The following is a 115,343-nucleotide window of genomic DNA, read 5'->3' on the forward strand; positions in this document are numbered from 1 at the left end:
TCTCCCACCAAATACTGGCGATTCTGCAGTTCTTTTTCCATTGTTTGATAAAAAGCGGTAATTCTAAGGTTGCCTCTTTCTTCCAGTTCAGCGATCTGCGGCACGGCTACCGGCCCGGGCAACGCACGGTCTTTAAACGCGGGATTAGTGTTGCGCAGCACCTCTGCAACAGCCGCCAAGCCATCAACATAGAGACGCTGACACCAAGCGACAATTTTTGCACGCTCTAACGCATTCGCACCGAACACACTCTTTTCGGGAAACTGGTCGTCGATATAGAGCGAAATGGCAATGGCATCACACAGGGTATCGCCATTATCGAGTTGCAGAGCTGGCACCGTGCACAGCGGGTTAATTTTGCTGTATTCACCGCTCATCTGCTCGCCTTTCATCAGGTCGACCTGTTCAGAATCAATGTCGATGCCCTTATGTTTTAACATCAGGCTCACCCGCCTGGGGTTTGGCGCGGGATCAAAGGTATAAAGTTTCACACTATTCTCCTTATTGGTTGACGCTGAACAAAGCGGTTCAGCGAAAGTTAAGCCTAGTCCCCCCAAACTGCAAGTGTCTGACAGGACTACCGAACAAAGACACTGAACAAATTGAGTTGACTACGGTAACCTATGCATACTGAGTCAGCCCCCGAACGGCCACGCTAACCCGCTAAGCCAGTGACATTATGAATTTTCGACATAGTTTTAAAACCCTTGCCGCAATCGTTTTCGGCATGCTTATTTCAATAAACAGCTACAGTAGCGGTTTGCTGGAAAAAGGCATTAATAACGGCCGAGGGGCACTAGGTGTTTCGCCACGCAACGCCTTGGACCCGCGACGAAATCAGCCACTGATTAGCGCGAGTGAGGCGATCTCAATTGCTGAACGGCGCTACGGCGGCCGCGCCGTCGGCGCTAAAAAAATTCAAACCGTTAACGGCAGTGCCTACCGCGTGCGCATATTGCAAAAAAATGGCAAGGTCAAAAACGTCATCATCGATCAAAGGTAGCTCAGGTGCGTGTATTAATCGTTGAAGACGAGTCTCTGTTGCAAGCCCAGCTTGTCGAGCAATTCACGGCAGCGGGCTTTGCCTGCGACGCCTGCAGTGACGGAGAAGAAGCCCTGTTCCTAGGAAGGGAGCACCCCTACGACCTTGCCATCGTTGATATAGGCCTACCCAAGTTAGACGGCATTAGCGTCGTCGGGCACTGGCGTGAAGATGCCAGAGACTTTCCTGTACTCATTTTAACAGCGAGAGACAGCTGGCAAGACAAAGTAAAGGGCCTAGAATCCGGCGCAGATGACTACGTTGCCAAGCCTTTTCAGATCGAGGAGGTATTGGCGCGCGCAAATGCCTTGATTCGGCGCTCAGCCGGGTTTGCCAGCCCGCGCATTAGTTTTGGTGCACTACAAATTGATACCGCTGCCAAATCGGCGACCGTCGCCGGACGTAAACTAGAGCTCACCACCTTTGAGTACAATGCGCTGGAATACCTGGCAATGCGCAGCGGGCAAGTCGTCTCTAAAACGGAGCTCACAGAGCACCTGTATGATCAAGACTTTGATCGCGACAGCAACGTTATAGAGGTCTTTATCGCCAGACTGCGAAAGAAAATTGACCCAACCGGCGAGCTCAAGCCCATCAGCACGCTTCGTGGCCGCGGTTATCGCTTCGAACTGGGAGAGGACTCGCAACAATAATGGCGACGCGCCGCTCCTCAATTAGCCGTCGGCTCATCATCTCGATGATCATTGCTATGCCCCTGCTACTGGGTTTGACCGCCGCTGCTATTGACCGCGCTTATCTGAGTAGTTTGCTGAAAGCCGAGGAAAACCGACTCCAAGCCCAATTCTTTTCTCTATTGGGAGCCGTTGAGTGGAATGAAGAAGATGGCTTTCGCACTGATGATCGGCTCAAGGAGCCTGATTTCTGGCAATTTCGCTCCGGGCTTTACGCGGACATACAATCTCCCGACGGTAAGCAGCTGTGGCGATCGCTAAGCGCCGATACCTTGTCGCTACCCAACAACTTCGAAATATCACGGCCTGGCGAAGCCCTTACCGGCGAAACGCTCATCGACCAAAAACCCTTCCTCTATTACCGCTACCGCGCCCTGTGGGAAACAGAGGAAAATGAGGATCTGGCGATTGTTTTTTCTCTGTACTCGGAAAAAACAAATCTCATTCGAGAGCAGCGGCAATTCCGCCGGCAGATGGCGATATGGATGACCATCGTTGCTTTTCTTTCTGTGCTGTTGATATCCGTCATCCAATACTGGGGCTTAAAACCATTACGCAGACTGGCGAAAGAACTGCGTTTACTGGAGAAAGGCCAGGCCGAGCGGCTCGGCGATAACTACCCCAGTGAACTGGCCGCTATCACCAGCAACCTCAATCAACTGATCGAAAAAGAGCGCCGGCAGCGCGAGCGCTATCGCAATACCCTGGGGGACCTCGCGCACAGTTTGAAAACCCCACTTGCGGTACTAAAAAGTGGCCAGCTAGACGACACTCAGCGTAACGAACAAATCGAGAGAATGGATAATATTGTTCGCTACCAGCTGCGCAGGGCCGTCAGTAGCGGCCAGCAGCAACTGCACACCAAAACGCAGATTAAACCCTTAGTGGATAGGCTTATTCACACCCTGCAAAAGGTTTACCACACCAAGTCATTTACTGCCGAGGTCGCGCTCAACGACCAAACAACCGCGCCCGTAGACGAGCAGGATTTAATGGAATTACTTGGCAATCTGCTCGATAACGCCTGTAAGGCCTGTCATGCACGGGTATGTGTTTATGCCGAGCTGATGGTAAACGGCGCTGTCGCACTGTTTATTGAAAATGACGGCAAGGGCCTAGAACAAGAAGACATCGATAGTATGATGATTCGCGGCAAACGCGGTGATCAATATGGTGACGGCCAGGGCCTGGGGCTGGCCATAGTGCGAGACATTGCCGACAGCTGTGGCATCGAGCTACGTTTTGCCGCGCGCGAGCAAGGCGGCAGTGTTGTCACCCTGCTCTTCCCGTCACCGTCTAATAGCTGACTTTAAGCCGCCAGAAGAAGTCGACCTCGGCAGCATCGAGTAAGCTCTGATTGATATTTTCATCATCGATCGGGTGGGCCACCACAAACTCGCTGCTCAAATAGTCCTTATAGCTAGCTTTTAAGGCGAAGCCTGCGTCGCTAATCATTCTTGTGTCACCGGCATCACCGCGTGCATCTTCGTACCAGACCCAACCTTGCTCGATGAACACAGACGGCTTTATTTCCAAGCCCATGAAAGGCAGTGGGTTAGATTCAAAGCTCAACTTCGCATAGTGGCCCGAATCACCAACCAGCACCCCTGGAAGGTAGGCCGCTAAACCGTTGCTACCTCCCAAATAGTATTGCTGCTGTAGCGGTAATTGGCTGCCATCGGAGTACTGGCCTGTGAAACTCGCCGTTAGATTCGCCCAATCAACCACGGCGGATTGCAGCGAGAAACGGGGCTTAAAGATAGTAAACTCACTTGTTCTTCTGCCGATGAACACCACGCCTTGACGGTCGTCTGTGGCGAAGGTGCCGCTGTCTGACTTCAAGCCGAAATCGATGAATGCCTGCGCTGTTAACCGGCTAGGAAAGCCTGCTAAACGCAATAAGCGGTTAAACTTAAGCCCCAACTCAAGGTTGGTTTGGGGCTCGTCCAACAGTGCCCCACCGCCGCGCAGATCAATAGTGGAATCGATGTATTCCACGCGTTCGGTGAGCGTCAAGCGGTAAAGGCTATCGCTCATCAAAACCTGCTCGCCGGTAAGCGCTGCGGATTGCGTGCGATGCTCTAAGTACACCTCTTCAGACGTTGTTGTGGTGCCGCCACCGCCAATGTTTATCGACGTGCCTGTACCACCGAGTAGCGCGCACAACAGCGCAATGTCACACGTACCCAGACTGAGCAAAGGGTCATTTGCGGTAGTCACCAAGGCGTCAGCAAAGCGCGCATACTCGACATGGCGCGCTTCGATGCCATAAAGCCCCCATTGGCTCGGGTAGTTCAGCCGAAACGTATAGCCATCGTAGTAATCACCACCATTGACCTCTCCGAGCTCCGTAAGTGCTAGGTCGTACACAAACTGTAAATGGAGGCCATTGGTGAAATCATGTTTAGCCGAGACACCACCGAAATAGCGCCCTAAAAAACGATTGCCATAATTGTTAGCGGAAAGGCTTAACACCGTCGCATCATGGTCAGCTTTTTCACGCTCGCTGAATACCATGGTTAAGGCATTGGGGTCCCCGGAGACCTGATAGCTTATGCCATAGTCGAGACCTGCGCGGTCACTTTTTAAATTCGCTAACACGCGCTTTGTATCGAATTCACTGCGAAGAAGGTCGCTATCGCCAATCAAGGATGAAAAATGCTCTTTGATCCCCTCCGGCGCTTTTATATCGGCCAACGTGCCGTTGATAACATGGACAAAAATTGTCTCGTCGCGCTGGGCGAAATAGATCGTCGTTAACAGGTGTCCCAGGTGATGGTATGACTGGTTTAGCGCATTGACCGCCTGAGCCGGCGTTTTCGCCGCCGCCATCAGCATATCCAATTGCTCTTTGCTAAGGTGACGATTCCCAGTTATCCGCAGCGTATAGCCCGCCACCTCTGCCTCGTACACCGCGTCTTCACGTGCAGAACTGTACTGCACGATCCGCTCAGCAGTAGACGCTTGGGGAGGAATGACTGGGGGTAAATCAATTGCCATACAAAGTCCTTAACCTTTAGCGAGCATCAGATTCGACGCTGTTCTTTGCCGCTCGCATCTCGACACGTCTATTCTCTGCGCGAGCCTGGGCCAAGTCACGTCCGCTCAAACCCTCAACACTTACCTTTGGCTGTCTTTCACCGAAGCCAACTGCCTGCAAACGCTGCACCTCAACACCCTCGGCAGCGAGAAAACGTACCACGGCCTGAGCACGCTCTAAAGACAGGCGCATATTATAATCATCATCACCGAGGTCGTCGGTGTGGCCGACAACCTCAATTTCAATTTTCTTAAAGCGCTGTGAATTCAGGATATTGGCGGCCTGCCTGAGGGTAGCCGCAGAAGAAGCGTCGAGCAAAGCGGTATCACTGGCAAAGCTCACCCCGACGAGACGCAGCGTACGCCCGGCTTCGAAATGGCAACCCGAGGGCAATACAATCGCCTCAGCAGGCGAGTTTGGGCAGAGATCTACTTCGTCACATACACTGTCGCGATCCGCATCACGGCACTGCGCCGCAGCAGCGGACCGCGCTAAGGGCTTTTTTGCGCGATTACCATCAACCCTCGCCCCCTCGTCACTCGCTTGCGTGTCGTCGGAAAGCTCTATGGTAAGCACTTCAGGAATAATGTCGCCGTCTCCGGCTGTGTCTTGCAGGAATTCAATAACCGAGCTCTCACCGCCCAAATTATCGAGTAAGGGTGCTAAAGCGTTCCCCCCTCCCTCAACTTCAAGAGGAGACGCTGGCGCTCCTAGCAAAAGGATGTCTTGCCCGGCGATTCCGGCCCCTAACACCGCATCGTCGCTCAAAACATCTAGCGACAACACCGAAATATCATCTTCACCGCTACCGGCTCCTGGCACGGTAACATCCACCCCGATACCCAGTACATCGACCGAAATCAACTGTGCCTGCGCAATCGGCGCTGCCATGAGCAAGCCGATAAGGAAGGATTGTATAAATGCCCGAAAATTCAAGTGTCGATGCCTATCTGCCGGAACATGACCCAAATTTATATTATGCGTTATTGTGATATAGCTAGCTGAAACTTGAAAGTAAAAAAGCCGGCTCCCTAAGGAAACCGGCTCTACTATATCAGGTCAACACGCCTCGTTAAGGTGTTGGCAATTCAAATACCGGTTCTTGGCCGTCAAACCCGAATGAAAAGCTGAAAGCCGCTGACTCGAAAGAAAACGCTAGTGAAAGTGGCAATGCACTGGGCTCAGAGTCGCTATCACCGCCCTCAGATGGCGCGGGAATAGGCAGTACATCTAATACTGGCTGAAGAGGGTTATCACTTTCACCGCCCTCACCGCCAGCTGCGGCGCTCTCAAATTGATCAACAAGGGGCTGCAGCGGGTTGTCGCCCTCTCCACCACCCTGAAGCTGATCAAGCAGAGGCTGAAGCGGGTTGTCACCACCGTCACTGCCGCCCTCCGGCGCAAACCCCATCAAGTTCTCTTGCAGATGTGCAAACAGCACTTCCAGTGTCGGTGGAATGGCTTCCACACTCGCTTGAACGGCGGTTGGGTCGGTTGCCAGGGTATCGACGACATCAGTCACTGCGTCTACGGTTCCGTCCTCGCCCGCCAAGTCATTGGCCAAGTCGTCAACCGTCTTCGTCAGCTGCAATGCGTATGGCGCAAGAGGGTTTTCACCACCGCCCTGAAGCTGGTCCAAAATGGGCTGCAAGGGGTTGTCACCGCCACTACCGCCGCCCTGCAATTGATCCAGGATCGGCTGCAGAGGATTATCGCCACCACCATCGAGCGCTGAGAGCTGAGAATCGATTTCGTTTAACGGCGCGATGATTGCGTCGAGCGGCGTTCCCGCCAAGCCTTCAGCAAGCGGTTCGATAATTGGCGCCAAAGGGCCGGCACTTGAGAGTGATGATGCAGCCGTGATGGCTGCCGCTAATGACAATTGTTTCATTGATAAAGTTTTCACAGCATGTCCTCCAGACATTTTTTGTTTTTCCGCGAACAGAATCTACGTTCTGCTTTATTTGTGTTATAGGCGGATAATACGCGTTTATACCTATTGATTATAGTGATTCAAATCACAAAAGCCTGCGTTATGTGAAAAGCGGCTGACTGGAGGTGGCAACTTGCTTGAATGGCGTATTGAATCAGTCAGTTACTGACCGAGTATATGCAGGATAAGGGGCGTCGTTAGAACAGCATGCTATGCAGCAAGCCGGATTAAATAAAATAACAGTCTAAAAATGAAAAAGGGCCGCTAAAGCGGCCCTTTAAATATGGTCGGAACGGCAGGATTCGAACCTGCGACCCCCACACCCCCAGTGTGGTGCGCTACCAGACTGCGCTACGCCCCGAAATGAGGGGCAGAATCATACCCCAACTAAACAGCACTGTGAACTATCTTTTTAGATCTTTTAACAAATCTTCCAGTTCACCGATTAACTGTTTAATCAATAACTTGGACTGGGCGGAATCGCCTTTAGCCTCTTCCCCCGACATGCGCTGCCGTGCACCACCAATGGTATAGCCTTGTTCATATAACAGGCTGCGGATTTGACGAATCATCAGCACGTCTTGGTGCTGATAATAGCGGCGGTTACCCCTGCGCTTAACGGGTGCCAGCTGAGGAAACTCCTGCTCCCAGTATCTCAGCACATGCGGTTTGACGCAGCAGAGCTCGCTGACTTCACCTATCGTAAAGTAGCGTTTTCCCGGGATCGGTGGCAGCTCGTCGTTATGACTTGGTTCCAGCATAGTCCTCTACCCTGGATTTCAACTTTTGGCCTGGCCTGAAGGTCACCACTCGCCGAGCAGAAATGGGAATTTCTTCACCGGTTTTGGGATTGCGCCCAGGCCGCTGGCTCTTATCACGCAGATCAAAATTGCCAAAGCCGGAAATTTTGACCTGTTCATTATTCTCTAAACAGTGGCGAATCTGCTCAAAAAACAGCTCGACAAGCTCTTTCGCCTCACGCTTGTTCAGACCGAGCTCTTCATAGAGGCGCTCCGCCATTTCTGCCTTGGTGAGGGACGTCATCACATTCAGTTCCTTAAACTGGCCCCGAAGCGATCCTGCAACGCCTGCACTACCGCCTCTACAGATAGGGTAACTTCTTCCTCATTAAGAGTGCGGGATGAATGTCGGTACGTCAAGCCCAGGCCCAGGCTTTTCCTTTCTGGATCAATACCTTTACCCTGATAAATATCAAAGAGCTTCAAGTTAACCAGCAACTCCCCGGCCGCGCTCTGCACACAATCCAGAACGGATTGCGCGGTCACATCGCTAGGCAAAATAACCGCTAAGTCACGGCGGAGCTCGGGATAGCGCGAAACAGGTTTAAACGCAGGCACACCTACTTCGAGCAGTGCATCGAGGTCTATTTCGAAGAAATACACGGCCGATGGCAAATCCAAGTCACTCTGTAGCGAGGGGTGAAGCGCACCAATGCGTCCAACGCAGTGCTCTCCTTGATAGACATTTGCTGTTTGCCCAGGGTGCAGCGCCTTGTGCTGCGCCGCCTCAAATCGCAAAGGTGTCGCGGCAGGGGTAATCAGCGCTTCTAAATCGCCCTTTAGATCGAAGAAATCCAGCAATTCGCCACCTGAACTCCAATTTTCCGGATCTCGTCGCCCAGACAACAGCGCACCCAGTGTGGGAATCTGCGCCAAGCCCTCAGCGGATGGCACAAAACGCTGCCCAATTTCAAAGAATCGCAAGCGCGCCTGCTGACGCTTGCTATTGTATTCCGCGGTCTTCAAGAGGCCTGGCAGAAGGGAGTCACGCATCTGCGCCATATCGGCACTAATGGGATTCAATAAGGTCACGCAATCTTCGCGCTCTGAGAGTTTCGCGTTGAGCACAGGGTCGACAAAACTGTAGCTAATGGCCTCCTGGTAACCACGGGATACCAAGTGCTGCCGTAAATCCATGACAGCTCGCTGCCCTTCCGGGCGAGACTTTATAGCCAGCTCCGAGCGAATGGGTTTAACCGGCAGGCGATTATAGCCATATACCCGGGCGAGCTCTTCGAGCAAGTCCACTTCGATGGCAATATCAAAACGCCAACTCGGCGGGGTTACCATCCAGCCACTGTCCTGACGCTCTACCTGCATACCTAAGCCTGTCAGGATTTGCTCGACTTCTTTAGCCAGCAACGGCATCCCCAGCATTTTCTCGATTCGCGCCTCACGCAAGATTACAGGGCTGCGGCTTGGTAAAGCATCGCTGCTCGCCTCGGTCAAAGGCCCTGCTTTGCCACCGCATATTTGCAATATTAATTCGGTGGCGCGCTCAATTGCTCGTTCTGCTAGGGCGAAGTCCACACCACGCTCAAATCTATGCGACGCGTCAGTGTGCAAACCATAAGAGCGCGCCTTGCCGGCAAGCTTCTCTGGGGTGAAAAATGCAGACTCCAAGAATAAGTCTTGAGTCGCGGCAGATACCGCACTGCTCTGCCCGCCCATAATGCCGGCGAGCGCCAACGGTTTCTCATCATCGGCTATTAACAGGCTGTCGTCACGAAGCTCCAAAGTTTGCCCGTCAAGCAACTCAAGGCTCTCGCCTGGCGTTGCCGTGCGCACGCTAACGGCGCCGCTTATAGCCGATAAGTCAAAGGCATGCATGGGCTGACCGAGCTCAAGCATAACCAAGTTGGTGACATCCACCACAGGGTCAATGCTACGCGAACCACAGCGGCGCAATTTTTCTTGCAGCCACAAAGGGCTTTCTGCCCCCATATTCACACCGCGCACCACGCGGCCCACATAGCGCGCGCAGTGATCCGGTGCCGCAATCTTTACGGTTAGCTGATCGTCGATGGAAGCTTCTACCGCGGCCTGCGCTGGCTCAGCAAAGGCCATATTGTTGAGAACGGCCGCCTCGCGGGCGACCCCGCGAATACTGAGGCAATCCGCGCGATTTGGGGTCAAACCCAGCTCGATAAGCTTATCGTCAAGCCCTAGGTAACTACGAATATCTTCACCCAACGGCGCATCGCTGGGCAATTCGAACAGGCCATCAGAGTGCTCCGCCATTCCTAGCTCTTGCTCGGCACACAACATACCAAAGGACTCTACGCCGCGCAGCTTGGCTTTCTTTATTTTGAAATTACCGGGCAGGACCGCCCCTACCATGGCCATGGGCACTTTGATTCCTTCCCGAGCATTGGCGGCGCCGCACACAATTTGGAAACTTTCCTGGCCATTACTCACTTGGCAAACTTGCAGCTTGTCGGCGTCAGGGTGGCGCTCTGCAGCAGTAATCTCAGCAACAACCACACCGCTAAAATCACCCGCGACAGGCTCAATGGCATCGACTTCCAAACCGGCCATCGTCAATTGTGCAGACAGATCGTCACTGTCCACACCGGGGTTTACCCACTCTCGCAACCACTGTTCACTAAATTTCATGCTCTATCCGTATCCGACTGTTAACGTTGCCTAGCTAGTAGCTCGATGCATTTACTGGAATTGCTCGAGGAATTGCAGATCATTTTCGAAAAATAATCGCAGGTCATTGACGCCGTAACGCAGCATGGCCAGGCGCTCCACACCAATACCAAACGCAAAGCCGCTGTATTTTTCAGGATCGATATCAGAGTATTCGAAGACCTTTGGGTGCACCATTCCGCAACCGAGAATTTCGATCCAGCCGGTATGGCTACATACGCGACAACCCTCACCCCCACACATTACGCACTGAATGTCGACTTCTGCCGACGGCTCTGTGAAGGGGAAATATGATGGCCGAAACCGTACGGCGAGGTCTTTTTCGAAAAAGGCGCGCAAAAACGATTCCAGCATGCCTTTCAGGTCGGCAAAACTGGACTCCTGATCAACGAGCAAGCCTTCAACCTGATGAAACATCGGCGTGTGCGTCAAGTCGGAATCACAACGGTACACGCGCCCCGGACAGATCAGCTTTAGCGGCGGCTCACTGGACTCCATCACCCTCACCTGCACGGGCGAGGTATGGGTACGCAGTACCGTACTGACATCAACGTAGAACGTGTCGTGCATCGCCCTCGCCGGGTGGTGGGCAGGGATATTTAAGGCTTCGAAGTTGTGGTAGTCATCTTCGATTTCAGGCCCTTCAGCGATATCAAAACCAATACCTTCAAAAAATTGGCTGATGCGCTCTATGGTCTTCGTTACCGGGTGCAGGCCACCCAGCTGCTGACCGCGGCCAGGCAGGGTCACGTCGATAGTTTCGGCCGCCAATTTTTCTGCGACAGCAGCCTCTTCCATCTTAGCCTTTCGCTCGCCAATTTGCTGCGCAAGTGCCTGCTTAACCCTATTGATCTCGGCACCCGCTGCCGGGCGCTCCTCGGCCGATAATTTGCCCAAACCTTTGAGCAACGCGGTGATATGCCCCTTCTTTCCTAGGTAATCAACACGCAATTGCTCAAGGGCACGCCCATCATCTGCCGCAGCGATTTTCTCTGCGGCCTCGGCGGCCAAGGCTTCAAGATTCTCCATTCCCCACTCCTGACTCAGGTACTCGGCTGGTAACTGCCGGGCGCAAGCGCCCGAAAAAAAAATAGGGAAAGAGCGAAGCTCTTCCCCTATCCAATAGTTATATCTACAACCGCTGGGCGGTGGCAGGCATCAGGCCAGAGCTGCTTTCGCGCGTTCTACCACGGCAGCAAAGGCTTCTTTGTCGTGCACGGCTAAGTCAGCCAACACGCGACGGTCCAGTGCGATCTCTGCCTTTTTCAAGCCAGCAATCAAACGGCTGTAATTCAAGCCATTGGCACGAGATGCGGCATTAATGCGGGTGATCCACAGCGCACGAAAAGTACGTTTCTTAACGCGGCGATCGCGGTAAGCGTATTGACCGGCTTTGATTACCGCCTGCTTAGCTACACGATAGATGCGCGAACGCGCTCCGTAGTAACCCTTGGCTTGCTTCAAAATCTTTTTATGACGACGGTGTGCTGTCACACCACGTTTTACGCGGGGCATAGTCTATTCCTTATCTGTTGAGATGACGGTAATCAAATGGCGCGAAGCATGCGGTCGACCAGAACTTTGTCCGACTTGTGGACAGCACTGGTGCCACGCAGCTGACGCTTACGCTTGGTGGTCATCTTGGTAAGGATGTGACTCTTGTGGGCGCTTTTACGCTTATAACCGCTACCGGTTTTTTTAAAGCGTTTTGCCGCTCCGCTGTGTACTTTAACTTTTGGCATCGTTAGATACTCCGCATTGCATCAATCAATTAAGCAGGCCCTGAGAGCTCACTGCTTTTTCTTTTTCGGGGCAATCACCATCGTCAGCTGACGACCTTCCATTTTTGGATACTGTTCTACAGCGCCGTATTCAGCGAGGTCTGCTTCCACTCGCTGCAACAACTGCATACCCAGTTCCTGGTGGGCCATCTCACGACCGCGGTAACGGAGAGTTACCTTGGCTTTATCCCCATGCTCAAGGAAACGTACCAGGTTGCGCAGTTTTACCTGGTAATCCCCTTCATCCGTCCCAGGTCGGAATTTAATTTCCTTAACCTGAGTACGAACCTGGTTTTTTCGGGCCGCAGCTTGTTGCTTCTTGGCCTCGAAAACATGTTTTCCATAATCCATTATCTTGCAGACCACCGGATCCGAGTCCGCAATCTGCACTAAGTCTAGGCTGGCTTCCTGGGCGGCAGTTAGCGCCTCCGCTAGCGGGACAATGCCCACCTGGTTACCTTCAGCATCAATCAACCTGACTTGACTGGCTTCAATATCTTGATTTATCAGTGCGCGTTTACCGCGCCCTTTTGCGTTATCGCGTTTAATTGCTAGCTCTCCGATATTGCACGGCTGCGGGCAGCCACGCCTTCGGCAAGGATGCTCGCTAACTCATCAAGTGAGATCGAGCCCAGATCCTTACCACCTCTTGCGCGCACTGCTACAGTCCGACTTTCCACCTCTTTATCCCCAACTACCAGGATATAAGGCACCTTCTGAATTGTGTGCTCGCGGATTTTAAAGCCGATCTTCTCATTTCTCAAGTCCGAGTCGACCCTAAACCCACGATCTTGCAGGAATTCTTTCACTTCTGACACATATTCACCCTGTGCATCGGTGATATTGCAGACCACCGCCTGCACCGGCGCAAGCCAAAGCGGGAATGCGCCCTCGTAATGCTCGATCAAAATACCGATAAAGCGCTCGAAAGACCCCAATATTGCCCGGTGCAGCATTACCGGCGTCTTGCGCTGGCCGCTCTCGTCCACATATTGCGCGCCCAGGCGGCCCGGCATTGAGAAATCAACCTGAATCGTCCCCAACTGCCAAACGCGGCCAATACAGTCCTTGAGGGAAAATTCAATTTTCGGCCCGTAGAAAGCGCCCTCTCCTGGCAGCTCTTCCCAGGGCAAAGACTTGCTATCCAAGGCTAGTGCCAGCGCCTCTTCGGCCCGATCCCAATCCTCGTCGCTACCAACCCGCTGCGCAGGGCGCGTTGACAGGCGATAGATAACGTCACTGAAACCAAAATCGGCGTAGACGTCGTGCAAAAAGTCGATAAATTGTGCCACTTCCTGCTGAATCGACTCCTCCGCGCAAAAAATGTGCGCATCGTCCTGGGTAAAACCACGCACCCGCATAATTCCGTGCAGGGACCCTGAGGGCTCGTTGCGATGACACGAACCAAACTCTGCCAACCTCAGGGGCAGATCCCGATAGCTGCGCAGTCCCTGGTTAAATACCTGCACGTGACAAGGGCAGTTCATTGGCTTCACAGCCACTTCACGCTCATCAGCCTGCAGGCGGAACATGCCATCGCTAAACTTGTCGGCGTGTCCCGACTTCTCCCACAGCGAAATATCAACCAGCTGAGGAGTTTTAATCTCTTGGTAACCATGCTTGCGCTGCTGGTCTCGCATATATTGCTCAACAGCCTGATATATGCCCCAGCCCTTGGGGTGCCAAAACACCATTCCTGGCGCCTCTTCCTGCATGTGAAATAGGTCGAGTTTTTTAGCAACCTTGCGGTGATCTCGCTTTTCCGCCTCAGCAATCCGGTTCAAATAGGACTTAAGGGCCTTCTTATTCGCCCAGGCAGTGCCATAAATACGCTGCAACATGGCGTTATTCTGATCGCCTCGCCAATAGGCACCGGCCACCTTGGTGAGTTTAAAGGCTTTCAAACGGCCAGTACTGGGAACATGGGGCCCCCGGCACAAATCCATCCACTCACCCTGCTTGTAAACTGAGATCTCCTCTCCCTCAGGCAGGTCGTGGATAATTTCAACTTTATACTCTTCGCCCATATCGGCGAACGTTTTAGCCGCCTCTTCACGCGACATTACCAATCGCTCGACAGCTAAATCCTGCCCGGCGATGGCCTCCATTCGTGCCTCGATTTTCTGCAGGTCATCAGGTGTAAAAGCACGCTCAAAGGCAAAATCGTAGTAGAAGCCATCTTCCACTGTTGGGCCAATCGTTACCTGCGCGCCCGGGAACTCCTCCTGAACAGCCATCGCCAGCAAATGCGCCGTAGAGTGACGAATAATATCCAGGCCCTCTTCGTCGCGATCGGTGATAATCGCCAGGTTGGCATCTTGCTCGATAAGGTAGTGAGTATCGACGAGCTCACCGTCCACCCGCCCAGCAAGAGCCGCCTTGGCAAGGCCTGGACCAATGTCGGCCGCTACACCCTCAACGGTAATCGGCGTGTCGAATTCACGGGTACTATTATCGGGGAGAGTAATAACAGGCATGACTGTTCCTTATCCAGTGGTGGCCGCTACGATAGGCCACATGTAAAACGCTATTGCGCAAAAATTGGGGCGGCTATTATGAACACCGATCCCAGGCTCTGCAAGGCTTAAGCCGCAAACAAAAAACCGCGCCGTAGCGCGGTTTATCTACTGACTCTGGAGGGGTATCCAGAGGCGCTAATACTCAGCTACTGGCCTTGTCTGGCGTGGCAGCCGCTTTCTTTGCCGGTGCCTTTTTCGGCGCTGACTTCTTAGCAACTACTTTCTTCTTCGCAACCTTCTTAGCCGCCGCTTTTTTAGGGGCACCTTTCTTCGCGGCGGTTTTGCGAGCTGCTGACTTTTTAGCGGTAGCTTTTTTAACCGCCGCCTTTTTAGATGACGCCTTTTTCTTGGCGGTTGGCGCCGCTGCAGGCTTGGATGCGGTCTTTGCCAATGCCGCTTTGGCAGGCTCTGACAACTTGGCTGTCAGTTGTTTGACCGCCATCTTGTGCTTGCTGACAAGTTTGCGCTCAATAGTAGCGAGCTTCGCTTTGTCCTCTGCGTTGCGCTTTTTGATAAACCGCTGCTCGAACTGTTTAACTGCTTTGGCTAAATCAGCGTCTGCCTTACTCGCCAGCGCTTCGGATCGCTCTTGAATTTTTTGGCGAACCGCAGCCTCCGAGGCAGAGATTTTTGCAATGACTTTTGCATCAGCTAATGCCGACTTACTGCTGGCAACCTTCGCACGTACTGTTCGCAATTTTTGGTTTGCCTTACTTGCTGCAGCCGACGCACGCTTGGCAGCATTTTTATCTACCGCCTTGGCCGTTTTCTTTGCCTTCGCCTTAGCAGAATCTAGCTTCGCTTTCGCTGCTGCTACCGCCTTGCGTTCTTTAGCTAACATCGCCTCAACTTTCTTCAAACCTTCCTCGGCTTTTTTAACGACGGCATTTCCGGGGGAAGCGGCTTTTTTAGGCGATGTTTTCTTCTTTGCTGCAGTGGCAACTTTGCGCTTTGCTCTTGGCATTTTATTCTCCTTGGCGAACAGCGTTATGCTATTTGTTTAAAAAATAGCATACATAGTAAGCAGCGCAAAATTTTCGCAAAAAAATCAAACGCTTTGTCTAACTTAACGACTTACTTTTTCAGAGACTGAGAAACAAATGGACGACACAATTCCAGCATCAAATCTTGATGGGCATCGCTATCATTCAAACACGGGATGTAATTAAAGCCTTCCCCACCGTGCTCCATGAAAATCTCTTTTGCTTCGCCATCTATCTCCTCCAGTGTTTCAAGACATTCAACAGCAAACGCTGGACACATTACGTCCAGGCTTTTAACCCCTTCTGCCGGCAACGCTTCTACAGTTTTGTCGGTATAGGGGGTTAACCACTCAGCCTTACCAAGCCGAGATTGAAATGTTCTCAGCCACTGGGTGTCATCCAGTTCAAGGTACTTGGCCACGGCCTCTGCGGTTTCATTGCAATGCTCTTCGTAGGGGTCGCCCAAATCCACATTTCGCTTCGGAATTCCGTGAAACGACATGAGTAAGCGCTCTGCCCGGCCGTTCTTCTGCCAGTGTGCTTTAACACTTTCCCCAAGGGCCGCCACATAGGCCTCATGGTTGTGGTAATTGCGCAGCCATGACCACTGAGGTATGTCCCGCATGCGAGCAAAGCAGCGATATACGGCATCCATCGCGGCCGCCGTGGTAGTCGCTGAATACTGTGGGTACAACGGCACAAAAAAGATGTTTTCGACACCGGCGTCGCAGAGCTCATGTATTTGAGACTCCACACTGGGCTGCCCGTACGTCATGGCAAGCCGCACCGTGATATCCGCATCCGGGTACTCCTGAGAGAGTTTACTGGCAACCCCCTCAACTAAACTTTCTGAAAAATGCCTGAGCGGAGAGGTGTCGCCAAACCATATTTGTCGGTAGGCCTTTGCCACACGAGGTGAACGAAAAGGGAGAATAATAAGATAGAGTATCGCCAACCAAATAAGCCTGGGAACCTCGACCACGCGTCGGTCTGACAGAAACTCCCGCAAGAACCGCCGCACCCCAGAGGTATTGGGAGTATCTGGCGTACCCAAATTGATAAAGACTACCGCTGTTTTCATTTTTCACTTTCCAAGGCGTGCGAGATGCATCTTACGCGATTGAACAAACATTCGGTTTATAGCAAAAAAGAAAAACGGCGCCTAAAGGCGCCGCAAATCGCAAAACCAGACTGCCACAACAGCGCCTAATCTTGAAGCGCCTCGAGCACGCGCCGGGTAATTTCGTCCACGGTGCCCACGCCGTCAATGCGCGAATAGCTCGGCGCATTCTCTCCGTCCAGATCGCTGTAGAAGGCGACCAAGGGCTTGGTCTGCTCATGGTAGACGTTCAGACGGTTGCGAACAGTCGCTTCCTGGTCATCTTCACGCTGAATCAAAGGCTCGCCGGTAAGGTCATCTTTGCCTTCTTCTTTAGGTGGGTTATAGACCACATGGTAGGTACGACCCGATGCCTCGTGAGTTCGGCGGCCACTCATGCGAGTCACAATTTCTTCATCAGCGACAGCGATCTCCAGCACGTGATCGATATCAACGCCGGCCTCTTGCAGCGCCTCAGCTTGAGGAATCGTTCTGGGAAAGCCGTCAAACAGGAATCCGTTAACACAGTCTGACTGAGCAATACGCTCCTTAACCAAGGCGATAATGATGTCGTCGGACACCAGACCACCCGTCGTCATAATATCTTTCACCTTCAGGCCCAGCTCACTACCCGCCTTTACCGCCGCACGTAACATGTCGCCTGTGGAGATCTGAGGAATACCAAACTTCTCAGTGATGAACTGGGCTTGCGTCCCCTTACCGGCCCCTGGAGGCCCCAACAAAATAACGCGCATGCGTAACAACTCCCAAAGGATTAAAAAAAGCTCTACGGCCAGTAACGGCGCCAACTAATGCGATTGGAATGGCTGGAACATACCTTGCAGCAAAAGCTCTGAATGGCTTTTCTACCAACGTCTGCAAACTGATTAGTCGGTCTCGACGGCTGAGGCGTCGAACTGGTCGCTTTTCAAAGCCGACAACGATACACAGCTAAAGGCCGACACACAAGCCTACTAAGGTCGAAGACCGCCCTGTTACTACACGACAGCCCCACCCTTAGGTAACCGTCGATCTCTGAGCGGCAAGCTAGCGCCTCACTCATTGAATTGCACCTGTGGCAGGCAAAATGGCATCAGCCATTGCGGCTGTGGCTAAAAATCCACCACTCGTCGCCATTCGTCGCGCATTTGAAATAAGCAAACGCCTCTTCTCATTCCTGTATTGGCGAATTTATAGCTGCAACAGGCGTGACGCAATTAGTGTGAACAGGCCCTAGGCAAGTCCCCAAGCTACGTACTAGTATCAGAGTGTGAATACTCTGCGATGACAGGAACTGGCAAATGAAAGTACGGGATTTGTTATCACTCTGGGAACAAACCGCCAGCAGCGGCTTAACCGAGGATTGCTACAAAATACGGCTGCCACTGGAGGACGCCGCCAAGCTGAAAGCGCTGGCAGAGCTCTATCCCAGGCGCCACGTTGAAGAGCTAATCACCGACCTGCTTAGCGCGTCATTGAACGAACTCGAAAGCGCCATGCCCTATGTCCGCGGCAAAAAAGTTGTTACCACCGATGAACTCGGCGACCCCATCTATGAGGACGTTGGCCCTACGCCTCGCTACTTAAGCCTGACTGAAAAGCACATGTCAGCCCTGAGAAACCGCAACAAGCACTGACCACAAGTGGGCTACAGGCCCGCTTGTTTCGCATCTTGCCAATACTGCTCCAGTACGGCTCTCGGTGTCGCGGCAGTGCCTTCCTGCCCCCCGGCCTGTTGTTCTACATAGCGAAAGCGTCGCTCGAATTTCTGGCCCGCCGCTCGCAGTGCACCCTCGGCGTCGTGCTTAAGATGGCGACTCAGGTTCACCACAGAGAAGAAAACATCGCCGAGCTCATCGGCTATTTCCTCTCTTTGGCCGCCGTCTATCGCTTCTTTGAGCTCGGCCAGCTCATCTTCCAAGGCAGCCAATACACCTGCCACATCGTCCCAATCAAAGCCAAGACGACTCGCCCGCTTTTGCAGTTTTTCTGCACGATTAGTCGCTGGCAGCGCTAATGGAATATCATCTAGGGCACTCAACTGGGCCTTTCCCCGGCGCTCCTCTGCCTTGATTTCCTCCCAGCGCTGCTTGATTGCGGGTTCATCAGGCGGCGCTTCTCCACGCCGACTTTCCAAGGTTCCATCGGGAAAAACATGGGGATGACGGCGCAGAAGTTTGCGAGTGATGTCATCGACAACGTCGTTAAAGGTAAAGTCGCCCTGCTCCTGCGCCAGCTGGCTGTAAAAAATTAACTGGAACAATACGTCGCCCATTTCCTGGCGAATCTGATCCGGGTCAGCGCTCTCGATCGCATCGACGAGCTCATAGACCTCTTCGAGTGTATGAGGGACGATGCTTTTAAAGTCCTGCTTTTGATCCCAGGGACAACCATCTTGAGGGTCGCGCAAACGCGACATCAGTTCGCGCAAGTCATCGATGCTATATTGCTTTGCCACCATCATCCTTCCTTAACACGTTTCACCGCTACGACATTCGGCAAGCCATTTAGGCGGCTCAACAGGCCCGACAAAGCGCCGACATCACTAATTTCCAGGCGAATACGCATCGTGGCCATGTGGCTATTCGTGTCGGTAACCGTATTCAGGGAGATTACATTCACCTTTTCTGTGGCCAACTGCAGGGTGATATCGCGAAGCAGGCCTTGTCGGTCGAAAGCCTGCAATTCGATATCAACAGGATAAGTATCGGTTTGCTCAACTTCCCAGTCGACGGCAATAATTCGGTGCGGCTCCACGCTCTGAAGTTGCAGAAGCTTACTGCAATCTTGGCGGTGAACGCTCACGCCACGCCCCACGGTGATGTATCCCGTAATAGCCTCCCCAGGCAGAGGTTTACAGCACCTGGCGAAGTGCGTTAACAAGTTGCCAACGCCGCTGATCCGCACCTTACTGCTATCTTTGGAGGTTTTGCTCGGCGCCTTCAGGCGTGGCAGCACTTCTTCAGCCGCATTTTCATCTTGCCCGATCAGCTGGTTCGCCAGACGAACAATTTGTAGCATGCTGATTTCGCCGACCCCCACCGCAGCGTACATATCCTCTACGCTGGCACAATGGGTTTGATCGGCGATGTACTTATAGTCAACGCTATTGAGCGCAAGGCGGCGAAATTCTTTTTCCAGCAACGCGCGACCGGCAGCAATATTGTCTTCCTTAGCCTGCTGTCGAAACCAATGTTGCACTTTAGTGCGAGCCCGGCTGGTTTTTAAATAGCCCAGGTTACTCTGCAGCCAATCGCGGCGAGGCTTGCTCTCTTTACCGGTGAGAATTTCAACGCGCTCGCCGGTATTCAGAGTGTATGTCAGCGGTACGATGCGGCCGTTCACTTTAGCGCCGCGGCAGCGATTACCCACCTCAGTATGGATGTGATACGCAAAATCCAATGGCGTCGCGCCGTTTTGCAAATTCACAACATGGCCATCTGGGGTAAACACGTAGACCCTGTCCTGGGCGCGGGTGAACTGCTCCGCGACGTCACTGCTGCTGCCACTTTCCTCATGCCAGTCCAATACCTGCCGCAGCCATGCAATTTTTTCGTCGTAGCTGTTATTACTCTTGGCGGTTTTGTCTGCCCCTTTGTACATCCAGTGAGAGCACACACCAAACTCTGCTTCCTCGTGCATGCTTCGGGTGCGAATTTGCACTTCCAGAACCTTGCCCTGGGGGCCTATCACCGCGGTATGGAGTGAGCGGTAGCCATTTTCTTTGGGGCTGGCGATGTAATCATCGAACTCGTTGGGAATATTTCGCCACAGGCCGTGGACCAGGCCAAGCACGGCATAGCAAGCTTTTACATCCGGCACTAGCACGCGCACTGCGCGAATATCGTAGACTTGGGAAAAACCAATCCCCTTGCGCTGCATTTTCCGCCAGATGCTGTAAATGTGCTTCGCTCTGCCGGCGATATCGGCGTCAATGCCATCGGCCTTGATCGCCGCGGTAAGCGTGTGAATGACCTCGTCGATATAGTGCTGGCGGTCTAGTCGCTTCTCATCCAACAGTTTGGCAATTTTTTTGTATGCCGATGGCTGCAAGTAGCGAAAGCTAAGATCCTCTAACTCCCACTTTATGTGGCCAATACCCAGGCGATGAGCCAGAGGCGCGTAGATGTCGAAAACTTCTCTCGCAACACGATAGCGCTTCTCTGGGCGGTTCTTCACCGCGCGAATCGCCGAGGTTCTCTCTGCCAACTTAATCAGTGCAACGCGAACATCGTCGACCAACGCCACCAACATTTTCCGAATGGTTTCGCTTTGTGCCTCGGACTGCCCCAGCACCGGAACATCCAACTCTGCGTTAACTTTGGAAATGGCCGCCATTCCCAACACGCCATCGACCAACTTCGCCACAGAGCCGCCAAATTGCTGCTCCAGGTCACTCAGCGATAACCTCACTTCTCGAACTGCGCGAAACAAGGTCGCGGCAACCAGGCTGTCTTGGTCCAAATGCAGGTCGGCAAGAATTTCCACCATTTCCAGGGCGGTGAAAAAGCTATCCCCACTGACATCGGGCGCTGTGCCCGCACTGCCGCTGGCGCACTGTTCGGCGAGCTCAAAGGCACGGAGCAACTCACTGCGCTCTACGACGCTGTCATCTATCGACAGGCGCTCCATCCAGCGCGGGATATCAACACGCCCGTCGGCTAACTGTGGGTAATCCTCTCGGACCTTTACCATGGTATTAACTCAATCATTTTCCGACTGGTTTCAAACAAGGCGGCAATACCGCCGCCTAGAAAACGCCGGTGGACAAATAGCGGTCACCGCGGTCACAAATAATGGCAACAATTACGGCGTTTTCCACCTGTTCGCTAAGACGAAGCGCTCCGGCGACTGCACCGCCGGAGGACACACCACAAAATATCCCTTCCTGCTCAGCAAGTGCTCGCATGGTTTTTTCAGCCAGTTGCTGATCAATATCCATCACCTGATCGACCCTTGGGGCCTGATATATTTTTGGCAGGTAAGCCTCAGGCCAGCGACGAATACCGGGAATGCTAGAGCCATCTTCAGGCTGCAGTCCAACGATCTGTACACTGGGGTTTTGCTCCTTAAGGAACCGGGAGACGCCCATAATGGTACCGGTGGTTCCCATCGAGCTGACAAAGTGGGTAATACGTCCATCGGTCTGACGCCAGATCTCAGGGCCAGTTCCCTCATAGTGAGCCAGGGGGTTATCGGGGTTTGCAAATTGATCCAGTACCTTCCCCTCGCCTCTTGCCTGCATCGCCAGGGCCAAGTCTCGCGCCCCTTCCATTCCCTCTTCTTGACTCACCTCCACAAGGGTGGCGCCATAGGCAGACATTGCCAATTTGCGCTCACTGCTCATATGGCTTGGCATGATCAGCACCATCTTATAGCCGCGAATGGCAGCGGCCATCGCCAGCGCGATCCCCGTGTTACCGCTCGTCGCTTCAATAAGCGTGTCACCAGGTTGTATATCGCCCCGAGCCTCCGCGCGCGCTATCATACTCATAGCCGGACGGTCTTTAACGGAACCAGCGGGGTTATTTCCCTCTAGCTTCAGCAAAATCGTATTACTGCTGTCGCGATTAAGGCGTTGCAACCTCACTAAGGGTGTATTGCCAATACATTGCTCAATGGTAGGAAAATCTGTCATTGCAGTAGAGACCTCAAGCCGACTTCAGCAGCGCAGCAGGGGAAATCGTTGCCCCAGCTGCTATAGGCTTCAGTGATAAAGCGGCCACAGGATGGCAACCGCGTAAACTTTTGGCAGTGATAATACCACTGCCCTAGTCATAGGCTCCAGTTCACATGCGCAGGCGATACGGATTTAAACGGCTTATCTTGATCATGGGGCTACTGCCCGTACTTCTCATTTCGGTGGGTTTCAGTGCCTACCTGACTCAACAGCAACTGGCAGACAGCAGAGAGCTGCTTACTCAGCGTGCCAAATCCGCCGCCCAGCAGCTGAGTGTTGTCTCTAGCCATATGATGCAGGACCACCACGAAGATACGCTGGCCTATATTCTACATACGGCGCTTGAGGAGCCCGGTGTACGCGCGGTGAGTATCTACAATAGCGACCTCGAACTCATCTCGCACGCAGGCCCCGGAACGCCACCGCCCAATGTCGAGGGATTGAGCCGGTTTATGCCCTTTAAGGTCATGGATCAAGCCGATGATCTCCAAATTACGTGGGCGATTCATGCACCGCTATCTGCAGAGGGCCATCAGACCGATGCAGATGGCCACCTCGGCTGGGTGCAAATGAGCTATGGCTGGCACCAATACGAGCTAATGAAGTACCAGAGCTACCTCGCCGCGGCGATTTTTCTGGGCCTCAGCGTCCTCGTTTGTATCTTGTTTTTTAGTTATATCAATCACAACATCGGCCGCGACTTACAAATTCTGCGGATGGCAACTCACCGCCTCACCAGCGGCCAGAGAGACTTGCACATTCATGTTCCCGGTGGCGACGAATTCAGTGAGCTAGCCGAGGATCTCAATGAACTGAACGCGGCGCAGGTAAGGGAGCTAAAGGAGCTGCAACTCAACCTCGAACAATCCAACAGCGACTTACGTGAAACCTTAGAAACGCTTGAAATACAGAATATCGAGCTTGACCTAGCGAGGCGCGAAGCCGTCACTGCAAGCCGAGTTAAATCGGAATTTCTCGCCAACACCAGCCATGAAATTCGCACACCTCTGAACAGTATTCTGGGTTTCAGTAATATTCTTCTCAAGGCGGATATTCGCGGGCGACAGCGCGAAGCGGTAGAGACCATCCGCAACAGCGCCGTTAACCTGCTCACCATCATCAACGATATTCTCGACTTCTCCAAGCTTGAGGCTGGGAAGCTGGTGTTCGATAAAGCCCCAGTGCAACTCCGCGAACTTGCTGAAGATACCTTGATCATGCTCGCTCCCGGCGCAGCGGAGAAGCGTCTCGACCTTGCACTGTTTGTCGAGAAAGACACCCCTGAGGCAATCCTCAGCGACTCCCTCCGACTCCGGCAAATGCTGACGAACTTAGTTAGCAATGCGATTAAATTCACCCCAACCGGAACCGTTCGCGTCGATATCTCCTGTAGCGAGCGGGACGACGATTACGCAACACTGACCTTCAAGGTCACTGACAGCGGCATTGGTATGAGCGCAGAGCAGCGCAAGCATATCTTCCGAGACTTTGGCCAAGGCGATGCATCTGTCACTCGTCAATATGGCGGCACCGGGCTGGGACTGGTCATTGTTCAAGGCCTGGTTAAGGAGATGGGCGGCGAAATCGGCGTAGAAAGCGAGCTCGGACACGGCTCTACCTTTTGGTTTAGTCTGCGCTTGGCAATTGATCACAATGCGATGCAAATGCGTGACTTCCAATCCCTACAGGGTAGTACTGTTGCCTTGTATGACAGCAGCCCATTATACGGCCTCGCCATTTGCGACCTGCTCGAAGGCTGGGGCATGAACGTGCAGCTCTGCCAGGGAATTGATGATATTAATACCCAGGCAGACCACTGCATTCTGAGCTTGGATGCAGAGGAGAGCTGCCAACCGCTACCCACGATTCATCGCGACGGCGCCTGCGTGGTTTTGAGCTACCACAGCGAGGAACACCCACAAGACAATAATGTCTGGCTCAGCAAGCCGGTTTCTCATGTTCGTCTTTTTGACGCGCTGAATACGGGCCTGAGCGATGATAACCAACTCAACAACCGACATTTTCGCAATAGCCAAGTGCTCATCGTTGATGACAACCCGTCTAACCTGCTCATACTCTCCACCTTTCTGGAAGATGCCGGCATCAGCCCCGTCAGCGCTCAAAATGGCGTGGAAGCAGTCAGCCATTGCCAGGAGCAGTGTTTCGACTTGATATTTATCGACATCCAGATGCCACAGCTGGACGGCATTGCCGCAAGCCGCCAGATACGCCAGCGCGGAAAGAACCAACACACCCCAATTGTGGCGCTGTCGGCCTACCTCGCACCGGAAAACCCCTCACAGCTGCGCGATGCCGGCATCGATAAATACCTGAGCAAACCGGTAAATGAGCAGCAGCTCACCAATATTTTGCAACACTACCTGGCCCCTTCCTGTGACCTGCCGCCAACCGACGAACACGCGCCTGAGGCAGACACCGACGCCGAGGAGCAACCCAGGCCCGTGGACCTTAAACAGTGCCTATTACTGTCCAAACAGCGCCCTACGCTGGCAAAAAACATGCTCTCAATGCTGCTCGATGAACTGCCAGGTTTGCGTAGTCAGCTCACACAGGCCTTCGATAGCAAGGAGTGGGATACGCTGACCGAACTCAATCACGGTTTGAAAGGGAATTGTTGCTACACCGGCGTCCCACTTCTCAAGCAAGCCGTCTGTGAATTAGAGGCCGATTTATCTGCCCAGAAGCCACCTCAGCAACCGCTCTTCACCGCAGTGATTACGCGAATAGACGAATTGCTGGCATGGCGCGAAGAACACGAGCTGGATGCCCTATTCGACTAACAGCGCCGGCGATTTAGTCTGAGTACTGCCGGAGAAACAGTTTTCGACTGTTCAGTGGCCGGTCCCCCAACAGGGGCGCAAGGATAAGCCGGTTGAGGCGCTTCGCTACTTTAAGCGTGTCGGCGTCCCACTCGGCACGTGCTAACTGCTGCAATAGATGGCCGGAAAACGCTTTCTGGTGAGCGTCCATCGACGCCGATACCTGGCAAAAGCCGTGCTCCGGGTCGTAGATAAAATAGGCCTCGGGGGCGCTTTCAATGGGCGAGAAGTCGACACCGTAGCCCAGCTCGGTAAGTAAAGTTAGCTCAAAGCTGCGCAGTATGGGTTCAACACGGCTCCCTGAGGACAGCTCCAGCAAAGAGCGGCCGTACAACTTGAAAACTTCCGCCTGGGGGTCAAAGGGTTGCAGCAATCTTCCCAATAACTCGTTGATGTAGAAAGCGCAGTACAGCGCGTTGCCGCGCAGTGGAAACGTGCTGTTCAGCTGCGCATCAACTAAGGTCTTTAACTCACTGCGCCCCTGCCAGGAGACCTGAATGAGATTGCCAGGCTGCAAGGCCGCGCGCCATTGCTGGCGGCTCTTGCTCGACGATTTAAGTCCCTTGGCTACGACGCTTAGATAGCCATAGTCGCGGCTGAATAGATCGATGATCGCACTGCTATCACGATAGGCGCGAAGATGTAACACGTATGCGGGCTGACCCTCTATACGCGCAGTCATGGTCTACTCGAAATCGTTATAACCGAGGCTTCGCAGGGCGCGCTCATCGTCGGACCAGCCAGATTTCACTTTCACCCACAAGCGCAACATGACCTTGCTGTCGAACGCGCGCTCCATATCCTTGCGCGCCTCTGTACCAATCTGCCTGAGGCGACTCCCCTTCTCACCGATCAGTATTTTCTTTTGCCCTTGGCGCTCTACCAGTATCAGTGCGCTGATCTCTATCAGGCGCGGCGATACCTTGAATTCCTCAATTTCGACCGTCATCGCATAGGGCACTTCCTCCCCGAGCTGACGCATAATCTTTTCGCGAACAAGCTCCGCCGCAAGAAAACGCTCACTGCGATCGGTTACCTGATCCTCGGGGAAGAGGTGTATCCCCTCTGGAAGATAGCGTTCAATAACGGCCTCAAGATCATCGCGGTTGTGGCCGCGCAATGCCGAGACAGGCACAATTTCAGTGAAACTGTGCTTTTCAGCAAGCTGTTCTAGCAGTGGCAGTAATTCCGATTTGTCGTTAAGCCGATCGATCTTGTTTACCACCAGCAAGACCGGGCAGTCGACCTGCTTCACCTTCTCCAAAACAAGGTCGTCTTCATCGGTCCAGCGATCGCGATCTACCAGAAAAAGCACCAGATCAACATCTTTCAGAGCAGAGCTGGCAGCCCGATTCATGTAGCGGTTAATCGCCTTTTCGTCGCGCAAATGCAGTCCGGGGGTGTCGACATAGATCGCCTGCGTATCACCCTCAGTTTTAATCCCCAGCAGCTGGTGGCGCGTCGTTTGGGGCTTTCTTGACGTGATACTCAGTTTTTGACCGAGAATATGGTTAAGTAGCGTGGATTTACCCACATTCGGGCGGCCAACAATTGCCACATAACCACAGCGTGTGCCGCTCTCATTCTGGTGTTTCATGCTTGCTTCTCCAGCTGCGCCAGCACTTGCTCTGCTGCAGCTTGCTCTGCCTTGCGTCGACTACTTGCCGTTGCCACAACTTCCCCGTTCAGCAGCGTTACCTTGCATGCGACAGTAAAGGCCTGCTGATGAGACTTACCCTCTGTCGAGCAAAGGCGGTATTGCGGCAAGGGCTGCTTTCTCGCCTGCAAATATTCTTGTAGCCGCGTTTTAGCGTCTTTGTGACTCGCGGTGGGATCAATACTCTCCAGTCGGCCGGCAAACCAACGATGGACACAGGCCTGACACGACGCCATGCCCCCATCGAGATAGATCGCACCGAGAATGGCCTCAACAGCATCTGCAAGGATGGAGCTGCGCCGCTTACCGCCGCTGTTGCGCTCGCCGCTTCCCAACAGAAGGTGCTCTCCGAGATTCAGTTCAGCAGCGACAGCCGCCAGGGCCTTTCCACTCACTAACGAGGCGCGAATTCTACTCAACTCGCCCTCATCCAAATTTGGAAAACGACGGTACAAAAAATCACTAACGATCATATTCAGCAACGAATCACCAAGAAACTCCAGTCGCTCGTTGTGATCAGCGCTGAGGCTTCGGTGAGTCAGCGCCTGCGTTAACAAGGCGTCGTCATTAAAAGCGTATCCCAGCACATCGGAAAGTGTCGGCATACCAGTTAGCGTTCAACCTGAAAAAGCGCGTCTTCAAACTTAACGACAGCGTCAATATTGATGAATAGCGGAACGCGTTTCTCGTAGGTGGCATCAATCAGCACACCCTCGTCGTTATTTTTGATCTTAATATCGCGCAAAGATATCGATTCGATCCGGTTTGTAATAAACCTGCGCGACAGTTTTTGACGAATCTGTGCAGGCGTCACTTCGGCACCTTTACTCTCTTCGGCCACGTCACTGATAACACGACTGAGCGACCAGTAATCAACGTATAAGGGGGCGAGACGAATTGCCATCGTTCCCAAAACCATGGCAACACCGACGATGATGACAAAGGATAGTAGGCCAATGCCCTGCTGATTTTTCATTATTATCTCCTGTGCACCGTTAACGTATTTGGCCAACGCGATCAAAGCTGGGTAGCTGAGAGAAGGATTGCCAGTGCATCCAGATTGCAAACGCCTGACCGACGATATTCTTCTCAGGAACCTGTCCCCAAACTCGGCTATCACTGCTATTGTCGCGATTATCACCCATCATAAAGTAATGACCGGGTTTTACCGTTGTTTCAAAATCACCGCGATAAATGCGTTTATCGTGATGAATCAGGTGCTCTACACTACCGAGCTGCTCGCGAACCACCTGGGTAACAGGCTGCAAGGGCGGAACTTCAGCCACCAGGGTATGGGGCACTAACTCGTCATTCACATAGAGCTTTTTATTAACATAACGCAGTTTATCGCCAGGCAAACCCACGACGCGCTTGATAAAGTAGCGGCTGTCACCAGGAGGGAAGAAAACCATAACATCGCCGCGCTCGGGCTCGCCCACTTCTAAAATTTTTGTGCCGACAACCGGCAGGCGCAACCCATAGTTAAACTTATTGACCAGGATGTAATCGCCAACTTCGAGACTGGGAACCATCGACGCGGAGGGAATTTGAAACGGCTCAACGACAAACGAGCGCAATACCAATACCACGAGCAGCACGGGGAAAAATGACCGCGCATTCTCGGCGATCGGCAACATCCCGCCAAATTCCCGCTTTAGGTTCTCCTGCTCCTGCTTAACAAAGTAGGTAATGTAAACGGCGATTTTGCCGGCGTTAACATAGGCCTGACGGCCCTTTTCAAAAACAAAGCGATCAAGGCCAGCAATCACTCCTGCCAGCGCGGTGAGCACCACCAAGGCCAGTGCAAAATCGCCATCTTTAATCAGCACAACACTGGCAACCCAAAGCAGCCACAGTGCCGATACCAACCGATAGCTCCACTCGACCCAAGCGGGCACAACCTGACGGCGCAGCGCCACCGCATCGCTAGCGGTTTTTTTCTCGGCACACCACTGCAATGCGGTTTGCATCTGCCGACGCCCTTTGATTTCCTGAAGTAGCCACACACACAGCGACGTCGCCGCGACGAACAGTAAGATCAAATTAACCATGTGGCCATATACCCCTTATCCATCTACCTTTAAGACGGCAAGAAATGCCGACTGCGGAATCTCTACATTCCCAACTTGCTTCATCCGCTTTTTACCTGCTTTTTGCTTCTCAAGCAGTTTACGCTTTCGCGATACGTCGCCACCATAACACTTGGCAGTTACGTTCTTACGCAGCGCCTTTACCGTCTGGCGCGCAATAACATGCCCACCAATTGCCGCCTGAATTGCCACGTCAAACATCTGTCGTGGAATAAGCTCTTTCATCTTTTCCACTAACAGCCGCCCGCGGGACTGCGCGAAATCGCGATGGACAATCATCGCCAGCGCATCAACACGGTCACCATTTATCAGCACATCGAGCTTGACCAGATTCGCCGCTTCGAAGCGTTCAAAACTGTAGTCAAGCGAGGCAAAGCCACGGCTCACCGACTTCAACCGGTCGAAGAAGTCCAGCACCACTTCGCTCATTGGGATGTCCCATGTCAGCGATACTTGCTGCCCCAAAAACTGCATATCAATCTGAACGCCGCGCTTCTCCGAACACAGGCTCATCACATTGCCGAGGTGTTCCTGCGGGACCAGGATATTCACCCTGGCGATCGGTTCGCGGGTTTCCTCAACTTCGCCGGGGTCAGGCATTGCGGAAGGGTTATCAACCATAACCTCTTCGCCGTTTTTCTTGAGCACTTGATAAATTACGGTGGGCGCTGTCGTTATCAGATCAATATCGTATTCACGCTCCAGGCGCTCTTGAATGATCTCCATATGCAGCGTGCCGAGGAAGCCGCAGCGAAAGCCAAAACCCAGGGCATCTGATGTTTCAGGCTCGTAAAACAAAGAAGCATCATTCAATGTCAGCTTCCCTAAGGCCTCCCGAAAGTCTTCGTAGTCTTCGGTAGATACCGTGAACATCCCGGCATAGACCTGCGGCTTTACTTTCTGAAAACCGGGCAGCGCGTCCACATCAGGTGTACTGGCGTGCGTGAAGGTATCCCCCACTGGCGCGCCGTGAATATCTTTAATGCCGGCGATAAGGAAGCCAACTTCTCCGGCTTTGAGCACACCGGTATTGGTTTGCTTGGGCGTGAATATCCCCACTACATCCACGGAATGCGTTTTACCCAGCGACTTACTGATGACCTTATCGCCTTTACGCAGGGTGCCGTTCTTCACTCGCACCAAGGAGACAACCCCTTGGTAGTTGTCGAACCAGGAATCGATGATCAGGGCTTGCAAGGGGGCATCAGGGTCCCCCTCGGGCGCGGGAATGGCGGCAACTAAGTGCTCTAAGGCATCCTCTATGCCCATTCCGGATTTCGCACTGACCGGCACTGCCTCGCTGGCATCCACGCCGATAATTTCTTCGATTTCCTGTTTTACCCGGTCAGGGTCGGCCTGCGGAAGATCCATTTTGTTCAAAATCGGCAGTACTTCGAGCCCCTGCTCTATCGCGGTATAGCAATTTGCCACCGACTGCGCCTCAACACCCTGCGCGGCGTCCACCACCAAGAGCGCGCCTTCACATGCCGCTAACGAGCGCGATACCTCGTAGGAGAAGTCAACGTGTCCCGGAGTGTCGATAAAATTGAGCTGATAGGTATTCCCATCCTTCGCGGTGTAATCGAGCGTCACGCTCTGCGCTTTGATAGTGATACCCCGCTCGCGCTCAATATCCATTGAGTCGAGCACTTGCTCGGCCATTTCACGGTCAGCAAGGCCACCACAATACTGGATAAAACGATCCGCCAGGGTCGATTTTCCGTGGTCGATATGGGCAATAATAGAAAAGTTACGAATTAGGTCGAGACTAGGCACGTTTGGCAGAACCCCGGGACAAAGCCATTGAGGAAAATAAAGGCGCGATTGTATCGCAAAGCCCGCTACCTAAGCTATGTGTATTGTCACAGGAGGCGGCTAAATGCCTATTAATGCTCGAAAAACTGCAGTGGCTCGGCGGACCCTCGGCCATGATGCCCGACTAAACGGGGCTGAAAACGCTCGCTGTTTCGGCTCAATAGTGCGTGGGCCCGTACACCGCCCAGCCCCAGCAAAAATCCCACCAGTGCCGACACTGCAGCAACGCTCTCACTACCCGACAAACTATTCCCAGCAAGCATACCGAGGATCATACTCAGCAAAGGCAGCAGGTAGACAATAAAAGCACCACCCACTAACGCTGCTTCGGGAATGGCGATATCCACATCGCTACCCACGGGGTAGTCACTCGCGGGGAGCCCATTTAGCGCGATACGCAACTGATTGCGGCGACCATCGTGCAAACTGTTCATCAGCCCCTGCCCGCAGCCTTTCTTCGCAGAGCAGCTGGCGCAGCTACTTTGGGACACGGTCTCTACCCACAGAGCCGACGTCTCCACAGCCACAACACGCCCGCGCTCACAAATCATTATTCAGGCCACTCCACGCCGAGTGCTACCTGTCTCGCGGTCAGCATGGGAATCTCACCCACCACTGACACGCGTACGCCACGCGATTTGTGGGTAGTGCTGTAACTTACTGACGCGCCTCGCCGCATATGGCTATCACTCTGCGACGCGGCACTCTGGGTGGACTCAACAAAAACCGTGAATACCGCCAAACCGTCTGTGTAACTGATGCTCGGCGCCTGATCACGAACGGCCAAGGGCGTAAAGCCATCAGGCAACCAGGATACGCGCCAGTTAACCTCCGGGACGCTGCCTTGCTCGCCAACGGGGGGGTGTGCGATGAGCTGTGACTCATCGCGCTCAAGCGCTGCCTCATCAAAACTGAGATCAAGCACAACATACTCAAAGCGCTCAAGAACCTTGCCGCGCTTATTAACGATTTCAGAGCGCAACAACAACCCCGTTTCTTTATCCAGAGCGAGCCGGTATCCAAGGCGGTATACGTCTTTAGGCTGAATCGACAACCCTATTGCTGCGCGACCAGCAACGCTGCCCGATTCTCGGAGGGACAAATGGTAAAGCTTCTGCAATTGCTTCGCTTCTGGCGAGTCACCGGCAAGAAGATGCAATAATTCAGGGCCGGGGTGCACACAGCTAATATCGTGCCCCTGACGAATCACCTCATGCTCGCCGTGACTTAGCGCTTCGAGTGACTCGTACTCGCGACCGTCTTTGACAACATGACTGACCTTAAAACTGCTAAGTCGGTCGTCGACTTGGTAAGTCACTACACCCTGATAGTTGAGGGTCCGATGGCTGTCGGTCATTCGCTTCAGCCACGTTTCCGGACCATTCGCCCAACTGGCTTGACTAAACGCCAGCGCAGCGACCGCCAATATCACACGACAACGCACTTATTCTGACTCCTGAGACACCACCCGCGCATACGAAACGAAGCCTTGGCCATTATTCAGCGACGCCCGCTCGGTATGCTTGCGAAGCAATACGTCGAAACGCTTGTCGGCTTCGCTCTTCACTGCTGGGCTCATGCTGGGCGTGCCCCCTGCTATGGCACTTACAGGAACACCGCCATTGGCAGGTGACATTTGAGCGGGGTAAACACGGCCGCTGCTCACCGACGTCTCCGACGCCGCCAGCATTGAGGTGCCACCGCCGAGCATACGTTCACTGCCGGCGAACACGACGACGGCCGCAACACTGGCAGCGACGGCCATACCGGTTAGCGCTTGACGCCAGGACGAGCCGCGTTTCACTGCACTTGGCTCATCGTCAATCGCGGCCATCACTCGGCTCGAAATATCGAGACCGGCAAACGGCAGCTCACCGTCATGCATCACCTGTTGGTTGCGGTGGAGCGACGCCCACTCCGCGCGCAAGGCCGCATCTTCTGAGCGCAGAACTCGGCGCAACTCAAGCTCACTGGCTTCACCATCCATCATTGCCGACAGAGATTCTCTGATGCCATCTTTCATATTTACACCTCTTCGCCACTCACTTGGGCTCTTACTCGACTATCCACCGCCTCGCGAGCCCTGAAAATTCGCGACCGCACTGTTCCAACAGGGCAATCCATCACCGCTGCAATATCCTCATAACTGAGACCATCAAATTCACGCAGAGTTAGCGCTGCGCGCAAATCTTCAGGCAAAGTTTTGATCGCGTCCTGAACCACATTTTTTAGCTCTTCGCCATACAAGCGGTTCTCTGGCGTCTCGACTTCTTTTAAAGCAGACGGCCCCTCAAAATATTCGGCATCAGCCACATCCACGTCACTGCCCGGCGGGCGACGGTTGCGAGCGACCAGATAGTTTTTCGCCGTGTTGATCGCAATGCGATACAACCAAGTATAAAAGGCACTGTCCCCACGGAACTTGGGCAAAGCCCGATAGGCTTTAACAAAGGCTTCCTGGGCAACATCCTGCACTTCGTCACTATCTTTGATATAGCGGGATATCAGACCAAATATTTTGTGTTGATACTTAAGTACCAGCAGATCAAAGGCACGCTTATCCCCCTGCTGGACTCGCTCAACGAGCTGCTGGTCTGCCTGTTTAGCTTGGCTCATGTACATTCACCAATGGTCGATCAGCAGCGCTTGCCAAATAGACCAGCGAATTTTGAAGAAGTTCTAACATTACTGTCCTTAAACTACCGCGTGAGAACACCACGCGTGTTGGTCTGCGGCGCAGCTACCAGTATACTTTGCGCCTCTTAAACTCCGACGGCATAGTATCGCCGGACCGCCTCGGGAGCAAACATCCGCAATGAGCCATTTCCATGCCCACGATGTGCTAGTTATCGGCAGCGGCGCTGCTGGCCTATCACTGGCGCTACAGCTTGCCAGCCACGCCAAAGTCGCCGTGCTTTGCAAGAGCGAGCTCAACGAGGGCGCAACCTATTGGGCTCAAGGCGGTATTGCCGCTGTCCTCCATAAAAATGACAGTATCGATGCCCATGTCAGCGACACCCTGAACGCCGGCGCACAACTTTGCCACGAAGACGCCGTCCGCTTCACCGTTGAGCACAGCAGCGCCAGCATCGACTGGCTGCTCGCTCAAGGTGTCCAATTCAGCCGTTTTGACAACGACAGCAACGAACTACACCTCACCCGGGAGGGCGGCCATAGCCAGCGCAGAATTATTCACGCGGCTGACGCCACGGGCCGCGCGGTGTCGACAACGCTGAGCACCAAAGCCAAAGAGCACCACAATATCGAGATATTTAACCGTCACGTCGCAATAGACCTCGTCGTCCGCGACGGACGCTGTCATGGCGCCTACGTGCTTAACAGAGACAGCGGCCATGTGGAATTGTTCCACGCCCGCGCCAGCGTTTTGGCAACCGGGGGCGCAAACAAGGCCTACCTTTATACCAGCAACCCTGACGGCGCTACCGGCGACGGTATTGCGATGGCGTGGCGTGCGGGCTGTCGGGTCGCGAATATGGAATTCAATCAATTCCACCCCACGTGCCTGTATCACCCCAAGGCGAAGTCCTTCCTTATCACCGAAGCCATACGAGGGGAAGGTGGGAAATTGCTCAACGCCAAAGGCGAGCGCTTTATGCAGCGCTATGATGAGCGCGGAGAACTCGCCCCTCGCGATGTTGTTGCGCGCGCCATCGACCATGAAATGAAGCGGCTCGGCAGCGACTGCGTCTACCTAGACATTAGCCATAAAAGCTCAGAATTCCTGCTTGAGCACTTTCCCACTATTAAAGCGCGCTGCCTTGAGCTCGGTATCGACATCAGCCGCGAAGCGATCCCGGTCGTTCCCGCCGCTCACTATACCTGCGGTGGCGTGATGGTCGACCAACGCGGCCGCAGCGATGTTGAGGGACTGTACGCCATCGGTGAAACCGCCTTTACCGGACTGCACGGCGCAAATCGCCTGGCGAGTAACTCATTGCTCGAATGCCTTGTTTATGGCGGCGCGGCCGCAGCAGATATCAACAGCCGCCTCGACGACCTCAGCGCACCGCTTATTGCGCCACCCTGGGATGAGTCAATGGTGACTGACTCTGATGAAGATGTGATCATTTCGCACAACTGGGACGAATTACGGCGCTTTATGTGGGACTACGTCGGCATTGTACGCACCGACAAGCGCCTGCAGCGGGCACTGAACCGCGCCGCCCTATTACAGCAGGAAATTGCTGAATATTATTCCAATTATAAAGTCAGTAATGATTTATTGGAGCTGCGCAATCTCGCCATGGTTGCTGAACTGATTATTCGCAGCGCCATGCAACGGAAAGAGAGCCGAGGCCTCCACTACACGCTGGACTACCCCGCCACGCTGCCCACGGCGCAAGACACTGTATTGGTACCTGACAATTACGGTCATCAGAGCACAAGCTAAAATTCAGCGCTTGGGTAATGACAGACAGTGATAGTTACCAACGGCCATGTAGCAGAGCGCGCCGTAAGGCGCGAAAGTCTTCCCGGCTTAGTTGATCCGCTAGTATCGGTAGCGACCAACACCGACCATCGGCGCAAAGCTGTAATACCAGTAAATGACGGGAGAAATACTGGCAGCTGAGATCCAGGCCCACGACTTTGCCCTCAATGTCTGCTCGCCAACCGCTGCCGTCTGCGTGCAACACCAAACCGTTGCCGAAAATAACTGACCGCGTTTTTCGCCACATCCGCCATACGTAGGCCAGGACGATACATTGAAGCAGCAACACGGCGCTCGCTGCCACGAAGGCGCCCCCCGCCCAACGCTCAACCGACGGAGCGATGGTGGGTGCCAGCACTAGCGCCAACGCAGCGAGCAGGCAAAATACGCAAAAGCCGATACGCGAAGCGCGCAGCTCAAGCCTTAGCGGCGCGGGAGAATGCGTTGATATCATTCACAATACTGGCCAACTCAGGGTCTTCCGGGCTGGTGGTTCCCAGAAACCACTGGAATAACTCAGTATCCTCACTCTCAAGCAGCCGAATGAAACGCTGCTGATCGCGCTCGTCGAGGGACCGGAAGCGCTGCTCAAAAAAAGGCACCATAACTAAGTCTAATTCGAGCATGCCACGCCGGCAGGCCCAGTAAATTCGCTTGATCTCGTTTTCCGAAAGCATTATTTTCCACTGCATAAAGGGAGAGCCACCAACATTGGCGACATTTACTTGTATAGTATACCGTGATCCTGAGCCAGTATTGCAGTCAAAGCTCCCCCGCCACTGGCAATTCACGCCGCGAAGCGGTTAGCGTCTAACCGAAAGGCGTGAAAGTCACACCAGAATACTATCCCTCATTCACCACACGGTACCGACGAAACGGTAGCACAGGACCCATGAGCACATTTGAAGCGCTACTTTCTAAGCAATTCCCCCAGAGCCAAATCAAATCGAGCGGCTTCTGGGCCAGCGGCGAGCAACAACACGGCGCGGCCGACTGGGTATCGCCGCTCTTTCAGTACGACTTTTTACACGTAGATGGACCTGACAGCAGCACTTTTTTGCAGGGGCAAACCAGCTGCGACTGGCGCGCGATCACCCCGACCCAGGCCAGCCGCGGCGCTTACTGTAATATCAAAGGCCGCGTGCTGAGCAGCTTTATCGGCGCTCAGCCTTCCGAAACGCTGGCCCTGTTGCGTATGCGTGCCGATATTTGTGAAAACACCCGCAGCCTGCTGAAAAAATATATTGTGTTCTCAAAAGCCGAAATTGGTGATCAGCCCCGAACGCGCTTTGCCATTGGTGTGGCTGGCCCCGGCGCCAGGCAGCGTTTGCGCACCCTCTTCGGCGCCGCCCCCAGCGCGGCGCTGGAGAGCCTCACCGTAGACCCTGACACGACCATCGTTCAACTGGACGACGACGGCCTGCGCTATGAATGCTGGCTCACCGACACGCGCGCCGCCGAACTTTGGCCCGCGCTCTGTGACGGCGTCGCCGTATGCGATAGCGCTGACTGGGAGAGAGATAACATCCTGCAAGGGGTCGGCGAGGTGCACGCCGCAACACAGGACCTTTTCCTGCCCCAACAATTGAACTACCAGTTGGTGGGCGCGGTAAATTTCAAAAAGGGCTGCTACACCGGCCAGGAAGTGGTCGCTCGCATTCAATATCGAGGCAAACTCAAACGCCGCCTCTACGCCGCGAAAGTGGACGCCTTGATAAATGAAAGCGATGCTACGGAGCTGTTTGGCGGCGGTGACACGCAGAGTATCGGCAAGCTCGTTTCGCTATATAACGCCGATGACCACAGCATACTGCTGGCGGTACTCGCGGTTGATGCGGTGAACTCGCCTATCTTTACCGCCCACGGCAAGCACCGCGTCACACTGCTGCCGCTTCCCTATGAGCTACCGGACCTGTAAATCGTTACGCAGAAGGTAGGCGCCAATCGACAGGCGTCTGCCCTCGCGCCTGTAAATAGGCGTTGGCTTGAGAAAAATGCTTGCAGCCGAAGAAACCTCGGTAGGCCGACAGCGGCGACGGGTGAGGCGCCTTCAGGACGCAGTGCCTGCTCGAATCAATCGCAGCGCCCTTCTTTTGTGCGTGAGAACCCCACAGTAAAAACACCAAACCGTCGCGATGTTGATTTAGCGAAGACACGATTGCATCGGTGAACCGTTCCCAGCCCTTCCCCTGATGAGCACCCGCCTGTCCTTGTTCGACCGTGAGAACACTGTTGAGTAATAGCACACCCTGCTCAGCCCATGACTGCAGATAACCATGCTGCGCAGGTTGGATCGCCAAATCACTCTGCAGCTCTTGAAAAATATTGACCAGCGACGGCGGCGGTTTTATCCCCGGTTGCACAGAAAAGCACAAGCCGTGCGCTTGGCCAGGGCCGTGATAAGGGTCCTGCCCTAAGATCACTACCTTCACCTGTTTGAAAGGTGTACTGTCTAACGCGGCGAACCATTGAGACGGGCGAGGATAAATCTGTGCCCCCTGCTCGCGACGCTGCTGCAAGAATTGCCGCAGCGTATGCATATACTCCTGCTCGAACTCTCCACGCAATTCCTCAAGCCAGGACGGCTCTAGCTGTATCGTAGCGCTCACCTGCACTCCTCCGCTATTTACAAGCCGGCAAGCATAACAGCAGCGCCCTCGCTCAGGTAGTAAGAAAAAAGGGCTGAGGGCAGCCCAAAGCAAACGTTACGACAAACGTATTAGTGGCGCCAACCAGCTATCGTAATTGGCGGGAAATAAACGTTGAACCCAATCCAGAAAAACGGCGTCGCTGCCAATTAGCAAACGTCGACGGCGGCGGCGCATGGCATGAATAATTTTCGCTGCAGCCCGCTCGGGGCTGGTGCGCGCCACCTTGTCGAAGTTTGCCGCTGTGGCGTCTAAATCACTCTCCTTGCCGTGAAGGTCATGAAAATGTCGCCCGTTTCGCGCAATATTCGTTTTTATGCCGCCGGGGTGGACGGTCAGCACCGCAACGCCACTGCCCTTTAAATCCTGACGGAGAGACTCTGAGTAGCCACGTACAGCGAATTTTGCCGCGTTGTAGGCCGACTGCGACGGCACCGCCAGCAGGCCAAACAAGCTGGATATATTGACGATACAGCCGCCCGCGTCCTTTACGTAAGGCAAAAACGCTTCGCAACCGTTGACGACACCCCAAAAATTGATATTCATCAGCCAGCTAAAGTGCTCTCGGGGCTGCTCCGCGGCGTGACAACTCAGCGACACACCCGCATTGTTTATCACCGCATCAATCCGTCCGAAATGTTCTTTCACCTCTGCGGCCCAGAGGGCAACAGCCGTCTGCTCAGCAGCGTCAACGCAACTAAGCAGCAAGTGTTGTTCATCCGCGAGCGGGCGCAAGGCGGCCAAATTTTTTACTGATATATCCGAGGCTGCAACTGCGCAGCCCTCCCCAAGAAGCTGCTTTACCAACGCTAAACCAATTCCCGACGCCGCACCCGATACGGCAACAACCTGTTTTACCTGAGTCATCAATAGACCTCTTTGAACACTTAGGGAAGCTCTGCACAATCCAGTGCAAGGGGTTCGTGAGCGGATAATGCCGGTTTGGCGCTATCCGCTGCGACAACACGATAGTCCGACAAGGCAAAGCGGCGCGTCATCAGGCGGTAGCGCCACGAAAACCCCGGCCATAGCGTCGTGTTGCGGCCATCTTGGGTCAGATACCAGCTGTTACAGCCCGACATCCAGGTCGTTCCACGAAACATGTTTTGAATGCGCTTGTTGTACTGTTCCTGCACATCCGCTTTGATGTCCAGACCACAATCTGGCCGTTCGCGCAGCGCCTGCAAGTATTGCAGCACATAGCGAATCTGCGACTCGATGTAGAAGATAACGGAGGTATTACCGGGGCCGGTATTAGGGCCCATCAGGTAAAGCAAGTTCGGGTAGCCAGACACAGTAATGCCCTTGTACGCCTCGGCCCCCTCAGCCCAATCCTCTTCAAGAGACCGGCCACCCAAGCCGCGAACAGGCATTGGCGCACCTGCAGAAGGAACCTTGAAACCAGTAGCGAGAATCACCGCATCGACTTCGTGCCGTTCACCATCACTGCTATAAATCGCCGATTCATCCATACGCGCTACCCCGTCGGCCACCACATTTACATTGTCCTGGCAGAGCGCGGGGTAATAATCATCAGACAACAATACGCGCTTGCAGCCCATCGAGTACTGCGGTGTCAGGGCGTTTCTGAGCGCTTCATCTTTAACAACGCTGCGCAGGTATTTGCGCCCGGCCCACTCGCCCAAGCGAGTGAATAGACTGTCCCAGATAAATGCTGGCAAGACGCTTTCCATCTTCACATACTGAAGGCGCCTAACTATCCGCTGCAACAGCGGCCACCGGCGAAAACGCGTGTGTTCATCCGCGGTTAGGCGACGATCGTGTTTGGGTAGCACCCAGGGCGGCGTACGCTGAAATACCGTGAGTGAACCGACTTCTGGCTGAATAGCGGGAATCACCTGAATAGCGCTTGCGCCAGTACCCACCACCGCAACACGCTTGCCGCGTAAGTTAGTATCGCGCTGCCACTGTGCGGTGTGCATCACCACCCCTTTAAAGCGCTCAATACCCTCGATATTGGGGTATTGAGGAATGTTCAGAGCGCCGATGGCAACCACAACAGCACGCGCAAATACGGGGTGCCCGCCTGCCAATTCCAAACGCCACTGAGCGCTGCTTTCACAGTAGTCGGCCGCGGTTACCCGCGTGGAGAAGCGAATTTTTGGCCGCAACTGATATTTATCCGCGCAGTGGCGCAGGTAGCGATAAATCTCTTGCTGTGGGCTGAACAAGCGCCCCCACCGAGGATTGGGCTCAAAGGAAAATGAGTAGAGATGCGATGGCACGTCACAGGCCGCTCCCGGGTAGAGATTGTCGCGCCAAACCCCGCCAACGTCCTCCGCTTGTTCGAAGAGCTGAAAGTTATTGATGCCCTGCTTCTGCAACTGAATAGCCAGGCCTAGCCCACCAAAACCCGCACCGATAATCGCCACGTCCAACACAGTGTCCTGCGCTCGCTGATGGATATTCGCATTCATAGTGATAGTTCCATTTTGCCGACCCAAAAATCACGAAGCACATTCGCCGTCGCCGCGGGTTCCTCCAACATCGGTAGGTGACCAACGCCCGGCATCACCATCACGTGGCTCTGGGGAATTTGCTGCCGAAAAGCGTCACTGCAACTCACATCAAGTACCCGGTCGCTATCGCCCCACAACACCAGCGTTGGTGCTGATATCCCCTGCAGACAACACCATGTATCGTGCAATGACGTCACGAGAGACTCGAAAAGATACTGATTCACGGGGTGGCGATGACACATTTCTCCGGCCATTGCCCAGGCTAACCCCATCCCCATTAGCCGGTGACGGCGGTGTAGGCAAATCGCCATTACCTTGGCGGTGTCGCTGTGTTGTTTTGGCGCAAGGTAGTTGCGCCCGGCGGCCAAGCCACTTTCCAGCACGCTCATTCTGCTACCGGGGGCACCGGCTGCATTCATTAGGCACAGCGCCGCCACGGATTCTGCATGGCGAGCCGCCAGTTGCGCGGCGATTGCCCCACCCATTGAACTGCCTACCACGTAGGCAGGGCCGCCCCCTTGTTTAGCCAGGAATGCCGCCATTCTGTCCGCTTGAGCACTCAGTGCATACTCAGCACCGTAGCGAAATTCGCTGACACCAAAACCCGGTAAATCGGGCACCAATAAGCGAAACGTCTGCGCCAGTCTCGGCAATAAAAACGCCCAATTTTCGCGACTGGCACCAAAGCCATGCAGTAACAGCATGGTAGGCCCTTCCGCCTGTCCGCCTACCCAGTAATGAACACGGTGACCATCAATGATCGAGACCGCCTGACGCATCTCTGCTCGCAGCGCCATAATTGGCTGCAAATAGCGCCACAGCGAACGCGACTTTGGCTGCCAGGCAGAAAGCACTGCCGCATCGTGCTGAGCAAGCGGGCCAGCCAAAAACTGCTGCTGCATTTGCAGCAGCGCATCCGCCTCGTCGGAAATTGGCACCGCTAGGGTGTTCACGCGGCCGCTCCGGCTGCTTTGTCATAGCCTTCGACTTCAGCGACCAGTTCGTCAACGGTCTCTAGATAACGGCGATTATCGTGATCCCAGGGGTGAAAGCCGGGCTTAAAGAAATCGAGCCAATCTGGAATAACCCGGCGCAATGTACCCGGCGAGCCCCACAGAAAATTAAATGCACCCAGCCAGCCCGTCAGGCTAAATAGCTTACCCTCTCGGGCTACCATGCCAATATGGATGGGTATCACCATCACCCAGAACACCAGCGTGGCAATGATCAAGGCGAGGCAGCGACGAAAATACGCCAACGGCCCCTTGCCGACCACTTGCTGGTAAACATCGAAGGCAACGGCCTTGTGCTCGGTTTCTTCCAGGGCGTGCCAGCGCCACATAGCGGCAAAGCGCGGCTCTGAACCCGCCAGTGTGCGCGGCTCACGTAATACAATATCGGCTAAGATCGCGGTTAGGTGTTCCAGGGCAATTGTGATTGCCAACTGCCCTGCGCGACCTTCAATCTTTCGGGTAATGTTTAGCAGGCCAAGCACAATCCGTGAGTTGCGCTTTGCCGGCATGCCCCGCTGTTCCAGGGCATCGTTATAGTCTTCATGTTCGCGGCCGTGCATCGCTTCCTGGCCAATAAAGCCGCGCACCGCCTCTTTCAGTTCCGGGTCGGTCACCTCATCACGATACGCGCGCACGCTGTCGATGAAGAAGCGCTCACCGTCGGGAAAAAACAGCGACATCGCATTGAAGAAATGACTGACATGAACCCCTTTTGCATGCCAATCGCCAACCCGGTCTGCGGGGAGATTAAACTCTAAATTACGTCTTACGGGCATCACTGTTGTTTTCATAGCTTGCGCCTCCTGATGAGCCATCAATTTATGTTACACCATTTGATGTATAATTAATGTTACATCAATCTATGTCAAATTAATTTTGACTTATTTTTTTGGGCCCGCTGGGCTAGAACGGATTGAAATTCTGGTATTGCGGTTGCTGAACGACAACGCGTAATTGCTTTAAGGTCTCGAACGGATTATCCACAATCAGGCTATTAACCAGGCCAGAGGGCAAGCCGCCGGCAGGATCCAGATGCAGCTGAAACACCACGTTTGTTGTGCCATCTTCTTGCGGCGTTAACTCAAAGTACCCACGCAACGCGGTAACCCGCTTAACACTTTTGGCCTTTGGAACAGCGTCCCGACTGCTCGCCGGCAGCTCATCCTCGGCGACACTTTCCAGGCTAATTCGTGTCACTCTGGTTGCCGGGTCCTGACTAATTTGATTGCGAATCAGCATTTCGCGATCAGCGGCAGGCCAAGGGAAATCATTTAACAAGTACTGATAGCGGTCCAAAAGCGACGACTTGTGGAGCAATACCGCCTGCCGACAGTTGTACATCCACTTGGTAAAGGCCTCGGTGTCATCCAGCACTGCCATAATCTGGTTAATCTCCGCGTCCACCCTTGCCTCACCGCGAAATTCCCTGAAAGCGGAGTTCTCAACTTCACGGGTGAATACCGCTATTCCCTGCTCGCGCTTCTCTTCGCGCCACTCTGCGGCGTGGCTGAATGTAGCCAGCATCATCAAACACACTGCGGCCAGCCACTCGGCGCCGGTAAACTGCTTCATCAACGTCATCATTATCTGTCCTCTTTCAGCGTACGCCGCTCGGCGCTCACAGGCGGTAACTGAATTGCAGGGCAACTGAACGCGGAGCCTCAATAAACCCTGTGTGACTGGTCGTGCCAAACAGTGTCTTGGCAAGTGGGGTATCGGCGGCATAGACGACAATCACTTCATCCGTCAGGTTTTTACCGACCAGCGCCAACTCCCAGCTTTGGTCAATGGCCCCCACGCCTAAACGGCCATTGAATTTGTAGAAACCCTCTTGCTCAACGCGCGGGTCAAGGTTGCTGGAGGGGTTGTATTTATCGGTGAAAATGACATCCAGCGATGCGCCAATGCCGATGGTGGGACTGATAGGCCGCACGTAACCCACAATAAAGGTACCCGACCAATCCGCCACATACTGATTCGACCACCCGGTATAATCGCAGTCGCGGCCATTGGGCGCATCCGGAACTTGGTCCTGGCGACACTGACCATTTTGGAAATCTTTGAATTCAAAATCGAGCAAGGCCAGCGCCCCCCCGAGAGTGAGATAGTCTGTAACCTGCCAGCGACCGTCCATCTCGATACCCATGGTCACAGCCTCCTTGGCATTCCCCACTTGGAAGCCGATGCTGCCATCAAAAATACTGATCTGCAGGTCGCTGTATTCGGTGTAGAACGCGGCAATATTAAACTCTGCGGCACCGTCAAACAGGCCGGTTTTCAGGCCCAACTCATAACTCAGGGCCTCCTCTTCATCGTATTCGAAGGTGCCCTCGAGAATGGTTTGATTCGGTGCAAGTGCGTTGGGGTTGCGATAGGTCAATTCAGCTTCTGGCGTTTGGTTAGAGCGCGCATCAAAGCCCCCTGCCTTGAAGCCTTTTGTCGCCGTGAAATATGCCATGCCCTCATCGGAATAGTCCCACTGCACATTTATCAGCGGCGAAAACTGGCTTTCGCTGCGCTCGCCCTGTAAGTCATGGCGCTCCATCGCAAAGGTGATTGCTGCCACCGTGTCTACCTCACCCTGCGGCAATTCATTGCCATCAAGATCCGTAATTGTCAGCTTTCTGCTTCCCTTCTTGTTTTCATAGGTATAACGGCCACCCAGGGTTAGCCGCAAGGTATCGTGCAGATTGACGGTTGCCTGCAGGAATGCCGAGGCAATTTTGGATTTACTGGTAAATTCCCGGGGGCCTTTAATATCTCTAATGGCATTACCCGCATCACCAAAACCCAGAATTTCGTAGGGGTCTGCAGCCAGTGTTAAGGGGTCAAGATCGCCCCTGGCTCCGCCCTCTATGAAGTCGGCAGCATTTAACAGCTCTACCACCAGATTCGAGTCTTGAATTAACTCATCATTGAACAGCAAGTCATTCTGCTGAAAGTACACCCCGGCGATATAGTCAATAAACTCACCACCGGGAGAGACCCAGCGAAACTCTTGGCTATACTGTCGATAGTCCTCTCGAAGCTCAAACTTGAAAAGCTCAGCGGCAGTGGCATCGCAGTCACACAAGTCATCGTACTGATAGTCGAGAATACCTGTGATAGAACGAAACTCATGGCCACCTGGACTAACCCAGCTAACATTCAACGTCAGGTTGTTGGTGTCGTTGTTGCTGTAATTGCCGTTGGAGTGCGTCTTGTAATCGAGGTAGTTATTTCGAACCGAGTCGTCGGTATCAACGTCCAAAAAAGGAGGATAAAAGCTGCGATCAAGGATTTCTGATTGTGTCCGCCCCGCCAATACAAAATTGCTCGACGTCGAAGGCTCATCGTTGATGATCTCTGCGTGGCGCCCCACAGTGTCAAACTTGCCCCGCTCGTATTTTAACTCGGCGCGCAGCTGGTCTGTCACATCCCAGGTGCCCTTCAAGCGAAACGTGGCTTGGTCGTACTGAGGCCCCTCAATATCTAAATTGAGGTCTTCCATGTAGCCACCAAACTCCCGCAAGCGCGCAGAAAACCGCAAACCAAAATTGTCGGTAATTGGCCCCGACAACATCACATCGACCACTTTCTCATCAAATTCTGGTTCGTAAAGCGCGGAAAACAGCCCCTCAAGCTCATCGCCAGGCGACGCTGTAATAATATTGATCGCCCCGGCAATACTGTTCTTGCCCTGCAGAATATTTTGCGGGCCGCGCAACACCTCAACGCGCGCAAGATCGAGAAAAGGCGCGCGGGCTAACTGGGCGCGCCCATAATAAATACCGTCTACATACATCCCAACCGACTGCTCGAACCCCTGGTTCATGCCGGTGCCGATACCACGCACGTAGATATCGGTGCTGATACCACTTTCAGTGACAGTGAGATTGGGTACGTAGGCCTGCAGGTCTTCCATGCGGTTGATGCCCGCCTCGAGCATTTTTTCGCCGCCGATGGCGCTCACGGAAACGGGTACATCTTGCAAACTTTGCTCGCGGTGCTGGGCAGTGACTAGCACCTCCTCAAGTTTCGCTGCGAAGGAAGACACCGGAACGGCGCAGGCCAGCGCTATGCCGCCCGCGCGTAATATGCTAAAACTACCCATTATGACATGCCCTTATGTTGCAATTTATTATGTTACATTATTCGATGAAACATAAATGGCGACAGTCGCCTTGTCAACACAGTGACAGTATTTTTGTGCAGTACCGACACGCAAACGAGGCTGCAATTACTCAAGCCTTTGATTAGAATAGATTTTCACGGCAGCTCATGTGCGCCTGCCAAGCATTCAACCCAGTCCGAGCAGCAAAAAGCCAATGCATTTCCCCGAAGACACCATGAACAACATCGCTCAATACCTACCCCAAGGGGCGGAGGCCAATGCCACGAGCGACTGTGAGCAACGTGAATACAGTGTTGAGGAGCTGGCTTTGGCGGCGAACACCACGGTTCGAAACATCCGCGCCTATCAGGACCGCGGTGTACTGCCACCACCCGCGCTGCGCGGTCGCAAAGGTATTTACAACAACCAGCACCTCTCGCGACTGCGACTAATTAGTAACCTGTTGGAGCGTGGCTATACACTCTCCTCAATCAGGGAACTGCTCTCGGCAATGGAGCAAGGCATTGGCCTGAGCGAAGTACTGGGAATGGAGTCGGCGATAAATTCGCCCTGGGGAAAGGAAGACCCAATCAACCTGCCAATGACCGAAATGGTAAAAATGTTTGGCACCAAACTGACGCCCACAGCAATAAAAAAAGCGGCTGAGTTAGACTTATTCTCGGTCAACGGTGCGCAGCTGCGGGTGACCAGTATGAACACCCTCAAGGTCGCCCGGGAGTTGTGTAAAACCGGTATTCCACTCGAAGATCTGCTGGAGATCCTCACGCTAATGCGGGGCAAGGTGCAGCCCGTCGCGGACTCCTTTGTAAAACTGGTCACCCAACATGTGCTCGAGCCCTACGGTGAACAGCCCCTTCCGCCCAAAGAGGAGTTTCCGCAAATTGCCGAGTTAGTATGGCGCCTGCGCCCTCTGGCTCAAATTGTAGTAGATGCGGAATTAGGTCGGGCAATGGACTACGCGGCAAGCCGCTTTTTGGCAGACAAGCTCGAGTCCATCTTAAAGCAGTTACCCAAAGAAGATTGAGCCGCGACCACGGCTTGCGCTAAAAGCAGTACTCACTGGTGGGTTGAACATCGATTTCGTTAAAGTCGATGAACTTCGCGCAGCTCTCCAACATGGTTTGCATACGCTGCTGGCAGAGCTCAGGCTGGCCATCTGCATTGTAGAATGCCTCTGCACTGGTCATTGCTTCAGCGGGAAAGCACTCTTCGACAATCGCCTGATAGGCGCCACCGTCCTCGTTCAGTCCCGACACCACACGATTTTGCACGTAGCGAAAGGTGGACTGTGTGTCGATGGCGATTTGGGTGTGGGTATTTTTCCAATAGCCCAGCCACTGCTCGTATGTCAGAAATTCGGGACAACGCAGCAGTGCCACCTGACTAAAACCTGGGGTGCGCTGCCCAGCTGCGACCGAACACCGAGTATTTTGCAGAGGCTCTTCTGCCTCTACCTGATACACCGCAACCTTAGCCGCAACGTTCGCGAGCACTGCTATAGCTTGATCAAGCGTTTCATCCGCCTCGCAATAAAAACTGCACATTGCATCAAATAATGCCACGCCGTCGCTGGCGATACGCTTTTCAGCCGCCGCCGCAACATCACCATCGGCAAGGTTTAGCTGCAGGCGGCTAAGCCCCTCCAGCGCCAGCAGCGCGGGCGGAACCTCCGCCAATACACGGTTAAAAAAGTCCTCAGCGGGCCCAGAAGCCCACAAAAAAATTTGTATCTTGCGCATTGGCAGAGAACCCCTTGCTAAATTAAATACCGATGGGAGGCGTTGCCGTAGCGGCGTTGTCGATCAGCATCTCTGCGGCATTGACAAAACGAGACTCATCCGAGGCCAAGTAAGTTACCAACGCGGCAATATCCTCGGGCTCACACATTGGGTTTGCCTCGGTAGACAGGGACTCAATCTCCTCACGGCTAGCGGTCTCAGCACCGGTGGCAACTTTGAATACCATTGGGGTTTTCACGCCATCGGGATGAATGGAGTTACAACGAATACCATTGCGTTTTTCTCGGCAATACAGCGCCACTGCCTTCGTCAATGCAGCCACAGCGCCTTTACTGGCACTGTAGGCAGCAACGAAAGACATACCGTGCAGTGCCGCCACTGAAGACATGTTAATAATCGAACCGCCATTGCCACTGGCTTCCATAGCGGGAATCGCCGTTTTACAACCGAGGAAGACCCCTTCGCTATTTACCGAGTTTACCCGGCGATAGTCTTCCAAGCTGCATTCTACAATGTTGCCCAGCGCCATCATGCCAGCGTTATTTACCAACACGTCCAAGCGGCCGAACGTCTCCACAGCGGTATTCACAACATTTTGCCAATCCGCTTCACTACTCACGTCGTGCTTAATAAATATGGCTTTCTCACCGATCTGTTCGGCCACTGCTTGGCCATCTTTCTCATTGAGATCGGTCAGCACGACATTCGCGCCCTCAGCGGCCAGCATGATTGCGTCAGCTTTACCCATTCCACTCGCAGCACCTGTCACAATGCAGACTTTCCCGGCGACTCTACCCATCGTAAAAACCTCTTTCTTCTTAAATTAGTCTCGCCAGTGGATCGGCCCACTGGCGATGAGTTACACATCTATAACCAGAACAGTAAATCACGCTATCGTGAAAAAACATAGCGCGACGCAATTACGCTTTGGTAAGAATTCAGTGGCAAAAACACCGCCTGCAAGTCATTTTAATTATCCTTTGTATCGACTACGCTCAGCGTGCTAGCCACCTATTCTGCGACACGGGAGACACAATGCGCATCGTCTATCTGGCCGAGAGGCTCGCCTATTTATCACTGATCATGCTGGTAGCAAGCGCCGTTACCGTACGAGCCGACCTCGCCCATTTTAGAGTGGGGCTACTGATTTTTGCCGCTTCGGCACTTTTCTCGCTAAGCGCCATCACACTATCCGCCCTATTTAGCCGTCGCTGCAAAGATGCAAATGATAAAAAAAGGCTCAGCCGCGCCGCCGTTATCGCGCTGCCCGCCATCAGTTTTATGGCCTTCAATATCCTTTCCGGCAGTAATCGCCCACTGATCCACAATATCAGTACTGACCTGGTGTCACCGCCGAGCTTTATTGCAGCGCCGTCATTGCGCAAGCCTGGCGACAACCCGCTGCGCTACACCAAAGAGATCGCTGACATACAGCGCGCGGCCTACCCAGATCTCGCTGGTATTACCACTACCTTACCGCTGAATCGCGCTCAGCAGCTCTGCATCATCACCGCGCAGGACATGGGCTGGGAAATACACTACCAACAACCCGGCCACATAGAGGCGACAAGCCGAAGTTTCTGGTTTGGCTTTACCGACGACATCGTCATCCGGCTGCAAGAAACCGAGGATGGCAGCAAAATCGACCTGCGCTCCGTATCACGCGTTGGCAAGGGTGATCTCGGCGCGAACGCCGAGAGAATCATGCGCTTCAATGCACAGCTGGCCCAGCGCTTACACACCATGCAACAACCGTAGTTGCGGTCTATAGTAGGTGGACGAAGGACGTTTATTTCGGTTTACCCTAACAGACATCTTCGCGAGGATGAGTAACCATCTCCGACTTATGAGTACTAGCGCATGAAGCCAGTGGTCAATGATCCTTCTCGTTTCATTGGCCTTAACTAATACGGAGACACATAACTGTGGGCATAGAGCTTGTGAACCGCCCCCGTTTGTTCATCGCAATGTTGCTCCTGTGGCCCATCCTCGCCTCCAACTCATCGGCCGCTAGCACCACAGATCTACCCGTTACCCTCATTGCGCACGAAAGCGTTAATCTCGACAAGCTCAACACCAGCACCCTGCGGGCGATATTTTCCTTGCGAAAGCGCAGTTGGGAGAACCAAACCCCCATCAAGGTTTTTGTCTTGCCCGACAACCACCCTCTGCACAAGCACTTCTGCAAAACGGTGCTAAAAATCTATCCCTATGTTCTCCGGGACCAGTGGGATCGGGTTATTTTCAGCGGCGTTGGAACACCCCCAACAATTGTGAAAGACATTGAGGAGCTGCGGCGAACTGTTAGATCTACTCCTGGCGCCATTGGTTATGCGCCTGCCGAAATATCAGTAAGCATTCAGCAATACTACGCCACCACGCCCACCGGACTATAAGCATGAAAAAATTTACGTCCATCATACTATTCATCTTTGTTTCCTCAGCAGTACAGGCGCTGGGAATACCAAATGGGCAAATCCACGGCTTCGCCTCACAGGGCTACTTACTCAGTGATGGCAATAACTTTTATGGCGATAGCCAGCGCGGCTCTGCGGAACTCAGAGAGATTGGTGTAAACGCAAATTGGCGGCTGAATAACTCTCTAAATTTTGCCGGGCAATTACTTAGCAGAGATGCCGGCGCCACCGACAACGGCAGCCTGCGCGTGGACTTTCTTTTTGCTGACTATAAAGCAATAGAAAATGATGTCACGGGACTGGGTATCCGTGTTGGGCGCGTTCGCAATGCCTACGGCTTTTACAATGAAACGAGGGATGTTTTATTTACACGGCCCGGCGTTCTCATGCCTCAGGCGATCTACTACGAGGGCAACGGCCTGAGAGAGCTATTATTTTCATCTGACGGGGCACAGTTATATAGTTATTGGGACGACGAAAACTCTACAACCAGCTTTTCACTGACCGCGGGAAGAAACAAGCGTTTGTCGAAAGACGTTATCCAAAACTTGCTCGGCACCTCCACTTCACAAATTATCGCTCGAGGCAACCTTAACCATCCGGTATTTGCTCAGCTTTCTCACTCTATGTCTGGCGGACGCAGTCGACTTGCGATCTCAATGTATAACGTTGGCCTCGATTTCGACACCAACTTCTTGGGCGCTGACGGCATCAATCTCTATGCCAGTGGCTATGTATTATCAGCACAACACAATCTGCGGGATTGGTCGTTTACCGCCGAATACAGCTTGACGACGATCAAATATGAAGCCGGTTTGCTCGGGAACGCCAAGAACGACATTGAGGCGACCTACTTACAAACTGAATACCGACTATCACCAAAAATTAGCTTATATAGCCGCATCGAGTACAGCGCGAACGACCGAGACAACCGCAACGCGACGGATACACAACACCTCGTCGTCGGCACTAAATGGTCTCCATCGCGAAACTGGACTATCGCTGCAGACCTGTTGGGCATGCGCGGCACTGGAGGAATTCCCGACATAGACAACCCAAATGGTACCCGTGAGCGAACCGAGATACTCGCGGTTATGGTCGGTTACCGCTTCTAATGAACTTAGAGCTGCCGCAATCCGCGCAACTGCGAGAGACTGTGAGGGGACTGAGCCTATTCCAAAAACTGTGCGCCATCATTTTCGTTATGATCACGCTGATCATGTTTGGCCGGGGGGCTCTCACCTACTACACCACGCTAAACGATTATGAAGCCGGTGTGCACAAGCGCTTGGAGCGGCTGGAATCCACCTTTAAAACCCTTGTAGACCGCTCAAGCCGCGAGCTATTTCGCAGCGCCGATCACTACCAGTTCCCCAGTATCGAAGCGATTAGCAACAATAACGTACCCCCGCCGTCGTTGATGTCGGGCATCGACTCCGTGGTATTCATATCGACAAAGGGGATCATTTTAGCTTCGGCACACCTTGAAGGCACACGTACCCAGCCCAACGAGCAAGACATTCAGCTTGCAGTAGCGAGTATCACTGAGAACCAGCGACCGCACGCCTCGATAATCTGCAACCCGACCTGTACGCAAAGCGTTTTTATTCCACTAATAAACGATGATGGCAACGAATTAATTGTAAACATCAATCGCTCAGCATCGCTGTTGGTTGAAGATTTTTTCGATATTACTGGCGCAGAACTGGTTATTTTCTCATCGGCAAAGAGCGGCGATGTAGCCCAACAAACACTACTCTCAAGTCACGGCAACAAAAGCGCCCAGATGTTGGCGGGCATACTGGCAACGAGCGGCTCTACCCTCCTCTCGAACGGCACATTCTTTGGGTCGACAAATGGAGCCTACCTTGGGGCACGCTACTTTGAAATGCCGAGAAGCAACCTGCATCTGGCCATTATCTCTGACGAATCAAATATTTCCTCTCTGGCGAGGGAAACGCTGCGCGAGATACTCATTGCCGCCCTCTCTACGTCGGTACTCGTTATTCTCGTCGTCTACTTAACGCTGCGGCCTCCGCTGAGCAAGCTCAATACGATTACTGAAACCCTGCCTCTTCTATCTGTTTCGCGATTTGACGAGGCACGCCAGGCCCTGAGCACCGTCCCGCGACACAGCCACTATGCCGACGAAATTGACCTTCTACACGACACGGCGGAACAGGTAACCGATGCGCTGGAACTGCTCAACAAGGATATCGCCCGCCACCAGTGTGAACTTCAAGACAAGGTTCACGCCCTAACAGAAGCCAAGCAGTTTAATGAAATGCTGCTGGAAAACTCGCCGATGGTCGTCGTTACACACCGCTTAGATGGCACGATTCAGAACATCAACGCGATGGGACGCATGCTCAGCGGTTTAAACAGCAACCTACCCGTCAATGCCAATATCAATCAGTGGGTTCGCGACCCGGAGCGCGATGTCACGCTCAGCAATTCGCTGCGAAATATGGCCGATAAAAATCAGCGGAAATTTCAAAATGAACTGCCCTTCCTCGCGGCTGATGGGCAAATTCACGACTTCCTTTGGACTCACTCAATTGTTGAGTTAGACAGTACAAAGCTGATCCTGTCGCTAGGCGTAGACATTACCGAAACACGACGTGCCGAGGAAAGCCTGCGCTGGTTAGGCGAACACGACCGAGTCACCGGACTGCTCAATCGAAGTACCTTTATTGAAGAAGCCGATCGTCGAATTCACCTGCTTGAGGACGAGCAAGCCATAAGCCTGATCATGGTCGATATCGACAACTTCTCCGAGTTCAACGACCGCTTCGGCTTCGACTGCGGTGATGACCTGCTGCGCAAATTTGCTAACCATATTAGTCAGACCTTAGATCACTCCTGCTTGCTCGCGCGCACCGGTTCGGGGGAGTACTGTGTATTGCTTGCCTCCCAGCCTCCTGCATCATCGCAGCAGCTCGACGCCATCAGTCGCTATGAAATAACCCTCGGCAATCATACCGAGTCTATTAACGCGACGGTCATCGTCGACAAGTACGAACGCGATGCCTGCACTGTGGACGAATTACTCTCCAATGCCACGTCCTTGATGCAAAGAATGAAAAATAAGGCCAAGGGTCATGTCTACTATGCTGATGAAGAGGACAGCCGTGAAAACCGGCAGGAAAAATACTTACTGAAAGAGCAGCTTGTACAAGCACTGAACAATAACCGCCTCGTCCTTTTTTACCAGCCGATCATCGATCTCAAAAGCCAGCGCATTAGTCATTGTGAGAGCTTAGTCAGAATGCTCGATGACGAAGGCAGCTTTATCGCCCCTGCGAAATTCCTGGGCATTGCTACTGAGTCAGGCTTGATGCCACAAATCGACTACTTGGTTATCGAGAAAGCCCTGCGCCAGCTGGCAGCGTGGCAACAAGCGGGGGTAAGTATTCAACTGAGCATCAATATAACGGCGCCAACGCTGGAACAGCCCGACTTTTCAGAGCGGCTCACGCAAATTATTGATGACACAGGCGTCACACCTGATGCCGTGATTTTCGAGCTCGTTGAGACTGATGCACTGGAAAACATCGACAATGCTCGCACCCTGCTCGAGCAGATCAAGTCGAGCGGTGCACAAATCGCTCTGGACGACTTCGGGGTCGGCTTCACCTCGTTCGAATATGTAAGGGAGTTGCCGGTGGACTACATCAAAATTGATCAGGCGTTTATTCGGTTTATCCATGAGCGGGAAAACGATCAGGCGCTGGTACGGTCCATCATCGAAATGAGCCACAGCCTCGGTAAGAAAGTCATCGCTGAGGGCGTTGAAGAAAAAGCCGCCATGGACGTGTTAAGCAGCATGCAAGTGGATTACATCCAAGGCTACTACATCAGCCGCCCTGTGCCGATAAGCGCCTTGGATCTGAGTATCCGCGTTTAACTGCGAACCCGAGCGACGGCTTTCTTCCAACCGTGATAACGAGTCTCTCGGTCGATCTCGCTCATGGCCGGCATAAAGCTGCGTTCCTCGCGCCACATATCCGCAATTTCATCCAATGAGGCGTACAAGCCTAGCTGTAAGCCAGCCAGGTATGCCGCGCCGAGGGCGGTTGTCTCTGTCACGGCAGGGCGCTGGCAATGACAGGCCAAGGTATCGGATAAGCGCTGCACCAACCAATCATTCACAACCATGCCGCCATCCACACGCAGGTGCTGAATATCGGCGCCGTCGCCTGCCATTGCCTCAAGTAAGTCGCGCGTTTGATAGCAGACGGACTCGAGCGTCGCTCTGGCAATATGAGCAATACCCGTGTCCCTGGTCAGTCCGAGAATAGCCCCGCGTGCATCGGGGTCCCAATACGGTGCGCCCAGCCCGGTAAATGCCGGCACCATAAACACGCCATTCGCGCTGTCAACGCTCTCAGCAAGCGCCTGGGTTTCAGCTGCCGAACCGATTAATTTCAGGCCGTCGCGCAACCACTGCACTGCCGCGCCAGCCATAAATATACTGCCTTCGAGGGCGTAGCAAACTTCATTGTTAATGCGGTATGCCACCGTCGTCAGCAGGCGGTTTGTCGAGGTTAATGCGCGGTTGCCTGTATTGAGCATGACAAAGCACCCCGTACCATAGGTGCTTTTTGCCATACCCGGTTTAAAGCAAGCCTGCCCCACGGTCGCGGCCTGTTGATCACCGATCAACGCCGCAATGGGAAGTTCAGCACCGAGCAGTGAGGCATCGGCAACACCAAAGTCGTCACAGCTGTTTTTCACCGCAGGCAACAGCGACGCTGGAATATTGAACATTTCCAGAAGGTCTTCATCCCAGCACTGACGGTGGATATTAAACAGCAGGGTCCGCGAGGCATTGCTGGCATCGGTTGCGTGCTCTCGCCCACCGGTCAGACGCCACAGCAGATAGCAGTCAACCGTGCCAAAGGCGAGTTCGCCAGCGTCGGCACGCTGGCGCGTCCCCGGAACATTATCAAGTATCCAGGCAAGCTTACTGCCAGAAAAATAAGGGTCTAACAGCAAGCCTGTGCGCTTGTTCACAGTTCCCTCTAGGCCCTGCTCCTTAAGCTGAGAAATCCAGTCGGCGGTTCGCCGGTCCTGCCAAACGATTGCTGGATAAACGGGTTCACCCGTTTTTCGATCCCATACCAGCGTCGTTTCGCGCTGATTAGTAATACCAATACCGGCAATTTGATCAGCCGTGATTGCCGCTGCGGTGATCGCCGCTTTACAGCTGGCCAGCGTGGTTTGCCAGATTTCCTCGGGATCGTGCTCTACCCAGCCATCCTTGGGATAATGTTGGGTAAACTCTTGCTGCCCAACACCGCAGATCTTGCCACGATTATCAAAAACAATAGCCCGGGAACTGGTCGTCCCTTGATCAATGGCAAGAAGGTAGGTCGCCATACGTCACTCCGCTGAAGTCATCTACTAAACGCAGCAAGACTAAACAGCAGCGGCCCACCACACAAGGCGATTTGTCGGCAAAATCACGCAAGAATACCGCCATCTACCCGTATTTCTTCACCGGTAATATGAATACCGTCGTCACTGGCCAACAATGCGATAGCGCCAGCCACCACTTCCGGCCCCTTCGCGCCACTCAGCGAGGTAATTCGGTTCAGGAGGTCAAAGTCGGCATCCTCGGGGAAGCTCAGGCCTTCCACCATCCCGGTGTTAATGTCACCCGGGCACACACAGTTCGCCCTGACGCCGCGCTTTGCATACTCCACAGCAATACTGCGGGTCATCGCCAGCACGCCGCCTTTGCTCGCACCGTAGGCAACGCCCCAAGGCAGCCCCTGCAGCGACGCCGTTGAGGCGGCATTCACAATCGCCCCCTTCGTTTTGAGCAACTCAGGCAATACCGCTTTGCACAGCATAAAGGTCCCGGTCAGATTTACCGCGATGATCTTCTGCCACACCTCCAGCGGCGTCTCGTGGGCATTACAAAAACGCAAAATACCGGCCATATTAACCAGTGCATCCAGCCTTCCCCATTGCGCGATTAAACTGGCGAGGCAGTCCTCGGCGGCGCCCTCGGCGGAAATATCAAACCGCTGTGCGATGGCCTCCCCGCCCTGCTGCTGAATTTCGGCGACCAGTTCGTGCAAGGCTTCTTCGTTAATATCTGTACAAAAGACCTTCCCGCCTTCTGATGCCACCCTCAGGGCTGCCGCGCGGCCAATCCCCGATGCCGCACCTGTCACCATTACCACCTTGTTCTCAAATCGAGTCATAGCGATTCCTAATTATTTTCAATGAACTCGCCGCGCAGTATCGCTGCGCCAACGGCTAACCGACAAGGATCGGCAACTGTCGCGTTGGCGTAAACACCCAAAAGTAGGAGAAGCAAATAAAATTAGTGACCCAATATGTCAGTCGGCATGACGCGTTTGGCTCTTGCCTTGCGCCTGCCTTTCGCTAAGCTGAGCAACCATTGAAACCGCCCGGCACGGCTGCCGCGGCACTGCCATATTTCCAATAAAATAGGAGAGCGACGTGGCCGATCTCGACCAATTCCGCCTCGAAGTCAGACAGTGGCTGGAGGACAATTGCCCTGCCTCACAGCGCCTGCCAATCACCCGTGAAGAACAAGTGTGGGCGGGCAAAAACAAACAGTTCCCCAGCGACGATGCAAAGCTGTGGTTTGAGCGCATGCGCGACAAAGGCTGGACAGTACCCGAATGGCCCAGCGAATTAGGCGGTGGCGGGCTCGATGAGCGCCAAGCCAAAGTACTGAAAGAAGAAATGAAGGCGCTGGGTTGCCGCACCCCACTTTTTGACCTTGGCATTTGGATGCTTGGGCCCGCCGTACTTGAGTTTGGTAACGACGAGCAAAAGCAGGAGCACATTCCCAAAATCGCGCGCGGTGACGTGCGTTGGTGCCAGGGCTACTCAGAACCCGGTGCTGGCTCCGATTTGGCCAGCCTGCAAACCCGCGCCGAAGATATGGGCGACCATTTTTTGGTCAACGGCTCAAAAATCTGGACGACCAATGCCGACAAAGCAGACTGGATCTTCTGCTTGGTCCGCACAGACCCAGACGCAAAAAAACAAGAAGGCATCAGCTTCCTACTCATCGACATGGATGATCCCGGTGTAACCACAACACCAATTGAGTTGATCAGCGGCGAATCAGAGTTTTGCCAAACCTTCTTTGACAATGTGAAAGTGCCCAAGGCCAATTTGATTGGCGAACTGAACAAAGGCTGGTCGGTTGCCAAAGCACTGCTCAAGCATGAACGCAAGCTGATGTCAGAAATCGGTGGCGATACCCCTGGCCCCAGCTTTGGCCCCGTTCAAGCGGCACTGGAATATGTCGGCACAGATGGAAACGGCAAGCTCAAAGATGCGGCGCTACGCGACCAGTTGGTGCGCCATGAAATGGCTTATCGCGCCATTGGCCTGACACATTTCCGCACCTTTGAAGAGCGTATGAGCGGCCAGGCAGACAGCAACGTACCGCTCATTATGAAGTACGTGGGTACGGAAGAAGGTAAGCGCAAAGAAGAACTGTTACTCGCGCTGCTAGGTCACCAGGCGCTCGGTTGGGACGGCGACGGCTTTAACGAAGACGAAAAGCTGACGACACGCGGCTGGCTGTTCTCAAAAGCACTCTCTATTGCCGGTGGCACATCAGAAGTGCAACTCAATATTATTGCCAAGCGTGTCCTTGGCTTGCCTCAGCAGTAATTAAGGGAGCCCAACATGGCACTGGTACTTAATGAAGAACAACGCCTGCTCAAGGACACCGCCAAGGATTTTTTGAGCGAAAATATGCCGGTAGAAGCGCTGCGCACGTTGCGCGACAGTGACGACCCAACCGGCTACTCCCAGCAACAATGGCAGCAAATGTGTGAACTCGGCTGGGCCAGCATTGTCCTACCCGAGGAGTACGATGGCCTAGATTTTGGCTTTATGGGCCTGGGCGCAATCATCGAAGAAAGTGGCCGTACGCTGGCCGCATCCCCCCTGCTGAGCACCGTTGTGCTCGGCGCGTCGGCAATTCTGCTGGGCGGCAATGAAGAGCAAAAATCCTCGTTGCTTCCCAAGGTTGCCAGCGGCGAGCTCACCCTCGCTCTCGCCCTCGAAGAGGGGCACCACCACGCACCACTCGATACCGCAATGGCCGCAGAAGCCCACGACGGCGGTTTCCGCCTGAATGGCAATAAAAGTTTCGTTGTCGACGGGCACAGTGCAGATAAGCTGGTCGTGGTTGCGCGCACCAGCGGAACAGCAGGTAGCGCTGATGGCTTGAGCCTGTTTCTCGTAGACGGCGATGCCAACGGGCTAACTCGTCAGCGCCGTAAAATGGTCGATAGCCGCGGCGCTGCTGCCCTCAGTTTCGATAACGTGGACGTCTCAGCCGATGCGCTTATCGGCGAGCTGGGCCAGGCCTGGCCAGTTCTCGAAGCGGTACTTGATCGCGGCCGCGTTTGCCTGGCAGCAGAGATGCTCGGTGGCGCGCTCGAATGCTTTGAGCGCACCGTGGAATATTTAAAAGAGCGTGACCAGTTCGGCGTAAAAATTGGTAGTTTTCAAGCCCTGCAGCATCGCGCATCGCTGATGTATATCGAGCTTGAATTGGCAAAATCGGTGCTCTTTGATGCCTTCTCGGCTATTGATGATAAGCGTGCGGACTTGCCTCAGCTTGCCAGCTTAGCCAAAGCGCGTATGAATGACGTTTTCGAGCTGGTAACAAACGAGGCTGTACAGATGCACGGTGGCATCGGTGTGACGGACGAACTCGAAATTGGCTTTTTCCTAAAACGCTCTCGCGTAGCGACTCAACTATTGGGGCACAGCGGCTTCCATCGCGACCGCTATGCCTCATTGTGCGGCTACTAGGGCGCGAAGCAAAAAGGGCATCGAGAGATGCCCTTATCACTACTTAGTCGCCGCAAGCCCTCGCCTTTCCATTCGCCGTAAAAACACCTCAATAACTGCCGCGTAAAGCGAGTCGCCTAGTAGCTTATCCTCTACCCCGCTGTCTATGCTGGGATTATCATTGACCTCAATGACCACCACCCGACTTCCCTGCTGTTTGATATCCACACCATAAAAACTGTTGCCGATAAGCTGACAGGCACTGACCGCTGCACGCAATACGTCGGCTGGGACATCACTGATCGGCACCGCATCAAATCCACCTGACTGGCTTCGCTTGCCGTGACGGTAAATCTGCCAGTGTTTTTTCACCATGTAATAACGACAAGCAAATAACGGTTGGCCGTCCAATACTCCAATACGCCAATCGTATTCGGTATACATAAACTCCTGCGCAAGAAGCAACGCCGACTTATCCAGTAGCCGCTGCGCTTCCGCACACAGCACTGCCAGGCTGTCGACTTTAACCACCCCTTTAGAGAACGCCCCATCGGGCACCTTTAACACCAGGGGTAGGCCAAGTGAATCTATCAGACGCCGCGCTTCCGACTCACTCCCACTTCGCAAATACTCCGTCTTCGGCACAGCAACCGCATTCCGCCTTAGTAAATCAGCAAGATAGATTTTGTTTGTGCACCGTAAGATCGACTGGGAGTCATCGATAACCACCAGGCCTTCCGCTTCCGCGCGTTTGGCAAAGCGGTAACTGATGTTCGCTACCGACGTTGTCGTGCGGATAAACAAACCGTCGTACTCTGCCAGCCGCGAATAATCCGCTCTTCCAATCAGCTCCGCACAGATACCGTATTTTTCCGCGACGCGGATAAATTTCCGCAGGGCGGCGCCGTCGCTAGGCGGCATCGCCTCCTCGGTATCGACCAGAATCGCCAGGTCATAGCGGAAACGCTTTTGCGCGGGTGCCGGCCGCCATAGTTTTTGACTAAAGCGCTCAAAGCACGCCGCGAAGCTGTCTTGCTCAGTGCTCGACGACAAGGCCCGCAGCGACGCGGCCTGTAATTTATCCATACGCCAGCCCTGGCGATACACCATGCGCAGCTCAAGAATCGGGCAGGGAAAATGTTGGAATGCCGAGCGCGCAAGGTCGGCATATTCTGGCTCCAAAGTCTCGCCGAACCAGCATCGCAACTGTTTCACCTCGCCCGGCTGCCCCGGTGCAAGCTCAGCAAGCCTCGGCGACATGCCCTGCCACTGAATAGACGACAGCGGCTTTGCCGACAATTCAGTCAGGGTTTTCAGCGAGGGAATAACATGATGCCCGCGGGCTTCAGCCAACAGCGAGCAATAGTAGCCGCTACCGAGATAGCGGTAGTTCCGGCACAGATTAACGACCCTGACGCGCTCGCGAGTCGTTCCAAGACAAAGATAATCATCAAAACTGATGACCGAATGGCTGGGATAATAAGGCCCCCAGTCGCGCACATCATCGACAACAATAACTAAACGGGACATCGGCTCCATGCTCCCAAAATGCTCTCCCCATGCGGGATCAGCGACCGTCTATGCGGTGGCAAAAGCTGCGGCATTCTGCGACCAGTGCAACAGCGAAACAAGCACTATTTTATGTTGTAGACGGCAAATAATGCGCAGTATGATCCGCACATGCGCCGCCATCTGCGGTATTTGTCGAGTCTGCCCCATGTCGCCGTGTATTCGCCCCGCTAGCCCCATAGATTTGCCGGCACTGGTTGAGCTGGAACGACACTGCTTTAGTAGTGACCGGATCTCCCAGCGCAGCTTTAAAGCGTTTATCCGCCACGGCGCCCACCAATTGCTCGTCTGTCGTGAAGCTGACAAACTGCTGGGCTATGCATTGCTACTGTTTCGCCGTGGCACCCTGCTGTCCCGGCTTTACTCACTCGCCGTCGCCCCCGACCAACGCGGTAAAGGCGTCGCGATGTTATTACTCGACGCAGCAGAACAACTCGCCCGCGACAGGCAAAGCGTTTTCCTTCGCCTTGAAGTCAGAGAGGACAATGCCGCCGCAATTTCCCTGTACAACCGCCGTGGCTACCGCACTTTTGGCCGTGTCAGTGACTACTACGCCGATGGTTGCAATGCCGTACGTATGGAAAAGCGACTGCTAACACCCGCGCAGCGCGGCGCGCACTCACCCCACTACTACCGGCAGACCACGGGTTTTACCTGCGGCCCCGCCAGCTTGATGATGGCCATGCGAGACCTGGATCCGGCATCGCCCTTTTCCCGGCGCGAGGAGCTGCAAATCTGGCGGGAAGCCACCAGCATCTATATGGGTAGCGGTCACGGTGGCTGCACACCACAAGGCTTAATGTTGGCGGCGCTGCGCCGAAAATTTAACGCCACGCTCTTTATTAGCGATACGGCCCCCGCCTTCATCGACAGCGTTCGCTCGCCCTCCAAGCGCCAGCTTATGCAGCTGGTTCACGACGATTTTATGGCGCAGTTGACGGACTATAAGGCGGATATTCGGGTCAATAAGCTCGACACACCCGCCCTGCAGTCGCTATTGATTGAAAAACGTCACGTTGTCGCACTGATCAGCACGTGGGCACTCGACCGCCAACGCATGCCTCACTGGGTATATGTGTACCGAGGAGAGGAAAATACGGTGTATATCAATGACCCCGACAGCAACACCTGTCGGGGCGAATCGTTAGACAGCAGCAAGGGCCACTGGCAGTCTGAGATTGAATACCACCGCGTGCCAATATCACTTGAACAATTCAGCAACATGGCAAGCTTTGGCAAACGTCGTCTACGCTGCATATTAACGCTACAAAAATGAGGCTGTGATGACATCAGACGCCACAAGTTATAAAACAGCGCTGCGCGCGCTCTCGGATGAGCTGATCCGCATTCAAAAGCCGATATTGATACTCGACGCGATCAAGTGGCCCCATGATGTGGAGAAACGTTTTTTTGAGAACGGCGCCAACGCGCTGCCAACCGTGTGCCGTGAAGACTACCTGCGCAACAACCCTCTCAGTTTTAACGCGGCAGAGATTGATGCACAACTGAAAAACTTCCAACAACGGCTCGATAGCGCTCTGGGACACGGCGACGCCCTCGGCCAAATTCTTTGGCAAACCGCCGAACAGTACCGCAGCGTGGTTGACCTACTGGAGCACCGTGGCCAAAAGGCATTCCTGACCGCCAGCCGGCGGCTCTATGGCTCTGCACGCGATCGTCTGCGGGGTGACAGCCTGCCGCTTATCGACATGGGTAAGCGCTTGTGCAGCATTTTTTCCCTTCCCGCTGCCCACCATCTTGCATCCCCCTACCCCAAGGTCATCGATGCGGCTGGCGCAGTGGAAATGCTCTCCCAACGACTCAAGCCCTTTTTTCCGGATACCGCTTTCACCGTTCGGGAAACAGATGGCATCGTGTCTGATGCCTCAGCCGGGGGCGACTGCATCAAAATTAATCGCCACGCGCAATTCTCCCTTCTCGATATACAAGTTTTGGAGGTTCACGAAGGTTGGGTGCATGTCGGCACCACGTTAAATGGTCGCCGCCAGCCATGGGCCAGCTGGCTCAGCGTCGGCTCTCCCCGTATTACTGCCCTCCAAGAGGGCTTAGCAGTGCTTATCGAGACACTGACGTTTAGCTCTTTTCCCGGGCGCGCGCGGAAAATCAGCGACCGTGTAGTGGCTATCGATATCGCAGAACAAGGGGGCGACTTTCTCGATGTATATCGGCACTTTGTTAGCCAGGGCCTCAGCAACAAGGAAAGCTACAAAATTGCCCAGCGGGTATTCCGCGGTGGAATGGTGGAAGGCGGCGCCTGTTTCACCAAAGATTTGAGCTACGTCAGGGGCTTTGTCGAAACGGTAAACTTTATTCGCAGCGCGATCCTCAGCGACGTGCCGGAAATACTACCAATGCTGTTTGTAGGCAAGGTGTCCCTGGAGGACGTCCCCCATCTCTACCCCTATTGCCAGGAAGGCATCATTGAAGCGCCGCATTATCTGCCGCCTATGATGTTTCGAGACCTAAATGGCTTGTACGTGTGGTTTGGCTTATCTAGCGGGCTGGCGGATATAAATATTCACAGTGTCCAGGAGCACTTTCAAACACTTTTCGAGCACTTGAAAGCCGCTCCGGACGCCATACATAGCACCAAGTGCGATTAGCCATAAAAACACGCGTAGGCACTGGTCTCTTCCACTTTCAAATCAAACGCGCTGTTGGCCGGTACATCGAAAGATTGTCCGGCGCTAAAGCGCTGCCAATCGCTGGAACCCGGTAGCAATACAACCAGCGCGCCAGTAATAACTTGCATGCGCTCCGCCGCTTCGGTGCCAAAGCGGTATTCACCGGCTTCCATAACGCCCACCGAGACCGGCTGGGTTTTGCCTTCAAAACCCAATGACTGAACTTTTTCGTCAAAATAGCTGTTGTGCTTGATCACGACACACCCTCTTTTTCAGTTAAGGCGCGATCATACCCGTCGCGCCCCGCTTCGGCCAGTACGCCACCCTCAGCGGAAGACGTGGCGCGGTGGTCTCGCCCTATGTAGTGGTACATGGCCGGCACAACGAACAAGGTAAACAGCGTGCCGATGCTCATTCCCGAGGCGATAACCATACCTAGCGAGAAACGCGATGCCGCACCTGCACCACTGGCAACCAGCAGTGGCAACATCGCCATCACCAGCGCCGCCGTGGTCATCAAAATAGGACGCAAACGAATCGACGCGGCCTCTTCTATGGCTTCGCGCTTGGAAACGCCCTGCTCCTGCAACCGGTTTGCAAAATCCACCATCAAGATACCGTGTTTGGAGATCACCCCAATCAGGGTGACCAGGCCAACCTGGGTATAGATATTCAGGGTCATACCGGGGAACGTTGTCAGCTGCATACCGTTAGTCAGTGCAAAAATATTAATGCACAGCAACGCGCCACATACCGACATAGGCACGGTCACCAGAATGATCAGCGGGTCCCGGAAAGACTCGAATTGCGCCGCCAAGACGAGGTAAATAATCAGCAGGGCAAAGGCAAAAGTTCCCACCAATGCTCCGCCCTCTTGCTTGAACTGCCGAGAGCTACCCGCGTAGTCCAGTTGAAAGTTGGCGGGCATAATGTCGTTGGCAATACCTTCAAGCAAGGCCAGCGCTTCGCCCTGGGAAACATCGGGGCGCGGTACCGCAATAATCGTATTCGCATTTAATTGCTGGGCGTGGGGTATTGATCTTGGCTTGGTTCGCTGCACAACCTCGACGAGTGTGGAGATTGGAATCAGGTCGCCGCTTGCCGCACGCGTGTAGTACCCGGTCAGTTGCTGAGGATTCAGGCGCTCCTCCCGCTCAACCTGGGCGATGACTTTGTACGAGCGCCCCATATACGAAAAACGATTCACCTCAGCACCAGCCATCATCGCACTCAGATCTAAGCTCAGGCTTTGCATGTCAACGCCGAGTAGACCGGCCTTATCTCTGTCGACGATAATTTCGGCCTCGGGGCGATCGAAATTTAACTGCGAGGCCACGTAGAAAAAGCGCTTACTGGCCATCGCACGTTTAACCAGCTCATCGCCCACTTCCGCCATCAGCTGCGGCTCAGCCGTCGACTTGAGAATAAACTCCACCGGATAGCCCTGCCCTGGAGTTGGCAGCGGCGGCGGCTGGAATGTCGCCAGGCGCAGCGGCGCCACTGACTCCATGCTCATACTCAAGTCGTTAGCGACATCCCCCATTGTCTTGGTCCGAGCGTCCCAGGGGGTGCCAATTAAGCCGATAAAGCCTTTATTGCTTTCACCACTTTCTGAGATAGTGAAGGCAAACGTATGATCCACATTGGAGTGCTCCAACGCCAAATTCTGAGCGGCCAAAAAGGCATTGGTAAAGTACTCTGGCGATGCATAACCGTCGCCCTCGGCAATGACACCAGCAAAGCCCAGGTCTTCGGCCGGCGCCAATTCGTTATCACTGCTCTGGTAGAGAAAGTAACACGATACCAGCACTATCAAACCGAATACGCCAATCACATTGACCTGATCCATCGCGGAGTGGAGTCGTTGTTTATAGCCCTGGCGCCAGTATTCGAACTTCTCATCCAGGAAACGCTCCAGACGACTGCTACCCGATTCATCGTGCGACTGCAGTATTTTTGCGCACATCATCGGTGTTAACGTCAGTGCAATAACGCCCGAAATCAATACCGCGCCCGCCAGGGTAAAGGCAAACTCGGTAAACAGCTTGCCCGTCATTCCGGTTAAGAAACCAATCGGCGCATACACCGCCACCAGGGTAATTGTCATCGCAATCACCGGCCCCAGAAGCTCGCGCGCGCCCACCAATGCGGCCTCAGATGGCGCCATGCCCTCTTCAATGTGCCGATGGATGTTCTCCAGCACAATAATCGCATCATCGACCACCATGCCGATCGCCAAGACCATCGCCAATAGCGTTAGCAGATTGATCGAGAAACCCATCGAGTACATCAGAAACAGGGCGCCAACCAACGACAGCGGCACCGTCACCGCCGGGATCATTGAGCTGCGCAGTGAACCTAGGAACAAGAAGATAACCAGAATAACGATAATGACCGCTTCGATCAGTGTTGCTTGTACATCGCTAATTGCCGCGTTGACATAAACCGTGCTGTCATAGGAAATATTCGCCTCAATACTCTCCGGCAACGCGCGGTGAATACGCGGCCACATTTCGCGGATCTCCGCAGTGACGTCGAGCAAGTTAGCATCCGGGCGCACTTCAATACCGATAAACAGGCCTGGCTCGGCATCCCAGTGCGCCACATAGTCGTAGCTCTCATCGCCGAACACCACATCGGCAACATCGCGCAAGCGCACTAGCTGCGTTCCTTCACTGCGCAGCACGAGGTCTCTAAATGCCTCTACTGTGCTCAAATCTGTATCTGCAGAAATGCCGACTTTAACGTACTGCCCTTTCGTTTCTCCCACGGCTGATAGAACGTTTTGCCGCTTAACTGCTGAAAAGGCCTCGCCCGCTGTCATGTTGTGCGCCGCGAGACGTTCCGGGTCAAACCAGATCCGCATGGCGTAATTCCTGCCACCGAGTATCACCGCGCGCTCTACACCGCTAAGAGCAGATAACTCCGGTTCAACAACCCGTGCCACATAATCCGTAATTTGCGCTTTGCTCAGCGTCTTGGAATAAAACGACAGGTACATCGCCGCGTTGTCACCGGCACCCGCTAACTGAATAACAGGGTCCTCACTGCCTTCCGGTAGCTGGCTGCGCAGCTTGTTCACTTTTGCGGATATTTCGGTCAGCGCCTCATTGGGGTCCTTATCAATTTTCAGGTTCGCCGAGATGCTCGACAATCCCTGAGCGGAATTGGAGGTAAGAAAATCAATACCATCTGCTGACGCTATCTCACGCTCCAGCGGCGTGGTGATAAAACCTTCGACAAGTTCTGGGTCTGCCCCCGGATAAACCACCGAGATACTGATCCGCGCATTTTGAATCTCAGGGTATTCACGCACGGTCAAATCCTGTGCCGCGCGCAAGCCCAGTAGAAAGATCACCAAGCTGACCACAATGGCCAACACGGGGCGTTTAACAAATATATCTGTGAAATGCATGACGCCTGTCCTTGTTAGTGGCGTGGGAGAGTCATCAACCTAATTAATGGCCATTAACCTTTTTAGAGGCCATCAGCTTATTCAATGGCCATCTAACTATTTATCGCCGATCACCCCTGCGGGGGGGCCGGCGTCAAGCTAGGCTCGGGACGGAGCGTGTTATCGATCGCGACCGGTTGACCACTGCGCAGCTTCAGCAAGCCTGTACTGGCGACTTCGTCGCCTTCTTTAACGCCTGAAATGACTTCAATAAAATCACCGCGAGCCTCTCCCAAGGTAACGAAGCGTTGAATGACATCCAGGGCCTCGGCGTCGCCACCTTCCTGTTGACGAATAACGAAAACGGAATCGCCGTAAGAGCTGTACTGAATAGCTGTTCTTGGCAAAACTAGCACCTGCGTCGGCTCTCCCAGGTCTACCGTAACTTTTGCAAACAAGCCCGGTTTCAGCACTTTCTCAGGATTGGCGAATCGCGCACGCACATCAAAGTTACGCGTTTGTGCATCAATCTTGGGTTCAACGGCGATAATCTCGCCACTGAACTGGCGCCCACCCAGCGCGTCGACAACGATTTCGATCGATCTGCCGGGGTTCACCTTGCCCAGCTGCTTTTCAGGCAGTGAAAAATCCAGCTCGATGGGGTCTAAAGATTGCAGGGTAACGATCTTGTCGCCAGCGCGGAGGTATTGACCCAAGGTAACTCGACGAATCCCCAGCTCACCACCAAAAGGCGCCCGCAAAGTTTTTAAATTCAAACGTCCGCGCTGCGCCTCGACTGCCGCCTTGGCCACGTTCGTTTCTGCCAGCGCGGTATCGTATTCAGACTTAGAAATCGTTCCGCGCTTGTAGAGCTTTTCACGCCGGCGCTGCTCAATCTCGGCGAGCTTCGCCTGCGCTTCCAAGCGAGCGAGCTCACCGCGCTCGGCGACCGACTCCAAACTCAGTAGTTCGGTGCCCGCCTCAACGCTTTGCCCCGATTCAAAACTAATTTTGGTGATCGTACCGTCGACTTCAGCCGTTAGGTCGGCGCCCTTCACCGCCACCAAACTACCCACCGCGTTCAGACGAGCAGCCCACTGCTGCGGGGTAACCGTAGTGCTTGAAATCGTCACCGGCGGAGTCGGCATATTATCGATGAAGTCATTCATCATCTGGTTGCCAAACCACTTCATACCAAACACGCCACCAAAAACAACGCCGCTGATTGCCAGCATTACGACCATACGCTTAGTCATTTGTATTCCTTGTCGACCATCCAGTAGCTGCGAATCGATATAGCAATGTGCCGAACTCGACAAATGTGCCAAGCTCAACAGCTTCCCTATCGCGAGATCACCGCTGTTACCCCTAGAAACAGTAGTACGAATTTTACACAGAGATAGTAACAGGGATGAGAATGAGAATGCATCAACAATTTAACTGTTTACATTGCGTAAACCATTAATTTTAAAGGGGTTATTGGGAATAACTTTGCTCACAAACTAACGCATAAGTAAAGTCTTAGCGCGGCCAACCACTACGGAGTGAGCAAAATCCCAAAATACGAGCATAAAAAAAGCCCCAGTCGTTAGACTGGGGCTTTTATGTATGGCGGAGAAGGAGGGATTCGAACCCTCGATGAAGCTATTAACCCCATACTCCCTTAGCAGGGGAGCGCCTTCAGCCACTCGGCCACCTCTCCGAATTGTTCCAACTTTCTGTTGGAAATTCGTTGCTAAGGCCTTGTTTTCAAAAGCGTGTTAGCAACGAAACGCGCGGCATAATACCATACTGAGCGAAGAATCAAAGGCCTTTAGGCTAATTTCCCGCTATTCTTTATTACCGTCTTTCTCGCCTTGAATGCGGTCATAAATTTCTTCCCGGTGAACGGCGATATGCTTGGGCGCATTCACACCCAGACGCACTTGATTCCCCTTCACTCCCAATACAGTGACAGTCACTTCGTCACCGACCATGAGCGTCTCACCAATACGACGAGTCAGTATTAACATGTTGCTTTCTCCTATCCAGAGCCAGTATCCGTACCCCGTGCGTATCCGTATGCGCGCAGCAGTTCACGTCTCTGTTTCTACGATGTAGGCGCTTTATCTAGATCAAAAGCTGTATGGAGGGCCCTCACCGCCAGCTCTAGATATTTTTCATCAACGACCACCGAAATCTTAATTTCTGAAGTGGTGATCAGCTGAATGTTGATCGACTCTTCCGCCAAAGTTTTAAACATTTTACTTGCGATGCCAGCGTGTGAGCGCATTCCTACACCCACGAGCGACACCTTGGCAATTTTATTGTCGGTTTTCACCTCTCGCGCACCCGTCTCTTCGACCAGCTTGCGAACAATTGCCTCTGTTTTCGCGACGTCATTTCGACCGACAGTAAAGGTCAGGTCAGTCGTATTGTCCTCGGCGACGTTTTGAACAATGACGTCTACCTCAATATTTGCATCGCTAACTGGCCCAAGTATCTGGTAGGCCAAGCCCGGTGTATCGGGTACACCGAGTACCGTAATCTTTGCTTCATCGCGCGTGAACGCGATACCCGAAATCGCCGGGTTTTCCATATCTGATTCTTCCTCAAGACTGATCAACGTACCCGGGCCGTCTTCAAAGGCGTGCAATACGCGCAACGGCACATTGTACTTACCTGCAAACTCAACGGCGCGAATTTGCAACACCTTCGAGCCCAAGCTAGCCATTTCCAGCATCTCTTCGAAGGTGATGCGTTCAAGCCGACGCGCTTGGCTCTCTACCCTCGGGTCCGTGGTATAAACACCATCCACATCGGTATATATCTGGCATTCATCCGCCTTTAGCGCCGCCGCCAAGGCGACACCCGTGGTATCTGAGCCCCCTCTGCCGAGGGTGGTGATATTACCGCTCTCATCCACGCCCTGAAAGCCAGCCACCACAACAACATTGCCACCCGCCAGGTCTTCGCGAATACGGTGATCATCAATTTCCCTGATCCGCGCCTTGGTGTGGGCCTCGTCGGTGAGAATACGCACTTGGCTGCCCGTGTAGGACTTCGCCCCAACACCGAGCTCATGCAGCGCCATACACAACAATGAAATCGTGACTTGCTCGCCGGTTGCGACGAGAACATCCAACTCCCTTGGGGTGGGGTGCTCCTGCATGGCCTTGGCCATTTCAATCAAGCGGTTAGTCTCGCCACTCATGGCCGACACGACTACCACAACATCATCACCGCGACGCCGAAAGCCTGCTACCTTCTCTGCGACCGCCTTTATCCGGTCAACGGTGCCGACCGACGTACCGCCAAATTTTTGAACAATCAGACTCATGTTTTCTATCTGCAAATGAACGCCCTGAGCGGAGGGCGCTCATTAAACACCAACTCAAGATTAAAGGAAACGGCAACTATGTCTCTATACGTGATTCACGTAATCTTTGACCGACTGCAAGGCAGCGGGGATCGCGGCAACATCGCTGCCGCCACCCTGCGCCATGTCTGGACGACCGCCGCCCTTGCCTCCGACTGCCGCCGCAGCTTGCTTCATAATATCGCCCGCTTTGCAGCGACCCGTGAGGTCTTTCGTTACGCCGGCGACCAGCGATACTTTTTCGCCCTCGCCACTGGCCAGCAGCACCACACCTGAGCCCAACTTATTCTTCAGCTGGTCCATGCTATCGCGCAAGGTCTTCGCATCAGCGCCTTCCATATTAACGGCGAGGACGCTAATACCGTTGATCTCTTCCACCTCAGACAATAGATCGCGACTGCCCGCGGTTGCCAGCTTGGCCTTTAGACGCTCAAGTTCCTTTTGCTGTTCCCGGTGGCTACTCAGCAGCTGCGCAAGTTTGGCATCAAAATTTTCAGGCGTACTTTTCAATGCCGCACAAGCAGACTGCAGACGGCTGCGATCGCGCCCCGCTTCATTTAGCGCTTCGGCTCCGGTTACCGCCTCAATTCGGCGCACACCGGCAGCAATGCCAGATTCCGCAACGATACGCATCACGCCAATATCGCCGGTGCGACGAACATGGGTGCCGCCACACAACTCAACAGAGAAGTCGCCGCCCATGCTCAATACGCGCACGGTATCGCCATACTTCTCGCCAAACAACATCACCGCGCCCCGCTCTTTGGCGGAGTCGATATCGGTTTCCACAGTTTCAACCGCGGTATTTCGGCGAATTTCGTCATTCACCATCGCCTCTATTTTCTGCAACTGTTCCGCAGTTACCGCCTCACCGTGGGCAAAGTCAAAACGCAGGCGCTCGGCGGTTACCAGCGAGCCCTTTTGCGCTACGTGCTCACCCAGTACCTTGCGCAATGCGGCGTGAAGCAAATGGGTTGCCGAGTGATTCAGCGCGGTAGATTGGCGAATACTGGCATCTACTTCGGCATCTACAGCTTGGCCGGCAACCACTGCTCCCGTCGCAACCACGCCGATATGTACAAAGTGATCACCAGCCTTCTGGGTATCGCGCACTTCTATGCGTAAGCCTTCCGCGCGAATAACACCGCAGTCCCCTGCCTGGCCACCGGACTCAGCGTAGAAAGGCGTGCGATCCAGCACCACCAGAACATCATCACCCTCTTCCGCGCGTTCAGAGGGCTGACCATCACGCAGCAGTGCAATAATCTTGGCGTTGTCGCTCAGCGACTGATAGCCAGTGAAGGTGGTGGCGCCGTCCACGTCTAAACGCAGGTCGGCATCCATTTTGAAATTCGATGCTGAGCGAGCACGCTGGCGCTGCGCCTCCATGGCCGCCTCAAACCCGTCCATATCCAACGTCAGGTCTTTCTCACGGGCGATATCGGCGGTAAGGTCCACGGGGAAACCATAGGTATCGTATAAACGGAACACCGTTTCACCCGGGATTTGCTGCCCTTTAAGCTCACTCAGGTCTGCCTCGAGAATCTTCATCCCCTGGTTCAGTGTCTTCGCGAACTGCTCTTCTTCCTGGAGCAATGCTTTTTCAATCGCCCCCTGCAATTCACGTAGCTCGGGGTAGGCACTGCCCATTTCAACAGCCAGGGCATCAACCAGTTTGTAAAAGAAGGGCTCGGTCGCCCCAAGCTTGTTGCCATGGCGCACTGCACGGCGAATTATCCGGCGCAACACATAGCCGCGCCCTTCGTTGGATGGCAGTACACCATCGGCAATCAAAAACGCGCAGGAGCGGATATGGTCAGCAATAACACGCAACGACGTGTGTTGACGGTCATCAACACCCAGCACCCTGGCCGTCGCGGCAATGAGGTTGTCGAACAGGTCTATCTCGTAATTGCTGTGAACACCCTGCATCACCGCCGATATGCGTTCCAGCCCCATACCGGTGTCTACCGATGGCGCAGGCAGCTCAGTCATGGTGCCATCGGCATCGCGATTGAACTGCATGAATACGTTGTTCCAAATTTCGATGTAGCGGTCGCCGTCCTCATCCGGGCTCCCCGGAGGACCACCAGCTACATCTTCACCGTGGTCATAAAAAATTTCTGTACAGGGTCCACAAGGACCTGTGTCACCCATCGACCAGAAGTTATCCGAGGCGTATTTGGCGCCCTTGTTGTCGCCGATACGCACCATGCGCTCAGCCGGAACACCAACTTCTTCATTCCATATTTTGTAGGCTTCATCATCGTCGGCATAAACCGTTACCCACAGGCGTGAGCTATCGATATTCAACCACTCTTTCGACGTTAAGAATTCCCACGCAAAGAGAATGGCATCGCGCTTGAAATAGTCGCCAAAGCTAAAATTCCCCAGCATTTCGAAGAAGGTATGGTGGCGAGCGGTGTAGCCAACATTCTCCAAATCATTGTGCTTTCCCCCGGCGCGAACACAGCGCTGACTGCTGACCGCACGACTGTAATTGCGTTTATCGCGACCGAGGAACACGTCTTTAAATTGCACCATCCCCGCATTCGTAAAAAGCAACGTAGGGTCATTACCAGGTACCAGCGAACTACTGGCCACCGGGGTGTGTCCCTTGCTTTCAAAGTAGCGAATAAAGGCATCGCGGATAGCAGCGCTTTTCATGAACACGGTCTCACTCTGGGGTCTATATAACGACAAACGCCGGAAGACAGCTTCCGGCGGAAAGGAAAAGTATAGCGAAATCAGCAGGCGATGTATGCGCCAACGCCCGCGACAACGGGTGAATTAGCCAAGTTTTTCATCAGCAGTCAGTGGTCGCGCCTCTGACTCCAGCATTACCGGAATACCGTCGCGCACCGGGTACGCCAAACCGCTGGCGCGGCACACCAGCTCATTGCGCTCAGCGTCGAACTCGACTGGCGCTTTACTCACCGGGCAAACCAAGATTTCCAACAACTTTTTATCAATCATTCTCAACACTCTAAATCAAAACAACAACGCAGCCCCGGGGTGCGCTCATTCACTGACGGGCGCCAGCTCACTGGGCATCGGCCCTACCAATAGCGCTGGATCTAAACGCTGACCATGCCAGTTCATGCGCCAGTCAAGATGCGGCCCTGTCGCCCGCCCCGTTGCACCTACTTCGGCGATGGGCTGCCCAGTCTGCACCTCTTGACCAGGCGCAACCAAAATTTTACTCAGATGGATGAACGTGGAAGAGATGCCCTGGCCGTGGTCGATGATCAGGGTTCCCCCCGAGTAAAACATATCGTTGTGAACCAGCGTCACCACGCCGCTGTTGGGCGCGACAACCGTTGCCCCCACGGGCCTCGCCACGTCCACACCATAGTGTGGTCGACCGGGGGTGCCATTATAGACACGCTGACTCCCGAAAACACCAGTGATGGGGCCAATTAGCGGCCATTGATAGGTATTTAAAAAATCCTGCCGGTCTTCACTGCGCCGGCGCGCCTTACCCACCATGGCGGATTCCTGACGAATACGCGCCAGCACCTCTGCCGGCGGTGTAACGGTTTTCTGAGGGACCCCATTTACCCGCTGCACGGCGTATTCGCGCTGCGCTATCGCAAGTTCCTGGCTGGCACAGTCGCCGTCGTGGCACACGCGCAACGTCATTGCTGCGGGCGCATCGCGATCAAAACCGGCAACAAATACGCCATTTTCCGCCACTTTCACCGAGTGCTCTCCGAGCTCCACTCGGCTGCCAGGTGCCACTTTGCCGTGGATAAGCCCGCCCTGTATCAACTGCCCCTGCAGCTCAACAGCCCCGGCCTGCACCGACAATAGCGCGCCTATGAAGAGTATTAACGTGCGCATATTCCCTCCTAACAATTCCTGCCTCACACCATATCGCGATATTATGAGCGATTCAGCACCTCGCTTAAGGTTTTGACAACAAATGAGTCGCTATCGTCCGCCCCGTCAACGAGGCTCTCGGTACATCACGCCCGAGGGCGAGCGCGCCCTTCGTGAAGAGCTGCGTCAACTGTGGAAAGTGGAACGCCCACAAGTCACCCAAACCGTGCACGAGGCGGCAAAGAATGGCGATCGATCGGAAAACGGCGACGCCGGCCAATAACCCCATATAGGCATACTATTTAATTTATAAAATTGATTATTAAGCATTTATTTAATAGTACACATACTCAATAAATATACTATTAGGCGTATTCGATGTCCGTGATACGCCATCGGACAGGTTCAGAATCAATTTGTATCTCTGCCCAATCACCAACCTCCTTCTTCAACAAGGCTCTCGCCATCGGAGAATCTATAGAGATATAGTCAGGGTGCTTAAAAATTTCATCGTAACCCGCTATTCGAAATCGCAACTTTTCGCCCCGGTCGTTTTCCACACCGACCCAAGCACCGAAGAAAACCTTTCCGGCCTGCTCAGCCCTGTGCTCTACAACTTTGAGGTTCTCAAGTCTATGTTTAAGGTAGCGAATCCGCCGGTCGATCTCCCTGAGCCTCTTTTTATTGTATTGGTAGTCCGCGTTTTCACTACGATCACCTTGGCCGGCAGCCCATGAAACCTTCTGGGTGACTTCGCGCCGTTCGACACGCCAAAGCTCATCAAGCTCACTTTTGAGCTCTTCGTATCCTTGTTTGGTGATAAGGGGGGTGTTCAAAAATAAAACCTCATAAAATATACGGAGTTAAGATCCTACCCCCCTCCAGCATCTGACATCCAGGCCCTAATATGCTACTTCTTCCACCGGTTTGGGGGGACACCTGGATCTGCGTGCTGATCCGCTCCTTCAAGGCGGGCACGTGCGAAATGACGCCGATCAGCTTGCCGTCCTGCTGCAGGCCCGCGAGGGTTTCCAAGGCGGTATCGAGGGCTTCCTCGTCTAGGGTGCCGAAGCCTTCATCCAGGAAGAGCGAATCCACCCGGACGTTCTTGCTCGCCATATGGGACAAGCCCAGAGCCAAGGACAGGCTGACGATAAAGCTCTCGCCGCCGGAAAGGTTCTTCGTGGAGCGAATCTCCCCCGCCTGATAGTTGTCGACCACGTTGAGCTCCAGAGGCTGAGCGTCGTCACGGATCAGCAAGTAGCGGTCTGTCATTTTCTGCAGTTGCCCGTTGGCATGACCAATCATCATCTCGAAGGTCAGCCCCTGGGCAAAATTACGGTATTTCTTACCGTCGGCGGAGCCGATCAATTCGTGCAGGTTTTCCCACCTGCGACACTCTTTTTTCTGAGCCTCGATAGCTGCCTGCTTTTCCTTTATCCGCTCTTTTGCAGCTGTGTTTTCACTTAGCTTGTGCTTGAGTGCGGCAATGATCTCCCGCTGCTCTTTCAAAGCCTCCAATTGCTCCCTAAATTGGGGCTCGAGCTCTTCCAACGACTTTTCAGTGATCTTGCTGGCCATTTCCGTAGCTAGGCGTTTTTCCCGATCCTTCTGTCTGATTTTCAGATCGGCTTGACGCTCGTCCAGATCCTTGGCCGCGGCCGTCAACTCAGCCCGACCTTCAGAAGGCAAGATCGCCGTAAGGAAGTGTTCTTCATTTGAAAAGCCTATGGGCGCGAGTGCTGCGGCAAATTCATTTTCCAGCCTTGTCAGCTCTGGTTCTCGTAGGTCGATGCGTTTCTTCAGAGATTGGACGTGGGCCTGCGCGGTATTCCATTTTTGTTGGAGTTCATTATGCCGTTCTCTGGCCTATTTTTCGCAACTTCGGCGTCAGAAATCGCCTTGTTTAAACGACGCTCCTCATTGTCGGGATTCTTGTCGCCGTACAGTGCAGCACGCTCTTCACTTCCGGTGGCTTGTTCCTTTTCAAGGTCGCCAGGCGTTCCAGCTTTCCGGTCAGGGCGGTGCTTTGAGTTTCGATAACCGCATCCAGCCGCTTCACCTCGCTGTCGATGTCGGCAATCTGTTTCTCAATGGCCACGTTTTTCTTTACCTGGGCCTGCCATACTTTCTGCCGCGCTCTGAGGGATTCGATCAGTGATGAAATGTCCGCTTCAGGGATGTCCGCAATACCAAGCGGCTGGAGTTTCGTAATAACGACCTGCCTGCGTTCGGCAAAATCGACACGCAGTTTCACCAGGCCATCCTTCACGTCGGCCAGAGCTTTCTCGGCAGCCTTCTTGTCATTAGCTGCCGCTGACTCCAGCTTTTCAGCCTCTGTCAGGTTTTTACGGGCCAGGATCTCAGCTCCTTCGAGTTTCTTGATGACAGCTTCCTGATCCTCGGCTTTGCCAATCAGCCTAGTCAGGGCGTCGATCTTCTGTTCGGTTTCATCGGGGGTGGGTACATTCCCTTCCGCGAAGGGGTGTGCGGTTGCGCCGCAAAGAGGACAAGGCTTGCCGTCTTCCAGTTTTACCCAGTGATCTTCAAGCTCCGTAATTTTGGCTAGGAAGGCCATTTCACGAAGCAGAGTTTCCTTTTCGGTGCGATATTCCCGCAACAAGCGGTCTCCCAACAACTGACTCAAAGCATCCTTGCCCTGCTGAAGCTGTTTTGAGGCGTCCTCCAGCTCCTGCGTCCAAGTGCCGGATTGCTTCTGACAGTCGTCGAGTGACTTTGCCGCCAGTCCCAGAGCCGTCGTGGCCGTTTCTTGAGCGGCTTGCTTTTGAAGGATATCATTTTGTTTGGAGAGCAGGCCGCTCAACTGTTCCTCAACACCAGCCAAGCCGCCGATCAGCCATTCGTCCTGCGCATGCCCTTTGAGGTAGCCATACACAAGATCCAATATATCATGAGCCTTGGATCGCTTATCCTGTTCTTCAAGTCGGGCTTTTTTGTCAGCGTTAATCCTGACCGCATCCTTCCTACAACCCTCATCTCCTTCCGAAACAGCTTTTTTCTGGTCAGCAAGTTTCTGATCCAGGGAGCGAACCTTCTGCAATGTAGGCGTAGCCGCTTTCAGCGCTTCTTTTGCCCGAGCGGTTTGTTGCTCAGCCGATTTCAGTACTTCGGCCTGTTCCTTGGCGGACGATTCCAGTCCAGGAAGAGCCTCTTCCTCAGCTTTCAAGCCCGCTCTGTCATCCGCCTGTTGTTTGCGGGTGGCGGTGAGCGTTGCGTATGCGCCGTCCAGTGAGGCGGCACTCAAAGCCCGGCCCAACTTTTCACGATCCGGTTTGGACGCCTCGATATCGCCCTGCAGCTTGCTCGCTTCATCGCCCAGGCTGATAATTTCCTTGTTCAGTCCGTCGATGGTGGTGAGCCAAGCAATGGCCTTCCCTGTTTCAGCGGATTTGGCGGCAAGGTCTGTCTCTTCCTTCTGCTTTGTCTCGAGCACCCGTCCAATCTCTTGCTCCTGCTCCGGGTCAAGAATCACAATGCCTACTGTTTCAGCCAAGAGCAGGTTCAGCTTGTCCCGGTGCTCGCGCTGTCGTTCATGGACACGGATGGATATCTGGCTGTATATCTCTGTTCCCGTGATCTGCTCCAGAATTGGAGCCCGATCATCCGGTGCCGCCTGAAGGAACACTGCGAAGCGCCCCTGGGCCAACAACATGGAGCGGGTGAAACGATCAAAGTCCATACCGGTAGCCGACTCGATCTGGTCGGCAACTCCTCTGAGTTTAGATTCGAAAATCTCGCCGGATTCGGCATTGGCGATTTCGTGCTTCGGAGCCTGGAGTTCGCCATCCGGCTTCCTGCGTGCCCGGTGTTGGCTCCAGTGACAACGGTAACGACCAGACTGGGTTTCGAAAGTCACCTCGGCAAAGCATTCGCCGGTCTGGCGGGATATGATTTCGTTTCCGCTCTTGGTGACCTTATTCAGGCGAGGCGTCCGCCCGTAAAGAGCAAGACAAATAGCGTCGAGAATCGTGGTCGTCCCCGCTCCGGTGGGACCGGTGATGGCAAAGATGCCATCAGATGCGAAGGCCGGGTGCTCCAGGTCGATTTTCCATTCGCCGACCAGCGAGTTCAGATTCTTGAAACGTACCTGCAGTATTCTCATCGACAGCCTTTCTATTCCGCCTGTAAGTCGTCTTCATAGAGAGACGAAACCGTTTCCTGGTAGGCTCGAATCAACTCCGGGCGCTGATCTTCAGGCACGTCATGAACGGCGAGGCATCGTTCGAATACGTCGTTCACGTTTAGATCGTCGAGTGTTTCCTCTTCGTGAATTTTCCCCAGAACACGGTCGATAATGCGATTGTTCTTGATTCTGAGAATTTCTATTTGGGTGCCGAACATCGCTGCCTCCAGGCGTTCACACAGGTCGCCAATAACCTCAGTGCCGTCGTAAATGACTTCGAGCCAGACTTGGGAGTCCGTTGCCGACAATTCGAGGATGCGGTTTGAGATGCCGTCCCAGTCTCCTTTGACGCGCTCGAGCTTTTGAAACACCGGTACGTCGATCAGCTGTACAGATGCAGCCGTGCTGTGGAACTCAACCTCGCAAACGCTCTTCTGCTGTTTTGCCTCTCCGGACCCCATGGGCAGAGGAGAGCCGCTGTACCGAATGGTTTCGGAGCCGTTCACCTTTTGCGGGACGTGGAGGTGACCAAGCGCTAGATAGTTGAAGCAGGCTGGAAAAATCCCGGCCGTCACGTGAGCCAAGGAACCGACATAGAGTTCGCGCACGCCATCACCATCGACGGTTTGTCCGCCAGCGGTGAACAGATGCCCCGTGCCAACGATGGGAATATCGGCCCCGAGTTCCTCTCGCTTCTGCTCCGCCAAGGCGGCGACGGCGGCGTAATGAGTGCGGATGCCGTCAATCAGCTTTCGTTCCTCCTCAACACTCTCACCAACCTCCGCCACGCGGATATCCCTGTCGCGGAGGTAGGGTACGGCGCAAACAATGAGTTCCGGACCGTCCTGCTCATTACGGAGCACCAGCACTTCGTCTTCCCGGGATGCAGTGCTACTCCCGACCACGTGGACATCAAGGGCCTTGAGCAGCTCCTTGGGAGCATTGAGAAAGGACGGAGAATCGTGGTTGCCCGCTACAACGACAATATGCCGACAAGATGAGGCGGCCACCCGGCATAGGAAACGCTAATAGAGCTCCTGGGCGCGATTGCTCGGAGCACTGGTGTCAAAGACATCACCCGCCACCAGCAAGGCATCAATTTCATTCTGCTGAATCGTCTCAGCCAGCCAGGTTAGAAAAGCCTCGAACTCCTCTTAGCGCTTTCTGCCGTACAAAGTTCGACCGATGTGCCAGTCCGATGTATGGAGAATTTTCACTCAATCTCCTTGAAGGTATCAAACGTGTTCTTCATGAGGCTCTTCGTTCACCCCAACACTTTTGAGCAAAGCCGTATACTGCTCATTATCTTCTTTGAGTCTTTGTATTATTTGACGTGCCGCCGCCTGCATCTCTGGCACTTCAACAGGTGCCGAGCCACGTTCAAACAAACCGCACAAATGCGAATATTCATTATTGATTCTATCCGTCAATACAGCAGGAATTCTTTCCTCACCAAAGAAAATACGTAAAGTTTCGTCAGTCATACCCTGGTCTGGATATCGCTTCAATGCAACGATTGATACGCTAAAACTGTTAAATTACTTTAGGAAGGGTGTTGGTGTCTCGTCAAAATTTTTCGACCCTACATACGACGTGATTCCAGCTGGAAAATGGTCGTGGAGTTATATCGAACAGTGGCGAAAATCACTTGGTGTTGACGAGGAAGTAAAAGTCAAATCTTGATATGCAGAAGTCCAAACCTGATCTGACACATCCTTTTTAAAAGGAGAAAGTTACCCTTTTTGATAAAGGTGTCAAATCTTATATCAAAACAAAAGGTAACTCTCACGATCCATGCTGACCTTAATCGACTATGGCAACAAATCCCCCTAAAGGTGACGGACGCCGGAATGGAGGAGTTCGTGGACGAACCCAAACGAAGACTCCATCCGGCAACTATGTCAAGCGAGACACAACGACTGGTCGATTTATGGATGCAAAAACCTCCAATAAAAGCCCCTTCAAGGGCGTACGGAAAGAAAAGTGACTGAGGAGACGACTAGTGATTGATATTTCGTTTGAAATAAACGGCAGAAAGGTATCGCCTCGAAATATTGGAAGCGCGCTGGAATCAGCTCTTTTAGAGTCAGTACAGCAGTCCATTACCAAGGCGGTAGGTTCAGCCCGATGCCCTGAACATGACCAGAAGCCAAAGATTAAGGTCAAGGGCCGCAACCTCGACTCCCTGAATTTTGAGGTTTCGGGATGCTGCGAGCAACTGATTGAAAATGTGAAGAAGAAACTCAAATAATTAGGTGGAGTTATGAACGGACCTACGCACCAATTTGCTGGCGCGGTTGCAGCTTTCGCGATCGCGCAGCATGACTCAAAAAAACAAGACAACACCTTTGCATCATCCGACCGTTGCAATACCCATTGGCACATACCTGGGCAAGCTACCCGACATGATCGAGCCCTCTCTGGGCAACCCTCACCATCGGCAGTTTTTCCACAGTTTAACAGTGCTGGGGTTATTGGGAGTAGGCATGCACAAAGTTTATCGCTGGGATCCGCAGGATAACGTTAAACAGCTTTTGCGGGGCCTGCTTTTGCTAGGGCGCAGCTTATCTCAGCCATTTAGCCCTTGATGCATTGACGAGTCGATCGCTTCCCATCCTGGGAAAGATTCGCTGACAAGCCGATACTCTCAGCGACTCAGGAACATATGATTACCGGGCGCACACCGCCCCCTTCCCGATGGCTTACCGCCATCCAACAAGAAAGTAGCATTTTAATATTCTCTAGCCGCGATGTTTGGTGGAAAGCGCCATTGAAGTCAGGACAAGTTCGAGCCCTTCATGCGGATCGACTCCTAAGGCCCGACAGTATTCCACATACTCAATGATGTCGATGCGGCGTCGATCCTGCTCCATTTTGCCTAGCACAGAATGGTGCCGGCCTACCAACGTAGAAACAGCACGTAGCGACAAGCCTTGTTCTTCACGCTTGGCCCTGAGCCAAGTGCGAAGCTTGTCATAATGTTGTGAATAGGCAGATGGCTTCATTGTCTCGATAGTAGAGACAATGAAGAATGTCGCGAAATTCGAGACATTCAGCCTTCTACACGTGCCTATGAAACCACTCCGCATCCACCCGGAGCTGCCCACCCTTTTGCAATCAGATCAGCTCGACACCTTTACAGTGCCGGAGTTGACAGCTGCCTATATGGCCTTACCCGCGCGGTCCCAGAAAACGGCGAAAGCCTGCCGTCAATTCGTGTACCGCAATGTATTGCGCCTTACAGAGATAGCGGTATTACAACGTGTTGAACGCAGCGACGGCAGGCCTCGTTATCGGTACGTTGGGGCTGAACAAGAAGGGCACCTGAAATTCGAGCACAATCAGCCACCCTCGGGTCATCACAATGCCAGGAACGAGACCGAGCTGCGTAGCCTCCACGACAAACTACACCGCTATAACCGGGAAATCCTGGCGGTCATCGGTGAAACCGAGGAATACGATGCCCTATGCAGCGAATTCCCGGAGCTACGCAGTTCCGTTCAACAACGTTACAACGACGCGCGAGACCACTGCACCAAAATGCTCGGCAGGGTACGAGCACTGGAATTCGTGATCGCCGATCATCTTCCGGCCACCCAATCATGACTCTTCGACAGTGGCAGGCTGAGTGTATCACTCGGGCGTACCAAGCCTATTGTGGTGGCCAGCCGCACTTCCTGTGTCTAGCAACGCCAGGGGCCGGTAAGACGTGGATGGCCTCCGCTTTGGCCAAGCGTTTGTTGGACGCAGGCTTGGTTGACCTGGTGGTTTGTTTCGCCCCCTCGGTCATCGTGGCAGACGATTTTCGGACTGAGCTAGAAACCCAGTTTGAGGAATCCTTTGACAGCCTGCTGGGCTCACGCGGACGCACCCTGACGTACCAGGCGATGCTGAGTATCAACGACAGCTTCTGGGACCTGTTCCGACGCCAGCGGGTATTCGCGATATTTGACGAAATACACCACTGCGCCGGGCAAACGCCGGAGACAGCAAACGCCTGGGGCGAACGGGTCATTTCGCGAGTTCAGGGGCAGGCCGCCTATACGCTGGCGCTCACCGGAACACCCTGGCGTTCCGACGCCATCCCTATCGCGCTGTCAAACTACTGCCGGGATAATGGCCAGATCCACTGCGACTACAAGTACGGATTGGCGCGAGCGATCGCCGATGGGGTCTGCCGGTCGCCACAGCTGACCATCGTCGACAACGACCGAATAACGATCCAGCGCGGTAATGCCCTCGACCGGTACACAAATTTTCGCGAACTGCTTGCAGAAAGCGAGTGCACCTACCAGCAACTGTTGGAGACTGAAGCCCTCATCACATACATCCTTCAGCAGGCTAATCATACTCTGACACGAATACGCGCGACCTCGCCAAATGCCGGCGGACTGATCGTCGCGGCCTCAGTGTCTCACGCACACTTTATCGCCGATCTTTTGGTGCGCACATGCGGTGAGAACGCAGCCATTGCCACCTATCGTGAAGATGATCCGCTAGCGACGATCCGAAGGTACAAGCGCAACCGTGATAAGTGGATTATATCTGTGGGCATGATCAGCGAAGGCACTAATGTTCCCCGTCTGCGCGTCTGCTGTCACCTCACGCGCGTAAAAACGGAATTATATTTTCGACAGATTCTAGGGCGGATCTTGCGCGCCAACGGGCTCAGCGGTGAAAAAGGTTACCTCAACATGCCTGCAGAACCGACGCTAATTGAATATGCCGAGCGCTTAGCCGAGGATATTCCGACCGTCCAGCCGGTGAAATTTGATGTCATGCGCCCCACGCGCGGCGGCGACCTGCCTTCATCCTCACGACAAAAGAACCCTCCGGCACCAACTGATATGCGAATAATTCTTGGAACAAAGTTTACCACTCCTGTACAACCCACTGTAGACCAATCCCAATCCATAGCGCCTTCAACGTTGCGGGAATCCTACGAATTGACTTTAAATATGCTCGGCCGCTTTCATCGGGAACTATTGACCATCAATGGCCTAGACTCCGAATAACACCATTCCGATTAAGCAATCGTCGATCGTACACACCCAATCAATAAGCTCGACACTATAAGCTATCAAGAGCCTTTCGAAGTGCGTCTATAGTGCCCACAGGAAAAACTGTTTTACCTGCCTCGTCTAAGACATCACCGCGAGATCCAAGTATTAATCCGGCATCTTCCAAAAAACTGGAAGACACCAGGTATTCCAGTGCTCTTCGCTCAATTAAATTGAGCTCAGCTTTTATAATATTATCTGTGACTTTTATTTCTAAGCCTGGCGGCAGAAATTCTGAAATCAGACGATTAGCCTCTGCTAACTCTGCGGCCTGAACTTGCACCAGAAGTGTAGTGGTCAAGTAAAACTGGCCACGGGTTTATAAGTTTTCCAGTACATACTTTCTGCCACATTTGGCGGCAGGTCATCGTTGTGTCGATGCGGCCTGATTCCGCTGTAGTAGCCAATCACATAATCCGTGATCGACTGCTTAGCTTCAGCAAAAGAGCGGTATCCCGTTTCCGGTACCCACTCGGTTTTCAGGCTGCGGAAGAACCGTTCCATTGGTGCATTATCCCAGCAGTTACCCCGTCGACTCATGCTCTGCTTTATCTGGTAGCGCCACAAGTGTTGCCGGAAGCGCAGGCTGGTGTATTGAACGCCTTGATCTGAATGGAACAACAAGCCATTAGGCCTTCCTCTCGATTCGTAAGCCATCAGTAACGCCTTACTGGTTAGCTCGCTGTCAGCCTTTAGCGACAACGCCCAGCCAACCGGTTTCCGAGCGTATAGATCCAGCACTACCGCCAGATAAGCCCATCGTTGGCCTGTCCAGATGTAGGTAATATCACCACACCAAACCTGGTTGGGTTTACCCACAGCGAACTGCCGATCCAGTGTGTTGGGAATGGCCACATGCAGCTTCTCAGCCCGTTTATAAGCGTGTTTGGGCAGCTGATTACTCACCAGCCCCAACTCTTTCATCAAACCACCCGCCACATATCGCGTTAGCTTTTCGCCTCGCTGGTTGACGATAGAGGCAACCGTTCTGGCACCTGCGGAGCCACCACTCAACTGGTGTGCGGCACGTACCATCAACTTCAGCTTGCGACGGTAGGGGCTATCGCCTTCTGGGCGACTACGCCAGTACTTGTAACTGCTACGCTGACTATCGAATGTCTGGCACAGCAGCTTTACGGGATAGCTCTCTTGAAGCCGCTGAATTATCGAATATTTTTCAGCTCGTCTGACATCAAGAGAGCCATACCCTTTTTTAAAATGTCTTTCTCTGTTTCAAGGCGCTTAACTTGCCGCTCGAGCTCCCGAATACGACGCTGTTCTGAGGTCATAGGAGAGGCATCGTAGCTGCCACCAGAACGTTCTTGCTTGAGCTGGCGAACCCATTTGTCCATCGTGGACTTGCCCACGTTCATGGCTTCGGCGGCGTCTTTCACTGAATAGCCCTGGTCAACGACGAGCTGTGCGGATTCGAGCCGAAACTCGGGGCTGAAGGTCGGGCGTGATGGTCTGGTCATTGGGTCACCTGTAATCGAATGAGGTGATGCTATCACCTCTAATTAGGTGGCCAAATTCACTATGCCACTACACATATGACATGGATCGCCGCCAAAGTATTTATTATATAGTATAGGGTTATTTCATCGGAGTAGGTAAGCTTATTCCTACACCGTAATCTAGCATTTAGCTGGTATAAGGCATAAATAGTACAAAAGTGAGTGGGGTTATAATATATCTACGGTAAAAAACGGTTGAGAGAAATCGATAGCCGGGTGCGCTTTCTCAGCAAACGACTCGATGAAATCACCGTGGTCGACGAATTCCCCAGCGACCGAGAACGGGTCTTCTTCGGCGCATGGGTGTCCGTAGAGGATGAAGACGGTAACGAAAGCCATTACCGTATTGTTGGCCCGGATGAGTTTGATGTCAGCAGTGGCAAACTTTCCATGGACTCGCCGCTAGCGAGAGCCTTGCTTGGCAAGCGAGTAGATGATGAAATTTCCGTCACAGCGCCAACCGGCGAAAAGCTTTATCATATTACTGCCATTCACTACGGGCATTCTCCGCGCTGAGTCGTACACATCAACCGAGGCACATTCGCAATGCTGACACTTTCACTCTTCTGGGCTTGGTTTAGCTGGAACGCCTACCACCCTTGGAAAGGTAAACCTGAATTCATGGGCATCGTCAGTTTCATTTTTGGCATGTTAGCGGGCGAACTCGGTCTGCATATCATAGCCATCAATGTGCTGCTTACGGCGGGGATTGTGTTATTCGGCGAACTCGACGGCCTCGCCGATAGCCTCGGACTACTGATCGCCATGGCAAGCTGGCTCAGCCTGGGCTTGTTTTACTTCAGGGCGCGAAATAATGAAGCAATTATGCGTGCGGCTGTTTGCGAAGCGCTGGAGACTGACGATTATCCGCAGACTCCCGATAACCTGCACTACACCCCCGACAGCGACCGCTTGCTAAAACCCTTCGCGTTTCGCCACCCGCGGGTCGAGCGCTTGAAGGATATTCCCTATTGCGATGTTAATGGCCGCAAGCTTCATGTCGACATCTATCGCCGCCGGGATTGCCCCAAAAATGCACCGGTACTGCTACAAATACACGGCGGCGCATGGATGCAAAACCTGGGCAGCAAAGAGCAGCAGGCCCTGCCACTGATGACACAGCTGGCCGAAAACGGCTGGATTTGCGTTGCCGTTCAATATCGCCTGAGTCCGGCGGCAACCTTCCCCGACCATATTATCGACTGCAAACGCGCGCTGGTCTGGACCAAAGATCACATCGCCGATTACGGTGGTGATCCCGACTTTATCGTTGCCACGGGCGGCTCTGCTGGTGGTCATTTAAGTAGTCTGTTAGCACTGAGTGCTAACGCCGCCGAGTTTCAGCCGGGCTTTGAAGAGCGCGACACTCAGGTGCAAGCCTGCATCCCGTTTTACGGGGTCTATGATTTTCTGAACAGCAAGGCACAGCGGCACAACGAAGGTTTAGAACAATGGCTGGCTGAGCGCGTGATTAAGAAGACGCGTAGCGAGGGCGGCGAACTGTGGCGCAGCGCCTCACCCGTGTCATGGATACATGAAGATGCACCACCCTTTCTTATTATTCACGGCGAAGCGGACACACTTGTACCGGTGAAAGAGTCGCGTGAGCTCTATGCAGAGTTGAAGGCCAGCTCGAAAAACCCCGTGGCCTACGCCGAACTGCCCGATGCTCAGCACGCTTTCGACTTGGTGATCTCGCTGCGAAGCCAAATTGTGGTCAATGCCCTCTGCGACTATTGCCACTGCCTTCACCAGCGCTACCTGGCGCAAGCCGAAAAGACGACCGAAGCGCTCAGCGATGAAACCAGCCCGGCGTAAACCGGGCTTTAGCGCGAGCCCCTAAAACGGGTTCCAGCTGGCTTTTTTGCTGTACTGCAAATACCCAACATTGGCGCCGCTACGCAGACCAACACCCGTGCGGATAGGCGCCAATACGATGTCGCCACTGCGCTGGTAATTCACCCCGACACCGGCCGCAACATAAATACTCCCTTCCACGCCCGGGAAGCGCTGATACAAACGCTCGACGTCGTCAAGCTGATAAACCAGCGTAAAAACCTTGGAGGCATTTGCCCCGAGATCAAAACCGATGGAAGGCCCCTGCCAAAATATCGCGCGCACCTCCCCACCAAGGGTTTGCAATTCACCGCGGCCGTAGCGCACACCAACCCCCAGCGCTGCAGAGACCTCTTCGCCAACAATAATGGCGTTGGGCTCACCTTGTTCGGCAAAAACCTTTTCGACCGCCTTTGCCAACCCCTCGGTTGTTTCGCCGAAAAACAACCCGGCTTTTTCCATTACCTGCTCGCGACTGAAGCCCTTGGTGGACTCTTCCGCATGGGCACCCGCCAGCGTTGACAGCATGACAACCAAAGCAGCAAACACACCCTTGCTCCACCGCATTATCTGTTTCATACGACCTCCTCTTAGGCGCCTATCAAGGGCCCTGTCTTGCCGCCGGCGGCTATTACCGACAACGTTGTTTATATCTCACTGGGCGGCAGGCGCCCAAGCAACGTCCTCCAACAGCCCTCATACTTCAGCAACAAGGCGTGCAGTTTTAGCAGCGCAGCGACGCTGATAGCATCGGTAATCTCACCGGAAAGCGCCATGTCTATTACCTCGGTCAAGGGTAGACGCCGGATTTCAAGCTCCTCGCAGGGCTCCGGCGCGCTTTCGCCCAGCGTTAGGCCCCGCGCTACATAAATTTGTGCGACTTCATCGGTGCAGGAATTGCTGGTGTGCAGCGTCATCAATGGGTGCAGCGCCGCCGCACGCAGGCCGGTCTCCTCTGCAAGCTCGCGCAGCGCTGCCTCTGGCGCGGAGCTGTCAAGAGGACAGCCGCCCTCGGGTATCTCCCAGCTATAGGCTTGCAGCGGATAGCGATATTGACCCACCAACCAGGTGTAGCCCTGCTCATCCACCGGTATCACGCCCACCGCACGGTTCTTAAAGCAAACTTTCCCGTAGATGCCCGGCGTGTTTCCCGGCGTGGTCACCTCGTGATGCTCAAGCCGCAGCCACGGATTCTCGTAGACATTCTCACTGTGATGCAGCCGCCAGGGCCCAATCATCACTGACTGTTTTTTATCACTCACGACGACTCGCTTAGCAGGGGGTGTATTCGGCGCTGAAACGATGGCAGTAGCTGCTCATCAAACCAAGGATTTTGCTTAAACCAACGGATATTTCTTGGCGAGGGATGTGGAAGACTGATAAACCGCCCGTCTAGCAATTGGTTTCGCACGCGCTCGGTGAGGTTTTTCTCGTCATCACCGGCATAGCGTTTCTGAGCATACTGGCCGATCAACAGCACAACCTCTATTTGCGGCATCTGCTGCAATAGGCGCTCATGCCATGTTGGCGCGCACTCGGGGCGAGGCGGCAAATCGCCACTCTTGCCCTTGCCGGGGTAACAAAAGCCCATCGGCAGAATACCGAGGCGCGCGTCGCGATAGAATTGCTCTCGATCGATATTTAACCAGCCGCGAAGGCGATCACCTGAAGGGTCATCCCAGGGCAGCCCGCTATTGTGCACTTTTAGCCCCGGGGCCTGCCCGATAATAAGAATTCGAGCCTCTTGCGCGACCCGCAGAACCGGGCGCGGACCAAGAGGCAGCGCCGATTCACAAAGGCGGCATGCCGCTACTTCATTAAGTAACTGTTGAAGGTTCTCCATAGCCGCATTTTGCAGTCGAATGCATATGGCGGCAAGGGAACAGCACTAGCTAGGGTGCCGCAACATCCAACGCGTCCAGGGTCTCGACTGACAAACGGCCTGTCGCCAACCCCTTCTCCTGCTGAAAACTGTGAATAGCGGTACGTGTGCGTTTACCGAGAATGCCATCGGCATAGCCCGCATCAAAGCCGCGCTCGTTCAGGGCTCGCTGAACATTGCGAATTCTGGCTTCACTTGCGTCGCGTTTGCACAGAATTTGCCGCCACACCAAGGTCTCATCGGCAATTTTTTCACGATAGCTGTAGCGCTCATACACAGCAGGTACCTTAATGCGCTTGACCTTTGCCGGCTCGACAACGTGCTGCACGCGCACCGTTTTGGTTGTTGCAGGCACCTTCACCTCAACCGTGTGTTCAGGCTTGTCGATTACCCGCTTTTTCACCGTCTCGAAAACGGCGGGCTCAACAACGCGGCGGTACACGGCTGGGCGCTTCAACACCTGGCGCTCGACTCGGCGGTACTTGGCGGGCACCTCCACCAAGTTGAGAATCTCGCCGCTGTCTTCATCAATCTTTTCCACCGCACCGCGCCCCGGGCGCCACACCGACTCTGCCGGCTTGCTCAGAATTTTCTCTGTTACTGTCTCGTATTCAGCCTCAGACACCAATTCTTGGCGAACCCTGGCGGGAAGCACCTGCGTTTTTTCTTCAACCCATTTATAGGTCGCAGGAACCACCTTTAATTGCGTGTAGGCCTCGCTCACCACAACCTTTTCTTCGCGCCACTCCGTTTTGGCGGGCTGCATCTCCAGTTTTTCACTGGACTCCTTCACCACCCGAGTGGCTTCGCGATCAATAAATTTTGGCGGCAACAGCATTCGAGCATAACAAGCGCCCGTCTGTGCATCGGGCGGCATTGCCGATAGCGCGCTACCACCGTCTCGCGCCTTGAGCTTTTCAATCTGGATCAACGCATCTGCCAGCGCGGTTTCCAGAGAGGCAACACGCTGGCCACCTTGCTCGACGGGTGTGCGGCCACCCCGGTAGTTCGGGGCCATCACACAGGCACTGCAAACAGCGGCGATCAATACGGCAAGCGTGGCACTGCGAATCACTCTATTCTCCTACTGACTACGGCCCACAAACCTAACGAGCGAGCTATGTTTATAGCATTTTATAACGAATTTATTTAGCTTATCGACCGCAATTTCCACAATTCGTTAAACCACACAATAAACCGCCTGAATGCGGCGATCTCCAAGGAAAATATCGCAGCTGGCGGCAATAATGCCGGGGAAATTTCAACCACAATATGCTTTAATGAGCGCGCTTTTTTTGAACGCAGGCGCCTTGCAATAATGACCCACTCTCTCAAGCAACTTAGTGACTCAGGTGAATTTCAACAGCGGCACATCGGCCCCAACGAAGAGCAAGTTCGCGCTATGCTCAATAGCTTGGGCAGCAGCTCGCTAGAGACATTAATCAGCGAAACTGTTCCCGCCTCCATCTTGCGTGACTCACTGCCGCTACCCGACGGGGTCAGCGAACAAGATGCACTCGATGAGTTGGCCAGTATTGCCGCCAAGAACACGATTGCCCGTTCTTATATCGGTATGGGCTACTACGACACTCATACTCCCAAGGTCATTCTGCGCAACGTACTGGAAAATCCAGGCTGGTACACCGCGTACACACCCTACCAGCCGGAGATCGCACAAGGGCGCCTAGAGGCGTTGCTGAATTTCCAACAAATGGTGATCGACCTCACCGGACTGGATCTCGCCAACGCATCGCTGCTGGACGAGGCTACCGCTGCCGCGGAAGCCATGGCGATGTGCAAACGCGCTGCGCGGAAAAACAAAAGTGATGTATTTTTCGTCGACCAACACTGCCATCCGCAAACTATCGCGGTACTTAAAACGCGCGCCGACGCGCTCGGCCTCGAAATCGTCGTCGGCGACGCCTTTAGCGACCTGGAAGCGCAGCCCTGCTTCGGCGTGCTAGTTCAATACCCACAGACAGGTGGTGAAGTTCGTGACTTGCGGGGACTTTGTCAGCTCGCGCAGGAGAAAGACTGCCTTAGCGTGGTCGCTGCCGACCTTCTCAGCCTGATGCTACTCACACCTCCTGGCGAACAGGGTGCCGACATTGTCGTTGGCAGCGCTCAGCGCTTTGGCGTCCCCATGGGCTTTGGCGGCCCCCACGCAGCCTTTTTTGCAACCAAAGACAAGCATAAGCGCTCCGTACCTGGCCGCATCATTGGTGTGTCGGTAGACAGTCGCGGAAAACCGGCACTGCGCATGGCCATGCAAACCCGCGAGCAACATATCCGCCGCGAAAAGGCCACCTCCAATATCTGTACCTCGCAGGCGCTGCTGGCCATTATGGCGGTGTTTTACGCCATTTATCATGGTCCTGAGGGGCTTCGCCGGATCGCACTTCGCGTCAATCGCTCTACCGCCATACTCGCATCGGGCCTCAAACAGCTCGGTTTCGACTGCAATACCCATTTCTTCGACACACTAACGGTCGCCTGTGGCGAGCGCAGCAGTGAGTTGGCCGACAAAGCAGAAGCGCTGGGACTAAACTTCCGGCGCAACCGCGGCAGCCTCGGTATCAGCCTGGATGAAACCACTCGCAGTGAAGATATCGAGCAAATTTGGTCAATATTTGCAGCAGACCAAGCGCTACCCAGCGTCGCGGATATCGACAGTCAGCTCGGCGAATTGCCGGGAATACCGACAGACATGCAACGTCACACCAGCGTTCTTGAGCACCCGGTCTTTAATAGCTACCACTCTGAAACAGAAATGCTGCGCTATATGAGCCGCCTGGAGCGCAAGGACATTGCGCTTAACCACTCAATGATCGCGCTCGGCTCCTGCACCATGAAGCTCAATGCCAGCAGCGAGATGATCCCGGTTACCTGGCCTGAGCTGGGGCGCATTCACCCCTTCGCCCCCGCAAATCAGATAACGGGCTACCTGCAGCTGGTTGATGAATTAGAAAAACAACTGGTGGAATGCACAGGCTACGACAAGTTTTCCATGCAGCCGAATGCGGGCTCTCAAGGCGAATATGCCGGACTGCTTGCCATCCGCCGCTACCATGAAAGCCGCGGCGATGCGCAGCGCGACATCTGCCTGATACCGAGCTCAGCACACGGTACGAACCCCGCGTCAGCAGCGATGGCAAGTATGCGTGTGGTGATCGTCAACTGCGACGAGCTGGGCAATGTTGATGTCGCGGATTTGCGGCAAAAAGCCGAGCAACACCGCGACGAACTCGCCGCACTGATGGTGACTTACCCCTCGACTCACGGCGTATTCGAAGAAGGCATTCGCGAAATTTGCGACATCGTTCACGAGCACGGTGGCCAGGTTTACGTGGACGGCGCCAATATGAATGCCCTGGTCGGCCTTGCCGCTCCTGGCCATTTTGGTGCCGACGTATCCCACCTCAACCTACACAAGACATTTTGTATTCCCCATGGTGGTGGCGGCCCGGGCATGGGACCTATCGGCGTTAAAGCCCACTTGGCTCCCTTTCTGCCCAATCACCCTGTACAGCCGATTGATGGCCTGGATAGCGAAAACGACACTGTATCGGCAGCCACCTACGGCAGCGCCAGCATCCTGCCTATCTCCTGGATGTATATCCGCATGATGGGCGGCGCCGGACTTCGCCGCGCCACGGAAGTTGCGATTCTTAACGCCAACTACATGGCCAAGCGCCTGGCTGACCACTACCCCATCCTTTATACCGGCAAACACGGTCGCGTTGCCCACGAGTGCATTATCGACCTGCGCCCCTTAAAAGAAAGCAGTGGCATCAGCGAAGAAGACGTTGCAAAACGCTTAATGGATTATGGTTTCCACGCTCCAACCATGTCCTTCCCGGTGCCCGGTACACTCATGATCGAGCCGACTGAAAGCGAAGCCAAGGCCGAACTCGATCGCTTCTGCGACGCCATGATCCACATTCGCAAGGAAATTGCGCGCGTGGAAGCCGGCCAGCTTCCCGCTGACGATAACCCACTGGTTAATGCACCGCACACGCAAGCCGATATCATCAGCAGCGACTGGGCGCGCGCCTACAGCCGCGAAGAAGCCGCATGGCCCGTTAACGACTTAAGAGAGTCGAAGTATTGGCCAACGGTCAATCGCATCGATAATGTCTACGGCGACCGCAACTTGATCTGCTCCTGCCCACCGGTAGAGAGCTATCGATAACCCCTCCCCTCGCCCCACTCAAAAACCCAAGAGTGGGGCGAACTCCCCATACCCATCCTCTGCAATACCGCGATAGGACGAGCCAAAACCACACACGTTAAGGCAAACTCTCCATCAGCTTGCGACATCGCCTAAAATCGCTTTTGTAACAGCGACATAGCGGTCGTTTAGCCCTAGGGCACCTCTGATTAATTCAGTAATGGCTCAGCGTAGTCTCTGGCGTGCACTGGCGAGGCGCAGCGCGAAGGTCAAGGGTGGTTCTCCTTGACGAGTGTTGCAACGACGCCCAGAGTGCGCCAGAGACCCGCCCTTCGGGGCTTTGTCTTATTTCGCCTGACGGCGTTGCGCCCACTTGAAAGGCAACCAGCCTTACTGCCTGAGCGCGCCTTGCCAAACGAAATAAGGCAAAGCCTGAGTTATCATCGAACTAACCAGAGGTGCCCTAGAATAGCGCCAATCAAGAGTCTAAACGTGCATAGGTCACAGAAATTTTTGGCCTTTTTGCTCTAACATCTAACTTTAGAGGTGACGACTGTTGTTTTTACCTACAACATCCGTAAAACTACGTAACCTTAAGCGCACACCCATTTCCTGTTGTACCAGCTTGACTCTCCGGGAGGGGAATACATGAAAAGCATAAAAATAGCGATGTCGCTCGTTTTCGCATCGTTCTTACTCGCAGCGTGTGGAGGCGGTGGCGATGCCCGCAGCCCCGACCGCCCGGGATTAACCATAGACCCGTCGACCATGCAATTGGAATTCGTCGACGGCATCACGGCTCTACCGGGAACAGGTAACAGCCATATTTCCGTGAGAATGATGGCCCTGCAGTCTGACGGCGTTAACAAAAATGTCGGCCCAGCCCAAAACATTACCTCCCGCGTTAACTGGACGCTCACCAACACTCCACTTGCGGCACTGTCTTCAGGTGACGGTGGCGACCTGTCTTTCCGGACGGTCACCCGCAATGGTATTGGCACTGTTATCGATATCGAGAGCACCCAGCAAATGGAGATCGACGCGGCCGTGGTCAGCGCGTCAATCACTGGCACCTTCCAAGGGACCTCTCGAGTAGGCGACTTCACCATTGTTCCGCCAACTCCGAGAGACATCGTGCTAGTAGGCGAAGACCGCATCCTGCTTGACCCGACGATTCCCAGTGACAGCAAGACCTATGGTTACCGCCTCCTGCAGTATTTCACCAACACCCCGCAGCCCGAAAATCGTACTCATACTGTAGTAATTTGTTCAAACAGCGAATTCGCCACCATTGAAGCCGGTCAGCCAGTCACCCCAGGCGACGGTGTTGTGGATGTCACGTATACCAACCCCTTCACTCCCGATGGCAACAATGAAGCCAAGGAAGTCATCCTGTTCGCTGTTGACGGCGACAGCAACGACGCTTGCGTGGGCGCTGAGCCAAACGGCGAGCGTCAACTGCTAGTCAAACTTCTCCCAGCAACCTTCTCCAGCGTTGATATCTGCGCGGTGATCAACCCCGCCAGCGATGCCTGTAGTATAGGTGGAGCATTCAATCAGGACTACGTTGCGGATTGCCGCGGACTGGATACTGACAGTATCTTTGTACCCGCCGCGCAAAACCTTCAGTTCGTGGCCCGCAAGACGTTCAACTCGACTAGTGATCCTACGCAAACGCTCACCGAATACTTGTGTAGCGAAGAACGCGAAAACGCTACTGCACCGACGTGGAGTGTCGACGAGCCCGATATCTTCTCCAGCGACCCCGCTGTTGACGCTAACCAGGGTACAGCCGCCACTATCGACCGACTCGCCTACGCAAAACTTGTCGAAGTTGTCGCCAACCCCAGTGCGGTTGTTACCGGTAACTTTGGCGAAGGCGTTCCCGAGTTGCAAGACAGACTGACGCTGAATCTGGTCGATGCGCGTGTAGACGTTATCAAGATTGAGCGCACTGACGGCCTCAACTCGGATGATCCCCAACAGAGCCCAGATACCATCTACGTCAACAGCTTCCTGGATGGCATTGAGTACCGCGCCCTGTGTAAATTCAGCGGCCTGTCCGGTACTGAGCAAGAGTTCGAGACCTGCCCCAATGGTCTGATCCGCTGGACCTCTTCCGCGCCAGATGTTGCAGAACCCAGCGCAGAAGCAACACCTGTCATCACTCTCGAGCCCAAAACCGGCACTCAGCTGGCGGAGGATCCTCTCGCGTTCACACTGACTGTGACTTACATCGGCAGCGATGAGGACATCAGCGCCAGCCGAGATGTTGAAGCACGCGATCCCGGCGAACTGCAGGCGCTACGTCTGTTTATGGTGCCGAACAACTCCAACCCAGATGAATTGGAAATCGACCAGTTCGCCTGTGTGGGCCGCTCGGACCTCGTATCGTCAGTCAGCAATGACGAAAACTTTGTAGAGAACGGCCAGCAGTTCGAGATTTACGCCGTATTCTCCAATATCCCGGGCTCTGATGACCCGAATCTGGATGATCCCAATGCACCGGACTCCGGCCTCGTCTACGTCACCCCTGAGACTGAAATCCAGTTCAGCGCGGAATCGGGCTACTGGAGTGGCAGCTGGGCAGATCCTGCCATGTGTCAGAGCATTTCCAACCTCGGTGAAATCCCCGACCTCGGCGAGGAAACCGGTGGCGTTATTGTTAACTCACCAGCGGCCAGCTTCGACCCGAACAAGAAAGGTCGCCTGAAGTCAGATGGCTTACTGCGCCTTAACACGGTGTGCGTAACAGGCTTTGCGCTGAAAGACGAAAGCAAGCAAATCCCTGAGGACATCCGTACGGTTGACGGCACCACTGTTCTGGTTCTGCCTGCCGCGGACGACACACTGCTTGCCTCGTCTAACGAACTCTGCGAAACACTGGAGCCCGTACTGACGCTCGGCGGCTCACTGTCATTCGTTGACGGCGACGGCCCGGGCATTCTTCTGCCTGTCATCTACGGCGTAAGCCTGGTTGCAGACCCGCTGCTAGCCAGCCTGGTTGCCAATGACGACGGTGGCGCATTGCCCGTAGAGGAAATCCTCGACGGTCTGCTCTACGGTGATTTCACTGGCCTGAGCGCAGATGCACCAGACCTCGGCTTTGGCTTGGCGACCATCACCGATGGCTTGATTAACGGCGTCGGCGATGTTCCCGGTCTTGGCGTACTGGTCGACTTCCTCGACTCCTGTATTCTCTCCACGACGCTGGATATAGTGGGAGGCCTGCTGGACTTCATTCTGGGGCTGGGCGATACCAGCGGCTTTGAGGATATTGACTTCTCCTTCGATGATTGCACTGCTCTCTTCGGGGACTTCGCTCTATAAAACAACAATATTAGCGCGGCCTCTGGGCCGCGCTTTGCCATTGGGTAGTTACTAGGAGAAACTAAATGAAACTGCGTACTCTTGCGCTTGCGATGGCTGCTACGGCGTTGACCTCGCCCCTGCTCGCCGACAGCAGCGATGAAGAATCGGTGTATGATGACCGCTGGCGTGGCCACGTTATGCTCGGCGCAACCGTTGCCGACGACGAAGATTACGACAATGGCGGTATAGGCAAGATTGGTATCGGTAAACCGATCAACCGCTACATCATGATCGACGCCCACATGAACTACGGCGAGCTTAAGACCAGCAAGAACGATGTCTATGAGCGTGCCGCCGCTGGTGTCGATATTCTCTTTTTCCCCTTCGGCGCCTTCGAGCTGGATGCCAGTGCCCTGCAGCCCTACTTCGGCGTTGGCGCGACCTACCACGAAATTGAATTCGTTGGGGACATCGAATCCGACTTCGGCAACGATGCCGTTGCAGGTTTTACTTATGACCTTGGCGGCGCGGCACTGCGTGCAGAAGCCCGCTACCAGATCGACAAAATCAACGAGAAAGACATCCTCGTTGACGATTACTTCTACACCTACGCCTTTATGCTGGGTGTCTCGGTACCCTTTGGCGACGAGCCACTGCCCTACAACTATGATAGCGACGGCGATGGTGTGCCCGATCGCATCGACAAGTGCCCCAACACGCCGCGCGGCACGCCCGTTGACTCTAACGGTTGCCCGCTGGATAGCGACGGCGATGGTGTTCCCAACTTCCGTGACAAGTGTCCAAACACCCCACGTGGCGCCAAAGTAAATGTCCACGGCTGCTCTATCGACGATGACCGCGATGGCGTGCCCAATGATATTGACCAGTGCCCAGGCACCCCCCTTGGTGTACCTGTTGATGTTCGCGGTTGCCCGCTCGACAGCGACAACGATGGCGTACCCAATAAGATCGACCAGTGCCCAGGCACCCTGCCCGGAATGAAAGTGAATTCCCGCGGCTGTGTGATCTCACAAAAAGTCGATATCGATGGCGTGCACTTCGAATTTAACAAAGCTCGTCTGATGCTTGATTCGAAGACCGTACTGGATAATGTCGCCAAGGCCCTGAACAACGAGCCAGACGTTAGCATTATCATTGCGGGCCACACTGACTCTGTAGGTAGCGATGCGTACAACAAGCGCCTGTCGCAAGAGCGCGCCCAGTCAGTGGTCGACTACTTGATTAGCAAAGGTATTGAAAGCAGTCGCCTGCGCGCGGTGGGTTACGGCGAAAGCAAACCCGTTGCCGACAACTCCACCGACGAGGGCCGCGAGCGCAACCGTCGCGTAGAGCTACAGGTGAATAGCCCGAACCGCTAATCGCAGCAGAAGCAATATTGTAAGGGGCCCCAGGCCCCTTTTTTTGTGTCCGCAAACCGCCCTATCTGAAAATTTTATCCACTCGCGTTACACTGCGCGCTGCCGTATTCAAGCTACACTCTAAGAGTATTGCGCAGACAGCCATTGTCAGTCATCGGCAATATCAATACGCGACACATCAGCTCGCGCGAAACCGTCTCGGTGAATACCTGTTCGCCAGGCATCCGTGGAAAACCGAACAAGGAGCCCGCTCCCCATGTCAGAACCAGGACGCCGTGTTGACCTCTCCCAAATTAACCCCCCGGTTTTTTTCGGCTCGGTCATTCTAATTTTTGCCATTGTTATCTTTGGCGCCAGTACCCCCGATATAGCTGGGAAAGTGTTCAGCAGCACCCAAAGCTGGATTGTTGATAGCTTCGGCTGGCTTTACCTCTTGGCCGTGGCAATCTTTTTATTCTTCTCTTTGTATCTGGCGCTTAGCCGCTACGGCAGTATTCGTCTCGGGCCAGAACACTCCCAGCCGGACTTTAGCTACGGCTCGTGGTTTGCCATGCTATTTTCCGCAGGCATGGGTATCGGCTTACTGTTTTACGGCGTCGCCGAACCCGTGCTGCACATGAGCTCACCACCACAGGGAGAAGGACAGACTATCGAAGCCGCTCGCGAAGCGATGGCAACCACCTTCTTTCACTGGGGGCTGCACGCCTGGTCGATTTACGCGGTAGTCGGTCTGTCACTGGCCTATTTTGGTTTTCGCCACCGCTTGCCACTCACATTACGCTCCGCGCTATTTCCAATTATCGGCGAGCGCATGAACGGACCATTGGGCCACGCCGTCGACATCTTCGCGGTGCTCGGAACCATGTTTGGCGTGGCGACATCGTTGGGGCTCGGTGTGATGCAAGTAAACACCGGGCTCAACTATCTCTTTGGGCTCACTATCTCAACCCCGGTACAAATTGGCCTGATTGTCGCGATTACCGGCTTCGCGACTGTCTCGGTTGTTGCCGGTCTTGATGCCGGCATTCGCCGGCTCAGCATACTCAATGTGATGCTGGCCGCAGTACTAATGGTCTATATGGCCGCGAGTGGCCCGACACAGCACCTATTCCAGGCGCTCGTTCAAAATACCGGCCACTACCTCGACACCCTGGTCAATAAAACCTTTAACCTCTATGCCTATGAGCCCACCGACTGGATGGGGGCATGGACACTCTTTTACTGGGGTTGGTGGATCGCGTGGTCCCCCTTTGTCGGCATGTTCATTGCTCGCGTATCTCGAGGGCGAACCATTCGCGAATTTGTGATGGGTGTGCTCTTCGTGCCAGTCGGTTTCACATTCGTGTGGATGACGCTATTTGGCAACACCGCAATCGCGCTGGACTTTGGCATTGCCGACGGCGCCATTTCGGCAGCGGTCAATAGCGATGTCACCACTGCCGTCTTCAAGGTTTTTGAATACCTACCACTGGGCACTGTGGCGTCGCTGCTGGCCACATTGCTGGTAATCACCTTCTTCGTGACCTCTTCTGATTCCGGCTCATTGGTGATCGACATCATCACCTCTGGCGGCAATCACGAACCGCCGGTCTGGCAGCGGGTATTCTGGGCGGTAACTGAAGGCGTCGTAGCAGCTGTGTTACTGCTGGCTGGAGGGCTATCGGCCCTGCAAAGTGCGGCCATTGCCAGCGCCCTGCCCTTCACCTTTATCATGCTGATTATTTGCTATGGCCTGTTCAAAGGCTTGCGACTGGAAGCCCTAAAGCTGGACGCCCGCAACCAATCCGACCTCAGTGTGACCAATGGCGAAGTCCCCTGGCAGGTTCGCTTGAAGCGTATGGTGACCTTCCCAGGAAAAGAGAAAGCCAAAGCATTTCTCAATTCAGAGGTTTTGGATGCCTTCAGTGCTGTGAGTAAAGAGTTGGCAAAACACGACCGTGAATGTCGAGTACAACGCGAGGCCGATAGTATTCAACTCAAGGTCTACCACGGCGATGAGGAAACCTTCCGCTACGGTGTATTTCTCAGCAGTCATATCGCGCCGGGGTTTGTGGTTTCCGACCTCCATATGGATGAAAGCAAGCAGCGCCATTTCTACCGCCTGGATGTTCACCTGACAGAAGGTGCTCAGCATTACGACATCATGGACTACACACGCGAGCAAATTATTAGCGACATCCTCTCGCAATATAACGCTCACCTGCTGTATCTAGATATGGCCCGCGCGGATAACACAACCATTGACCCCAAAAGCCAGGAGACACTCACATGAAAAAGCGCTTAGCGAGTGCCGCTTTATTCTGCGTTCTGCCACTGACGGCGACAGCGGAAAGTGATATTACTGTTGGCGGCGCGGTGCGCTTCCAATACAGCTTTGAAGACTACGACGACGGCAACCGCCAACGTGTGGGCGACATCGACCTGGACACGGTACGCATCAATTTTGATGGCAGTGTCGACAATATCCTGCTTTCCGCCGAGCTGCGCTACTACGAGTATATGGAAGTGGTCCACCACGCCTGGCTCGGCTATCAAATAAACCCTGAGTGGCAAGTACAGCTGGGTATTACTCAGCTACCTTTCGGCAACCTTCCCTACAACTCCCACAGTTTTTTCTTCAGCAGTAATTACTATTTGGGGCTGGAAGATGACTACGACTTCGGCATTAAATTTCTCTACCAAGGCGAGCATCTAGAAAGCCAAATTGCGCTGTTTAAGAATGATGAACAGGGCGGCATTGACGGCTACGTTGACAATCGCAGTGACCGCTACTCCTACGACATTGTCGGCAGCCGCCAGCCCGGCCAGGGCATCTATGACGCCCCCAGCGCTTCGGGTGCACTGGCCGAAACCAACACGCTGGTGTGGCGGGTCGCGAGCGACCTGCTGGATCAGCCTAACGACAGCCTGCAAGTCGGATTCTCTGCCCTGCACGGCCAGCTCCATGACGACCAGGAGACCTCTGCAGGCGACTACAGCGCCTTCGCTCTGCATATGAATGGCCAGTTCGGAGCGTGGAATCTGCAGCTCACCAGCGGTCATTATGAATACAACCCGGACGATGGATCGGAGCTTATGGTGGTGGGTGCCTACTCCTTCTTTGATACTATCGCCGCGTCGGCCGACATCCACAGTGCTAATATCGCCTATCGCTTTGATGCGCCTGTCGACGGCATTGACGCTATCACCGTCTACTTAGACAACAGCGTCGTCAGTGGTAAGTCCGCCGACCTCGACGACACGCGCATGCATGTCCTGGGAGCCTCAGTTAGCAAGGGCAGCCTATTCACCTACATCGACTTGATACACGGTGAAAACCAGCCATTTATTGGCAGTAGCATGGCCGCCAATGCCGGCAACAGCAACACGCGCTTTAACATCAACGTCGGCTTCTATTTTTAGCCGCCACGCGAACAGCTGACCAACACAAAAAAGCTGCCCGAAATAAAAAAGCCCCGCGGTGACATCACCGCGGGGCTTTTATTTTGTAAAGGCGTCTAATTAACCTTCGATCTGATAGTAGTCCATCAGAATCTGAGCCACTTCAGGGCGTGAAAACTCTGGTGGTGGCGCAATGCCATTACCCAGCATTTCACGAACCTTAGTGCCGGACAGCAATACGAAGTCCTCTTTATTGTGATCCGGCGCATCGCGCATCATCACTACTTTATTCAACTTCTTCGAGTAAGCTGTGTGGTCGGCGCGGTAGATATCAATTTCCAGCGCCCCTTCAGGTACTTTCTCATCGAAAATTGTCTGCGCATCGAAACCACCGTAGTAGTCACCCACACCGGCGTGGTCGCGACCAACAATCAAGTGCGTACAGCCACAGTTCTGGCGGAACACCGCATGCAATACCGCCTCGCGTGGGCCAGCGTAGAGCATGTCGAAACCGTAGCCGGTAATCATTACCGTGTTCTTGGGGAAGTAAACTTCAACCATTTTGCGGATCGCCGCATCACGCACGTGAGCGGGGATATCTCCGGCCTTCAATTTACCGAGCAGCATGTGAATAAGGATGCCATCGGTACCCAGGTCTTCCATCGCCATGCGGCACAGCTCTTCGTGCGCGCGGTGCATTGGGTTACGCGTTTGGAAAGCAACCACTTTTTCCCAGCCACGCTCTGAAATCTCGTTACGAATTTCAACTGCCGTGCGGAAAGTATCCGGGAAGTCAGCCTGGAAGTAGCTGAAGTTAAGCACTTGGATCGGGCCTGACAGCAAGGTATTGCCCAAAGACTTGAAGGTCTTCACACCGGGGTGCTCAGCATCCAAGGTGCCAAAGATGTTCTCAGCCATGAAGTCGATCTGCTCGTCGCTAACCGACTCAACAGCGTCTACATCCATAATCGCCAATACGGGATTGCCCTCAACATTGGGGTCGCGCAGCGCGATTCGGCTTCCCGCTTCAATGCCTTGCGCATCTTGCACCAGGTTAACAACGGGCACGGGCCAAAACAGGCCTTCTGCGGTGTGAAGCTTCTCAGCCACACTTAGAGAGTCTGCCAGGTTCATGTAGCCAGTCAGCGGGGTGAAGTACCCGGCACCCAGCATCACCGCGTTAGCCGCAGCGGCAGAGCTTACAATAATAGAAGGCAGGGTTTCCGCCTCGGCATTGAGTGCGTGGTGTTTCTCGGTGTCGTAAACAAACAGCGGCTTAAGTTCATCAGCGCCATGGGGCTTAATCATCATAAAACTCCGTAATTTGGTGGTGTCTTCTCGTTCAGTTGCTGATCAAATTGGGCTTAAATAATGCCGCGCTCTTTCAGCATATTCAGCAGAACCTCTACTTCTTCGTCCAGGCTCAGCTCGTGGCTATTGAGAACCAGTTCTGGGCTTTCCGGTGCCTCGTAGGGGTCATCAATACCAGTGAAGTTTTTGATCTCACCTGCACGGGCTTTCTTATACAGGCCTTTGGGGTCGCGCTCTTCAGCCACTTCCAACGGCACGTTCACGTATACCTCGATGAACGCCATATCGCTCTCGTCATGCAGCGCGCGCACCGCATCGCGATCTTCGCGGTAAGGGCTGACAAAACTGCTCAGTACGATTACGCCTGTGTCGACAAATAATTTCGACACTTCACCAATGCGGCGAATATTTTCTGCGCGATCTTCTGCACTAAAGCCCAGGTTCTTGTTAATACCCATGCGGATATTGTCGCCATCCAGGCGATAGCAAAGGTGACCCTGCTGCATCAGCGCTTTTTCCAACGCCACGGCAACAGTACTCTTGCCGCTGCCAGACAAGCCGGTGAACCACAGCGTGGCACCTTTTTGCTTCAACAGTGCATTGCGGTCTTCACGGCTAACTTCGCCGTCGTGCCAGTGAACATTCGTAGCCTTCACTTCGGTCATGGTGATCTCCACACTTGAGATAGCGTCAAAAGTAGACCAGCCGAACCGGCCAGTCAGAATTGGCGGCAATGATACGACTGCCCCACCAACAAGTAAAACGGCTTATTGCTATACTCAGTATCGATTTTATCGATAGCGGGATTAGCGCGAACACGCTACGCTTAGCCTATGAACTACAGTCTGCGCCAACTCAGTATCTTCCTCGCCGTCGCCCGCCATGAAAACGTATCCAAGGCCGCGGCTGAGCTTAGCCTGTCTCAATCTGCGGCCAGCGCAGCGCTGCAAGCCTTAGAGCGAAACTACGGCGTGTCGCTGTTTGAGCGCCAGGGCAACAAACTGTCGTTAAACCCGGTCGGCCACAGCCTGCGCAAAGAGGCGGAAACACTGTACGCGCACGCACAGCAGTTTGAGCAACTGCTGCAACGCCACGGCGAGTTCGGGCACTTGAAGGTCGGCGCCAGCTTTACCATTGGCAACCATCTGGTGGTGCGCTATCTCGCCGACTACCTGAGCCACTACCCCGATGCAGATGTAGAACTCGACACGGCCAATACCCCCGAAATCGTTCAGAAGGTTCTCAATTACGAGGTCGACGTTGGCATGATCGAACGGGAGGTTCAGCACAGAGAGCTGGAGTTGATCCCGTGGATGGAGGATGAGCTGATCGTTTTCTGCAGCGCCGCGCATCCCCTTGCCAAGCAGCAAAGCCTTAGCAACAAGGACATAAAAAGTGCTAGGTGGATTTTGCGCGAACCGGATTCAGGCGCGCGACACACCTTCGACAGAGCACTGGCAGGGCTGCTGCCGGAAATTAATATTTACCGGGAATTTCGCCACAACGAGGCGATAAAAAGCGCCGTGGAGTCGGGCCTGGGTATTGGCTGCCTATCACAGGTGGTACTGCAAAATGACTTTCGTAACGGCACCCTGGTGCCACTTAAATTGGCGCGTCGGGATATGCGCCGCCGCTTTTACTTCGCCCTGCCGAAAAAGCGGCACGAAAAAGCGGCAGTGAACTACTGGATAGAACTCTGCCGCCGCCAACGCTAGTCGCCGCGTTAAAGGTATTTGGCACGGTAGTCGGCAAACATCTCTTTCAACTGCGACTCGGTAAAACCGAATTGCGCTAGCGTGTACTCATGGGCGGGACGTGCGTCGCGTTTATTGTCCTCACGGTAACGCTCCATAGCGTCGCGTGCCTCATCGGTGAATGCCATTCCAATAAATTGATACACCGACTCCATGCTCTTCAGCGGGTCGCTAATCGTGTCTTTGTACCACACGTCAAGAAAAGCGTCGGGATATTGCTCCCGTGTTGCCATGGTGTGCAGCGTACCCCGGGCGTATTTTTTTGCCCATTGTTCGCCTACCACCGTTGGGTCCACATCGTCGCTGCCCATAATCCACAGGTTGTAGTTCATACTGGCTGCCGACGGAATGGTTTGCAGCGGGTCGCGGTGGGTCTGCACGATTTTGGCGTCGGGAAAAACCTTCAACAAGACGGCGATATGGTGCAAGTGGTGAGGCGTTTTCAGCAACCAGCGTTCAGCCTGCTGGCCATTGCGTTTTTTCTGCCACTGCAAAAACTGCAGCATGCGCTTCAAATACTCATAGGCTGGGGTATTGTCGTGGCTGTCGTTCCACTCCCCGTAACTGGGAACATTGCAAAACGCGTCGGGGATCGTGCTGTAAAAGCTGTGCTCCAGCAGCAAAATATCCTCATCGGCACCCACCGGATCCATAGGGTGAATGGCCGCGATCTCTGGGTTAGCCTCCAGCATCGCCGCAATCTCCTGCTCTGCCGAAGTAATCCTTGGGTCCTTGCCGCTAAAATCCCAATCCAGCGCTGGCGCGGGGTTACGCACTTCATACCAAAGTGGCGCATAAAAGCGCTGGTCACTGGCCAAAATGCGATGGGTGTATGTCGATCCCGTGCGCTGCAAACCGATAATCACCACCGGTGATAGCACTTTCTCGTCGAGAATTTCCGGGTGCTTGCTAATCCAGGCTTCCATTCTCAGACGGTTAATCAAAATATTCAGAATGCGTTGATACTGCCCGAAGCGGCCGGCAGCATTGAGCTTGGCTTCTTCGTTTAACGCCTTTACCAACACCGCCATTGGCTCGCGAAATGACTCGTCGCCAAAATCGCGTAAACCGCCCGTTGCCTCGGTGGCTGCTTGTAAAAGCGAATCAACACTGAGATCCACCTGCGGAATTGCCTGCTCTGTCATGGTGCTTTCCTTACTCGTTTCGCGATTGTTATTGTAGTGTGTCGATTTTTACCACGCTGCAGCGCGGGTCAGTGATGTGTGCGGCACCAATCCAGCGAAAGGCCATGGTGCCCTCTCGGTGTCCCGTGGTATCTAACCAATTCGCGCAGCCCGGATCGCGAGCCGCGACGACTATGCGCACGCTGCCATCGTCGCGATACTGCGCGGTATGTTTATTCACATGGATATCGACGTAGCGGTATTCCAGCGACTCCATCCAGTAATTGTTGAGCTGGAAATTCCAATTGTCGCAATCGGGAATATCGTCGACTTCGATCACTAGCGCTTCATCGTCTGCCAGACAGAAATAGCCGTGGTAGTAATAGATATTGGGGTCGCCACCCAGTTTTTGGCAGTAGGCTTGGTCGGCGGCAGGAAGGCTATTGGGCTGCGCTTTAAAGCCCTCGGCCCAGTCGGCGAACAGGGTGGCGGTGCCCTTGACAAAGGCCGCCGTGCTGCGCAGTTTTTGAGCGAACTCTGCAGCGTTCAGGGGCGCTGGCTTAGCGCCGTCGCGGTTGAGGCGCTCAATAATCAGATCAGCCGCGACTTCGGTTTTCCGGTCAAGAAACGTCTGGCGCACTAGCACCGCCACGGTGTCCCCGGTGATCGCCAACCAATTCCCGGGGTGAGGTTTACGGGACAGAATAATGTCGATGCTGCCATCGTCATTCACTTCCAAACCGCCATGGGTATCCAGCGCCGCGACCGAGCGCATATTGCCGTCTTCTTCCTCATAGCCGCCAGCAATCGCGATGAAGCCCAGATACGCGACACTGCCGCGGCTTCCGCGAATTCGATAGTCGTGAGCGCCATTGATCTCAGCACGTTGATAGTAGTTATCCGGGTTGTCCGCACCAATTTTGGCGGTTTCGTGCGAGGGGCGATAAAAGTCGGGGAAGTCCGGATCACTGCACTCGACAAACATATCCAGTGCAATGCGCGTTAAGCGCGTGAGGTAGCGCCATCCTTCGGCACGGTGCAGGGCATCTTGCGGGGCTTCAGGGCGCAAAATTTGCTGGCCAGCGTCTTTGAGTTGATCGCAGAACTCCGCCCAAAGCTCTCCGCTCATTACCGCATCCATCTCAGCGTTTACCGGGCTACCATTCGCCTTAGCATTATCAGTCATCGTGCTCTCCCATTATTATGGCAGGCACTATGGCGTTAAATGGCAACGGTAGGCATCACCCAGAGGGATGAAAATCAGCCTTCACGAATGCGCTTATACCACTGTGCAGGCTCGGCGATTTCACCATCTTGCTCGCGCAACGCCGGGTAGTCCAAGCCATTCTCACGACAAAAGTCGCGCACTTGCGGATGAGCCCATTCAAACAGGGTTTGCCGGTAGGTCTGTTCATCCAGTCGGGGTCGATCGTACAAACCCTGCTGGTCGCGCTGATACTGCGCCTCCGAAAGGATAATGCCCGCCGCCACCGACACATTGTACGACTGCACCATGCCCATCATCGGAATCGTGATGTGCGCATCAGCCAGGGCGCACGCTTCAGCGCTTACGCCCCGCTTTTCCGCCCCCAGTAATATCGCCGTGGGCCGGGTGTAGTCGGGTTGGCGGTAATCCACCGAGTCTGCGTCAAGATGGGCGGCAAGAACCTGATAACCATCGCCCTGAAGCCCCGTAATCAACGCCGCAATATCGCGGTGGCGGCGCACCGCTACCCAGCTGTGGCTGCCCATCGCCGTGCCGCGGAAAGCCTTGTAGTCCTTATCGTCGATTACTGCGTGCATCTCCGCGATGCCCGCCGCATCGGCGGTGCGTACTATCGCTGATAAATTACGCCCTTTGTGGACATTGTCGGTGATGACCGTCAAATCAGGCTGGCGACGATCCAGCACGGCTCTGAGCCGTTGGTAGCGTTCCGGGGTCATGGTAGATACACGTCAAAAGCCGCCATTATACCTGCATATCAATCACGGCCATGGTCAACCGTGAGATACAGATATCACGCTGTTGCTCGTCGCAGATGCGAATATCCCAAACGTGGGTGGTGCGGCCAATATGAATGGGCTTGGCAACCGCCGTTACGCGGCCGCTTACCACTTTACGCAGATGGTTGGCATTGATATCCAAACCGACACAGGCCTTACCGGGTTCTGCAGCCATCATCGCGGCCATACTCCCCACTGTTTCGGCTAGTACCACGGACGCCCCGCCGTGAAGAATACCCATTGGCTGGTGGGTTCTGTGGTCCACCGGCATGCTGGCTGTCAACGAGTCTTCTGCAATCGCCTCAATGCGAATATCCAACACCTCGGCAATGGTGTTTTTCATCATCTCATTGGCTTTTTCAACATCACTATTTTGCTTCCACAAGGTCACGTTTTTCTCCTTTTGTACTACATCCAAGCCCTTTTCCTGCGCGTATGCGGAGCTAGTGGCTTTTAAAGTTTTCCCTGTTAACATGTAGGAAAATAAGGTCAAAATCTATCACAAAGGAGGTCAGCCATGAGCGGCATGCCACGATATATTTACGAAGAAGAACATGAAATGTTCCGCAACTCGGTGCGTAAATTCTTAGAAACCGAGGCAGCGCCCTACCACGCCCAATGGGAAAAAGATGGCCATGTCGACCGTCAGTTGTGGATTAAAGCCGGCGAGCAAGGCTTCCTTAGCCCCACCGTGGCAGAGGAATACGGCGGCGTCGGCGCAGATTTCCGCTACAACGCCATTGTCGACGAAGAAGTGGGCCGCAGTGGCCTGACCGGTATTGGCTGGGGCTTGCACTCTGATATCGCCGTTCCCTACATCATCAGCTACGGCAACGAGGCACAGAAAGAGAAGTATCTGCCCAAATGCGTGAGCGGCGAAATCATTACCGCCATCGCCATGACAGAGCCCGGTGCCGGCTCCGACCTGCAGGGCATTAAAACCACTGCCGTAAAAGATGGTGACGACTACATTATCAACGGCTCCAAAACCTTCATTACTAACGGGCAGCTCTCTGACCTGGTGATTGTGGTTGCCAAAACCGACCCCAGCGCCGGCGCCAAGGGCGTTAGCTTGTTTTTGGTGGAGTCGGGAACACCCGGGTTTAGCAAAGGTGCAAACCTAGAGAAGGTAGGCATGAAGGCTCAGGACACCTCCGAGCTGTTCTTCCAGGATGTGCGCGTCTCCAAAGACCAGCTCCTTGGCGAAGAAGGCATGGGCTTTGTGTACCTCATGCAGGACCTGCCGCAGGAACGCTTGAGCGTTGCCATTAACGCCGTTGCCAATGCTAAGTCGGTGTTGGAACAAACTGTCGAGTACGTAAAAGAGCGCAAAGCTTTCGGCAAGAGTATCGCCACCTTCCAGAACACCCAGTTCAAGCTGGCGGAAATGGATACCGACATTACGGTGGCCGAAGCCTATATGGATCGCTGCCTGGAGCTTCATATCAACAAGCAGTTCGACTCTGTCGCTGCCGCGAAATGCAAGCTGATGGCCACTGACCTGCAATGCAAGGTCATTGATGAGTGCCTGCAATTGCACGGCGGTTACGGCTTCATGTGGGAGTACCCAGTGGCGCGTGCATTTGCTGATTCGCGCGTGCAGCGCATCTATGCGGGCACCAACGAGATTATGAAGCTCATCATCGGTCGCGAGCTCGTTAAATGACAGCCTACCGCTCGGGGCTGCACCAGTGGCCCCGAGCGGTATTTGCCCTTCGCGATAAGATAACCCACACTTTGACGATGCGCTCGTCAATCACATCACTCCCTCCCCAACTCATTCACGCATTTACCGGCCCCAACTGTGCCGGAAATCCAGCCTGGGTCGTACCCGTTCAGCCAACGGCAGACATTCACGCAACGGCAACGCAATATCTTGCTCGGCCCGGCGCGACGGCGTGTGCGCTTTTGCTGCCGACTACACACCGCAACAGCTCTATCACGCTTCGCAGCTTCGGCCCTTCTGGGGAAATTCAGCTCTGTGGGCACGCCCTGCTCTGTGCTGCCCACTGGCTGTGGTCACTCGGTAAGCAAGAGCCATTGCATTTCGATCTCCCCGCCTGTCAGCAACACATTCGCGCCACGCGATTACGCGATGAAACGTGCCTGGCGCTGCCCAGTAATAATTACCGGCTTTGCAACCCACCTGAGGGACTGGCAGCGCTGATCGGGCAACGGATATTGCGGTGCGCACGAAGCACTTCTCTGCCCGGCAGCCTTATCGTCGAGTTGCACAGTGAATCAGCCGTGCAAGACGTGCAGCTCAACGCCACAGCACTTATGCAGCTGACAACAGACTGCGTACTGATAACGGCCAGAAGTTATCGACCGGGCATTAAATACAATCCTGACGTTCGCTCGGGGAAGAACAACGTAGTTGTATGCGGATACCTCCCAGAGAGTGAAAGCCAGCGCCATCTGTTACTCGCCGCTATAAACGGCTAAGACCAACAAACTGGAATCATCGCACGATATCCATCATGTGGATGCTGTCACCATCGAATAACTCGAAGCACTCTTGCCATGGAATGCGGAGCTGCAGGCTTAAAAAGTGGCTCAATACGGTAAGGGCAAGTAGTCGATTTAACGACGCCTAGATCCCATCACGATCAAGACTCGGGCGGCCCTGACGGGCCTACTGCGGATGATGATGGCATGAGGTTCTGGCTCACGCCAAATTGAAATGTCGGGCGGTCACCTCTTCCTCTTCGACATGAATCCATTGCAAAGGTAGGTCAAGCTCGTCGTTCATGGCCTTCAACAGAGCCTGCAACTCAAACAGCGCGGCCTCGCGCCGCTCGGGCGTCACCGACACCAGCACCCGCATTCCCGCCTCATATTGCCCCGGCAGAAACTGCGCCTTGTCCTCCTCTCCGTCTGCCGACCAAAAGCCGTCGATGGCTTCGCAACAAGCGCCGGAAAACGCCTCGCCCAATTTGGGGCCAAGCCAATCCAGCACCGCCTTGTAAGGAAAGGCCGGAGCGGAAAAAATCACGGTGAATCGAATGCGCTTACTCATGATTACGGTAGAAATACAGAGTGAAAAACAGCACCACTATAACTGTAAAGCCCAGCAGATGTTCCGCCGACACCGCCTGGATCAGATCCAACAGGCCCACCGTTTCGCCATGACTGACCTCGCTGCCCACCGCAATCAAATCCACAATCAGGCTGACCAGCCCCAGCGAACCCAGAAAGGCCAACAAGGTTTGAATACTGCGGTTTTGCTGACGGAGCTTGTTTTGCAGCAGACGATCGAGGCGCGCCTGCGCCAGCATCATCAATTGGCTTAGCCGTTCCCGCTGGGCTTCGAAACCCCAGGCCGCACTGAACTGTTGCAGCAGTTCACGGCGCCGCCCTTGTACGCCCGCCATCGCCGCTGATACCTGAATATTGATATATTCAATATGGTCATTGCGATACTGCTGGTTGGCAAAGAAGGCACTCAACGGCGTGTGCTCACCCTCCTTGTAATGGTTGCTGTTATAGCGGCGCAGGCTTTCTTTTAGCATCTCTTCAATGCGCCCCATCAGCGCTGCATGGAACTGCGCCACCACCATAATGCGATGCACATCCGAAAAACACGCCACATCGATCAGCAGGGAGTTGCCCGAACCTAACAACAGGTATTCGCTTTGCTCGTCCACGCTCTGCAGCCAGGGCAGGTAATGCTCGGGGCTCAATGTCTCGGCACAGATCAGCATTCTAGCAACCCAATGCGGCTTGCCGTGACACAGCGCGTCCTCATCGCTGTCAAAAAACCGGTAGGCACGCGGATCAATCATGGGCGCCTCGGGCTTGGCGCGATACAGGACCCGCAACAAGGGCGACACATGCTGCTGCGACAGCGCCTCTATGCGCTGGGTAACCTCCAGATCGTCAATCTCGGCTAGATTCGCTACCACCGACAGGCGAACATGCAATACCGCCAGACAATTGTCGTAAACATACAAACAAGCCTCGCGTACATCCGGCTCAGCCGACAGTCCGGCAATCGTCAGCACCGCCGAAGGCTGATAAATCAGGGGGAAATTATCATACTCCAGCGAGCCATAGCCCATCGGCCAGGGATTCTCACTGACTGTCACCGAGTCAAACTCCGCCAGCCGCTTTCTCAACAAGTGATAACGTTGATCGTTATCCACCACCCGCTCCGACTGCCAGCTCACCGGCACCGAGATCGGCGCGTAAATCTCAAAGTCCAACATAGTTAAGGGAAGTCACTCAAAACCAAACCAACACCAGAAGATCCTAGCAGAACCGACCAGGCCATGAGCGATAAAACCTCAAGCTAAGCTTCTGGAGTCGACCCTCCCGACTCCACAATACGCTCCAGCCGCGCGTTTTCTGCCTGTATAGCCTGCTGTAATACTGGCCCGTAAACAAGTGTGCGAGCCATGCCAATGGATCGATCACCGGCAGCTCATTACGGTAGCGGACACCGGAAGCGACCTTGGTAAACCAGCCTAGGTCACATCAGCAGATAACCCTGACAAGCCCTGTCTCCAATACCTTGTGCTGCACCGACGTCACACGTCGCACAGGGGTAAGCGGTTATAAATTAGCACCTACAGGCCACACGTTAGAACTGCCCACACTAATTTCCTCACCAAAATCAGAAAGAATCAGCATGAACTACGCAGAATGCAAACGTGTCTGGCAGAAGCATATCGAAGACTGGCAGACGTACGGTTCATCCGGCACGGCCTACTGCCGAAGCAGTCACAGACCTACGCTCCTTTTATTTATTGGCGCAGAGAACTGTCCGATCCTTAGAGTTTGCTGCCTTTATGGCGTCGCGACAGCGCTTTTTGTTTGTGTTGAAGGTTTGCAGCAGCACGTTTCTGGAAACGTGGATTAGCTATTTGTGACCATCCGCGTAGATAGCGAGATGGGGGGAACCGCATATCGATGCCTAACACGCTATCAACCGTTTACGTGGGCGCAGGTGTTCCTGCACCGTCATCAATCAACAGCGAGGTATAATCTTTGCCCATCAACGTACGCGACATAATAATACTCTTGAATTTCCCGTCCAGCACACGGTGAACCCGCGCTTTGATCGATTCCATCTTCGGCAACTTGATCAAGCTCCATCCTGCGCTGACACTCGTGCAGTGATGGCTGGATCGTTTGCCGTGCTTACGCGTGAAAGGGGGCTAACGGGCGGAGAGCTTCAGGCCGTGGCGTTTGTATTGTGTACTGATGATAAACAAAGACTTGATGTTCACGAACCGCGCAGGATCGAACCGGCTGTTGAGAAATTCCTCCTGCTCAGATATCAAGTAATAGCGTACTTTGGCAGCTTTAAGCATAAATGTGGAGTTATACAGATTTTAATGATTTGTCGACGCTGCTTCGCAGCATCCACTTGTATCCCCGCCCGAGTGGGCGAGGCATGACGCGGGACATTGCTAAAAGCCCTGGCTGGCCCATCAGGTGCATTGCTGTTAGGCGCCGACCTGATAAAAGATCGACAGCGGCTGCTGGCCGCCTATGACGACAAGCGCGGTATCACAGCAGAGTTCAACAAGAATATTCTGCGGCGCATTAATCACGACTTGAACGCCAACTTCGATGTTGACGGTGGCTTTAAACACCGGGCCATCTTCAACGAAGGACTCAGCCGTATCGAAATGCAGCTGGTTGCCTGCCGAGAGCAAACCGTTAACGTGGCGGGTGAAAAGATGGACTTCCATTTAGGCGAGGTCATCCATACGGAAAATTCGCATAAGTACAGCGAACAAAGTATTGCCGAGTTGGCATCAGCGGCAGATATGGAAATTCACCGGGTCTGGAAAGATCCTCAAGGTGACTTTGGCGTATTCTTACTCGGCCAGAAATAAGCGCACAAATCCTTGAGACGCTGTGCGCCTTCACTGACAATACCTACCTCAAAATACTCGGCAGGTTGATCTTGGAAACACCCAGCGACAATTGGCAGTCTCACACTAGCTCGGCTCACTTTACACTGCAGTGGCCCGAGCCACGACCGTGTTTAAGCTCAGCAGTATTGAATGGTGGGCTGGTCAGCGCGCGGTCACTTATCAACTTGCGCGTCGAGCGCGACGCCAATGCCCCTTTGCACACCCCGGAACAAAGTCTTCAGCAAGCTCAACAGCGCCTTCAACTTCCCGACACCTGTGTCGGGATGATGACCGCAGCCTCAATGGCGTCACTGCGCCAGTCACACAGCCAGATCTACGGGGAAGCGCTTGCTGTTTATGTTAGCTGCGGACTGAGCAACGCACGCCGCGCCGGCGACCCCTGCGACTGGAAGCCCACCCAAGCGATGCCGGTCGGCACTATCAACAGCGTTGTTATCGCCGACCTGAGTTTTTCAACGGCGGGCATGGTGGAGCTCCACGGCTTGATCAGCGAAGCCAAGGCTGCGGTTCTGCAAGACATGAATATCCGCAGCCCGGTATCAGGGCAAGTTGCGACAGGAACCGGCACCGACGCCTGCGCAATAATTAGTGGTAGCGGCGCCCCTGTGCGTTGGCTGGGCAAACACACTGACATTGGCGAGCACATTGCCCGCCAGTATATGGACGCACTTAGCAGCAGTATCAACGCCTTCTATTGCTAGTGCTAGCGCTCGCTTCTGTGACCGCCCGACTACTCGCCGCTACTTGCCTTCGCCGCACGCTTTGCCATTTTTTTCTCTTCGCGGCGGCGCGCGAAAAAAGCCTGCACCTGCGCACTCGCCAGCTCGGCCAGCACGCCGCCCTGCCACTGAACGCGGTGATTCATTTGCGCCTGATCAAATAACTGCAAATGACTACTCACCGCCCCTGCCTTAGGCTCACTGGCACCAAACACCAGCCGCGCTACCCGGCTGTGAATGATCGCGCCCGCGCACATAGCGCAAGGCTCAATGGTGACGTATAGGGTCGCGCCCGGCAGGCGGTAATTTTCAACGTTAGCGGCGGCCTGGCGCAGGGCAATAATCTCCGCATGGGCGCAGGGATCATGCCCGGAAATCGGGCTGTTATAGCCCTCACCCAAGACAACGCCGTCGCGCACCACCAACGCACCAACCGGCACCTCATTGAGTTTTTCCGCACGCTCTGCCAATAACAGGGCTTGTTGCATCCAGTATTCGTCGTCGTGCAAAGCTTCTAACACCCTTATATTTATCGTGGCAACACCGCTACAACCAGCGGCGAACCCGGCGTTTGTAGTCTAAGAATTCACTGCCAAAAATCTGTTCTAAAGCGCGCTCTTCCGGACGAATTTGGAAATGCTGAATATAGACAATAAACAGCGGCAGTCCCAACAGGGCCCACAGCGACGACAAAAACACTGCCCACGCCAACAAAAATAACGCAAAGCCAACATACATTGGATTGCGGGTGTAGCGGTAAATACCTGTGTCGACCAGTGCCGAGGCTGATTCAGGCTTCAAGGGATTCACCGTCGTTTTTGCGCGCCGAAATGACATCACCCCACCAAGAGAGAATCCAGCGCCCAGCAGATAACACAGGGCCACCAGAGCAAGCCTCGTTGTGTTATCAACGGGCATATTCGGCGTCGCCTCAGCGAGCCCCCACATAGCAGTGGCCACCAATAGGGCCACTGCTGGCGGCGGTATCTTATTCTCTAAGCCTTTCACTCAATATCATCCTTCGTGATAGAGATTATGGCGACGTATTCTACCCCGGCAGCGTCTCGAACGCCTGCAACTGTTCTAAATCGGCATCCCAGGACGCGCGGCTACGCGTAAACAAATGGGCATTGGGGCGCTGTTGTAGCGGCTCGTCTACGCTTCCCGCTGGTACCACCAACAGCTCCCCCGCAAGCTGCAGCGATGGCAGCGCCGAGCCACAACGACTACAAAAGCTTTTACAATGACGACTCCCCTCTAAGGTGAAGCTCGTTACCAATGCCTCTCCCTGACGCCACGTTAGCTGCCCGCCATGGGAAAACAGATTTGCCGCGTGGGCTGACCCGGTATCCTTTTGGCAATGGCGACAATGGCACAGGAAAAAATGGTCGAATTTTCCCTCGACTGTGTACTGCACTTCGCCACACAGGCACGACCCACTTATCATCACAACACTCCCTTTGTTATGGCGGGGCGGGGGCACATAAATACCGCCGGCCCCAATATTCGGCGCAAGACCGTTCATTTCAAGGCCAATTAGTTCAAGGCCACCCAGTTCAGTTTAAGGACAGCCACTCTTTCAATTGGTCGGCAACGCGAGCGTCACTGAGCATACTCAAATGATCCAGCTGACAAAACACCCGCTGCCGGTCTGCGGCAAAGCCTAGCGTTTTTGCCCCCAGCGGGTGCCTCCCCAAAGCGCTATCGGGGTGCACCAAACCATCACTGCGCTGCAGGTAGCCCGCCGACGACCGAGACAGTGTCCCGGCAATCGCGTAATGGTCAATGCCTGGTGGAAGCATGAGCGGCACCCGATGATCGGCATTGTCCTGATGTTCGTCATACAACTGCCAATCGGCGTCGACAATATTTCCATGGCGCAGGTCTGTAATGCCGTCGCTGCGAATGCGGCCCAGCGCAGCAAGCGGCGCAGTATAGGGACTGAATGCCATTGCTCTCTGCAGCCAATAGCCGCCCCGCTCCAACGCAGAGCCGTGGTGAGGTGTACCGATGTACACCACCTTATCCAAAAGCTGTGGCCACCGCTGCGCGTGTTCAAGAGCGCTGTGCATTGCGCTGCGCAGTACTAGCCCGCCCATGCTGAAGCCCAAGGCGGTAACCGACTGAACTGGAACAGGCCAGCGCTCGACAAGCCCCTCAAGGTGTTGGGCAAGCTCACGCCCATTTTGTGAAATATGTTTACCGCTGTTGTAACGCACAAACACCGGACTGTAGCCATACTCCTTAGCCAGCATATGTCCGTGGTTGTGCTGCTTCGCTGTCCACTCCAATTCATTCATGCACAGGCCATGGGCCAGCAATAAAATATGGCCACCCGCGGTAAACTCGCTGTCGCTCAGGGCCGCGGCACTGGGGTATATCTCAACGGATCTGTGGCAGGTTTCAAATAATGCGGCGCCGGGGGCATCACTTGGCGCCGCGTCCGGCCCCAGCATCACTCTCAGCGTCATTGGGGTCGCTAAGGGGTTGCCACTGCGATGCAGGTGGTCGCCGCATATGCCGTTAAGCGCCGCAATCACTGCCGCTCGATGCGGCCCGGGGGGAAAGTGTCCATCTAAATAATTTGTCAGTGGTGACAGCGCCACATCAGTGGTGCTGCGAACCCCGCCGTTAACGCCGCGAATCACTCGATGCACCAAGCCCGCAATACCGGGGGCAGGCCCCTCTGGCGCGCGACCAAATGGCAGCGGTGTCGCGCTGATATTACGGTACATCTGCTCTACGATGGTATTCACACCGTCTACGCTATCAAAAGCGAGCCGC

Annotated in this window: 106 protein-coding genes, 2 tRNA genes and 3 pseudogenes (2 of these 111 running past the window's edge); 32 read left to right on the top strand and 79 right to left on the bottom strand. The window is 54.1% G+C overall.

Going from position 1 to position 115,343, the window contains the following annotated elements; all coding sequences use genetic code 11:
* A protein-coding gene (locus HNR64_RS05625; protein ID WP_204995564.1) for a glutathione S-transferase family protein crosses the window boundary here: on the bottom strand, positions 1-491 show its 5' portion. Its footprint begins 133 nt before the window's first position; the window shows 491 of its 624 coding nt (coding positions 1-491); its start codon is at positions 489-491; its stop codon lies beyond the left edge, outside the window.
* Between the two features lie 188 nt (positions 492-679).
* On the opposite strand from HNR64_RS05625, the gene HNR64_RS05630 reads away from it, so the two are divergent.
* Genes HNR64_RS05630 through HNR64_RS05640 form a run of 3 tightly spaced genes read left to right on the top strand, consistent with a single transcriptional unit; the run spans position 680 to position 3,041 of the window.
* Positions 680-1,003, top strand: a complete 324-nt coding sequence (locus HNR64_RS05630) for a PepSY domain-containing protein (RefSeq protein WP_204995565.1) — start codon at positions 680-682, stop codon at positions 1,001-1,003.
* A gap of 5 nt (positions 1,004-1,008) precedes the next feature.
* The gene (locus tag HNR64_RS05635) at positions 1,009-1,695 is read left to right on the top strand and encodes a response regulator transcription factor (RefSeq protein WP_204995566.1); all 687 of its coding nucleotides are present in this window, start codon (positions 1,009-1,011) and stop codon (positions 1,693-1,695) included.
* Entirely contained in the window at positions 1,695-3,041 is a 1,347-nt protein-coding gene (locus tag HNR64_RS05640) for an ATP-binding protein (protein ID WP_204995567.1), read from the top strand. The genes HNR64_RS05635 and HNR64_RS05640 overlap by 1 nt, the downstream gene beginning before the upstream one ends.
* Here HNR64_RS05640 and HNR64_RS05645 read toward each other — a convergent pair.
* The 15 genes from HNR64_RS05645 to adk all read right to left on the bottom strand — a co-directional run bounded on the left by HNR64_RS05645 (position 3,031) and on the right by adk (position 17,299).
* Positions 3,031-4,734 (bottom strand): ShlB/FhaC/HecB family hemolysin secretion/activation protein, encoded by a 1,704-nt coding sequence (locus HNR64_RS05645; protein WP_204995568.1) that lies wholly within the window; start codon positions 4,732-4,734, stop codon positions 3,031-3,033. The genes HNR64_RS05640 and HNR64_RS05645 overlap by 11 nt on opposite strands.
* A gap of 16 nt (positions 4,735-4,750) precedes the next feature.
* Entirely contained in the window at positions 4,751-5,665 is a 915-nt protein-coding gene (locus tag HNR64_RS05650; protein ID WP_204995569.1) for an OmpA family protein, read from the bottom strand.
* A 181-nt stretch (positions 5,666-5,846) separates the two neighbouring features.
* A complete protein-coding gene (locus tag HNR64_RS05655) occupies positions 5,847-6,680 on the bottom strand; it encodes a hypothetical protein (protein WP_204995570.1) in 834 nt (277 codons plus the stop codon).
* 311 nt (positions 6,681-6,991) lie between these two features.
* Positions 6,992-7,068, bottom strand: a tRNA-Pro gene (locus HNR64_RS05660).
* Between the two features lie 43 nt (positions 7,069-7,111).
* On the bottom strand, positions 7,112-7,468 hold the full coding sequence (locus HNR64_RS05665; RefSeq protein WP_204995571.1) for a MerR family transcriptional regulator: 357 nt from the start codon (positions 7,466-7,468) through the stop codon (positions 7,112-7,114).
* Positions 7,449-7,751, bottom strand: a complete 303-nt coding sequence (ihfA, locus tag HNR64_RS05670; RefSeq protein WP_022960519.1) for an integration host factor subunit alpha — start codon at positions 7,749-7,751, stop codon at positions 7,449-7,451. The genes HNR64_RS05665 and ihfA overlap by 20 nt, the downstream gene beginning before the upstream one ends.
* Before the next feature lie 5 nt (positions 7,752-7,756).
* Entirely contained in the window at positions 7,757-10,123 is a 2,367-nt protein-coding gene (pheT, locus tag HNR64_RS05675) for a phenylalanine--tRNA ligase subunit beta (RefSeq protein WP_204995572.1), read from the bottom strand.
* A gap of 51 nt (positions 10,124-10,174) precedes the next feature.
* Positions 10,175-11,191: a phenylalanine--tRNA ligase subunit alpha gene (gene pheS, locus HNR64_RS05680; protein WP_204995573.1), complete on the bottom strand. Its 1,017-nt coding sequence runs from the start codon at positions 11,189-11,191 to the stop codon at positions 10,175-10,177.
* 129 nt (positions 11,192-11,320) lie between these two features.
* Positions 11,321-11,677 carry a 50S ribosomal protein L20 gene (gene rplT, locus HNR64_RS05685; protein WP_027872679.1) on the bottom strand — a complete coding sequence of 119 codons (357 nt, stop codon included), beginning with the start codon at positions 11,675-11,677 and terminating at the stop codon, positions 11,321-11,323.
* Between the two features lie 32 nt (positions 11,678-11,709).
* Positions 11,710-11,904 carry a 50S ribosomal protein L35 gene (gene rpmI, locus HNR64_RS05690; RefSeq protein WP_022960515.1) on the bottom strand — a complete coding sequence of 65 codons (195 nt, stop codon included), beginning with the start codon at positions 11,902-11,904 and terminating at the stop codon, positions 11,710-11,712.
* 48 nt (positions 11,905-11,952) lie between these two features.
* Complete coding sequence (gene infC, locus HNR64_RS05695) at positions 11,953-12,507, bottom strand: translation initiation factor IF-3 (protein ID WP_204995738.1); 555 nt, start codon at positions 12,505-12,507, stop codon at positions 11,953-11,955.
* Complete coding sequence (gene thrS / locus HNR64_RS05700) at positions 12,495-14,420, bottom strand: threonine--tRNA ligase (protein ID WP_204995574.1); 1,926 nt, start codon at positions 14,418-14,420, stop codon at positions 12,495-12,497. Before thrS ends, infC begins: the two co-directional genes overlap by 13 nt.
* Before the next feature lie 184 nt (positions 14,421-14,604).
* Complete coding sequence (locus HNR64_RS05705; protein ID WP_204995575.1) at positions 14,605-15,426, bottom strand: hypothetical protein; 822 nt, start codon at positions 15,424-15,426, stop codon at positions 14,605-14,607.
* A gap of 110 nt (positions 15,427-15,536) precedes the next feature.
* A complete protein-coding gene (gene hemH / locus HNR64_RS05710) occupies positions 15,537-16,526 on the bottom strand; it encodes a ferrochelatase (protein WP_204995576.1) in 990 nt (329 codons plus the stop codon).
* A 125-nt stretch (positions 16,527-16,651) separates the two neighbouring features.
* Entirely contained in the window at positions 16,652-17,299 is a 648-nt protein-coding gene (adk, locus tag HNR64_RS05715) for an adenylate kinase (protein WP_204995577.1), read from the bottom strand.
* Between the two features lie 546 nt (positions 17,300-17,845).
* On the opposite strand from adk, the gene HNR64_RS05720 reads away from it, so the two are divergent.
* Positions 17,846-18,181 carry a type 1 pili tip component gene (locus HNR64_RS05720; RefSeq protein WP_204995578.1) on the top strand — a complete coding sequence of 112 codons (336 nt, stop codon included), beginning with the start codon at positions 17,846-17,848 and terminating at the stop codon, positions 18,179-18,181.
* 11 nt (positions 18,182-18,192) lie between these two features.
* On the opposite strand, the gene mazG is transcribed toward HNR64_RS05720, so the two are convergent.
* The 3 genes from mazG to cysM are packed head-to-tail and all read right to left on the bottom strand — an operon-like array spanning position 18,193 to position 22,182.
* Entirely contained in the window at positions 18,193-19,005 is an 813-nt protein-coding gene (gene mazG, locus HNR64_RS05725; protein WP_204995579.1) for a nucleoside triphosphate pyrophosphohydrolase, read from the bottom strand.
* A complete protein-coding gene (gene relA / locus HNR64_RS05730) occupies positions 19,005-21,239 on the bottom strand; it encodes a GTP diphosphokinase (RefSeq protein ID WP_204995580.1) in 2,235 nt (744 codons plus the stop codon). Before relA ends, mazG begins: the two co-directional genes overlap by 1 nt.
* A 55-nt stretch (positions 21,240-21,294) precedes the next feature.
* Positions 21,295-22,182, bottom strand: coding sequence for a cysteine synthase CysM (gene cysM / locus HNR64_RS05735; RefSeq protein WP_204995581.1), 888 nt, complete (start codon positions 22,180-22,182; stop codon positions 21,295-21,297).
* 155 nt (positions 22,183-22,337) lie between these two features.
* Here cysM and HNR64_RS05740 point away from each other — a divergent pair, with 155 nt between their 5' ends.
* Positions 22,338-25,025 carry an ATP-binding protein gene (locus HNR64_RS05740; protein WP_204995582.1) on the top strand — a complete coding sequence of 896 codons (2,688 nt, stop codon included), beginning with the start codon at positions 22,338-22,340 and terminating at the stop codon, positions 25,023-25,025.
* A 13-nt stretch (positions 25,026-25,038) separates the two neighbouring features.
* Here HNR64_RS05740 and recO read toward each other — a convergent pair whose 3' ends face one another.
* The 10 genes from recO to rpoE form a co-directional block, all read right to left on the bottom strand.
* The gene (gene recO, locus HNR64_RS05745; protein ID WP_204995583.1) at positions 25,039-25,746 is read right to left on the bottom strand and encodes a DNA repair protein RecO; all 708 of its coding nucleotides are present in this window, start codon (positions 25,744-25,746) and stop codon (positions 25,039-25,041) included.
* A gap of 3 nt (positions 25,747-25,749) precedes the next feature.
* Complete coding sequence (gene era / locus HNR64_RS05750) at positions 25,750-26,661, bottom strand: GTPase Era (RefSeq protein ID WP_204995584.1); 912 nt, start codon at positions 26,659-26,661, stop codon at positions 25,750-25,752.
* Positions 26,658-27,326, bottom strand: a complete 669-nt coding sequence (gene rnc, locus HNR64_RS05755; RefSeq protein ID WP_204995585.1) for a ribonuclease III — start codon at positions 27,324-27,326, stop codon at positions 26,658-26,660. Before rnc ends, era begins: the two co-directional genes overlap by 4 nt.
* 5 nt (positions 27,327-27,331) lie before the next feature.
* Complete coding sequence (locus HNR64_RS05760; RefSeq protein ID WP_204995586.1) at positions 27,332-27,697, bottom strand: DUF4845 domain-containing protein; 366 nt, start codon at positions 27,695-27,697, stop codon at positions 27,332-27,334.
* 19 nt (positions 27,698-27,716) lie between these two features.
* A complete protein-coding gene (gene lepB, locus HNR64_RS05765; protein WP_204995587.1) occupies positions 27,717-28,772 on the bottom strand; it encodes a signal peptidase I in 1,056 nt (351 codons plus the stop codon).
* Between the two features lie 15 nt (positions 28,773-28,787).
* Positions 28,788-30,587 carry a translation elongation factor 4 gene (gene lepA, locus HNR64_RS05770; RefSeq protein WP_204995588.1) on the bottom strand — a complete coding sequence of 600 codons (1,800 nt, stop codon included), beginning with the start codon at positions 30,585-30,587 and terminating at the stop codon, positions 28,788-28,790.
* 110 nt (positions 30,588-30,697) lie between these two features.
* A complete protein-coding gene (locus tag HNR64_RS05775) occupies positions 30,698-31,177 on the bottom strand; it encodes a SoxR reducing system RseC family protein (RefSeq protein ID WP_204995589.1) in 480 nt (159 codons plus the stop codon).
* Positions 31,177-32,070 carry a MucB/RseB C-terminal domain-containing protein gene (locus HNR64_RS05780; RefSeq protein ID WP_204995590.1) on the bottom strand — a complete coding sequence of 298 codons (894 nt, stop codon included), beginning with the start codon at positions 32,068-32,070 and terminating at the stop codon, positions 31,177-31,179. Before HNR64_RS05780 ends, HNR64_RS05775 begins: the two co-directional genes overlap by 1 nt.
* A complete protein-coding gene (locus tag HNR64_RS05785) occupies positions 32,071-32,649 on the bottom strand; it encodes a sigma-E factor negative regulatory protein (RefSeq protein ID WP_204995591.1) in 579 nt (192 codons plus the stop codon).
* 2 nt (positions 32,650-32,651) lie between these two features.
* Positions 32,652-33,248, bottom strand: a complete 597-nt coding sequence (gene rpoE / locus HNR64_RS05790; protein ID WP_027872698.1) for an RNA polymerase sigma factor RpoE — start codon at positions 33,246-33,248, stop codon at positions 32,652-32,654.
* Between the two features lie 193 nt (positions 33,249-33,441).
* Here rpoE and nadB point away from each other — a divergent pair, with 193 nt between their 5' ends.
* On the top strand, positions 33,442-35,037 hold the full coding sequence (gene nadB / locus HNR64_RS05795) for an L-aspartate oxidase (RefSeq protein ID WP_204995592.1): 1,596 nt from the start codon (positions 33,442-33,444) through the stop codon (positions 35,035-35,037).
* 34 nt (positions 35,038-35,071) lie between these two features.
* Here the strand turns inward: nadB and HNR64_RS05800 are convergent, their stop codons facing one another.
* Together HNR64_RS05800 and HNR64_RS05805 are read right to left on the bottom strand one after the other, a co-directional pair.
* Positions 35,072-35,530 (bottom strand): protein YgfX, encoded by a 459-nt coding sequence (locus HNR64_RS05800; protein WP_204995593.1) that lies wholly within the window; start codon positions 35,528-35,530, stop codon positions 35,072-35,074.
* On the bottom strand, positions 35,493-35,753 hold the full coding sequence (locus HNR64_RS05805) for an FAD assembly factor SdhE (RefSeq protein ID WP_027872700.1): 261 nt from the start codon (positions 35,751-35,753) through the stop codon (positions 35,493-35,495). Before HNR64_RS05805 ends, HNR64_RS05800 begins: the two co-directional genes overlap by 38 nt.
* A gap of 215 nt (positions 35,754-35,968) precedes the next feature.
* On the opposite strand from HNR64_RS05805, the gene ygfZ reads away from it, so the two are divergent.
* The gene (gene ygfZ / locus HNR64_RS05810) at positions 35,969-36,994 is read left to right on the top strand and encodes a CAF17-like 4Fe-4S cluster assembly/insertion protein YgfZ (RefSeq protein WP_204995594.1); all 1,026 of its coding nucleotides are present in this window, start codon (positions 35,969-35,971) and stop codon (positions 36,992-36,994) included.
* A gap of 4 nt (positions 36,995-36,998) precedes the next feature.
* Here ygfZ and ung read toward each other — a convergent pair whose 3' ends face one another.
* From ung to HNR64_RS05845, 7 genes are all read right to left on the bottom strand, one after another.
* Entirely contained in the window at positions 36,999-37,685 is a 687-nt protein-coding gene (gene ung / locus HNR64_RS05815) for a uracil-DNA glycosylase (RefSeq protein WP_204995595.1), read from the bottom strand.
* 96 nt (positions 37,686-37,781) lie between these two features.
* Positions 37,782-38,591 carry an SDR family NAD(P)-dependent oxidoreductase gene (locus HNR64_RS05820; RefSeq protein ID WP_204995596.1) on the bottom strand — a complete coding sequence of 270 codons (810 nt, stop codon included), beginning with the start codon at positions 38,589-38,591 and terminating at the stop codon, positions 37,782-37,784.
* A gap of 20 nt (positions 38,592-38,611) precedes the next feature.
* Entirely contained in the window at positions 38,612-40,162 is a 1,551-nt protein-coding gene (locus tag HNR64_RS05825; RefSeq protein ID WP_204995597.1) for a flavin-containing monooxygenase, read from the bottom strand.
* The gene (locus HNR64_RS05830) at positions 40,159-41,157 is read right to left on the bottom strand and encodes an alpha/beta fold hydrolase (RefSeq protein ID WP_204995598.1); all 999 of its coding nucleotides are present in this window, start codon (positions 41,155-41,157) and stop codon (positions 40,159-40,161) included. Before HNR64_RS05830 ends, HNR64_RS05825 begins: the two co-directional genes overlap by 4 nt.
* The gene (locus tag HNR64_RS05835) at positions 41,154-42,008 is read right to left on the bottom strand and encodes a metal-dependent hydrolase (RefSeq protein ID WP_239547635.1); all 855 of its coding nucleotides are present in this window, start codon (positions 42,006-42,008) and stop codon (positions 41,154-41,156) included. Before HNR64_RS05835 ends, HNR64_RS05830 begins: the two co-directional genes overlap by 4 nt.
* A gap of 112 nt (positions 42,009-42,120) precedes the next feature.
* Positions 42,121-42,801, bottom strand: a complete 681-nt coding sequence (locus HNR64_RS05840) for an START domain-containing protein (protein ID WP_204995600.1) — start codon at positions 42,799-42,801, stop codon at positions 42,121-42,123.
* A gap of 34 nt (positions 42,802-42,835) precedes the next feature.
* On the bottom strand, positions 42,836-45,310 hold the full coding sequence (locus tag HNR64_RS05845; protein ID WP_204995601.1) for a TonB-dependent receptor: 2,475 nt from the start codon (positions 45,308-45,310) through the stop codon (positions 42,836-42,838).
* Positions 45,311-45,524: 214 nt separating this feature from the next.
* Between HNR64_RS05845 and HNR64_RS05850 the strand changes: the two genes are divergently transcribed.
* Entirely contained in the window at positions 45,525-46,355 is an 831-nt protein-coding gene (locus HNR64_RS05850; RefSeq protein WP_204995602.1) for a MerR family transcriptional regulator, read from the top strand.
* 19 nt (positions 46,356-46,374) lie between these two features.
* Here HNR64_RS05850 and HNR64_RS05855 read toward each other — a convergent pair whose 3' ends face one another.
* Together HNR64_RS05855 and HNR64_RS05860 are read right to left on the bottom strand one after the other, a co-directional pair.
* Positions 46,375-47,070: an EthD domain-containing protein gene (locus HNR64_RS05855; RefSeq protein ID WP_204995603.1), complete on the bottom strand. Its 696-nt coding sequence runs from the start codon at positions 47,068-47,070 to the stop codon at positions 46,375-46,377.
* A gap of 22 nt (positions 47,071-47,092) precedes the next feature.
* Positions 47,093-47,869 carry an SDR family oxidoreductase gene (locus tag HNR64_RS05860; RefSeq protein WP_204995604.1) on the bottom strand — a complete coding sequence of 259 codons (777 nt, stop codon included), beginning with the start codon at positions 47,867-47,869 and terminating at the stop codon, positions 47,093-47,095.
* Between the two features lie 236 nt (positions 47,870-48,105).
* Here HNR64_RS05860 and HNR64_RS05865 point away from each other — a divergent pair, with 236 nt between their 5' ends.
* The 4 genes from HNR64_RS05865 (at position 48,106) to HNR64_RS05880 (ending at position 53,394) form a co-directional block, all read left to right on the top strand.
* On the top strand, positions 48,106-48,828 hold the full coding sequence (locus HNR64_RS05865) for a DUF1499 domain-containing protein (protein WP_204995605.1): 723 nt from the start codon (positions 48,106-48,108) through the stop codon (positions 48,826-48,828).
* Between the two features lie 167 nt (positions 48,829-48,995).
* Positions 48,996-49,466, top strand: a complete 471-nt coding sequence (locus HNR64_RS05870; RefSeq protein WP_204995606.1) for a hypothetical protein — start codon at positions 48,996-48,998, stop codon at positions 49,464-49,466.
* Between the two features lie 2 nt (positions 49,467-49,468).
* Entirely contained in the window at positions 49,469-50,602 is a 1,134-nt protein-coding gene (locus HNR64_RS05875; protein ID WP_204995607.1) for a hypothetical protein, read from the top strand.
* Positions 50,602-53,394: a putative bifunctional diguanylate cyclase/phosphodiesterase gene (locus HNR64_RS05880; protein ID WP_204995608.1), complete on the top strand. Its 2,793-nt coding sequence runs from the start codon at positions 50,602-50,604 to the stop codon at positions 53,392-53,394. The genes HNR64_RS05875 and HNR64_RS05880 overlap by 1 nt, the downstream gene beginning before the upstream one ends.
* Here HNR64_RS05880 and glpK read toward each other — a convergent pair.
* The gene (gene glpK, locus HNR64_RS05885) at positions 53,391-54,869 is read right to left on the bottom strand and encodes a glycerol kinase GlpK (protein WP_204995609.1); all 1,479 of its coding nucleotides are present in this window, start codon (positions 54,867-54,869) and stop codon (positions 53,391-53,393) included. The two genes, HNR64_RS05880 and glpK, sit on opposite strands and share 4 nt — an antisense overlap.
* An 83-nt stretch (positions 54,870-54,952) precedes the next feature.
* On the bottom strand, positions 54,953-55,702 hold the full coding sequence (locus HNR64_RS05890) for an SDR family NAD(P)-dependent oxidoreductase (RefSeq protein ID WP_204995610.1): 750 nt from the start codon (positions 55,700-55,702) through the stop codon (positions 54,953-54,955).
* Between the two features lie 262 nt (positions 55,703-55,964).
* Here HNR64_RS05890 and HNR64_RS05895 point away from each other — a divergent pair, with 262 nt between their 5' ends.
* Positions 55,965-57,158, top strand: coding sequence for an acyl-CoA dehydrogenase family protein (locus tag HNR64_RS05895; RefSeq protein ID WP_204995611.1), 1,194 nt, complete (start codon positions 55,965-55,967; stop codon positions 57,156-57,158).
* Between the two features lie 15 nt (positions 57,159-57,173).
* Positions 57,174-58,313, top strand: a complete 1,140-nt coding sequence (locus HNR64_RS05900; protein ID WP_204995612.1) for an acyl-CoA dehydrogenase family protein — start codon at positions 57,174-57,176, stop codon at positions 58,311-58,313.
* 39 nt (positions 58,314-58,352) lie between these two features.
* On the opposite strand, the gene HNR64_RS05905 is transcribed toward HNR64_RS05900, so the two are convergent.
* Positions 58,353-59,822 (bottom strand): RimK family protein, encoded by a 1,470-nt coding sequence (locus HNR64_RS05905; protein WP_204995613.1) that lies wholly within the window; start codon positions 59,820-59,822, stop codon positions 58,353-58,355.
* A 187-nt stretch (positions 59,823-60,009) separates the two neighbouring features.
* On the opposite strand from HNR64_RS05905, the gene HNR64_RS05910 reads away from it, so the two are divergent.
* Both HNR64_RS05910 and HNR64_RS05915 read left to right on the top strand, forming a co-directional pair.
* Complete coding sequence (locus HNR64_RS05910; RefSeq protein WP_204995614.1) at positions 60,010-61,137, top strand: GNAT family N-acetyltransferase/peptidase C39 family protein; 1,128 nt, start codon at positions 60,010-60,012, stop codon at positions 61,135-61,137.
* A 7-nt stretch (positions 61,138-61,144) separates the two neighbouring features.
* Positions 61,145-62,485, top strand: coding sequence for a flavohemoglobin expression-modulating QEGLA motif protein (locus tag HNR64_RS05915; protein ID WP_204995615.1), 1,341 nt, complete (start codon positions 61,145-61,147; stop codon positions 62,483-62,485).
* Here HNR64_RS05915 and ppnP read toward each other — a convergent pair.
* The 9 genes from ppnP to HNR64_RS05960 all read right to left on the bottom strand — a co-directional run bounded on the left by ppnP (position 62,482) and on the right by HNR64_RS05960 (position 73,101).
* Entirely contained in the window at positions 62,482-62,763 is a 282-nt protein-coding gene (gene ppnP / locus HNR64_RS05920) for a pyrimidine/purine nucleoside phosphorylase (RefSeq protein WP_204995616.1), read from the bottom strand. The two genes, HNR64_RS05915 and ppnP, sit on opposite strands and share 4 nt — an antisense overlap.
* Positions 62,760-65,921, bottom strand: coding sequence for an efflux RND transporter permease subunit (locus tag HNR64_RS05925; RefSeq protein ID WP_204995617.1), 3,162 nt, complete (start codon positions 65,919-65,921; stop codon positions 62,760-62,762). Before HNR64_RS05925 ends, ppnP begins: the two co-directional genes overlap by 4 nt.
* Positions 65,922-66,031: 110 nt before the next feature.
* Positions 66,032-67,156: an efflux RND transporter periplasmic adaptor subunit gene (locus HNR64_RS05930; RefSeq protein ID WP_239547637.1), complete on the bottom strand. Its 1,125-nt coding sequence runs from the start codon at positions 67,154-67,156 to the stop codon at positions 66,032-66,034.
* Between the two features lie 353 nt (positions 67,157-67,509).
* Positions 67,510-67,602: transfer RNA gene (locus HNR64_RS05935), tRNA-Ser, on the bottom strand.
* A 127-nt stretch (positions 67,603-67,729) separates the two neighbouring features.
* Entirely contained in the window at positions 67,730-67,912 is a 183-nt protein-coding gene (gene csrA, locus HNR64_RS05940) for a carbon storage regulator CsrA (RefSeq protein WP_027872724.1), read from the bottom strand.
* A 77-nt stretch (positions 67,913-67,989) separates the two neighbouring features.
* Positions 67,990-69,219 (bottom strand): aspartate kinase, encoded by a 1,230-nt coding sequence (locus tag HNR64_RS05945; protein ID WP_204995618.1) that lies wholly within the window; start codon positions 69,217-69,219, stop codon positions 67,990-67,992.
* A gap of 84 nt (positions 69,220-69,303) precedes the next feature.
* The gene (gene alaS / locus HNR64_RS05950; RefSeq protein ID WP_204995619.1) at positions 69,304-71,925 is read right to left on the bottom strand and encodes an alanine--tRNA ligase; all 2,622 of its coding nucleotides are present in this window, start codon (positions 71,923-71,925) and stop codon (positions 69,304-69,306) included.
* A gap of 123 nt (positions 71,926-72,048) precedes the next feature.
* Positions 72,049-72,234 carry a Trm112 family protein gene (locus tag HNR64_RS05955; RefSeq protein WP_027872727.1) on the bottom strand — a complete coding sequence of 62 codons (186 nt, stop codon included), beginning with the start codon at positions 72,232-72,234 and terminating at the stop codon, positions 72,049-72,051.
* A gap of 45 nt (positions 72,235-72,279) precedes the next feature.
* Positions 72,280-73,101: a M23 family metallopeptidase gene (locus tag HNR64_RS05960; protein ID WP_204995620.1), complete on the bottom strand. Its 822-nt coding sequence runs from the start codon at positions 73,099-73,101 to the stop codon at positions 72,280-72,282.
* A gap of 82 nt (positions 73,102-73,183) precedes the next feature.
* Between HNR64_RS05960 and HNR64_RS05965 the strand changes: the two are divergent.
* Positions 73,184-73,351 (top strand): annotated as a pseudogene (locus HNR64_RS05965) (transcription elongation factor GreB); the annotation flags it as partial.
* A 94-nt stretch (positions 73,352-73,445) separates the two neighbouring features.
* Here HNR64_RS05965 and greB read toward each other — a convergent pair.
* From greB to HNR64_RS05995, 6 genes and pseudogenes are all read right to left on the bottom strand, one after another.
* The gene (greB, locus tag HNR64_RS05970) at positions 73,446-73,916 is read right to left on the bottom strand and encodes a transcription elongation factor GreB (RefSeq protein ID WP_204995621.1); all 471 of its coding nucleotides are present in this window, start codon (positions 73,914-73,916) and stop codon (positions 73,446-73,448) included.
* A gap of 10 nt (positions 73,917-73,926) precedes the next feature.
* Positions 73,927-74,748 (bottom strand): SbcC/MukB-like Walker B domain-containing protein, encoded by an 822-nt coding sequence (locus HNR64_RS05975; RefSeq protein ID WP_204995622.1) that lies wholly within the window; start codon positions 74,746-74,748, stop codon positions 73,927-73,929.
* A 238-nt stretch (positions 74,749-74,986) separates the two neighbouring features.
* Entirely contained in the window at positions 74,987-77,203 is a 2,217-nt protein-coding gene (locus HNR64_RS05980) for an AAA family ATPase (protein ID WP_204995623.1), read from the bottom strand.
* 11 nt (positions 77,204-77,214) lie between these two features.
* Positions 77,215-78,234, bottom strand: coding sequence for an exonuclease SbcCD subunit D C-terminal domain-containing protein (locus tag HNR64_RS17450; protein ID WP_204995624.1), 1,020 nt, complete (start codon positions 78,232-78,234; stop codon positions 77,215-77,217).
* A gap of 15 nt (positions 78,235-78,249) precedes the next feature.
* A pseudogene (locus HNR64_RS17530) lies at positions 78,250-78,363 on the bottom strand (hypothetical protein); the annotation flags it as partial.
* 96 nt (positions 78,364-78,459) lie between these two features.
* Positions 78,460-78,708, bottom strand: coding sequence for a hypothetical protein (locus HNR64_RS05995; RefSeq protein WP_204995625.1), 249 nt, complete (start codon positions 78,706-78,708; stop codon positions 78,460-78,462).
* A 518-nt stretch (positions 78,709-79,226) separates the two neighbouring features.
* Between HNR64_RS05995 and HNR64_RS06000 the strand changes: the two genes are divergently transcribed.
* On the top strand, positions 79,227-79,475 hold the full coding sequence (locus HNR64_RS06000; RefSeq protein WP_204995626.1) for a hypothetical protein: 249 nt from the start codon (positions 79,227-79,229) through the stop codon (positions 79,473-79,475).
* A 490-nt stretch (positions 79,476-79,965) separates the two neighbouring features.
* Here the strand turns inward: HNR64_RS06000 and HNR64_RS06005 are convergent, their stop codons facing one another.
* On the bottom strand, positions 79,966-80,313 hold the full coding sequence (locus HNR64_RS06005; protein ID WP_338061815.1) for a helix-turn-helix domain-containing protein: 348 nt from the start codon (positions 80,311-80,313) through the stop codon (positions 79,966-79,968).
* Here HNR64_RS06005 and HNR64_RS06010 point away from each other — a divergent pair.
* Positions 80,297-80,830, top strand: a complete 534-nt coding sequence (locus HNR64_RS06010; protein WP_204995628.1) for a hypothetical protein — start codon at positions 80,297-80,299, stop codon at positions 80,828-80,830. The genes HNR64_RS06005 and HNR64_RS06010 overlap by 17 nt on opposite strands.
* Positions 80,827-82,239, top strand: a complete 1,413-nt coding sequence (locus tag HNR64_RS06015) for a DEAD/DEAH box helicase (RefSeq protein WP_204995629.1) — start codon at positions 80,827-80,829, stop codon at positions 82,237-82,239. The genes HNR64_RS06010 and HNR64_RS06015 overlap by 4 nt, the downstream gene beginning before the upstream one ends.
* Positions 82,240-82,294: 55 nt before the next feature.
* Here the strand turns inward: HNR64_RS06015 and gmtX are convergent, their stop codons facing one another.
* Both gmtX and HNR64_RS06025 read right to left on the bottom strand, forming a co-directional pair.
* Positions 82,295-82,585 carry a gamma-mobile-trio protein GmtX gene (gene gmtX / locus HNR64_RS06020; RefSeq protein ID WP_204995630.1) on the bottom strand — a complete coding sequence of 97 codons (291 nt, stop codon included), beginning with the start codon at positions 82,583-82,585 and terminating at the stop codon, positions 82,295-82,297.
* Positions 82,582-83,759 (bottom strand): IS3 family transposase gene (locus HNR64_RS06025; protein ID WP_204995631.1). Its coding sequence is split into 2 segments (ribosomal slippage): positions 82,582-83,501 and positions 83,501-83,759, totalling 1,179 coding nucleotides; the frame shifts between segments, so codons are not numbered across the junction. Before HNR64_RS06025 ends, gmtX begins: the two co-directional genes overlap by 4 nt.
* A 213-nt stretch (positions 83,760-83,972) precedes the next feature.
* On the opposite strand from HNR64_RS06025, the pseudogene HNR64_RS06030 reads away from it, so the two are divergent.
* Positions 83,973-84,314 (top strand): annotated as a pseudogene (locus HNR64_RS06030) (GreA/GreB family elongation factor); the annotation flags it as partial.
* Between the two features lie 30 nt (positions 84,315-84,344).
* Positions 84,345-85,616 carry an alpha/beta hydrolase gene (locus HNR64_RS06035; protein WP_204995632.1) on the top strand — a complete coding sequence of 424 codons (1,272 nt, stop codon included), beginning with the start codon at positions 84,345-84,347 and terminating at the stop codon, positions 85,614-85,616.
* A gap of 21 nt (positions 85,617-85,637) precedes the next feature.
* Here HNR64_RS06035 and HNR64_RS06040 read toward each other — a convergent pair whose 3' ends face one another.
* The 4 genes from HNR64_RS06040 to HNR64_RS06055 all read right to left on the bottom strand — a co-directional run bounded on the left by HNR64_RS06040 (position 85,638) and on the right by HNR64_RS06055 (position 88,591).
* Complete coding sequence (locus HNR64_RS06040; protein ID WP_204995633.1) at positions 85,638-86,213, bottom strand: DUF1134 domain-containing protein; 576 nt, start codon at positions 86,211-86,213, stop codon at positions 85,638-85,640.
* Between the two features lie 68 nt (positions 86,214-86,281).
* Complete coding sequence (locus tag HNR64_RS06045; protein ID WP_338061816.1) at positions 86,282-86,896, bottom strand: NUDIX domain-containing protein; 615 nt, start codon at positions 86,894-86,896, stop codon at positions 86,282-86,284.
* Complete coding sequence (locus HNR64_RS06050; RefSeq protein WP_204995634.1) at positions 86,893-87,477, bottom strand: uracil-DNA glycosylase family protein; 585 nt, start codon at positions 87,475-87,477, stop codon at positions 86,893-86,895. Before HNR64_RS06050 ends, HNR64_RS06045 begins: the two co-directional genes overlap by 4 nt.
* A 49-nt stretch (positions 87,478-87,526) precedes the next feature.
* Complete coding sequence (locus HNR64_RS06055) at positions 87,527-88,591, bottom strand: peptidoglycan-binding protein (RefSeq protein WP_204995635.1); 1,065 nt, start codon at positions 88,589-88,591, stop codon at positions 87,527-87,529.
* A 243-nt stretch (positions 88,592-88,834) separates the two neighbouring features.
* On the opposite strand from HNR64_RS06055, the gene gcvP reads away from it, so the two are divergent.
* From gcvP to HNR64_RS06080, 5 genes are all read left to right on the top strand, one after another.
* On the top strand, positions 88,835-91,708 hold the full coding sequence (gene gcvP / locus HNR64_RS06060; protein WP_204995636.1) for an aminomethyl-transferring glycine dehydrogenase: 2,874 nt from the start codon (positions 88,835-88,837) through the stop codon (positions 91,706-91,708).
* 627 nt (positions 91,709-92,335) lie between these two features.
* Positions 92,336-95,017 (top strand): hypothetical protein, encoded by a 2,682-nt coding sequence (locus HNR64_RS06065; RefSeq protein WP_204995637.1) that lies wholly within the window; start codon positions 92,336-92,338, stop codon positions 95,015-95,017.
* A 65-nt stretch (positions 95,018-95,082) separates the two neighbouring features.
* Positions 95,083-96,378, top strand: coding sequence for an OmpA family protein (locus HNR64_RS06070; RefSeq protein ID WP_204995638.1), 1,296 nt, complete (start codon positions 95,083-95,085; stop codon positions 96,376-96,378).
* 256 nt (positions 96,379-96,634) lie between these two features.
* A complete protein-coding gene (locus tag HNR64_RS06075; RefSeq protein WP_204995639.1) occupies positions 96,635-98,650 on the top strand; it encodes a BCCT family transporter in 2,016 nt (671 codons plus the stop codon).
* A complete protein-coding gene (locus HNR64_RS06080) occupies positions 98,647-99,780 on the top strand; it encodes a carbohydrate porin (RefSeq protein WP_204995640.1) in 1,134 nt (377 codons plus the stop codon). The genes HNR64_RS06075 and HNR64_RS06080 overlap by 4 nt, the downstream gene beginning before the upstream one ends.
* Before the next feature lie 99 nt (positions 99,781-99,879).
* Here the strand turns inward: HNR64_RS06080 and sat are convergent, their stop codons facing one another.
* Together sat and cysC are read right to left on the bottom strand one after the other, a co-directional pair.
* Positions 99,880-101,067: a sulfate adenylyltransferase gene (gene sat / locus HNR64_RS06085; protein WP_204995743.1), complete on the bottom strand. Its 1,188-nt coding sequence runs from the start codon at positions 101,065-101,067 to the stop codon at positions 99,880-99,882.
* 56 nt (positions 101,068-101,123) lie between these two features.
* Positions 101,124-101,735 carry an adenylyl-sulfate kinase gene (cysC, locus tag HNR64_RS06090; RefSeq protein ID WP_027872737.1) on the bottom strand — a complete coding sequence of 204 codons (612 nt, stop codon included), beginning with the start codon at positions 101,733-101,735 and terminating at the stop codon, positions 101,124-101,126.
* Positions 101,736-101,903: 168 nt separating this feature from the next.
* On the opposite strand from cysC, the gene HNR64_RS06095 reads away from it, so the two are divergent.
* Positions 101,904-102,785 carry a LysR family transcriptional regulator gene (locus HNR64_RS06095; protein ID WP_204995641.1) on the top strand — a complete coding sequence of 294 codons (882 nt, stop codon included), beginning with the start codon at positions 101,904-101,906 and terminating at the stop codon, positions 102,783-102,785.
* Between the two features lie 8 nt (positions 102,786-102,793).
* On the opposite strand, the gene HNR64_RS06100 is transcribed toward HNR64_RS06095, so the two are convergent.
* From HNR64_RS06100 to HNR64_RS06115, 4 genes are all read right to left on the bottom strand, one after another.
* Entirely contained in the window at positions 102,794-103,969 is a 1,176-nt protein-coding gene (locus HNR64_RS06100) for a sulfotransferase family protein (RefSeq protein WP_204995642.1), read from the bottom strand.
* A gap of 28 nt (positions 103,970-103,997) precedes the next feature.
* On the bottom strand, positions 103,998-105,134 hold the full coding sequence (locus tag HNR64_RS06105) for a DUF1214 domain-containing protein (protein WP_239547638.1): 1,137 nt from the start codon (positions 105,132-105,134) through the stop codon (positions 103,998-104,000).
* Positions 105,135-105,208: 74 nt separating this feature from the next.
* On the bottom strand, positions 105,209-105,892 hold the full coding sequence (gene trmH, locus HNR64_RS06110) for a tRNA (guanosine(18)-2'-O)-methyltransferase TrmH (protein WP_204995643.1): 684 nt from the start codon (positions 105,890-105,892) through the stop codon (positions 105,209-105,211).
* 25 nt (positions 105,893-105,917) lie between these two features.
* Entirely contained in the window at positions 105,918-106,343 is a 426-nt protein-coding gene (locus HNR64_RS06115) for a hotdog fold thioesterase (RefSeq protein WP_338061817.1), read from the bottom strand.
* A gap of 126 nt (positions 106,344-106,469) precedes the next feature.
* Here HNR64_RS06115 and HNR64_RS06120 point away from each other — a divergent pair, with 126 nt between their 5' ends.
* Positions 106,470-107,618 (top strand): acyl-CoA dehydrogenase family protein, encoded by a 1,149-nt coding sequence (locus HNR64_RS06120; protein ID WP_027872743.1) that lies wholly within the window; start codon positions 106,470-106,472, stop codon positions 107,616-107,618.
* Entirely contained in the window at positions 107,615-108,397 is a 783-nt protein-coding gene (locus HNR64_RS06125) for a PhzF family phenazine biosynthesis protein (protein ID WP_204995644.1), read from the top strand. Before HNR64_RS06120 ends, HNR64_RS06125 begins: the two co-directional genes overlap by 4 nt.
* Positions 108,398-108,620: 223 nt before the next feature.
* Here the strand turns inward: HNR64_RS06125 and HNR64_RS06130 are convergent, their stop codons facing one another.
* The 4 genes from HNR64_RS06130 to HNR64_RS17605 all read right to left on the bottom strand — a co-directional run bounded on the left by HNR64_RS06130 (position 108,621) and on the right by HNR64_RS17605 (position 111,267).
* Complete coding sequence (locus tag HNR64_RS06130) at positions 108,621-108,971, bottom strand: hypothetical protein (RefSeq protein WP_204995645.1); 351 nt, start codon at positions 108,969-108,971, stop codon at positions 108,621-108,623.
* Positions 108,964-110,160: a hypothetical protein gene (locus tag HNR64_RS06135; RefSeq protein WP_204995646.1), complete on the bottom strand. Its 1,197-nt coding sequence runs from the start codon at positions 110,158-110,160 to the stop codon at positions 108,964-108,966. The genes HNR64_RS06130 and HNR64_RS06135 overlap by 8 nt, the downstream gene beginning before the upstream one ends.
* Before the next feature lie 726 nt (positions 110,161-110,886).
* A complete protein-coding gene (locus HNR64_RS06140) occupies positions 110,887-111,042 on the bottom strand; it encodes a hypothetical protein (RefSeq protein ID WP_204995647.1) in 156 nt (51 codons plus the stop codon).
* 69 nt (positions 111,043-111,111) lie between these two features.
* Positions 111,112-111,267 carry a helix-turn-helix domain-containing protein gene (locus HNR64_RS17605; protein ID WP_204995648.1) on the bottom strand — a complete coding sequence of 52 codons (156 nt, stop codon included), beginning with the start codon at positions 111,265-111,267 and terminating at the stop codon, positions 111,112-111,114.
* Positions 111,268-111,363: 96 nt separating this feature from the next.
* Here HNR64_RS17605 and HNR64_RS06150 point away from each other — a divergent pair, with 96 nt between their 5' ends.
* A complete protein-coding gene (locus HNR64_RS06150; RefSeq protein WP_204995649.1) occupies positions 111,364-111,798 on the top strand; it encodes an L-histidine N(alpha)-methyltransferase in 435 nt (144 codons plus the stop codon).
* A gap of 71 nt (positions 111,799-111,869) precedes the next feature.
* Positions 111,870-112,541 carry an adenosylcobinamide amidohydrolase gene (locus HNR64_RS06155; protein WP_204995650.1) on the top strand — a complete coding sequence of 224 codons (672 nt, stop codon included), beginning with the start codon at positions 111,870-111,872 and terminating at the stop codon, positions 112,539-112,541.
* Between the two features lie 29 nt (positions 112,542-112,570).
* Here HNR64_RS06155 and tadA read toward each other — a convergent pair whose 3' ends face one another.
* From tadA to HNR64_RS06175, 4 genes are all read right to left on the bottom strand, one after another.
* Positions 112,571-113,068, bottom strand: coding sequence for a tRNA adenosine(34) deaminase TadA (gene tadA, locus HNR64_RS06160; RefSeq protein ID WP_275587315.1), 498 nt, complete (start codon positions 113,066-113,068; stop codon positions 112,571-112,573).
* A gap of 37 nt (positions 113,069-113,105) precedes the next feature.
* The gene (locus tag HNR64_RS17095; protein WP_204995652.1) at positions 113,106-113,567 is read right to left on the bottom strand and encodes a methyltransferase; all 462 of its coding nucleotides are present in this window, start codon (positions 113,565-113,567) and stop codon (positions 113,106-113,108) included.
* A 40-nt stretch (positions 113,568-113,607) separates the two neighbouring features.
* On the bottom strand, positions 113,608-114,006 hold the full coding sequence (locus HNR64_RS06170) for a GFA family protein (protein ID WP_204995653.1): 399 nt from the start codon (positions 114,004-114,006) through the stop codon (positions 113,608-113,610).
* 109 nt (positions 114,007-114,115) lie between these two features.
* On the bottom strand, positions 114,116-115,343 hold the 3' portion of the coding sequence (locus tag HNR64_RS06175; RefSeq protein ID WP_204995654.1) for an esterase/lipase family protein. The gene runs 32 nt beyond the window's last position; only the last 1,228 of its 1,260 coding nucleotides appear in the window; its start codon lies off the right edge, out of view; it ends in the stop codon at positions 114,116-114,118.

Origin of the sequence: Spongiibacter marinus, assembly GCF_016906995.1 — a bacterium.
Classification (GTDB): Bacteria; Pseudomonadota; Gammaproteobacteria; order Pseudomonadales; family Spongiibacteraceae; genus Spongiibacter; species Spongiibacter marinus.

Bases quoted from the DNA above. Each gene is read 5' to 3' on its own strand.
- HNR64_RS05630 (WP_204995565.1), top strand. From the start codon at position 680: ATGAATTTTCGACATAGTTTTAAAACCCTTGCCGCAATCGTTTTCGGC.
- HNR64_RS05640 (WP_204995567.1), top strand. From the start codon at position 1,695: ATGGCGACGCGCCGCTCCTCAATTAGCCGTCGGCTCATCATCTCGATG.
- HNR64_RS05645 (WP_204995568.1), bottom strand. From the start codon at position 4,734: ATGGCAATTGATTTACCCCCAGTCATTCCTCCCCAAGCGTCTACTGCT.
- HNR64_RS05650 (WP_204995569.1), bottom strand. From the start codon at position 5,665: ATGGCAGCGCCGATTGCGCAGGCACAGTTGATTTCGGTCGATGTACTG.
- HNR64_RS05665 (WP_204995571.1), bottom strand. From the start codon at position 7,468: ATGCTGGAACCAAGTCATAACGACGAGCTGCCACCGATCCCGGGAAAA.
- ihfA (WP_022960519.1), bottom strand. From the start codon at position 7,751: ATGACGTCCCTCACCAAGGCAGAAATGGCGGAGCGCCTCTATGAAGAG.
- pheT (WP_204995572.1), bottom strand. From the start codon at position 10,123: ATGAAATTTAGTGAACAGTGGTTGCGAGAGTGGGTAAACCCCGGTGTG.
- pheS (WP_204995573.1), bottom strand. From the start codon at position 11,191: ATGGAGAATCTTGAAGCCTTGGCCGCCGAGGCCGCAGAGAAAATCGCT.
- rplT (WP_027872679.1), bottom strand. From the start codon at position 11,677: ATGCCCCGCGTAAAACGTGGTGTGACAGCACACCGTCGTCATAAAAAG.
- rpmI (WP_022960515.1), bottom strand. From the start codon at position 11,904: ATGCCAAAAGTTAAAGTACACAGCGGAGCGGCAAAACGCTTTAAAAAA.
- thrS (WP_204995574.1), bottom strand. From the start codon at position 14,420: ATGCCTGTTATTACTCTCCCCGATAATAGTACCCGTGAATTCGACACG.
- HNR64_RS05705 (WP_204995575.1), bottom strand. From the start codon at position 15,426: ATGCCAAGAGCAAAGCGCAAAGTTGCCACTGCAGCAAAGAAGAAAACA.
- hemH (WP_204995576.1), bottom strand. From the start codon at position 16,526: ATGAAAACAGCGGTAGTCTTTATCAATTTGGGTACGCCAGATACTCCC.
- adk (WP_204995577.1), bottom strand. From the start codon at position 17,299: ATGCGCGTTATTTTGTTGGGGCCTCCAGGGGCCGGTAAGGGGACGCAA.
- HNR64_RS05720 (WP_204995578.1), top strand. From the start codon at position 17,846: ATGAAAGTACGGGATTTGTTATCACTCTGGGAACAAACCGCCAGCAGC.
- mazG (WP_204995579.1), bottom strand. From the start codon at position 19,005: ATGGTGGCAAAGCAATATAGCATCGATGACTTGCGCGAACTGATGTCG.
- relA (WP_204995580.1), bottom strand. From the start codon at position 21,239: ATGGTAAAGGTCCGAGAGGATTACCCACAGTTAGCCGACGGGCGTGTT.
- cysM (WP_204995581.1), bottom strand. From the start codon at position 22,182: ATGACAGATTTTCCTACCATTGAGCAATGTATTGGCAATACACCCTTA.
- HNR64_RS05740 (WP_204995582.1), top strand. From the start codon at position 22,338: ATGCGCAGGCGATACGGATTTAAACGGCTTATCTTGATCATGGGGCTA.
- recO (WP_204995583.1), bottom strand. From the start codon at position 25,746: ATGACTGCGCGTATAGAGGGTCAGCCCGCATACGTGTTACATCTTCGC.
- era (WP_204995584.1), bottom strand. From the start codon at position 26,661: ATGAAACACCAGAATGAGAGCGGCACACGCTGTGGTTATGTGGCAATT.
- rnc (WP_204995585.1), bottom strand. From the start codon at position 27,326: ATGCCGACACTTTCCGATGTGCTGGGATACGCTTTTAATGACGACGCC.
- HNR64_RS05760 (WP_204995586.1), bottom strand. From the start codon at position 27,697: ATGAAAAATCAGCAGGGCATTGGCCTACTATCCTTTGTCATCATCGTC.
- lepB (WP_204995587.1), bottom strand. From the start codon at position 28,772: ATGGTTAATTTGATCTTACTGTTCGTCGCGGCGACGTCGCTGTGTGTG.
- HNR64_RS05775 (WP_204995589.1), bottom strand. From the start codon at position 31,177: ATGATTTGTGAGCGCGGGCGTGTTGTGGCTGTGGAGACGTCGGCTCTG.
- HNR64_RS05785 (WP_204995591.1), bottom strand. From the start codon at position 32,649: ATGAAAGATGGCATCAGAGAATCTCTGTCGGCAATGATGGATGGTGAA.
- rpoE (WP_027872698.1), bottom strand. From the start codon at position 33,248: ATGTACATGAGCCAAGCTAAACAGGCAGACCAGCAGCTCGTTGAGCGA.
- nadB (WP_204995592.1), top strand. From the start codon at position 33,442: ATGAGCCATTTCCATGCCCACGATGTGCTAGTTATCGGCAGCGGCGCT.
- HNR64_RS05800 (WP_204995593.1), bottom strand. From the start codon at position 35,530: ATGATATCAACGCATTCTCCCGCGCCGCTAAGGCTTGAGCTGCGCGCT.
- HNR64_RS05805 (WP_027872700.1), bottom strand. From the start codon at position 35,753: ATGCTTTCGGAAAACGAGATCAAGCGAATTTACTGGGCCTGCCGGCGT.
- ygfZ (WP_204995594.1), top strand. From the start codon at position 35,969: ATGAGCACATTTGAAGCGCTACTTTCTAAGCAATTCCCCCAGAGCCAA.
- HNR64_RS05820 (WP_204995596.1), bottom strand. From the start codon at position 38,591: ATGACTCAGGTAAAACAGGTTGTTGCCGTATCGGGTGCGGCGTCGGGA.
- HNR64_RS05825 (WP_204995597.1), bottom strand. From the start codon at position 40,162: ATGAATGCGAATATCCATCAGCGAGCGCAGGACACTGTGTTGGACGTG.
- HNR64_RS05835 (WP_239547635.1), bottom strand. From the start codon at position 42,008: ATGAAAACAACAGTGATGCCCGTAAGACGTAATTTAGAGTTTAATCTC.
- HNR64_RS05840 (WP_204995600.1), bottom strand. From the start codon at position 42,801: ATGATGACGTTGATGAAGCAGTTTACCGGCGCCGAGTGGCTGGCCGCA.
- HNR64_RS05845 (WP_204995601.1), bottom strand. From the start codon at position 45,310: ATGGGTAGTTTTAGCATATTACGCGCGGGCGGCATAGCGCTGGCCTGC.
- HNR64_RS05850 (WP_204995602.1), top strand. From the start codon at position 45,525: ATGCATTTCCCCGAAGACACCATGAACAACATCGCTCAATACCTACCC.
- HNR64_RS05855 (WP_204995603.1), bottom strand. From the start codon at position 47,070: ATGCGCAAGATACAAATTTTTTTGTGGGCTTCTGGGCCCGCTGAGGAC.
- HNR64_RS05860 (WP_204995604.1), bottom strand. From the start codon at position 47,869: ATGGGTAGAGTCGCCGGGAAAGTCTGCATTGTGACAGGTGCTGCGAGT.
- HNR64_RS05865 (WP_204995605.1), top strand. From the start codon at position 48,106: ATGCGCATCGTCTATCTGGCCGAGAGGCTCGCCTATTTATCACTGATC.
- HNR64_RS05875 (WP_204995607.1), top strand. From the start codon at position 49,469: ATGAAAAAATTTACGTCCATCATACTATTCATCTTTGTTTCCTCAGCA.
- HNR64_RS05880 (WP_204995608.1), top strand. From the start codon at position 50,602: ATGAACTTAGAGCTGCCGCAATCCGCGCAACTGCGAGAGACTGTGAGG.
- glpK (WP_204995609.1), bottom strand. From the start codon at position 54,869: ATGGCGACCTACCTTCTTGCCATTGATCAAGGGACGACCAGTTCCCGG.
- HNR64_RS05890 (WP_204995610.1), bottom strand. From the start codon at position 55,702: ATGACTCGATTTGAGAACAAGGTGGTAATGGTGACAGGTGCGGCATCG.
- HNR64_RS05900 (WP_204995612.1), top strand. From the start codon at position 57,174: ATGGCACTGGTACTTAATGAAGAACAACGCCTGCTCAAGGACACCGCC.
- HNR64_RS05905 (WP_204995613.1), bottom strand. From the start codon at position 59,822: ATGTCCCGTTTAGTTATTGTTGTCGATGATGTGCGCGACTGGGGGCCT.
- HNR64_RS05910 (WP_204995614.1), top strand. From the start codon at position 60,010: ATGTCGCCGTGTATTCGCCCCGCTAGCCCCATAGATTTGCCGGCACTG.
- HNR64_RS05915 (WP_204995615.1), top strand. From the start codon at position 61,145: ATGACATCAGACGCCACAAGTTATAAAACAGCGCTGCGCGCGCTCTCG.
- HNR64_RS05925 (WP_204995617.1), bottom strand. From the start codon at position 65,921: ATGCATTTCACAGATATATTTGTTAAACGCCCCGTGTTGGCCATTGTG.
- HNR64_RS05930 (WP_239547637.1), bottom strand. From the start codon at position 67,156: ATGACTAAGCGTATGGTCGTAATGCTGGCAATCAGCGGCGTTGTTTTT.
- csrA (WP_027872724.1), bottom strand. From the start codon at position 67,912: ATGTTAATACTGACTCGTCGTATTGGTGAGACGCTCATGGTCGGTGAC.
- HNR64_RS05945 (WP_204995618.1), bottom strand. From the start codon at position 69,219: ATGAGTCTGATTGTTCAAAAATTTGGCGGTACGTCGGTCGGCACCGTT.
- alaS (WP_204995619.1), bottom strand. From the start codon at position 71,925: ATGAAAAGCGCTGCTATCCGCGATGCCTTTATTCGCTACTTTGAAAGC.
- HNR64_RS05955 (WP_027872727.1), bottom strand. From the start codon at position 72,234: ATGATTGATAAAAAGTTGTTGGAAATCTTGGTTTGCCCGGTGAGTAAA.
- HNR64_RS05960 (WP_204995620.1), bottom strand. From the start codon at position 73,101: ATGCGCACGTTAATACTCTTCATAGGCGCGCTATTGTCGGTGCAGGCC.
- HNR64_RS05980 (WP_204995623.1), bottom strand. From the start codon at position 77,203: ATGAGAATACTGCAGGTACGTTTCAAGAATCTGAACTCGCTGGTCGGC.
- HNR64_RS05995 (WP_204995625.1), bottom strand. From the start codon at position 78,708: ATGACTGACGAAACTTTACGTATTTTCTTTGGTGAGGAAAGAATTCCT.
- HNR64_RS06010 (WP_204995628.1), top strand. From the start codon at position 80,297: ATGAAACCACTCCGCATCCACCCGGAGCTGCCCACCCTTTTGCAATCA.
- HNR64_RS06005 (WP_338061815.1), bottom strand. From the start codon at position 80,313: ATGCGGAGTGGTTTCATAGGCACGTGTAGAAGGCTGAATGTCTCGAAT.
- HNR64_RS06015 (WP_204995629.1), top strand. From the start codon at position 80,827: ATGACTCTTCGACAGTGGCAGGCTGAGTGTATCACTCGGGCGTACCAA.
- HNR64_RS06035 (WP_204995632.1), top strand. From the start codon at position 84,345: ATGCTGACACTTTCACTCTTCTGGGCTTGGTTTAGCTGGAACGCCTAC.
- HNR64_RS06040 (WP_204995633.1), bottom strand. From the start codon at position 86,213: ATGAAACAGATAATGCGGTGGAGCAAGGGTGTGTTTGCTGCTTTGGTT.
- HNR64_RS06050 (WP_204995634.1), bottom strand. From the start codon at position 87,477: ATGGAGAACCTTCAACAGTTACTTAATGAAGTAGCGGCATGCCGCCTT.
- gcvP (WP_204995636.1), top strand. From the start codon at position 88,835: ATGACCCACTCTCTCAAGCAACTTAGTGACTCAGGTGAATTTCAACAG.
- HNR64_RS06065 (WP_204995637.1), top strand. From the start codon at position 92,336: ATGAAAAGCATAAAAATAGCGATGTCGCTCGTTTTCGCATCGTTCTTA.
- HNR64_RS06070 (WP_204995638.1), top strand. From the start codon at position 95,083: ATGAAACTGCGTACTCTTGCGCTTGCGATGGCTGCTACGGCGTTGACC.
- HNR64_RS06075 (WP_204995639.1), top strand. From the start codon at position 96,635: ATGTCAGAACCAGGACGCCGTGTTGACCTCTCCCAAATTAACCCCCCG.
- HNR64_RS06080 (WP_204995640.1), top strand. From the start codon at position 98,647: ATGAAAAAGCGCTTAGCGAGTGCCGCTTTATTCTGCGTTCTGCCACTG.
- sat (WP_204995743.1), bottom strand. From the start codon at position 101,067: ATGATTAAGCCCCATGGCGCTGATGAACTTAAGCCGCTGTTTGTTTAC.
- cysC (WP_027872737.1), bottom strand. From the start codon at position 101,735: ATGACCGAAGTGAAGGCTACGAATGTTCACTGGCACGACGGCGAAGTT.
- HNR64_RS06095 (WP_204995641.1), top strand. From the start codon at position 101,904: ATGAACTACAGTCTGCGCCAACTCAGTATCTTCCTCGCCGTCGCCCGC.
- HNR64_RS06100 (WP_204995642.1), bottom strand. From the start codon at position 103,969: ATGACAGAGCAGGCAATTCCGCAGGTGGATCTCAGTGTTGATTCGCTT.
- HNR64_RS06105 (WP_239547638.1), bottom strand. From the start codon at position 105,134: ATGACTGATAATGCTAAGGCGAATGGTAGCCCGGTAAACGCTGAGATG.
- trmH (WP_204995643.1), bottom strand. From the start codon at position 105,892: ATGACCCCGGAACGCTACCAACGGCTCAGAGCCGTGCTGGATCGTCGC.
- HNR64_RS06120 (WP_027872743.1), top strand. From the start codon at position 106,470: ATGAGCGGCATGCCACGATATATTTACGAAGAAGAACATGAAATGTTC.
- HNR64_RS06125 (WP_204995644.1), top strand. From the start codon at position 107,615: ATGACAGCCTACCGCTCGGGGCTGCACCAGTGGCCCCGAGCGGTATTT.
- HNR64_RS06130 (WP_204995645.1), bottom strand. From the start codon at position 108,971: ATGAGTAAGCGCATTCGATTCACCGTGATTTTTTCCGCTCCGGCCTTT.
- HNR64_RS06135 (WP_204995646.1), bottom strand. From the start codon at position 110,160: ATGTTGGACTTTGAGATTTACGCGCCGATCTCGGTGCCGGTGAGCTGG.
- HNR64_RS17605 (WP_204995648.1), bottom strand. From the start codon at position 111,267: ATGCTTAAAGCTGCCAAAGTACGCTATTACTTGATATCTGAGCAGGAG.
- HNR64_RS06170 (WP_204995653.1), bottom strand. From the start codon at position 114,006: ATGATAAGTGGGTCGTGCCTGTGTGGCGAAGTGCAGTACACAGTCGAG.